Source organism: Pseudomonas sp. BT-42-2, from assembly GCF_025847435.2.
Classification (GTDB): Bacteria; Pseudomonadota; Gammaproteobacteria; order Pseudomonadales; family Pseudomonadaceae; genus Aquipseudomonas; species Aquipseudomonas urmiensis.
Genome location: NZ_JAOYTM010000004.1, coordinates 328,586 through 419,453 on the forward strand (window position 1 = coordinate 328,586; position 90,868 = coordinate 419,453).

A 90,868-nucleotide genomic window follows, 5' to 3' on the forward strand; every position below is an offset into this window, starting at 1 on the left:
AACAAAAAAAGTTTTGCGGTAGACATCAAGTCCGAAGAAGGCATGGCTGCGGTGAAGAAACTGCTCGCCACGGCAGATGTCGTTACAGAGAACTTCCGCCCTGGCGCCATGGAGAAATTGGGCCTGGGCTATGAGCAGGTCAAGGCCATCAAGCCGGACATCATTTACAGCTCGATGAAGGGCTTCCTGCCAGGCCCCTACGAGAAGCGCACGGCGCTCGATGAGGTCGTACAGATGATGACGGGCTTGGCTTACATGACGGGGCCTGTCGGGCGCCCATTGCGCGCCGGAGCCTCTGTCAACGACGTGATGGGCGGTATGTTCAGCACTGTCTCTATTCTTGCTGCCCTGCTGCAGCGCAAAGAGACTGGCCGTGGTCAGTTCGTACAGACCGGTCTGTTCGAAAACTCGGCATTCCTTGTCGCTCAGCACATGATGCAGAAAGTCGTGACTGGTAAAGCGGCGGCACCAATGCCGAGCCGAATTTCGGCGTGGGCCATCTATGACGTGTTCGAGACTGCCCAGGAAGGTGAGCAGGTCTTTATGGGCGTCGTCAGCGACAGTCAGTGGGTCTCTTTCTGCGAAACCTTCGACTTCCCTGAACTTGGAAATGACGCCGGCCTGCGCCGGAACAACCAGCGGGTTTCAGCCCGGGATCGAATAATCCCTCTGGTGCGGGAGCGCTTGTCTGGCATGGATAAGCAGACCGTGATGGCGCTCTGTGAGAAAGCCGGCTTGCCGTTTTCCCCCATCCAACGACCGGAAGACATGTTTGAGGATGAGCACCTCAAGCAGTCTGGCGGTTTGGCAGAGCTGACGTTGCCAGATGGCGAGCAGGTGAAGGTGCCGATGCTGCCTTTGGAGATGAACGGCCAGCGTTTCGGGACTCGTCTCAATGTCCCGAAGCTAGGCAGCCATTCGAGGGAGCTGCTTGCACAGCTGGGTTACGACGACGACCAGATCATTCAGCTCGAGTCTACCGGCGCGATCAAAACCGCTTGATCGGATTCGGTGCGGGTCTGCTTTGAAGACCCGCTCCAGATGACTTTTACGTCGTGCTCGAAATGATTCTCGGGCGAAATCAGCAGCACTGAAGGTACGGGACGTACCACCGGTCTGCGCTCACCGATGGCCCATCCAGCCACGGTATTCATAACAACAAAACCGAGGATACAGTCATGGCTAATGTCACGACCCCGGATACCCATTTGTCCATGCCGCTGCCTGAAGCCACATCTGCGTTGCAGCAAAGAGCAATGAAGAAGGCCGCTTGGCGCCTGATTCCATTGCTGGCACTGGCCTATTTCTTCAACTACCTGGATCGCACCAGTGTTGGTTACGCAGCCCTGCAGATGACCGACCAGCTTGGGCTTACTGCCGCTCAGTTTGGCCTAGGTGCAGGGATCATGTTTGTGGGCTATTGCCTCTGCGAAGTACCCAGTAACCTGGCTATGTACCGGTTCGGCGCACGTCTCTGGATGGCCCGAATCATGATCACCTGGGGGCTTGCCGCAGCAGCCACGGCATTCGTTATCGGCCCCTATAGTTTCTATGTTGTTCGCTTCCTTTTGGGGGTTGCCGAGGCCGGCTTCTTCCCTGGCGTAATCTTCTTCCTCACCCTCTGGTTCCCAGCCCAATACCGTACTCGGGTACTGGCTTGGTTCACGGTTGCAACGCCGATCTCTTTCCTTGTGGGGGGCCCACTTTCTATCTACCTGCTGCAAATGCACGGTGCTTGGGGGCTCGCGGGTTGGCAATGGATGTTCATCATTGAGGGTTTGCCAGCTTGTGTGCTGGGGTTCATCACTTTGAAGGTGCTTGCAAACCGGCCTAGTGAGGCCAAGTGGTTGTCCCAGGAAGAGAAGGATGCTCTCACCGGTATGCTGGAGAAGGAAAAGGCCAATACCCAAAAAAGCCACGGCTTCGCTGCAGCACTCAAGGATCCGCGAGTGTGGATCCTGAGCTCCATCACCTTCAGCTTCACCATCGGCACCTACGGTATCGGTATCTGGCTGCCGCAGATGCTGAAGGCGCAGGGTGTAGAAATAAGCTTGATCGGATGGGTCGCTGCAGTACCGTACTTCTTCTCAACCATCGGCCTATTGTTCTGGGCCAAGCATGTCGACCGGAGCGGCCGCGGGATCTTGAACCTGATCATTGCGCTGGTACTGGCCGGTCTTGCCTTGATCTTTGCGCTGAACATGAACGCCCTGATCCCAGCGCTGGCAGGCATCACCCTGGCCTTGGTGGGAACAATCTCGGCGAAAACGATCTTCTACACGTTGCCGGCGAAGTTCCTGAGTGGCCAAGCTGCTGCTGGGGGTATTGCTCTGATCAACTCTATCGGTGCCTTCGGCGGATTTGTCGGGCCCTACCTAATGGGCTTCCTGAAGGACTACACCCAGTCTTTCACGGCGGGCCTAATGGTCATGGGATGCATCCTGTTCTTTGCTGCATTGATGGCGTTGTCCCTGCGCCTGTTCATGCGCGATGCCTGATGCGCAAGTTCTTCCAGTAGAACGGTGTTCTGGAGAATGGACTAGCTGCCAACCGTACTCACAGGTAAGGTATCAGCCATCTGAACGGCCCCTTTGAGGGGCCGCTTTTTCATGATTGCGCCGAGAATAAGCCTATGTCGCCAAAAGATGAGCCAGTGGTAGCCGATGCTTCCAAGAACAATGCTGACGGTGGGGTGGCGGCGGTTGATAGAGCTTTTGCGATTCTCGGGGCTTTCGAGCCTGATCGAAGCACTCTCCCGTTAGCTGAAATCGCTCGTCGCACGGGGTTGTATAAAAGCACCATCCTTAGGCTCATGAGTTCTCTGGAGAGGGCTGGATTCATCAGGCGACTGGCTGATGGACAGTATGCTGTGGGTCATGAGCCCTTGCGCCTGGCTCAGATTTACCAATCTTCCTTCCGGCTGCGAGACACGATTTACCCGGTGCTTGAAGCGCTCACTGAGGAGAGCGGCGAGACCTCGTCCTTCTACGTGATCGAGAACGATATACGGGTGGTGCTGTTCCGTGTTGAACCTAAACGCGCAGTACGCTTTAGCATCCATGAGGGTGATCGATTTCCGCTGCATGCCGGGGCTTCCGGGAAGATCCTCAGGGCATTTGGCCCGCCAGCGGATCGCGCTTTGGCTGAGGTGCGGGAGCAGTTCTGGGCAACCTCATTTGGGGAGCGTGATCCGGAAACATCGTCGATCTCTGCCCCTGTATTTGGTGTCGACCATGAGTTTAAAGGGGCTTTGACGTTGTCTGGCCCATCCGAGCGATTCAACAAGGATCAGCTACAAGCAGCCCGGCTAATGCTGTTGAAGCGTGCCGCCCAGGCGACGAGCCTGATCGGGGGAAGCAATCGAGAGCTCCTGGCTGCACTAGAGCGGTGTGGAGTTTAATCACGCCATCGGTACTCATTGTAAGTTCTGCCCAATACCTGGGATGCCTAGAACAGTCACGGCGCTCAGGAGTAATTCTCAGCAAGGCCAGAGCGTCTGAATTCCCTGGTCGTCAGCTAGGTCAGCGTGTGTTGGGGCCGCATGGCGGCCCCAGGGCTTTCAGTCCCAGGCAGGCGCCAGGCTTTCTGGGCTGACCAGGCGTTCAGCCCGCTCCAGTGCGGCGATTTGCGCCATGTCTGCATCGCTCAAGCGCAATGCGCCAGCTTTGAAATTGCCGGCCAGGTTTTCCCGCTTGGTGGAGGAGGGGATGACCGCGTAACCCAACTGCATGGCCCAGGCCAGGGCTACTTGCGCGGCAGTGGCGCCGTGTTGCTGGGCGATAGCCTGGATCACAGGATCGTGCAGCACCTTGCCGTAGCCCAGGGTCATGTACGAGGTCACGCCAATGCCGTGCTGCTGCATGAAGCCCACCAGCTTGCGATTCTGCAAATAGGGGTGCAGCTCGATCTGATTGGTAATGATCACGCCTTCGCCGACGGTGCCGATGGCTTGCTGCAACAAGTCGATGGTGAAGTTGGACACGCCGATATGCCGGGTCAGGCCTTGTTTCTGCGCTTCTACCAGGGCACCCATGAATTCGGCGACCGGTACTGGGCCTTTGGGCGATGGCCAGTGAATCAGGGTCAGGTCCAGATAGTCGGTGCGCAGCTTGCTCAGGCTTTCCTTGAGGCTGGGGATCAGCTTGTCGGCGCCCAGATTTTCGGTCCAGATCTTACTGGTCAGGAACAGCTCGCTGCGCGGCACGCCGCTGTCGGCGATGGCTTGGCCGACCTCGGCTTCGTTGCCGTAGATCTGCGCAGTATCGATGGCCCGGTAGCCAAGCTCCAGAGCAGTGCGCACCGAATCGATGACCACCTGGTCTTTGAGCCGAAAGGTGCCGAGGCCGAGGGCAGGGACAGTCATAGGGTGAACTCCTTGCTGAGGTACGAGAGAAGAGCTTCAGTATGGCTGCCCTGAGCGCCGGTGAAATAGCCACAGCGGCGCATTTGTTCTTTGACTTCACGGCAACAATCAGTGTGTTTGGCCTTTCAAAACCGCGCTGTACTGACGGTGATATAGCCCTTTTCTGGCAGGGCAATACGGATCACCGTCTCGTCTTGCGGCGCCTTGCGCTTTTGCTTGATCCGCACACCGTCCACTGCGGCGGCGCGCATCCGTTCACGAATGGCCCGGCCCGAGGGGTCAAAAAACGCCTCGCTGGCCAGCAGTTCGATACGCTCGACCAACTGCCGTGTCTGCTCGTCGGTGGCACAGAAAAACAGCACGCCGGATAAGTGCGGGTCGTCTTCCGGGTTGCTTATATCGTGAGCAAGCAGTTGGCGTAGGGTGTGGCGAAGCTCAGTGGTGCAGCGACGTTGTGAGAGCACGGGGAGACCTCCTGGAAAGTGTGCGCCTTATCTCGACTGAAGCGTGACTGTGGGATCATGTTTCTGAGTGGCCCTACCCACAAGTAAGGCATTTCCGTGTTTCGGGTAGGACTTTTCCTTGTTCGTGGCCTTCGCAACCTGAGCCGTCCCTGAGGCCAGACTGGCTGGCAGGGATGTGAGCCGTTCGGCACAATTGCTGTTACGTCTACCGTGCAGTCCCTAGGAGTCTCAATGAACAGCCATTTTCAGCCTGTCGACCTGAACAAAGCCTATCGCTTGCTCAATCATGGTCCGACCGTACTGGTGTCGGCAGGGCACGCGGGGGTTGAGAATGTCATGGCCGCCGCCTGGGCCTGCGCGCTGGACTTCGCCCCGCCCAAGGTCACCGTGGTGCTCGATAAAAGCACCCGCACTCGGCAATTGGTGGAGGGCAGTGGCTGGTTCGTGCTGCAGCTACCCACCGCCGCGCAAGCGCGCCTGACCCATCAGGTTGGTACCCGCAGCCAGCTCGACGACCCCGCCAAGCTGGCGCGCATTGGTGTGCAGTTGACGCGTATCGACGGCTATCCAGCGCCTTTGGTCAATGATTGTTCAGCCTGGCTGATGTGCCGGGTGATCGACGAGCCGCACAACCAGAACACCTATGACTTGTTCATCGCTGAGGTGGTCGCGGCCTGGGCAGACGATCGCGTGTTCAAGGATGGCCACTGGCGTTACGAGCATGCCGACGCCAGCCTGCGCAGCTTGCACTACGTTGCAGGCGGGCATTTCTACACCATCGGCGAGCCGCTGGTGATCGACGAGCGGGATTGATTACGCCGATCCCAGCCAGCGATGGGCCGGTACTGCGGGGTGGCGGCCATAGGGTCACAACGCCGCCGCACCGGCTTTGGCCACTTGGGCATCCTGCTCGGGCTTGACCCCGGAAACGCCAATCGCGCCCACTACCTGGCCATCGACCCGCAGCGGCACGCCGCCTTCCAGGCTGGTCAACATAGGCGCGGTGACGAACGCCGTGCGCCCGCCATTGACCATCTGCTCGTAATCGCGTGTTTCGCGTCGGCCAAGCGCCGCGCTGCGGGCCTTTTCCACGGCGATGTAGGCGCTGGCCGGTGCGCAGCCATCCATACGTTCCAGGGCCAATGGATGACCGCCATCATCGACCACCGCGATGGTCACCTGCCACTGATGAGTCTGCGCGTCCTGGCGGGCCGCGGCGAGCAGCCGGGCGACCTCCGCCTGGCCCAGTACCGATTTGCTGTGCATGGTCAAATCTCCTGATTGAGGGCTGCTTCGACGATTTCGATCCAGTGCCGTACCGGTGTCCTCCCAGCGCCATCGAGGTGGGTCTGGCAGCCGATATTGGCGGTGGCGATGAGTTGCGGTTTGCCACTCTCAAGGGCATTGAGGCGGTTGTCGCGCAACTGCCGCGACAGCTGCGGCTGGGTCAGCGAGTAGGTTCCGGCCGAGCCGCAGCACAAGTGGCCGTCGGGCACTGCGGTGAGGGTGAAGCCAAGTCGGCGCAACAGCCGCTCCACTTCACCGCCAAGCTTGAGCGCATGTTGCAGGGTGCACGGGCAGTGGAAGGCCAGCCGCTGTTCGGCGCACACGCCAAGGCGCTCGATGGGCTCGTCGCGCAGCACCTCGACCAGGTCGCGGGCCAGGGCGCTGACTCGTGCTGCCTTGGCGGCGTAGTGTGGATCGTGCTCCAACAGATGGCCGTATTCACGCACGAACGCACCGCAGCCACTGGCGGTTTGCACAATGGCCTCGGCGCCGGCCTCGACCGCCGGCCACCAGGCGTCGATATTGCGCCGGGCGCGCTGCAGGCCTTGCGCCTGGGCGTTGAGGTGGTAGTCGACCGCGCCGCAGCAGCCGGTCTGGCGGGCAGGTTCCACGCTGATCCCCAGGCGGTCGAGCAAGCGCGCGGCAGCCGCGTTGGTATTGGGCGAAAGCGCCGGCTGCACGCAACCTTCGAGCAGCAGTACGCGACGTGCATGGCGCGCCTGCGGGCGCTCGCCGGGAGCGACTACCTGCGCCGGCAGCTTGGCCTTGAGGCTGGCCGGCAGCACCGGCCGCAGGGCCTGACCGGTGCGGGCCAGGGCTTTGAACAGGGCCGGGCGCGGCACCACTGCGCGCAGTCCTTCGCGCAGCAGGCGCTGGGACAAGGGCCGCGGCACCTGCTGCTCGACCACTGCGCGGCCGATGTCCAGCAGGTCGTGATACTTGACCCCCGACGGGCAGGTGGTTTCGCAGTTGCGGCAGGTCAGGCAGCGGTCCAGGTGCAGCTGGGTGCTGGCGCTGACCGGTTCACCTTCGAGCACTTGCTTGATCAGGTAGATCCGTCCGCGTGGCCCATCCAATTCGTCGCCGAGCAATTGATAGGTGGGGCAGGTGGCCGTGCAGAAGCCGCAATGTACGCATGAGCGCAGGATGCTCTCGGCCTCTTCAGCGCGGGCCAGGCGCTTGCTCGATTCACTCAGAGTGGTTTGCATGGCGTGGCCTCACAGGTCTGGGTACAGGCGGCCAGGGTTGAAAATGCCCTGGGGATCGAGTTGCTGCTTGAGCGCGCGGTGATAACGCAGCAACGCCTCTGTCAGCGGCGCCGTGCTGTCTGTGCCGGCGGCATAGCCGGTGACATGGCCGCCGACCTCGGCCAGCTGTGCGCGGATCTGCGCAGCTGGGGCTGAAGACTTCAGCCAACGCTGGGCGCCTCCCCAATCGATCAGCTGGCGCCCGGGCAGTTGCAGTTCACCGGTGGCATGGGGCACAGACAACCGCCACAGCGGTTCTGGTGCCTGGAAAAACGCCAGGCGTTGCTCACGCAGGTCGCTCCAGAAACGATTGTCGAGGGTCTCGCCACCCAGCCGCTGGCGCGCTGACAGCACCGAGCCTTCACCGCCTTCAAGGCGCAGGTACAGCGCCTCGCCATCGTGGCAGGCGGCGCTGATCGGCAGCGGCTGTTGGCCCCACTCGGCCAGCTCGGCCAGGGCCTGATGGCTGTCCATTGCCAGGCGCAGGCTCAAGGTTTGCCGCGGCCGCGGCAGCACCTTGAGTGACACTTCGGTGAGCAGCCCGAGGCAGCCGAAACTGCCCACCATCAACCGCGAGACATCGTAGCCGGCAACGTTCTTCATCACCTCGCCGCCAAAACGCAACAGCTTGCCGTGGCCGGTGATCAGCCGCGTGCCCAGTACATAGTCACGCACTGACCCAGCCCAAGGCCGACGTGGCCCGGACAAACCCGCCGCAACCATGCCGCCCAGTGTCGCGTTGGGCCCCAGGTGCGGCGGCTCGCAGGGCAGCATCTGCCCGGCTTCATGCAACGCGGCTTCGATTTCCAGCAATGGCGTCCCGGCGCGGGCGGTGAGCACCAGCTCGGTCGGGTCATAGCTGACGATGCCGCGATGGCCGCGGGTATCGACGATCTCGCCGGCCACCGGATTGCCGAGCATGGCCTTGCTGTTGCCACCCTGAATGCGCAGTGGGTTGCCAAGGTTCAGGGCCTGGTTGACCTGTTCGAGCAGGTCCTGGCTGAGGTCGCGGTCCATGCTCATCAGAAACGCTCCAGGTCAGGGAAGGGCAGTTGGCCGTGGTGCACGTGCATCGCGCCGAATTCAGCGCAGCGGTGCAGGGTCGGGATGTTCTTGCCGGGGTTGAGCAGGCCTTGTGGGTCGAACGCGGCTTTGACCGCGTGGAACAGGGTGATCTCGTCGTTGTTGAACTGGGCACACATCTGGTTGATTTTTTCGCGCCCCACGCCATGCTCGCCGGTAATGCTGCCGCCAACCGCCACGCACAATTCGAGGATCTTGCCGCCGATCGCCTCGGCCCGCTCCAGCTCGCCCGGTAGGTTGGCATCGAACAGGATCAACGGGTGCATGTTGCCGTCCCCAGCGTGGAAAACGTTGGCCACCCGCAGGCCATGCTGTTCGGACAGCTCGGCAATGCCCTTGAGCACCCGTGGCAGCTCGCGGCGAGGGATGGTGCCGTCCATGCAGTAGTAATCCGGCGAAATCCGCCCCACGGCCGGGAAGGCGTTCTTGCGCCCAGCCCAGAAGCGCACGCGCTCGGCCTCATCACAGGCCAGCCGGACCTCGCTGGCACCGGCCTGTTCGAGCACCGCCTGCACCCGTTCGCAGTCGTCCTGTACATCGGCCTCGACGCCATCGAGCTCGCACAGCAGGATCGCCGCAGCCTCGACCGGATAGCCGGCATGAATGAAGTCTTCAGCGGCGCGAATCGCCAGGTTGTCCATCATCTCCAGTCCACCCGGGATGATCCCGGCGGCGATGATCTCGGCCACCGCCCGGCCCGCGTCCTCGACCCGCTCGAAGCTGGCCAGCAGCACCCGCGCTACCTGCGGCTTGGGCAGCAGCTTGACGGTGACTTCGGTGACGATCCCAAGCATGCCCTCGGAGCCAGTGAACAACGCCAACAGGTCGAAGCCTGGGCTGTCCAAGGCATCGCTGCCCAGGGTCAGGCGTTCGCCCTCGATGGTGAGGATTTCCACCTTGAGCAGGTTGTGCACGGTCAGGCCGTACTTCAAGCAGTGCACCCCACCGGCGTTCTCGGCGACATTGCCGCCGATCGAACAGGCGATCTGCGACGAGGGATCAGGCGCGTAGTACATGCCATAGGGCGCTGCCGCCTGGGAGATCGCCAGGTTACGCACACCTGGCTGGACGCGGGCGTAACGCCCTCGCGCATTGACCTCAAGGATCCGGTTGAAGCGCGCCATCACCAGCAAGATGCCCTTGCTCAGCGGCAAGGCGCCGCCCGACAGGCCGGTGCCGGCTCCGCGAGCCACTACCGGCACCCCGCGTTGATGGCAGAGCTTGAGCAAGGTTTGCACCTGTTCCAGGCGCTCGGGCAGTACCACCAGCAGTGGCACCGTGCGGTAGGCCGAGAGGCCATCGCACTCGTAGGGCTTGAGGTCTTCGTTGCGGTGCAGAATCTCAAGGTCGGGCAGGGCATCGCGCAGGGCCAGCAGCAGCTGTTGCTGGTCGATAGCTGGCAGGGGCCCATCTACGCGTTCGTCGTAGAGGATATTCATCAGGTTCACTCGCCAAGATTCTTGTAGTTGTCCAGGCCGCCAAGGACCCGATTTCCGGCATAGCTGTGACCATTCCAGCGTGCGCGCGTATGGCGCTGTGGTCGAGCGATTACGTAACTGGTCCTACCAGTTTTTTCAAAACTGCTACCTTGAAACAGGGCGATATCTAGCCCGTTGAGGCTGAGGTCCGTGAGCTGATACCAGTGGTCCTACCAGTTGGAGCGGTGCATGAGCGTAGAACGCAAAACTCAAGTCGCCGATCAGGTGGCTGAGAAGGTGGAGAAGTTGATCGTCGATGGCGTACTCAAGGTCGGGCAGCCCCTGCCTTCGGAGCGGCGCTTGGTGGAAAAGCTTGGCTGCTCGCGCTCAGCGCTGCGTGAGGGCCTGCGCATCCTGCGCGGGCGCGGCATCATCGATACCGAACAGGGCCGCGGTTCGTTCGTCGCCCAGCTGAGCGGGCGCGACAGCCTTAGCCCGCTGATGCACCTGTTCAGCTCGCAGCCGCGCACGCTGTTCGACCTGTTGGAAGTGCGCGCGCTGCTGGAAGCCGAATCCGCGCGCCTGGCAGCGCTGCGGGCGACCGATGTCGACCGCCTGCTGATCCGCCGCCGCTACGAAGACATGCTGGCCGCGCATGCTGCCAGCGACAGCCTCGACCCGCGAGAGCATGCTCGCCGCGACCATGCTTTTCACCGCGCCATCAGCGAGGCGTCGCACAATCCGGTGCTGGTACATACCCTGCAATCACTCAGCGACTTGACCCTGAGCACTGTGTTCGCCTCGGTCAACAACCTCTACTGCCGCCCGGCGCAAAAGCGCCAGATCGATCGCCAGCATGCGCGGTTGTACCAGGCGGTAATGGAGCAGTTACCCGAGCAGGCGCAGCGTGCGGCGCGCGAGCATATCAACGGCATTCGCGACAGCCTGCGCGAGATCGAGCAGGAGGAGCAGCGCTTGGTCAGGGCGACCATGCGCATGGATGGCTGGGGCTGAACTGCCCTTCAGTAACCAAGCGCCGGGTCCACCCGGTTCAGCAAGGGCTCTGCACCGGCCAAGCGCCGCGCATTCTCCGCCACCTGCTGGGCAATGCAGTCGTGCGAGGCGCAGGAAGCCATGTGCGGGGTGACGACAATCCCTGGCGTGCTCCACAGCGGGTTATCCGTGGGCAGCGGCTCTTGGTCAAAGACGTCCAGTAACGCACCACGCAAGCGCCCGCTGCCGACCGCTGCGATCAGGTCTTGCTGGTGCAGATGCTGGCCGCGCCCACAGTTGATCACGGCCGCCCCCGGGGCCAGCGCTTGAAAGGTTTGTCGGCAGAGAATGCCACGGGTCGACTCGGTCAGCGGCAGCAGATTCACCAACAGGTCGAGGCCGTCGAGAAAGCCGTTGAACTCAGCGCTGCCAGCGAAGGTGCGTACCCCTGGCAGCTGTTTTTCGCTGCGCGCCCAGCCACGTACCGCATAGCCCGCCGCTGCCAGCTCGGCAGCAATCGGGCCGCCCAGCGAGCCCAGCCCCATCACGCCGATATGAAAATCAGCAGCCGGCCGCTGCGGGTGACGCAGCCACAACTGGCGTCGCTGCTGGGCCATGGCCAGGTCGAAATCGCGATGATAGTGGATCACCGCCCAGCGCACGTATTCGGCCATGCCCTGGCGGTGCGCCGGGTCGACCACCCGGCACACCGGCAGGGCAGGTTGACTGGGGTCGCTGGCCAGGTGGTCGACGCCCGCCGCCACCGAGTGAATCAGTTTCAAATTGGGCAAGCCGCCCAGGCTGCCTGCGGGTGGAAACCAGCAGGCGGCCACCTGCGCCTGTTCGGCGAGGGGGTCGTCAGCCAGTACCACGGGCAACTGGGGGGCGTTGCGGGCGAACGCCGCCTGGAGCTGGCCAAGCAGGGTTTGATCGGTCGACAGCAGAACCAGCGGTTTCATGAGCAATACGACTCGCGTTGGTGTTCGATGAGGGTGAGGGCGGCGTTCCAGCTCAGGCTGATGATCTGCGCCGCATCGTCGCGGGCAAACTGCTCGGCGGTGTGCCGGCAGACCTGTTCGCTGGGATACACCAGCTTGCCACCCCCAGCCAGGGCTTGCACCTGCGCCTGGCAGGCGCGCTCGAGGAAGTGGATCTCATGAAACGCCTCGGCCACGCTTGCACCACCGACCAGCAGGCCGTGGTTGCGCAGGATCATCGCTTTGTGCGGGCCGAGGTCGGCGACCAAACGCTCGCGCTCATCCAGCGACAATGCGATGCCTTCATACTGGTGGTAGGCCAGCTTGCCGTAGAACTTCAGCGCATGCTGACTGATCGGCAACAACCCTTGCTCCTGGGCCGAGACGGCAATCCCCGCGGCGGTATGGGTGTGGATCACGCAGTGCAGGTCAGGCCGCGCGGTGTGGATCGCCGAATGGATGACGAAGCCTGCGGCATTGATCCGCCGCTCGCCGAACGCCTGGTCGACGACGTTGCCGTGTTGGTCGATGCGCACCAGGTCACTGGCGCACATGCGGTCGAACAGGACCCCGTAGCGGTTGATCAGAAAATGCTGCTCAGGGCCTGGGATGCGCAAGGTGATGTGGGTGTCGATCAGGTCGGTCATGCGAAAATGCGCGACCAGCCGGTACAACGCGGCCAGTTCGCAGCGTGCCTGCCATTCGGTATCGCTGACGGCGTGTGGTTTGCTCATGGAAACTCCCGGTTTTAGCGAGCGATGACGGCGCTGGGTTGTTCAATCTCGCCACGCAGGCGAGCCAGGCCACAGACACCGATCAAGGAAAAGGCGGACAGCGCGGTGAAGAACAGCGCCAATGGCATCCACTGGCCCGCGAAACGATCTGCCAGCAGCGTACCGATGATGGGTGTGCTGCCACCGGCCAAGGCGCAGATCAGTTGGTAGGCCAGCGAGATCCCCGAATAACGCAGGTGGGCTGGGAATGCCTGGGACATGTAGCCGGCGATCACCGCGTAAAGGGCCGACAAGGTCACCACCGCCAGGGCGATGCCCAGGGTCATCAGCACCAGGTTCTGGGTGCCCACCAGCAGGAACATCGGGTAGGGCACAGCCATGCACAGCAGTGCCACCAGCTTGAGGAAGCGGCCCTCGCCGATCCGCTCGGCAAGCAACGCCGCCAGCGGCTGGGTCAGAAACTGCAGGATGGTCACCAGGAACAGACAGTCAAGAATGGTCGAGCGGGCGATGCCCTGGTAGGTGGTGACGTAGGTGATCATGAAGGTGTTGGTGAAGAAGAAGCCGGCCGAGCCGATGGTCACCGCCAGTGCCGCGAACAGGATCTGCCGCCAGCAGTCGCGCACCACCTCCAGTACCGGGTATTTGACCACCTCGTGCTTGGCTTGCGCGGCCTTGAACTCAGGCGACTCATCGACGCCAAAGCGAATCGCCAGGCCGACCATCATCAGCACCCCACTGGCCAGGAACGGCAGGCGCCAGCCCCAGTTGAGGAAGTCGTCCTGATCGAGCATCGACACCAGGCGAAAAGCAATCAGCGCCAGCAGCAAGCCGGCCGGGCTGCCCAACTGGGCGAACGAGGCGTAGAACACCTTGCGCTTGGCGGGAGCGTGTTCGCTGGCCATCAGCACTGCGCCGCCCCATTCCCCGCCCACCGAGATGCCTTGCACGATGCGCAGCGCGATCAGGCCGATCGGTGCCCAGATGCCTGCGCTGGCATAGCTGGGCAACAGGCCGATGCCGGTGGTGGCCAGCCCCATCAGCAGCATGGTCATCAGCAGCATCTTCTTGCGCCCAAGGCGGTCACCCAGATGGCCGAACACCATGCCGGCCAGCGGCCTTGCGACAAAGCCCACGGCAAAGGTGCCGAACGCCGCCAGGGTGCTCAGCAGCGGGTCGCTGCTGGGGAAGAACACCTGGCCAAGCACTAGCGCTGCGGCGGTGGCGTAGATGTAGAAGTCGTAGAACTCGATGGTAGTGCCGACGAATGCGGCCGCCGCCGCGCGACGCGGCTGTTTTGAGGTGTGCATGCAAAGCCCTTCTTTTATGTGCTTGTTATAGGCAGGGTGCGGATCTGGCTAAGCCGGGCGCGCTCTGTGGCGCTTTCGGGTTTTATCGCCTTGGGGCTATGATTAGTCAATTTGCTAATTCTTATCCGTCGTATTAGCAGCGCTACTAATAAGGATTGAGATGAACCCACCGACATCGCGATCTGCTGCACGGGTCAACAAATGGGAAGGACGCCGGTTTCTCAACGACCGCCTGGACTGGAACCTGCTGCGTACCTATTTGGCGATTGGTCAGGAAGGCAGCATCAGCCGCGCCGCTGCGCGCCTGCACATCACCCAGTCGGCGGTCAGCCAGGCGTTGCGCCGGCTGGAAGAGCAACTGGAGTGCCCGCTGATCCTGCGCCGTGGGCCACGCTTTGATCTGACGGCCGCGGGCGAGGAGGTGCTGCGCATCGCCAGCGATATCTACGCCGACGTGTCACGCATCAGTGCCGCCGTCGAGCAGCGCAGCGATGCCGTGGTGGGCAAGGTTAGGCTGTTGACCATCAGCCGCGTGCATTCGGCGCTGTACGATGAGTTTCTCGGCGACTTCCACCAAGCCCACCCCAAGGTCGAGCTGGAGATCGAAGTGCTGCGCAGCGCCGACATCATCAGCTCGCTGTTGCAAAAGACCGCCACCGCCGGGCTCGGCCTGTGTCGCATCGCCCAACCCAAGCTTGAACAGCGTCAGTTGCTGCGCCAGCGCTTTGCGTTCTTCTGCGGCAAGCGTCATCGCCTGTATGGGCGCAGTGATGTGGCCCTCGACGAACTGCAAGGCGAGAGCTTCGTCAGTTTCGTCAGCGACCAGTTGGGCGGTAACTTGTCGCCTCTGGCGATGTTCCGCGATCAACATGGGTTCACCGGGCGGATCGTCGCTTCCTCCTCCAGCTTCGAGGAAATTCACCGCCTGGTGTGCGCAGGCTTTGGCATTGGTTGCCTGCCCGAGCACCTGTTGGAAAAAGATCTCGCGCAGGGCCTGCTGTGGCGCCTGCCACCGGCCGAAGGCATCGTCGATGTCGATTTGCTTTTGCTGTGGAACCGCGAGCAGAAGATGACCGTGGCCGAGAGCGTCTTTCTGGAGCGTTTCCAGCATCGCCTGGCAACCCTGGAAGCGGCCGGCCTTTGAGGCCGGCCAAGTGCGGCAAGGGTTACTGGGCGAGTTTTCTGATCATCGCCACGGTCAGGTACAAGCGTGGCGCCACGCTGTTCAACTCGATGTATTCGTCATCGGCATGGAGCCCGGCGCCGACCACGCCCATGGTCTCCAGCACTGCCGGCTTAGCACTGTCGGGCACGTAGGCGTAGCCGGCATCGGTGCCAAAGCGCATGGCGATCGGTTCGATATTGCGGTCGATCTGGCTGTACAGCTGCCTTGCGGTTTCGGCCAACTGGGTCGAGCCCTCGTTGCGCGCCAAAGGCGGGCGGCCTTTTTCCACGGTAACGCTGGTCTGGGTGTCGGCGATCAGTGGTTTTTGCACGATGCGCTTGGCATCGGCCGCCACTCGATCGGTTTCGCTCAGGTCCGAGTAACGCATATCGGCTTCAGCGGTGGCCAGGGCTGGGATGATGTTGGCCTTCTCGCCCGCCTTGGCCAGGGTCCAATTGACCGTGGTGCCTTTGCTGGCATCGCCCAGGTCTTTGAGTTGGAGGATCTGGTGCGAAAGTTCCGTCAGTGCGTTGCGGCCTTCTTCCGGGGCGGAACCGGCATGGGACGAGCGCCCTTTGACTTGCAGTTTCAAACGGTTGATGCCGTTGGTGGCGACGGTGACCGCGTCCTTGTCTGGTGGCTCGTAGGAGAAGACGTAGTCATGCTTGCGTGCCAGCTCGGCGATGATCTGCTTGGAGCCTGCCGAACCCATTTCCTCGTCTGGGTTGAACAGCACGGTGAGCGTGCGGTAGCCCTTGAACTGCTGATCCTGCAGCAGTTTGAGCGCGTGCAGGATCATTGCCACACCGCCCTTGGCGTCGGCAACGCCGGGGCCGTAGGCACGTTCGCCTTCGATCCGAAATGGCCGCTTGGCCACGGTGCCGGGGACGAACACGGTGTCGTAGTGGACCATCAGCAGGAAGTCCTTGCTGCCCGTGCCCTTGAACGTACCGACGATGTTGTCGCCCACCGACGGCTTGGCCGGATGGGTCTGAACCTCGGCGCCGAGGGCCTTGAGGCGCTTGACCAATTCACCGCTGACTTGGCGCAGGCCCGGCTCGGTGCCTGTGCCGGTGTCGACCGAGACCAGGGTCTTGAGGGTGTCGAGGTAGTGCGCCTGTTCGGCCTGGGCCTGCTTGAGCAAATCTTCAGGGCTGGGGTCGGCGGCGAGTGCCGGGGAGCAGGCCAGGCACAGCGCCATGGCCAGGGCGAAGGGAGGACGGGACATCGGCATTGGGCTGCTTTCCTTATTATCGTGAAAGCATGAGCCTAGACCCTCAGCGCCCTACGGCAAGCCTTTGGGTGTCAATGCGGGCCTCTTCGCGGGCAAGCCCGCTCCCACAGGTACGGCATTGAGCTTCAGAGCGGTGCGGTCCCTGTGGGAGCGGGCTTGCCCGCGAAGAGGCCCTATTCATCAATCCATCAAGTCGCGCTATACCGCGCAGGCAACTGCTGATTGGACAACTGCCCCAGCAAGCCCTGGCGACTCGCCTCAAACGCTTCATAGCGCTCGAACGCATTCAGCGACGGAATCGAAATCAACAGCCGCGCATCGAAATCTTCCAGCGCCGCGCGCACCAGATCCTCAGCCGACATCACCATCGCCGGGTCAAGGTTCTCCACGGGTAGCCCGCCGGTGGCCCAGAACTCGGTCGCCGTTGCCCCAGGCAACACCGCCTGCACTTGTACCCCCTGATCAGCCAACTCACGATTGAGCGACTGGCTGAAGGCTGTGACATACGCCTTGCTCGCTCCATAGACACCGTTGAGCAACTCCGGCGCCAGGCTCACGACCGACGAGATGTTGATCACTGCCCCCTGGCCGCGCGCCACCCAGCCCGGCACCGCCGCGTAGGTCAGGCGGGTGAGGGCGGTGATGTTCAGCGCGATCATCTGGGCCATGTGCTCGACGTCGCTTTCCAGCAGCGGCGTATGGGTGCCGATCCCAGCATTATTGACCAGCAGCGTGATGCTGGCGTCTTGCGCGAGCCGCGTCTCGATACTCGCCAGATCGTGGGCATCGCCCAAGTCCGCGGGCAGCACCTCGATGCTGCGCTGGGTGAGGGTGGTGAGGCGGTCGGCCAGCTGGTTCAGGCGCTGGCGATTGCGCGCCACCAAAATCAGGTCATAGCCGCGGCGCGCCAGCTGTTCGGCGTATACCGCGCCGATGCCGGAGGAAGCGCCAGTGATCAGTGCAGTGCCTGGATGGGTCATGGTTGTGCTCCGTTGAGGGGGGTGCAGCCATGATGTGATGCTTTGCGGTTGGCGCAAATGACGCATATAGTACGCTTTTAGGTCATAGCGAGAGCGTTGCCATGCACCGCGTTGGCTACCTGTTGTGCGAGGGCTTCCAGGTCATGGGGTTGGCCTCGCAGTCGGTGTTCGAGTTCGCCAACTTGCTGGTGGGCGAGCCGGTCTATGTGCTCGGCAATTACAGCGTCGCCGGGGGCATGTTGCGCTCATCGCTGGGCCTGCAACTGCAAACCGAGGCGGTCGACTCGCCTGGGCATGCCGATACCTGGCTGGTGGCCGGCACACTGATGCCTGTGCAAACCCCGCCCAGCGCAGCCGAGGTCGAGCTGGTGCGCGCACTGGGTCAGCAGGCACGGCGCACGGCCGGCATCTGCACTGGCGCCTTTACCCTGGCCGCCGCTGGCCTGCTCGATGAGCGTCGCGCCACCACCCATTGGGCCTATGCCAAGGCCATGCAGCAGTGCTATCCGCGCATCCGCGTGGAAGAGGATCGCATCTTCATTGCCGACGGCAACCTATGGACTTCGGCCGGGATGACGGCCTGTATCGACATGGCCCTAGGCATGGTGGAAAAAGATCTGGGCGCAGACATCGCCCGTGCCGTAGCGCATCGGTTGGTGATGCAGCAACGGCGCACCGGTGGCCAATCGCAGCATTCGCAGATGCTTGAGCTGGCGCCTAAATCCGACCGTATCCAGGCCGCCCTGGAGTACGCTCGGCAGCATCTGCAGCAGCCACTTGGGGTCGAGGAGTTGGCTGGCGTGGTGCACTTGAGCCCGCGCCAGTTCAGCCGCGTGTTCACCGCCGAAACCGGCCAGTCGCCGGCCAAGGCGATTGAGCGTCTGCGTCTGGAAGCGGCGCGCCTGCTCATCGAGCAAAGTCGCCACAGCCTGGATGTGGTGGCGCGGGAAACCGGTTTTCGCGACCGCAGGCATTTGCGCGAAGCGTTTTTGCGTGGCTTTGGCATCCCGCCCCAAGCCGTGCGCCGCGATGTGCGCCGGCTCAACTCATGAGGAAACACCGGCAATGAAAAAACTCGTGCGCATGGACGACCTGCAGGTGTTCGTGACCACCGTCGAGGCCGGCAGCTTTTCCGCCGCGGCCCGCCAACTGGACATTTCCCCGGCCCTGGCCAGCGGCGCGGTACAGCGCCTGGAGCGTAGCCTGGGCATTCGCCTGTTCGTGCGTTCGACGCGCAAACTGCGCCTGTCGGATGACGGCCAGCGCTACCTGCCGTATGCCCGTCAGGTGCTCGATGCCCTGACTGAAGGTGAAATGGCCCTGGAACATGGCCGCGAGGAAATCGCCGGCCCGCTGCGCTTGTCGATGCCCTCGGACTTGGGCCGAAATGTGTTGTTGCCGTTGCTCGATGAGTTCCAGGCAGCCCATCCGCGTATCGAATTGCAACTGCGCTTTAGCGATCAGATCGCCGACTTTTTCAGTGATCGGCTGGATGCAGGCATCCGCTATGGGCAGCTGGCCGATTCGAGCCTGGTATCGTTGCCGCTGGCCCCGGGCAATCGCCGTATCCTCTGCGCCGCGCCCGCCTACATCGCCCGCCATGGTGCACCGAGCACGCCTGAAGAGTTGAGCCAGCACAACTGCCTGCGCTACATGATGGGCGAGCTGACCCACGAGCGCTGGAATTTCCATACCCCGCAGGGCGTAAAAGCGGTGGTGGTGGCGGGCGATCGCACCAGTGACGATGCCGATGTGGTCAGGCGCTGGGCGGTGGCCGGGTTAGGCGTGGTATACAAGTCGCAGCTCGATGTACGCGATGATTTGCGTGCAGGCCGTTTGCGGGAGCTGTTCCCCCGGGAATGGGGGCAGCCGACGCCGTTGCAGATGGTTTGCGCGCACCGCCAGTCGCTGACCCCATTGGTGCAGCAGTTGCGGGCGTTTCTGCTGCAACGACTGGAGCGACTGGCCAGTGATTGACCTGGGCTTTTCAGGGGTAAGTGCCGGCCTCTTCGCGGGCAAGCCCGCTCCCACAGGGACAGCACCGATCGACGCTCAGTGGTGACCCTGTAGGGGCGGGCTTGCCCGCGAAGAGGCCAGTACAGCCGATATAAAGTGGCCAGATCACACTTCTTCGCACAGCTACAGCACTAGGTTTCAGAGCGGCGCGGCCCCTGTGGGAGCGGGCTTGCCCGCGAAGAGGCCATTGCAGGCCATGCATTGGCCGGATCAAACAGACATTCAGAAACCTTCCAGCACAATCTTGCCCTTGGCCTTGCCACTTTCGATCAGCGCATGCGCCCGCCGCAGGTTCTGCGCATTGATCGCGCCAAAATGTTCGCCCAACGTCGTCCTGAGCACACCTTGGTCGATCAACTCGGCAACCCGATCCAGCAGTTGGTGTTGCTTGATCATGTCCTCGGTCTGGTACAGCGAGCGGGTAAACATCAGTTCCCAATGCAGCGACAACGACTTGCGCTTGAGTGGCACCACATCAAGGGTGGCAGGATCGTCGATCAATGCCAGTCGCCCCTGTGGACGCAGGACCTCGATCAATTGGGCAAAGTGTCGGTCGGTGTGCGTCAGGCTGATCACCAGGTCCACCTGGCCGTCGCCGATTTGCGCCAGCTGCGGCGCCAGTGGCTGGCTATGGTCGATCACGTGGTGCGCCCCCAGCTCCTTGACCCACTGCTGGGTCTCTTGGCGTGACGCGGTGCCAATCACCGTCAGGCCGGTCAACGTGCGCGCCAATTGGGTCAGGATCGAACCGACGCCACCACCGGCACCGACAATCAGCAGGCGTTGCCCCTCGCCACCGCCTTGGGCTACGCCAAGGCGGTCGAACAGCAGCTCCCAGGCGGTGATCGAGGTCAGCGGCAATGCGGCGGCGCTGGCAGCATCGAGGCTGCGCGGCTTGTGCCCGACGATGCGCTCGTCCACCAGATGAAACTGGCTGTAGCTGCCGGGGCGGTCGATGGCGCCAGCGTAGTACACCTCATCGCCTGGCTGGAACAGCGTGACTTCTGCTCCGACTTCACGCACGACTCCCACCGCGTCCCAACCCAACACTTTGGGTTGGCCGGTGCTACCAGAGCCTGCACGGATTTTAGTGTCGACCGGGTTGACCGAAATGGCCTGGACTTCCACCAGCAAGTCGCGCGCGCCAGGGATTGGGCGCGGTAGTTCGCTGTCGAACAGCGCTGCCGGATCGTCGATGGGCAGACCGTGCTCGGTGAAGACAATGGCTTTCATGGTGTCGCTCCAAACTCAGGTGGAATGCGACAACCTTAGCGGGATTTGGCAGCAGTAAAAATGCCGCCAGGGCAGGAAGACTTTCGTCATTTTTTTGAGAATCGCGCTGATATAGCCCGCGCGCCCCTCGCGGCTTGAATCCGCGAAAGGCTGCAGCGGGTGTGAATGATCTATCAGTTGTCGGTCAGCGGATCATCTTGAGACAGGATTGCCCGGGCCAGCTCTTCATCACTCGCCTGCAGCCCAGGATTGTTCTTGCGCGCCTGTTCCAGTGCCGACTCGGCATAGGCGCCACGAATCGCGCCGCCGCTGGCGACGAAGGCCGACAGCTCATCTCGGGCAGGAATGATTCGTTTGTCATCCTTGAAGGTCGAGTACAGCGAGGCGGAAACCCCTGCCGAGGTGGCGACATCACCCGCATCGACGCGGGCCATGGCAGAACCGGCAGGCAACAGCACCAGCAGTGAAGAAACGATCAGCAATCGACGCATGGCGAAACCTCCAGAAGGGTGAAGCCCAGGGGAATGTCTGCATGATGTTAAGAACCCAGGGGCTACTTGTAGTTCCCTGCCATCGGTCTTGGGCACATTGAGCGGGGGTGCGCACTGGCGGTGGAAGCCCGATGAGTTGCAAGCATTCGCAACCTGGCCATCACCCACGCCGATAGAGCAACCCCTGCGTCGCAGGATCATTCGGCCTGGGCGCCTCGCCAACCCGGCTGAATCCTGCACGCTCAGCCAAGCGCTGGCTGGCGGTGTTGTCCGCAGCGGTCGTCAGCCAAACCGCTGCATCCACAGCGTCGAGCAGCGTGTTCAGGGCCTCGCGCATCAGCCCTTTGCCGGCGAACCCCTGGCTGACCCAGTAACCCACTTCATACTCTTCAGCCCTGGGCGTCAGGCCGATGCAGCCGATCAGCTCGCCGGTGTTGGGTTTGAGCACGAAGTAGCGCTTTTCCCCTGTGGGGGTATGAAAATCGCCCTGGCTTTCTTCCAGGCCTTGCTCGATTTGTTCCAGCGTCCAATCCGGCTTGGCCCAGATCAGGAAGGGCTGGTGCAGGGCATAGCTGGCCAGCAGTGCCTGGTGTAGGTGTGGCGCCAAGGCCAGGTCTGGGCGACAAACGTGCAGGCGGGGGGTGGTCAGGGTGTAGGGCAGTTTCGCGGAACAGGTAGGGTTGGCCATGGAGCCTCCTTGCTCGATGATGTGGGTGTTGGCTGTTCGATAGTGGCCATGATCTACTGGCTTCATCGCGGGCTTGTCCTGCGATGGGCTGCAAAGCAGCCTTCTGAACGCGCCATTCAAAGGACTATGAAGGTCAACCATGCCTCAATACAAGCTGCATTGCTTCGGCGAATCCGGCAACGCCTACAAAGCCGCGCTCATGCTCGAACTCACCGGCCAAGACTGGCAACCGGTGTTGGTCGACTACTTCCACGGCCAGACTCGCACCGACAGCTGGCGCCAGCAGATCAACGAGCAGGGCGAAGTGCCGGTGCTCGAGCATGACGGGCAGACCTTCACCCAGTCGGCGCTGATCCTCGACTACCTCGCCGCCCAGACCGGTCAATTTGGCCCGCAGAGTGAAGAGGAGCATCGCGAAATCTGGCGCTGGATGCTGTTCGACAACCACAAGTTCACCAGCTATTACGCCACCTTGCGCTTTCTCTACGGCCTGAAGAAAACCGGCGAGACTGACGTGACCAAATTCTTCCGTGAACGCGCCACGGCGGCCTATCAGGTGGTGGATCAGCACCTGAGCCAAACGCCGTTCATGGTTGGCGGGCGTTTGACCATCGCCGATCTGTCATTGGCTGGGTATGTGTTCATGCCTGAGGAGACTGGCATGCAGTTGACTGACTTCCCTCACATCGAGGCGTGGAAGGCGCGGATCAAGGCAGTACCGGGTTGGAAGGCACCTTATGAGCTGATGCCCAGGGCTTGAGTTTCTCTTGAGGTCGTTGGGGCCGCTGTGCGGCCCGTCGCCGGCTTCGCCAGCTCCTACAGGCATTGCGCCGGGTGTAGGAGCAGGGAAACCTCCAACCAATCAGTACCTCAGCTCAACCCCGACATAAGCACCAATCCCATCGCCCGGCCAGAACGCCGCCGTATCCTGGCCACGGGCGTTGTACACCGGCGTCACCGCCGTCACGTAGGCCTTGTTGGCCAGGTTCTTCAAATCCAGCGACACCTTCCAATTGCCCTTGGGCGCCTCATACCCAAGGTTTGCGCCCCAGATGGTGTACGACGGCGCATACAGGGTATTGGCGTAATCCGCCGCGGTGCGTGAAGCCGACTGCACGTTGACCCCGCTGTACCAGCCGCTGTGGTGCTGGTATTGCACCTCGCCCTGGTAGATGTGCTTGGGAATGCCGGGCAGTTGATTGCTGCCGAAGGTATCGTCGTTGCGGTAGTAGAAGTCGTTGTAGGTGTATACCTGGCGCCAGCGCACCTGGTCGCCCTGGGCGTTCTCCCACAGGCGGGTGTTGAGGCCTGCTTCGATGCCTTGGTGGATGGTCGGCGAGGCGTTGAATGCACCGGTGACTGCGGCAGCGGTGGAGGTGGCGGGGATGATCTGCACGTTGAGCAGCTCGTTGTGAATCCACGAGCGATACAGCGCCAGGCTGCCGTCGAAGATGCCATGCGAGCCTTTGATGCCGACCTCGAAGGTATTGCCTTTCTGCTCCACCAGCGGGCGGATGTAGGGCAGGCTCGGGCCGGAGCCGGAGTACTCCCACGAGGCCGGTGGGTCGATGCTGCGGCTGACGTTGGTGAACACTTGCAGGTTCGGCGTGAACTCGTAGCGCAGGCCGATGCGTGGGGCGATGCTCCAGTTGTCGTAGTCGACGTGCTGGGGGAAGTCGGTGCGGTTGGGGTTGACTGCGTAGTCGATGTCGACCTTGCGCCGCACGTTGACGAACGACACACCGCTGGTCAGCCACAGGCCATCGACCAGGTTGAGGTCGTTGCCCAAAGAAAACACCCGGTCGAACGAATCCTGGTAGTCGACCTTTTTCAGCGAAACCTTGTCGCCGGTGGCCGAGTTGACCCCGCCGCGCAGGTGCTGGGTCGAGGTGAAGGCCAGGCTGCTACGGCTCTCGTGGCCGAACAGGCTGTCGACGCGGTCATAGCCGAGCAGCAGGCCGAGGTCGTGCCAGTCCCAGTAGCTGGGGTTGCTCGGGCTGCGCGGGTTATTGGTGTGGCGGTAGTCGTGGTACGACAGGCCCACGGTCAGCCGGGCATCGTCATCGAAGGTGTAGGTGGTCTTGCTGCCCAGCCAGATGCTACCGGGGCGCCGCGCGCCGGCGCCGCTGCTTTCGGCGGTGGCACTGGCGCGGCGCGGGTGGTGCTTGGCATTGGCCAGGGTGGTGGCGCTGGGGTCGTTGTGGAACTCGTCGCGATAGCGCAGCAGCAGGCGTGTCTCAAGCTTGGGGCTGAAGCGGTAGCCGGCGTTGGCGACGATGCCCGAGCTGCGCGACAGGCTGAAATCGCGCGAGCCGTGGTTGCGGTAGTTGTCGGCTTGCAGGTAGTAGTCCAGATCGCCTTCGACGCCGCCGACACTGACGGTTTGCTTCTGGTAGCCATAACTGCCGGCTTCGGCGCGCAGGCGCAGGCCGGGGGCGCTGTAGCCGCTGTGGTTGACGAAGTTGACCGCGCCACCCAGGGTCAACGCGCCGTACTGGAAGGCATTGGCGCCGCGCAGGATCTCCGTGTAGTTGACCCCCGAGGCATTGAGGAACTCGTAGGGTGTACCGCCCGGGCCGGTCAGTGGCAGGCCATCGAAGAGGAACTTGATCCCCTCACGGAAGTAGCCAGGCGAGGTGTTGGCACCGGAGCCGCGGATGGAGATCTTGGCGGCGTCATTGCCGCCGGTGGACTGCACGAACACGCCGGGCTGATAACCGAGGGTGTCTTGTAGCGTGGCGGTGCGGCCCTTGGCGACTTCTTCGCTGTCGACCACGCTGGTGCCGCCGGGTACTTCCGCCAGCTGGCTCTGCGCGGCTTGCGCGGCGGTTTGCCTGGCGCCTTGAACCGTGACTGTACCCAGGGTCTGGTCGGCCTCGGCGGCAACCGCCGGGGCGAGCAGGGCAGAGCTAAGGGCTGTGGCCAGGGTGGCGTGGCGCACGGCCAGGCGCAGTCGATTGGGTTGCATCACGTGCATCGGTGTATTCCTTGAAGTTCATCGATAATTACCTCGGCGTTCTATGGGCATAGTCAAGCCAGTCGCTGGGGATAGAGCAGGTTTTGTGCCAGATAGCAAAGGGCCTGGTGGCCGTAGACTTTGCCTTTGTTTAAATGAATTAGATGAACATTAGGACAACTTTTGTTGAAGCGGTGTTGCCGTTCGGACAGCAGCGGTTATATGCAAATTACCAAATTGACACTGCATATTTAGTGGCGGCGATTGATGTTTCTAGTGATGGCTTTATCGCGGGCAAGCCCGCTCCTACAGGATAGCGTAGGCCTGTAGGAGCGGGCTTGCCCGCGATGAGGCCGCTACTGACAAGCCGAAATGTTGATACAGCAACAGGCGCCAAACAGTTTGTATGGCATTCAAGCTTTTAATCAGGCCAATGCCCAATAAAGACGAGAGAAAAAGGCTGGCACGACAACTGCAATAACCTTCCTGAAGCGGTCAGGCGAAGGCGGCGCTACGGCGTAGAACTTCGACCTTATATATAAAGGGAGTATGTGCAGTGCGTGCGAAAGTTAGACTTACCGGTCACCCCCTGGGCAATGCCGCCAGCGTTGCGGTAATGATGGCCCTGCTCAGCCCAGCGGTGTTCGCCGCAGAAGACTCCACCCTCGACACGGTAACCGTCACCGGCGCTGCCGCCACTGGCGCGCAGAAGGACCAGAAGCGCCTGCAAAAGGTCGCGGGCAACACCGCAGTGATCGACAACCGTCAGGTCGAGCAGGGCAGGGCGTCCAACGCCGAGGATGTCCTGGCCCTGCAACCGGGCGTTTTCGCCCAGGGCACCAGCGGTACGGCTGCGAACAAGATTTCGATCCGCGGCTCGGGCTTGAACACCTTCTACCAGGGCTATGTGCTGGGCACCAAGTTCCTCTTCGACGGCCTGCCAATCACCGGCCCCGGGGGCACCCAGGAAGACTTCCTCGACATGCAGGGGATCGACCACACCGAGGTGCTCTACGGTGCCAACGCTTCGGAGTACGCCGCGCTGTCGCTGGGCGGCGCGATCAATTTCGTCAGCAAGACCGGCCGCACCGACCCTGGCAACTACGCCCGCTTCGAAGTCGGCAGCTATGGCTATCGCAAGCAGCAACTGAGCACTGGCGGGGTGGTTGGCGACACTGACTACTACATCAACGTCCTGCACAACGAACGCGATGGCTATCAGGACGACGCCAACAACGAAGGTCGCGGCCTTGCGGCCAACTTCGGCCATGTGTTCAGCCCCAAGCTTGAGACCCGCCTGTTCGTCAAGTACCGCGAAGAGCAGCTCACCAACGGCAACACCCTGACCCGCCAGCAGCTCAAGCACGACCCACGCAGCAACCTCGCCCCGACCGGGCGCCGTAAAGACGGCACCACCTTCATCGGCAACAAGACCACCTACACCTTCGATGACGGCAACAAGCTCGAAGTTGGCGCTTCGTACAACAACTACCCGCTGCTCAACGGCTGGCGCTACTCGCCGACCCCACAAGACTGGCGCTCCAAGGACATCAACCTGACCTTGCGCTACTTCCGTACCGGCGATCGCTTCTTCGGCCTGCCCAGCGACAGCAGCATCATCTTCAGCAATACCCGCGCCTATCTGGCCGACGTCAAGTCGCACAGCCGCGCCACCGGGGCGAAGATCCAGGAGACCAACTACACCGGCTCGCGCGACACGGTGCTGACCTTCGGCAACGAGCTGCAACTGAGCGATGACCTGTGGCTGTCCTCGGGCCTGTCGTTCGTCAACATCCGCCGTAAGGCCGAGATCGAATCGACCACGCTGACCACCGCCAACCCAAGCAACCTACCCACCAGCGTCGAGTACGTGGAGAACGACCTGGCCCCGCGCCTGGGCCTGCGCTACCAGATCAACCCTGAATTCCAGGTGTTCGGCAACGTCAGCCGCAGCATCGATCCACCGGTGACCTGGCAGCTGGGCAGTACCGGCAACCCGTTCCTCTACGATGTGCGGCCACAGAAGGCCACCACGTTCGAGGTCGGCGTGCGCGGCAGCCACGGCATCTTCGATGGCAGCCTGACCTTGTACCGCTCCTGGGTGCAAAAAGAGCTGCTGACCGTGGTCGTGCGTCAGGCCAGCGCCACTCAAGACCAGCTCACCGCCACCTCCAACGCCAGCCCGACCCTTCACCAGGGCATCGAGGCCGGCCTCAACGCGCTGCTCTGGAGCGGCGCCAACGGCGATACCATCGACCTGCGCCAGGCCTACACCCTCAACGACTTCAAATACCGCGACGACGACACCTTCGGCGGCAACGAGTTGCCCAGCCTGCCGCGCCAGGTCTATCAGGCCGAGCTGGCCTACCGCCAGGCCAGCGGCTTCTATGCTTCGCTCAACCTGCGCACAGCGTCAAGCTACTACATCGACTATGCCAACACCTGGCAGGCGCCGTCGTACGTGCTGTGGGGCGCCAAGGTCGGCTACCAGGCGCCGAGCAAGAAGTGGGAGGTGTTCGCTGACCTGCGCAACCTCACCGACCAGCGCTACGCCAGCGCGGCCAACACTGCCTACAACGCCAATGGCCGCGACTCGGCCAACTTCTATCCGGGGGACGCCTTCTCGGTGACCACTGGCGTGGCGTTCCGATTCTGATGGCCGCCGTCATGCATAAGCGACTACGTCCGTGCCTGTTGGCCGGCGCGCTGCTACTCGGCGCCTGCTCGCCACCGCCACCTGGGCAAACTGCAGGCACGCTCAAAGGCGAGGCGGTGAGCGAGGTAAACGGGGTCATGCGCTATCCGGCCAGCGATTTTGTCGAGCAGCGCGAGGGGATGCGCGGCGGCACCTTGCGGGTGTCGGCCGCCAGCGATTCGGGCAGCTTCGATATCCATGCGCTGTCGCACGGCAACATGCAGTGGCTGGGTAGGATTCTGTTCGATTGCCTGGTCTACCAGGCCGAGGACGGCAGCCTGACGCCGTGGCTGGCGAAGAGCTGGGAGATCAGCGCCGATGGCCTGACCTACACCTTCCACCTGCGCGACGATGTCCACTTCAGCGATGGCGAGCGGTTCAACGCCGAGGCGGTGCGGGTCAACCTTGAGCACATGCGTGATCCGGCGACCAAGTCGCCGTTGGCCGCGGCCTATATCGCGCCGTTTCTCACGGGCCGGGTGGTGGATGAGTTCACCTTCGAGGCGACCCTGCGCACGCCCTATGCGCCGTTTCTCGATGTGCTGTCGCAGGCCTGGCTGGGGATGATTTCGCCCAAGCAGATCCGCGAGGCGCCGCGCACGATCGCTACCCGGCCGATTGGCAGCGGGCCGTTCGTGCTCGACAGCTATGTTCGCGATCAGGGCGCGACGTTTTCGCGCCGGGAGGATTACCACTGGGCGCCCACAGCGATCAATCATCAGGGCGCGGCTTACCTGCAGCGCATCGAGCTCAGTTATGTGCCCGAGGCGATGATCCGCTACACCTCGCTTGAGGCCAACGACAGCGACATGGCCCTGGACGCGCCGCCCCAGAACGCCGCGGCGATTCGCGCCAATCCAGACCTGACCCTGCGCAGCCGCATCCGCAAGGGTAACCCGGCGCGCAGCATCACCTTCAATGTCGAGCGCGTGCCATTCGACGATGTGCGGGTGCGCCAGGCCGTGGCCAAGGCCATCGACCGCGATGGCCTGGCGTGGATCTCAGGGTTTGGTGAATTCCTGGCCAAGGGCGACTTCCTTGCCGTGAACACTCCAGGCTATGACCCGATAGCACGGGATGCGCTGGCCTTCGACCCGGCACAAGCCAACCACTTGCTGGATGCTGCTGGCTGGACCGGGCGCGACGCCGAGGGGTATCGCACCCGCGCCGGCCAGCGCCTGCAAGCGACCTTGCTGACCTATGACAACCCGGCGTTCCCAGCCAACGTCTCGGTGGCGGTGCAGGCCGACTTGCGCAAGATCGGCTTCGACATGGTGATCGAAGTGTTGCCGCTCACGCGGGTGATGGAGCTGCGCTATGCCGGCCGTTTCGATGCCATTGGTGGCGGCTACTGGCACACGAATACCGCCGACGGGCTGTTCATCCTCTATCACAGCCAGGCCATCCCCAGCGCGCGGATGATCGGCCAGAACGTCGGTCACTTTCGCGATGCGCTGCTAGACCAGTACCTGGGCCAGGCGCGGCAGAGCACTGATGCGCAGCAGCGGCGCACCCTGTATCGCCAAGCGCAGCAGCGCCTGGGCGAAACCGTACCAGCGGTGCCTTCGGTGGAGAGCCAGATGCTGTTGGCTTATCGCAAAGCAGTCGGCGGGGTGCTGTTCGATGGTTCGCACAATGTCCCTCTGTTCACCAGCGTGTGGCTGGCCAAGGAGCAACCATGAAACTTCTGGCACTGGTGCTAAGGCGCCTGCGTGACGGCCTGATCGTGCTGTGGGCGGCTGCCAGCCTGACGTTCCTCGGCATGCAACACAGCGGTGGCGATACCGCACTGGCGATTCTCGGTGGCCCGGACGCCATGCCCACGCCGCAGATGCTCGCCCAGGTGCGTGCCGAGTACGGCCTCGATCAGCCGCTGTGGCAGCAATACGGCAATTACCTGGCGCGCTTGGCCCAGGGTGATCTGGGCGAGTCGTATCGCCTGCGCATTCCGGTCGGCCAGGCGATCGGCGAGCAACTGGGCGCGACCTTGGCCCTGGCCAGCAGTGCGGCAGTCCTGGCGGTGCTGCTCGCGCTGACTTCGGCGCTGCTGACTGCCAACCGTGGGCGGCGTCTGCGGGCGTTGGTGTCGGGCATCGAGTTGGTGCTGTCGGCAGCGCCGAACTTTGTCATCGGCACCGTGCTGTTGCTGGCCTTCGCCTTCTACTTCCACCTGTTGCCGCCATCGGGCTCGCGTGGCTGGCAGTCGCTGGTGCTGCCGAGCCTGGCCCTGGGCTTGCCGGTGGCGGCAGTGCTGGCCCAGGTGCTGCGCCAGTCGCTTGAGCAGGTGCTGGAGCAACCCTTCATCACCCAAGCCCGCGCGCGCGGCATGTCCGATACCGGCGTCCGCCTGCGCCATGCCTTGCGCCATGCCCTGGTGCCGTTGGTGACCCTGGCCGGCTATGTGTTCGCCAGCCTGCTGGGCGGCGCCGTGGTGCTTGAACTGCTGTTCGGCCGCCAAGGCATTGGCCGGCTGATGCTCGACGCAACGGCTAACAAGGACGTGCCACTGGTGCTCGGCGTGACCCTGCTGGCCGCCGCCATCTACGTACTGGTCAACCTGGTGGTGGATGTACTGACCCAGGCCATCGACCCGCGCACCGCGCACAACTGAAATCCCCGTGAAAGGAACTTACATGAGTCAACAAGCAAGCATTACCGACGCCGAACTCGATGCCCGTTTCGCGCCAATCTTTACCCGTATCGCCTCTGGCGCGGTTGAGCGCGAGCAGCAACGCACGCTGGCCCATGAGCCGGTGGCGTGGCTGCGCGAAGCTGGTTTCGGCGCGCTGCGTGTGCCGCAAAGCCATGGCGGGCTGGGTGCCAGCCTGGCGCAACTGCTGCGCCAGCTGGTGCGCCTGGGCCAGGCAGACTCCAACCTGCCGCAGATCCTGCGGGCGCATTTCGGTTTCGTCGAAGGGCGACTGTCCTCCAACGATGCTGCGTCGCAGGACTACTGGTTCGCCCGGGTCGTGGCAGGCGAGCTGTGGGGCGCGGCCATGGCTGAGCGTACCGACAGCACCGGCAACACCGTGCAACTGACCCAGAGCGAGGAGGGCGATTACCGCCTCGACGGCGAGAAGTACTACTGCACCGGCACCCTGTATGCCGATTGGGTCGCGGCGGTGGCCAACCACGGCGACGAATTCGTCAGCCTGGCCGTGCCAACCCGCGCTCCCGGGGTCGAGGTGGTGGACGACTGGGATGGTTTTGGCCAGCGCCTGACCGGCAGCGGCACCACCCGTTTTCGCCAGGTGGCGGTGCCGCAGCGGCATGTGCTGCGGCGCTTCGCCAAGGGCGAGCTGCGCGCCGAATCCTATTTGACCGCGTTCTATCAGACGGTGCACCTGGCCACCCTGGCCGGCATCGCCCGTGCCGTGCTGGCCGATGCAGTTGCTTTCGTCCAGGGCCGTACCCGCGCCTTCGGCGTACCCGGCCAATCGAAGCCAAGCGATGACCCACTGGTGCAGCGAGTGGTCGGTCGGCTGTCGAGTCTGGCCTTTGCAACCGAGGCGCAGGTCAGTGCCGTGGGCCATAGCCTGCAAGGGGTATTCGAGGCGGGCCAGGCTGGGGAGGTCCCTGAGCAGCTGTACACCGATGCCGAAGTACAGGCCTTCCAGGCCCAGCAGATCGTCCTGCCACAGGTGCTCGAGGCCACCACCTTGCTGTTCGAGGTCGGTGGCGCTTCGGCGACCAGCAATGCCCGTCGCCTGGATCGGCACTGGCGCAATGCGCGCACCTTGGCCTCGCACAACCCGGCGATCTACCGCGAGCAGGCGTTGGGCGACTACTACCTCAATGGCGTCAGCCCCGCCGCCGCCTGGCGGGCCAAACAGGCTGCGGCCAGTGCAGGACAGGGCGCAGGCGATGAAGCCAGCGCAGTCTGAACAGGAGAACGCACATGACACAGCAAAAGCAGATGAGCCTGGGCATGAATATCTTGGGTTTCGGCTCGCACTCCGGCGCCTGGCGCCAGGGCGAGGCCGCGATCGACGCCTATATCGACGTTGATTACTACCGCAACATCGCACGCATCTCCGAGCGCGGTTGCCTGGATGCGATCTTCCTCGCCGACGGCCCCGCGCTACCGCCGGATGTCGCCAGCCAGGCCGGTGGCCGTCTGGAGCCGACCATCCTGCTCACCGCCGTGGCTGCCGCCACCGAACGCATCGGAGTGATCGCCACGTGCTCGAGCACTTACAACGAGCCATTCAACCTGGCCCGACGGATAGCCTCGCTGGACCACATCAGCGGTGGCCGGGCGGCCTGGAACGTGGTGACCAATGCCGGTGACGCCGCCGCGCAGAACTTCGGCTACGCCGGCGCGCCACTGCATGTCGACCGCTATGGGCGGGCCGAAGAGTTCGTCGATGTCACCCTCAAGCTGTGGGACAGCTGGGAGGACGACGCGATCATCGGCGACCGTGCCAATGGCCGCTTCGCCGACCCAAGCAAGGTGCATACCCTGGATTTTCACGGCAAGCACTTCCAGGTCAAAGGCCCGCTCAACCTGCCTCGCTCGCCGCAAGGCCGGCCGGTGCTGGTACAGGCGGGCTCCTCCGAAGGCGGCAAGGCCTTGGGCTCGCGTTATGCCGATGCGATCTTCACCACCCAGACCACCTTGCCCGACGGGCTGGCCTTCTACCGCGAGATGAAATCCCGGGCCAAGGCCTGGGGGCGTGATCCGCAGCATTTGAAAATCATGCCGGGGCTGTCGACGGTGATCGGCAGCACCGAGGCCGAGGCGCATGCCCGCTTCGACCAGCTCAATGCCTGGCATGGCGAGCATGGCTTGCTGCAGCAGGTGGCGGGGCGGATCGGTATCGATGCCAGCGAACTGGACCCCGATGCGCCGCTGCCTTGGGCACGGATTGGCGCGGTGGCGGATTTTGAGCGCGGCTCGCACGGTTTTCTGGAAGCGCAGCTGAACTTGGCGCGGCGCGAGAACCTGACCATTCGCGAGCTTTCGCGGCGCATCCTGGTGGGGCATCGTCTGGCGGTCGGCACGCCCGAGCAAGTCGCCGACACCTTGGCCGAGTGGTTCCTGGCCGGGGCAGGGGATGGCTTCAACATCATGCCGGACATGTTCCCGTCCGGGGCGCAGGTGTTCGTCGAAGAGGTGGTCCCGCTGTTGCAGAAACGCGGGCTGTTCCGCCGCGAGTATCAAGGACGCACCTTGCGCGATCACCTGGGTTTGCCCAAGGCCGAGAATCAGTACGCGCGGGCGCAGGCGGCTCAAGCGTCGGCCTGAACCGCTGCAAGCGCTTCAGGCACCGCGCCCCTTGTAAGCGCTGGCGTAGCCTGCGATGGGCTGCAAAGCAGCCCGAAACGCTCAAATCCAACCCATTACCCAAGGACCACCGCATGCTCTACCGCCCGCTAGGCCACACCGATCTCCACGTCAGCCTGCTCAGCCTAGGCACCATGACCTGGGGCCACCAGAACAGCGAACAAGACGCCCACCAACAACTGGACGCCGCGCTCGCTGCCGGCATCAACTTCATCGACACCGCCGAGATGTATCCCACTCCGACCCGCGCCGAAACCTGGACCACCACCGAGCGTTTCATCGGCACCTGGCTGGCCGCCCGCGGCAATCGCGACAAGCTCATCCTGGCCAGCAAGATCGCCGGCCCCTCGCGCGACCCCGCCGGGCAAACGCACATCCGCGACGGCCTTTCGCACCACGACCGACGCAACATCGTCGCGGCTCTCGATGGCAGCCTGAAACGCTTGCAGACCGACTATCTGGACCTCTACCAACTGCACTGGCCCGACCGCACCACCAACATCTTCGGCGCCCGCGAATACCCCTATGTCGACGACCACCCCGACAGCGCTGCCATCCAGGAAACCCTGGCGGTGCTCGATGAGCAGGTCAAGGCCGGCAAGATCCGCCACATCGGCGTGTCTAACGAAACCCCGTGGGGTGTCGCGCAGTTCCTGCGTCATGGCGAGGATCAGCGATTGCCGCGCATTGCCAGCATCCAGAACCCCTACAGCCTGCTCAATCGCCTGTATGAGAACGGCCTGTCAGAGTTCAGCCACCGCGACGGCGTCAGCCTGCTGGCCTATTCGCCGCTGGCGTTTGGCGCGTTGACGGGCAAGTACCTCGATGGCGCTCGCCCGGAGGGTGCGCGTTTGTCTTCGGTGTATCGCACCTTCAACCGCTACGACAGCGCCGAGGCCAACAGCGCCATCGCCAGCTACGTCGATATCGCTCGGCGGCGGGGCCTGAGCCCTGCGCAGCTGGCCTTGGCCTTCGTCATTCGCCAGCCCTTCGTGGCCAGCGCCATCACCGGGCAGACCACACTGCTGCAGTTGCAGGAAAACCTGGGTGCGCTCGACCTGCAACTGGACGACGAGCTGTTGGCCGAGATCCAGGCTGTGCACCGCCGTATTCCCAACCCGGCGCCATGAACCAGGAGGCTGGATGAACGCAATTGCTCCCGATCCTGCGCTTGCGCGCGTGGCCCTGGCGCCACCCTTGAGCCGTTGGCGGCCAAGCCGCCCAGGGTTGTGCCTGGCCTGGGCGGTGCTTGGCCTGTTGCTGCTGGCAGTGGCGCTGCCCGGCTGGCTGGCGCCTGCCGACCCGTTAATGGCCGATGCCCGTCTGGCCTATCAGCCACCGAGCACAGCGTTCTGGCTGGGCACCGATGAGAACGGCCGCGATGTGCTCAGCCGGTTGATTCACGGCGCACGTCCATCGCTGTTTATCGGTTTGGCGGCAACTGCGGTGGGCCTCGGCCTGGGCACTTTGCTCGGCTTGCTGGCAGGCCTCGCCCCGGCGTGGCTGGACAACCTGCTGATGCGCGCAGTGGATGTACTGCTGGCATTTCCCGACCTGCTGCTGGCACTGGTGATCATTACCCTGTTCGGCCAGGGCACCACCAACCTGATCCTCGCCGTGGGCATCGCCGCGGTGCCACGTTATGCACGCTTGGTGCGTGCGCAAACCTTGACGATCCGCCGCGCAGGCTTCGTCGAGGCGGCGCTGACCCTGGGGCGACGGCCACTGGCCGTGGTGCTCAGTCACGTGTTGCCCAATGCGGTACAACCGGTGCTGATCCTGGCCTGTATCGGCCTGGGCAGCGCGATCACGGCTGCCGCCGCCTTGAGCTTCCTTGGTTTCGGCGCGCCGCCTCCGGCGCCGGAGTGGGGCGCAACGATGGCGGTGGCGCGTAACTTCATGGCCAATGCGCCTTGGCTGATGGCCTGGCCGGCGCTGGCGATTACCCTGACTGTGATTTCCATCAGCGCCATCGGCCGTGACTGGCTGCGGCGCAGCGAGGGCAAAAGCCTATGAGCGGCTTGGACAACGTTTCACCGTTGGTAGACATCCGCGGCTTGCGGGTGAGCTTCAAGGGCGTGCCAGTGGTGCGCGGGGTCGATGTGCAGGTGCGTGCTGGACAGTGCGTGGCGCTGGTGGGGGAATCGGGTTCGGGCAAGAGCGTCACTGCGCGCACCTTGGTCGGCCTGACCGGAGCCGGTGCACAGGTTCAGGCGCAGCGCCTGGCGTACGCTGGCCGCGACTTGGCTGGTTTGGATGAGGCCAGTTGGCAGCGCCTGCGCGGCGCACAGATCGGCTTTGTCATGCAAGACGCCCTCGGCTCGCTCGATCCGCTGCGCCGGGTTGGCAACGAGATCGAGGAGGCGTTGTTGCTGCACACCCGCCTTGGCCCTGAAGCGCGCCGCCTGCGGGTGCTGGAGCTGCTGCGCGAGGTCGGCGTGCCAGAGCCCGAGGTGCGTGCCCGGCAGTATTCCTGGCAGCTGTCCGGCGGCTTGCGCCAACGTACCCTGATCGCCTCGGCGATCGCTTGCACGCCACGCCTGCTGGTCGCGGATGAGCCCACCACTGCACTGGATGCCACGGTACAGGCGCAGATCCTCGCTTTGCTTGAGCAACTGCGCGGCGAGGACAACAGCCTGCTGATGGTCAGTCATGACTTGGCGGTAGTCGCCCGCCTGGCCGATTGGGTCGTAGTGATGCGCCAAGGTGAAGTGGTGGAGCAGGGCAGCGCCGAGCAGATTCTGCAAGACCCTCATGATCCCTACACCCAACGCCTGCTGACAGCTGCGCGAGCGGTGCATTTCCAGCGCCCGGCCACGCCCGCGCTGGCCTTGGTGGAGCCTGCCGTGAACACAGCTGAACAACCGGTCTTGCTTGAGGCGCGCAATTTGAGCAAGGCGTTCATTGGCCCCGATGGGCGTGCGCGCGAGGTGCTGAGCGATGTTTCGCTGCAGCTGCGGGCGGGGCAGACCCTGGGCGTGGTCGGTGAGTCGGGGTCAGGCAAGAGCACCCTGGGGCGGATTGTGCTTGGCCTGGAGCGTCCGGACCAAGGCCAGGTGCAGTTTGCCGGGCAGGACTGGTTGGCCTTGTCCAACGAGCAGCAGCGCCTGGCGCGCCAGGGTATTCAGGTGGTGTTTCAAGATCCCCTGGCGTCGTTCGATCCGCGCTATACCGTGCTGCGGGTGCTGGCTGAGGCGTTGGCTCAGGCAGGAGTACCGCGGGCCTTGCAGCGTACTGAGGCGGTGGCATTGCTGGAGCGGGTGCAACTGCCTGCGAGCGTGCTCGAACGCCGGCCGCTTGAGCTGTCGGGAGGGCAGCGTCAGCGCATCGCCATTGCCCGAGCGCTGGCGATGAAGCCGCGGGTGTTGGTGTGTGATGAGCCAGTGTCGGCGTTGGACGTGTCGGTACAGGCGAGAATTCTGGCGCTGCTGGCAGAGCTCAAGGCTGAGTTGAATCTGGCGTGCCTGTTCATCTCGCATGACCTGGGGGTGGTAGAGCAGGTTAGTGATCAGGTGCTGGTGATGCAGGGCGGGCGGGTGGTGGAACAGGGTGAGGCGGGGCAGGTGCTCGGTCAGCCGCGTCATCCCTATACCCGTGCGCTGCTGGATGCGGTGCCGGGGTTGCCAGCGGCGCAGCCGCTGTGGGTGCGGCGGATTGCGGTGTGATGTGAGCGGTTGCAGGGGCCAGTGCTGGCCTTTTCGCGGGCAAGCCCGCTCCCACAGGGATCGCAGCGAGTAGGAAATTGGTGTAGAGCCAGCCCTGGGCACAGGCGTATCGCGGGCCTTGTGAACGGCGCAGTACCTGTGGGAGCGGGCTTGCCCGCGAAGAGGCCTGAACTGACACAACAACGCGCCCCGGGGCCGCTCGGCAAGCCTCAGCGGGCCAGCGCCGGATTCGGCTTGTAGAACAGAAACAATTTGGTCTCGGCGGTCTTGCGGTAGGCCTTGGCCCAGTCCGGCCGCACGCTGCGGTCGTGAAAATACAGGGCACCTCGGGTGGGGTCCTTGAGCTGCTGGTTGAGCGCTTTGCGGGCGATCTCTTTGGCAACGTCATAGCGCTGCTTTTCCTCGACCTGATCAGAGCGCCCGTCGCACCACCAGGAGAACTGGCAGCTCTTGGTTTCCACCCCTTGCTTGACCACCCCGCAGATAGTGTCCGGGAAGCCATCGTGGCCCAAGCGGTTGATCACCACGCTGGCCACCGCACTCATGTCGCGGGCATCCGCCTCCTTGGCTTCCCAATAGATGGTGCGCGCCAGGCAAGTGATGCTGTCGTCCATCGGCGATTGGCCTGCGGGATCGACCGCTTTGACTTCACTGGGGCTTAAGGTCTCGCTCTTTTTCGGCGGTGGCGCCTCTTCGACCACCTTCTCTTCCAGGGCTTGGGCCTTGTCTTCAGCGACCGCGGCCTTGGCGCTGTCAGCGGCATTGAGTGGGCCTGCAAGCAGGGTCAGGGCTAAGCCGAACAGCAGCGACGATAGGCGCATGGTCAAGCTTCCGAAATGTGAGCTGAATCTCAGTCTAGCTGCGCCTTTTCAACTCAGCGTCAGGCTTAGCATCACCGGCAGGGTCAAGGCTGCAGCGACCGTCTGCATGGCGATGATAGTCGCCATCAACGGCGCGTTGCCGCCCATTTGCCGGGCCATTACATAAGACGATGAGGCGGTCGGTAGCGCCTGGAACAACACCGCTACCACCGCCGCCTGGCCGCTCAGGCCGAGTAGGCGGCACAAGCCCCAGGTGGTCAGGGGGAGTACCAGAAACTTGAACAGCGACGCCGCCAGCAGCGGCCGGACCTGTTGCCCCAGGCGCGCACCGCCCAGCGCTGCACCGACACACAGCAGCCCCAGGGGCAGGGCCGCCTGGCCGAGCGCCTTGATGGTCGGCTCCAGCCCCGCCGGCAAGCCCACCCCGGTGACCCGCAGCAATAGCCCACCAGCACAGCCGATGATCAACGGGTTGGCGAAGATCGCCCGCAATACCGTGGCAGGTGAGCTGTGGCGGGCGCTGAATCGGGCAAACACCAGCACGCAGAGCAGGTTGACCAGCGGCACGATGGCAGCATTGGCCACGGCGGCCAGAGCGATCCCGGCGCTGCCGTAGATACCGGCGGCCAAGGTGGCGCCAATATAGTTGTTGAAGCGCACACCGCCTTGGAACACCGAGGTGAAGTCGGCGCCGTCGTGGTTCACTGCGCCCTGATACAACACCAGCAAGGCCGCACCCAGCAAAGTTGAAAGCATCAGTACACCCACCATGCCCAGCACCGGTACACCATCGAGGTTGGCAGTGGCCAGGCCGTGCAGAAACAGTGACGGCAGGAGCACGTAGTAGCTCAGGCGTTCAGCACCAGGCCAGAAGCTTTCAGCGAGAAAACCGCGTACTCGCAGCCAGGTGCCAAGGGCAATCAGCAGGATGATCGGCACCAGTGTGGTCAGCAGCAGCTCAAGCATGGGCGGGGTTCCGTGGTCGGGTACCGGAGCAGCCTACTGCGTGCAGTCAGCAGAAAAAAACGTTGTTTTCTGCATCCACCGTTGAGAAAAACTTCATGTAGCGTCCAGAGCGGTCTTGAGCACTGCACTCAGGTGCCGCCGTTGGCTCTTGTCATGTTCCAGCAATACCATGCGCCGGGTCAGTTGCGGCTCGCCGAATGGCAGCCGGGTTGCAGCGGGCAAACGCTCCAGATCATCATCGGCAATCGGGATGATGGCCACACCCAGGCCCATCGCGGCCATGCGTGCCAGGGCCTCCTGGCTGTCCAATTCCATTTGCTCGTTGACCTGAAGGTGCTGCTTGCGCAGCTCTTGTTCGATCTGGCGGCCGGCCCAGGCGCGCTTGTCGAAACGCAAGAACGGCTGGCTGGCGAGCAGTTGCGGCAAACTTTGGCCTGCCAGTTCGGGGCTGGCGATGGCCCAGAAACGGTCTTCAAACAACGGTATATAGCTCAGGCACTGCGGATACGGGCTGACCGGTTCGGTGGTGATTGCCGCATCCAGCTCGCCGTCCTCGACCCGCCGGGCAAGCTCGGCCGACATGCCCGAGACCACGCTGACATGCAGCTGCGGGTGATGGGCCTTGATCCACAGCAGGGCCTTGGGCAGACGCCGGGCCAGCACGGTGTGGATCGCGCCAATGCGCAGGCGCCCGCGCAGGCTGGGGCCGCTGGCCAGGGTGTCGGCCAGTTCGTCATAGGCGCTGAGGATGCTCTCGGCGCGCGCCACCGCCAGTTGCCCGGCTTCGGTCAGCATCACCTGGCGGCGACTGCGGTCGAACAGCGCCACCTGCAGTTCATCCTCCAGGGTCTTGATGTGCAGGCTGACGGCCGAGGGGGTGAGGCTGAGCAGATCGGCGGCGCGGGCGAAGGTGCCGTGGCGGGCGATGGTCACCAGGGTGCGCAGGGCTTTGAGGGACACGGGGTAGTGCTCCGACAGCGGGGGTGGGGCAACGCTACAAGCTTGCTATGGTGGGTCGCAAGCTTTGCAGGTGTGTCAGCACTGGCCTCCTCGCTAGAGTGGATCGGATCGGGCCTGTGGTTGCTTGGCCAACGGCCAGGGAATGGCTTCAGGCTGCATGCCTTGACTGGTCGCCTGAGAGGATAGCGCCATGGGTGCCCTTGCTGGGTACACGTGCAACCAGTTAAGGACTAACTGATGAATCTTGATGTGCACTTTGTCTATTACCGCAACTTCCGCTTCGACGGCAAATTCCACGTGCGCTGTATCGGAGCTGGTCTGGAAAAGGTCAAGAGCATTCGCTACGAGCTGGAAAAGAGCGGGCCTGATGGACCACGACAAGTCGATGCAATGTCGGTTTATTCCCAAGCCCAAAGTGGTGTGCTGAGCGACCATGGCTGCCCTGCGCTCTTGCGCTGCGACGTGGCAGCCGGAACCTACACGATCAAGCCGCGTGTCACCCTGCGCGAGGGGGTGGCAGATGTGACTGTCGATGGCAGTGGTGCGGTCGTAGTGGCAGCGTTGCAGGTTGTTATCGATGAGGGAGAGCTGAGCAGGGGGATACTCGATTCTGTTTCTCTGCCAGGTACAGCGTCCAGGCAGCGGCGTTCGGTTGCCGATGAACCGGCTATCGATCTGGCGAGCGAGGCGCCCAGGGTGGTCGACCCATACGCTGAAACGCTGGAGCCGTTTCCTGATTTGCCGCCCGGCACGTCTTATCCGACGTTACTGGTCAACTTTGTCGAGGGCGGCTTCGAACGACTCCTGGCTGAGCTGGAGCCAGGCTCAGGCTCGCGATTGGTCGGCCTGTGGCCAACACTCAAGTCAGTGATCGAGCTGCAGCCTTTGCTGGCCCTGCAGGAGCGCAATGACGACAAGCTGCAGGCACTGCGCAATTACTACTACCTTGAGCAACCCGCAAGCATGCTCAACGATACCTATGCCGCTTTGCTCAAGACCCTGGCGGCGCTTGAGTACGTCGAGACGCTGCACTTCGTCCCGGCGGCTGTAGCCTCTGCAGGGGTGTTGCTCGCCGGCGCTGCGGCTGCGTTGGCAACCTTGATTACTGGGGCTGCAGTAGTGGCGGGCAATCGGGCTTTTGACGATGCACAACCGACTCCAGACTTCGAGCCGTTGCAGCATTATCTGGATGAGCCCGGCCCGCGCTATCGGGGTATGAATATCCGCAAGGCATGGGACAAGCAGGTAAATGGAAAGGGTGCGCGTGTGCACTTTTCTGATGGCGGCCTGTTCCCTAACCATGAAGACCTCAAAGGCAACCCTAACCTGAAAATTGTCACCCTACAGCCTAACGGGGATCCTCGTCATGGAACCAAATCAGTGGGGGTTTTGCTCGCTAGCCCTAATGGCTTTGGCATGACCGGCATTTGCCACGCCGCTGAGTTGTACCTGTACAACAATTACGCCAGAGACGAATTACAACGCCTCCAGACCCCGAAAGATCTGCTGCGTCACGTCGAGCCCGGCGATATCGTGGCGATCAATCGCCATTCGGCACATCTTGATGCGCTGGGCGTTTTTCTACCTTCGATCCATGAGCGCGCGTGGTGGGACGTGGCCAAAGCACTGACGGAGCGCGGTGCGGTGGTGCTCTTCGCCGCTGGAAACGGGAGTAATGAAACCGATATCAAAAAAGGAGTGACGAGAGGTTATGGAGTCGATCTCTCGCAATGGCGCTATTTTCATGAGCATGGAGAGGTGAATGCAATTCTGGTTGGGGCCAGCCAGTCATGGGATGGCAAAGCCCATCAATACTCGAATTTCTCCTATCCCTACCGGATGCTCAATTCCTGGGGCGACAGCGTGGCCACCCTCAGTGGTGGCGACCTGCAAGACAAATCGGCTGATGAGCGTGACTACAGCAGCAATTACGGTGGCACCTCGAGCGCTACGCCGTTGGTCGCAGGGGCGCTGAGCTTGATTCAGTCGTATGCGATGGAACAGCATCATGTCTATCTCAATGCCGACCAAATGCACCTGCTGGTCATGGCTTCAGGCCACAAGGATGCGACCTTGCCGCACAGCGATGTCCTGCCCATGGGCGCACGGCCCGATGTGCAGCGCGCCTTGCAGTTGCTCGATCGCATCCTCGGCGGCGGACGCTTCCATGCGCCCAGGGATGAGCTGTAATCAAACCCTGAATTGATCCATCAGCCCTTGCTGTTGGTTGGCCAGGCTGTTGAGCGACTGACTGACCCGTGCCGACTCGTTGGCCTGGCCTGACAGCGATTCGGTGACATCGCGGATGGTCGCCACGTTACTGTTGATCTCCTCGGCCACCGCGCTTTGCTCTTCGGCGGCCGAGGCGATTTGCAGGTTCATGTCGGTGATTACCGTCACCGCCTGGCCGATGCGCTGCAGTGCGGTAACCGCTTGGCCAACCTGTTCGACACCGCCTTGGGCCTGGCGGTAGCTGCTGTCCATGGCACCGACCACTTCCTGGGTGCCAGCCTGCAAGGCTTCGATGACCTGGCGGGTTTCTTCCACCGACTCCTGGGTGCGGCGGGCGAGGTTGCGCACTTCGTCGGCGACCACGGCAAAACCGCGCCCGGCCTCACCGGCACGGGCCGCTTCGATCGCGGCGTTGAGTGCCAGCAGGTTGGTCTGCTCGGCGATCGAGCGGATCACTTCGAGCACCGAGCCGATCTTCTCGCTGTTTTGCGCCAGGCCTTCGACCTGGCCCATGGCACTGCTCATGTCGGCGGCCAGGGCATCGATGCTGCTGGTGGTGCGGTCGATCACTGCCAGGCCGTCGCGGGTTGCCTGGTCCGCTTCCCGGGCGGCTTGGGCGGCCTGGGCGGCGCTGCGGGCGACGTCCTGGGCAGTGGCGCTCATCTCGTGCGAGGCGGTAGCCACCTGGTCGACCTGGCGATACTGCTGCTCCATGCCGGCGCTGGTCTGGCTGGCGATCGCCGCCGACTGGTCAGCAGTACCTCGGGCAGCTTGCACCGAGCGCTTGACCTCGGCGATGGTCGGTTGCAGTTTGTCGAGGAAGCGGTTGAACCAACCGGCCAGCTCACCCAGCTCATCGCGCTTGTCGTATTGCAGGCGGCGGGTCAGGTCGCCTTCGCCGCTGGCAATGTCCTTGAGCATGGCAGCCACGCCAAGGATTGGTCGGGTTACGCCACGGGCCATCAGCCACACCAGCAACAAACCGGCAATCGCCGCGGCCAAGCCCAGGCCCAGTTCCAGCAGGGTGCCGCTGGTATTGAGGGCATCGAGTTCGGCTTTGAGCGTCTCGGCAGGGCCGGTGAGGGCGCTTTGCGGTACATCGAGCAGCACCCCCCACGGCTTGGCATCCGGGATCGGGGTAAAGGCGGCCAGCACTTTCAGGCGTTGTTGATCGTGGAGGATCTGCAACTTGCCCTCGGCCAGCTTGCGTACCAGCTCTGCGCCTTGGCTGCGGTCGACCTGGTCGAAGCGCTGGGCCAGTTTGCTGGCATCGGCGCTGTAGCCAGCCAGCAGGCCCACCGGGCTGAGGATGCCGACGGTGGTGCGCCCTTCATAAAGGTTGCGGCTGGCGTCCTGGCTGAGCGCTTGCAAGCTGTTGAGGTTGATGTCGATGGACAGGGTAGCGATGACCTTGCCCTTGACCGACAGCGGGAAGACGATGCTGGTCATCAGCACTTGCTGGCCGTCGATGCTATAGAAGTACGGCTCGACCACGCACACCTTGCCGGTGCTGCGCGGGCACACCCACCAGGTGTTGGCCGGCTGACCGCTGGGGCCAACTTCAGTGTTGGCCATGTCCGCTTCCGGCAGGGCCATGGCTGTCAGCTGACCGGCACGCGGCTGCGACCAGTACAGGGCGAAGCGTCCGGTTTCGTTGCTGCCCAACTCGCTCTGGCCGGCGAACAGGCTGTCTTTGCCGTCCAGTGCACCGGGTTCGAACACCAGCGACAGACCGAGCAAGTCCGGGTTGGCCTGCAGCGCCGCGCGCACTTGGGCGGTCATGTCCTGGCGCAGGTCAAAGGCGTCGAGGAAGCGTTTTTCCGCCTGCTCGCGCAGGAACAGCACCTGGCGGGCGAAGCCTGCGCCGTACTGGTAGGCATCCATGAACTGGCGGCGAATGTTCAGGGCTTGTACTTCGCCCTGCGACTCGATGCGGGCTTGGGCCGATTCGGAGAGCATCTTCATGCTGCTCGCCTTGACCAGGTCGGAGCTGTGGTCCATGCGGTACAGCGAGAGGCCGACCAGCAAGCTGACGATGCCTGCCAGGCACAGGCCGGCGAGCAGGGTGATCTTCCACTGGATAGACAGTTGGCGCAAAGGCATTGGCAAATCCCTTCTAATAATTCTGGGGCTGCCGACTGTGTCGGCGTTTGCCCGTTTTTCTTTATTCAAACGTTCAATATAAAAGTCGTATTGCCAAGCGACGCCGATCTACCGCCAATCGAAATAGTTACAAGCGGCCACCTTGAGCGCTTTGACAAGCGCGCACGGCTGCTTCAGAGTGTGCGCCCTTCATAACAATATCCCCTGGTCCGGCCACTGCTTTGGGCAGCTTGTCGCCGGAACCGTCGCTTTTTGTCTGTCGTAAACGAGGTAAGCCACACCATGAATGCAGTCATTGCCGCGGTCGGCATCATGCTGATATTGAGCCTGTCCCGCGTGCATGTGGTCATCGCCCTGATCATTGGCGCCCTGACCGGTGGCCTGGTCGGCGGCCTGGGTATCGAAGGTACGCTCAAGGCGTTCAATGGTGGCCTGGGTGGTGGAGCGACGGTGGCCCTGTCTTATGCGCTGCTCGGCGCGTTCGCCGTGGCCATCGCCAAATCAGGCCTGGCCCATGCCTTGGCTGATCGCGCCTTGGCGATGATCGATCGGCAAGGCCACCGCAATGGCGGCAAGGTCAAGTGGCTGCTGATCGGCCTGATGCTGGTGGTGGCGATTTCCTCGCAGAACATCCTGCCTATCCACATCGCGTTCATTCCACTGCTGGTACCGCCGCTGCTGTATGTATTGACGCGCCTGCGCATCGATCGACGCTTGATCGCCTGTGTGATCACCTTCGGCCTGATCACCCCTTACATGTTCCTGCCGGTCGGTTTTGGCAACATCTTCCTCAATGAAATCCTGCTGGCCAACGTCGCCCGTGCCGGTGTCGATGTCAGTGCGGTCAATGTCACCCACGCCATGGCCATTCCCGCGGCCGGCATGCTTGCCGGGTTGTTGCTGGCGGTGCTGTTCAGCTATCGCAAGAAGCGTGATTACGATTTGGCGAAAATCGAGCAGGTCGAGCAGGTCAGCGTCAGCTACAACCCCCTGACCCTGCTGGTCGCGCTCGGGGCCATCGGTGCGGCGTTCATCATCCAGCTGTGGTTGGACTCGATGATCATCGGCGCCATGGTCGGCTTCTTGATCTTCTCGCTGTCAGGCATCGTGCGCTGGAAAGACACCGACGACCTGTTCACCGAGGGCATGAAAATGATGGCCATGATTGGCTTCATCATGATTGCCGCTTCAGGTTTCGCTGACGTGATGAAAGCCACTGGCGAAGTCAAAAGCCTGGTGGAAACTTCAGCGCAGTGGATCGACCACAGCAAGGGCATCGGTGCCTTGCTGATGTTGTTGGTGGGCTTGCTGGTGACCATGGGCATCGGTTCATCATTTTCCACCGTGCCGATTCTGGCCGCGATCTTCGTACCGCTGTGCGTGCAACTGGGCTTCGACCCGATCGCCACGGTGTGCATCGTCGGCACTGCCGGCGCCCTGGGCGACGCGGGTTCACCGGCATCGGACTCGACCTTGGGGCCTACTTCGGGGTTGAACGTCGATGGCCAGCACCACCACATCTGGGACACCGTGGTGCCGACGTTCATCCACTACAACCTGCCGCTGCTGGCCTTTGGCTGGATAGCAGCGATGGTGCTGTAAGGTTTAAGCGAGCGTCAGCCTTTGTTGCTGAACGGTGAGATGCGGTTAAGGACGGTACTGCCGTCCTTGCTGCGGGTCAGGTACACCGGTAGCACCTTGGGCAGGTTGTCTACCAGGCGGCTGACTTCGCGGGTGTTGTAGACACCGCTGACACGAATCGTGCCGGTGCTTTCATCGGCCAGCAGCAATGGTTTGTCCAGATAGCGGTTGATCACTGGCAGGGCCTGCGACAGGCTGAGGTTATCCAGGATCAGCTTGCCGTTGCGCCAGGCCAAGCTGTTGTCGTAGTCGTCGCTTTGCGCCAACTGCGGCTCGAAATCGCCCAAGTGATAGCTGGCCTGCATGCCGGGGCCAAGACGATAGCCACCCTCGGCGCCGTTGCTGCTGACCAGCACCGAGCCTTCCACCAACGTCACTTTGACCTGGTCCTGATACTTCCACACGTTGAACTGGGTGCCAGTGACCCGGGTTTGGCCGTGACCTGCACGGACAATGAACGGGTGGTTGCTGTCGTGGCTGACCTTGAAGAATGCCTCACCCTTGATCAGGGTGACCTGTCGTTGGTCCTTGAAATTGAAGTAACGCAATTCGCTGTTCAGGTTCAACTCGACCACGCTGCCGTCACTGAGCTTGACCTGTTGCTGGCGGTCGCTGGCCTCGAAGTGCTGATAGTGATTGGGCAGCCAGCCTTGTTCCCAGCCGACCCAGCCGGCCAGGGGCAGCGCCAGCAAGGCAAGCGCAGCGGCCGAGGCCAATGGCCGCCAACTCCGGCTGGGGCGAGGGCGGCGTACAGCTAGGTCGAGCACTGGCGGATGGCGCGGCAGCAGGTCGGCGGTGCACCAGATGTCTTGCATCGCCCGGTATTCTTCGACGTGCCGAGGGTCGGCCGCCAACCACTGATCGAAGGCCTCGCGCTCAGCCGCCGTGCAGTCTTCGGCGTTCAGGCGCATGCACCAATGCGCGGCGGCATCGGTAATGGCATCTTCTTCATTGGGGCTGAGGCGGTCTTGGTTCATTGCGGCTCCCGGTTTTGCGCATTCTACCCTTGCAGGGGGGGTGGCGAGAACCGAGATAATGGCGAATGACTATCAGATACGAGTTTTTTCGTCGGTTTTATGGGTGTTTTCCTACCGCGTGATGAGTGCTGGACGGGTTACCAGCACTCATTGTGTTTGCGTATTGCAGGCTTAGCCCAGTTCCAGCCAGATCGGCGCATGGTCTGACGGCTTTTCCATCGCACGCAGGTCGTAATCCACGCCTGCAGCTTTAAGTCGCGGCAGCAACCCCTGGGAGGCCATGATCAGGTCGATGCGCAGGCCGCGTTTGGGCTCGTCTTCAAAACCGCGGCTGCGGTAGTCGAACCAGCTGAAGCGGTCGTCGACGTCCGGATGCAGGTGGCGGAAACTGTCGATCAGGCCCCAGCCCTTGAGGCGTTCCATCCATTCGCGCTCTTCAGGGAGGAAGCTGCACTTGCCGGTCTTCAGCCAGCGTTTGGCGTTGTCGGCACCGATACCGATGTCGCAGTCCTGCGGCGAGATGTTCACATCACCCATCACCACCAGTGGCTGCTGGTTGTCGAACTGGCTTTCCAGTAGCGTCTGCAGATCGCTATAGAAGCGTTGCTTGGCGGGGAACTTGGTGGGGTGGTCGCGGCTTTCGCCCTGCGGGAAGTAGCCGTTCATGATGGTGATGGGCGTGCCATCGGCATCAGCGAAGGTGCCCCAGATGAAGCGGCGCTGGGCATCTTCTTCATCGCTGGCAAAACCTTTGACTAGCGACAGCGGCGCTTGGCGCGAGAGTAAGGCGACGCCATAGTGGCCTTTCTGGCCATGGAAATGCACGTGATAGCCCAGGGCCTGGACCTCAGCCAGGGGAAACTGCTCGTCACTGACCTTGGTTTCCTGCAGGCCGATCACATCGGGTTGATGCTTCTCGATCAGTGCCGCCAGCTGGTGCGGGCGGGCGCGCAGGCCGTTGATGTTGAACGAGACGATCTTCATGGCAAGCCATTCCTGGTAAAAGCGGCGATGCTAGCCGACATCGGCCGCCGCCACCAGCATGGCGGCCAATGGTGGACACTGCTAACGTGCTTGGTGAGGTGAACCAAGCAGTGCTGATGCACCTCCAAGGCGCGTATGCCTAATTCAAGGAGGAGTGTCCGCAATGCCAGATCAAACCCCTGTTGCGGCCCGCATTTGTCAGCTCGACGAGGGCTACAGCCGCGAAGTGCGCTCGCTGCTGTATCACGCCTATCGACACGAGCCGACCTTTGCCTACCTGTTCGAGGCGCAGCGCCCCGGCTACGAACGGCGTCTGCGAGTCATGGTGCGTGAGTGGGTACGCCAGCACTTTTATTTGAAGCTGCCAGCCATTGGCTTGCTGATCGAAGATCGCTTGGCGGGTGTCGCGCTTATCGTCCCGCCATTGCGCCGCTTGGGCGTGGCTGACAGTTGGCTGTGGCGCCTGCGCATGATCCTTGGCACCGGGGTGCGTTGCACGCGGCGGTATCTGGATTACCAGGCGGCGCTGGCGGCGTGCCTGCCTTCTGAGCAAGTGCATGTGCTGCCTTTGCTGGGCGTGCATCCCCAGTTCCAGGGCCAGCACTATGGTGAGCAATTGTTACAGGCCGTGCATGATTGGTGCGCCGACGATCCGCAGACCCAGGGCGTAGTGCTCGACACCGGCAACGCCCACTACCTGGCGTTCTATCAACGGCAGGGCTATCAGGAGATTGGTGAAATTGCTGTAGGACCAATCCGAGAAAGAGTGTTCTTTCACCCGAATCCTTTGTCATCAAAGTCAGCAATTGCCTGACCTGCAGCCGCAGGCGGCTCCCTTGACGGCCGGGCTCTGGTAGCATGCCCCGCATGACGTATTCAGGACGATTAAGCTGGGGCCTGCTCTTGTTGGCCGCCAGCAGCACAGTATGGGCGCAGAGCGAGTTGCTGGTGCGGGTGAAACCGGCCAACAAGGCGCTCAAGGCCAATATCGAAGGTTATATCGGTAGCCTTGGCGAGCGCGATGAAGAGGCCTTGCTGCGTTTCAGTCGTGGCGCCGAGGAGCAGGCACGCAAGGCCGCTCAGGCCTTGGGCTACTACCAGGCGCAGATCGATACCGAGGTCAAGCCGCCAACCGATCAAGACAAATCCCCGCAACTGATCATTCGCATCGAGCCCGGCGAGCCGGTGCGCTTGCGCAACGTGACTGTGCGCATCGAGGGGCCGGCCACTGAACTCAAAGCCTTCCGAATCCCCAGCAGCAGCGCCTTGCGTGCTGGCGAGCCGCTCAACCATGGGCACTATGAAGATGCCAAACGGCTGATCCAGAACCAGGCCTCGCGCTACGGCTTTTTCAGGGGGCAATTTACCCAGCAGCAACTGGCCGTCGACCCCCAGGCGGGAGTGGCGGACATCGACCTGGTCTACCAAAGCGGGCCCCGCTATCGCCTGGGTGCTGTCACCTTCAGTGGCGATTCACCGCTGGACGATGACCTGTTGCAGCGCATGGTGTCGTTCAAGCCCGGTACGCCTTATGACTCGCAGCTGATCGCTGAACTCAACAATGACCTGCAATCGAGCGGCTATTTCGAAGGCGTGCGGGTCGACGCCGCACCTACCGCTGCGGTGGCCGAAGACATTCCGGTGGCGGTTCAACTGGAAATCCGCAAACCTCGGACTATGGGCCTGGGCCTGGGCTTTTCGACCGATGTCGGCGCACGTGGCAAGGCTAATTGGACCCGTCACTGGGTCAACCCGCAAGGTCATAGCTATGGCTGGGAAACCGAGCTGTCGGCGCCACGTCAGAACGTCGGCCTGTGGTACGACGTGCCGCTCGATCCGCCCCTGACCGACAAACTGCGCTTCGCCGGCGGCTATCAGAATGAAGAAATCGCCGGCACCGACACGCTCAGCAAACTTTTGACGGTAGGCCCTGAGTGGCATAGCAAACTACCAAGCGGTTGGCAGCGGGTGATCTCGCTCAAGTACCAGCGCGAAGAATACAAGCTGGGCGATGACTCCGGGCTGAGCAATTTGCTGATGCCAGGCGTTAGCTTTTCCTACCTGCGCAGTGACAACCGCATTGATCCGCACAATGGCTATCGCTTGCAGTTCGACTTGCAAGCAGCCAAGGAAGGGCTGGTGTCGGACACCAACCTGCTGCACGGTAACGTGCTACTCAAGGGGCTGACCACGCTGGGCGAGAATCACCGCTTCCTCGCCCGGGTGCAGTTCGGTGGCAGTGCCACCAACGGTTATCAAAACAACATCCCCCCGTCGCTGCGCTTCTTCGCCGGTGGCGACCAGAGCGTGCGCGGCTACGACTATCAGAGCCTGTCGCCAAAAAATAGCGATGGCGACCGTATTGGCGGCCGCTACATGGTCGCTGGCAGCGCCGAGTACCAGTACTCGCTGACCGAAAAGTGGCGAGTGGCGACCTTTATCGATCAGGGCAACTCGTTCAATTCGCTGGAGCTGCCGAGCCTCAAGACCGGTGTCGGCTTTGGCGTGCGCTGGGTTTCGCCGGTTGGGCCGTTGCGCCTGGACCTGGCCAAGGCGTTGGATGACGACGGTGGTATTCGCCTGCACTTTTCCATGGGGCCTGAGCTGTGACGCGTGTTTTGAAATATTTGTCGTTGACCTTGCTCGGCCTGGTGCTGCTGATCATCCTGGCGCTTGGCCTCGTGCTCGGCACCCAGGCCGGCAGCCGCTGGGTGCTGGGGTTGGTGCCCGGGCTTGAGGTCACAGACTTTGAGGGCCGCCTGGGCGCAAACTGGCAGGCCAGCCGCTTGAATTGGGTCGAGGGTGGTAGCCGGGTTGAAGTCCTGGCGCCACACCTGGCGTGGTCACCGGCGTGCCTGCTGCGCGCGACCTTGTGTATCGACAGGCTGCAGGTAGAGCGCGTCGACATGGCGTTCGCTCCAAGTGAAGCGCCGGCGGACAGCGGCCCGATCCAACTGCCCGGTCTGCGCTTGCCGTTGGCGATCGAGCTGGGCGAGGTCAAGCTGGGCCAATTACGCCTGGATGGCAGCGACCTGCTGGGCGACTTGCAGCTGGCCGCGCACTGGACAGCCAGCGGTTTGCGTATCGACAGCCTACAGGTGCAGCGCGAAGAGCTGCACCTGAGCCTGCAAGGTGATTTGCAGCCTGAAGGTGACTGGCCATTGCAGCTTAATGGCAGCGTGCAGTTGCCAGCGGTAGAAGGTCAGGCCTGGCAGCTGGCACTGACCGCCAAGGGCGAGTTGCAGAAAACCCTCAACCTCGACGCCACCAGCAGCGGCTACCTGAACGCCCATTTGACGGGTGAGTTACAAGCGCTGGCCGAGCACTTGCCGGCGAAATTGAGCATCCGTTCCGACGCGTTCAAGCCTGCCAGTTCATTGCCTGACACCCTGCAGCTAGATCAGCTGCGCCTGGATGCCAACGGCGACTTGCTCAAAGGGTACCAACTGACAGGTTCGGCTAATCTGCCCGCCGAGCAGGGCCCTATAGCCCTGGTCCTGGCTGGGCAGGTGGATGCCAAAGGGGCACAGCTTGCCGCCCTTGACCTCACAGCCAGCGAGACTCAGCGGGTCAAGCTGCAAGCCAATGCCGACTGGCAGCAGGGGCTGGTAGCCGATGCGCAGATCGACTGGCTGGATTTCCCCTGGCTGCGGCTCTACCCACTGGAAGAGGCGCCGCAAGTTACCCTCAAGCGCTTCAATGCCCAGGTGAATTACCGCGATGGCAATTATCAGGGCTCATTCAAGGGTGATCTCGACGGGCCGGCAGGTGCCTTCAACCTGGCCAGTCCGTTCGAGGGAGATCTGACTCAAGTGCGCCTGCCTCAGCTGGCCCTGAGCGCAGGGCAGGGCAAGGCTGCCGGCAGCGTGGCGGTGCGCTTCGCCGATACCTTGGCCTGGGATGTCGACCTGCAGCTATCGGCGCTCGATCCGGCTTACTGGCTCGCCGAGTTGCCAGGCACGCTGGCGGGGCCATTGCGCACAAAAGGCGAGTTGAACAACCAGCAATTACAGCTGCAAGCGCAACTGGACCTCAAGGGGCGCCTGCGCGGTCAGCCGGCTGTGCTCAAGGCCGAGGCCCAAGGCGCCGGTGAAAGCTGGACCCTGGGCACGCTGGCGGTGCAGTTAGGTGATAACCGCATCAATGGCAGTGGCAGCTTGCAGCAGCGCCTGGCTGGGCGTATCGACCTGGATCTGCCGCGCCTTGGTCAGCTCTGGCCACGCTTGCAAGGGCAGGTCAAAGGTCGCCTGGACCTGGCCGGCACCCTGGCGGCGCCGCAAGGTACCCTGACCCTGCAAGGTCAGCAGCTGGCTCAAGCCGACAACCGCCTGCAGCGGCTTGACCTGGATGCACGCCTGGACAGCGCCCAGCGCGCGCAGATCAGCTTGAAGGCCGGCAACATCCGCCTGGGTGACACCTCGCTGGGCAACCTGGATGTCGCGGGTAAAGGGGATATCCGCCAGCAGGCTGTGACCCTGGCGCTCAATGGCCCTCAGCTCAAACTCGACCTGGCCGCAGACGGCCAGTTGGCCAAGGGGGACTGGCGCGGCAGGCTGGCCAGTGGGCGCATTCAGGCCGGGGGCCAGGACTGGCAACTGCAAGCCCCGGCACGCCTGCAGCGTTTGGCCAGCGGCCAGCTGGACTTCGGTGCGCACTGCTGGCGTGCCGGTCAGGCCAGCCTGTGCGGCGAGGATCAGCGCCTGGCGCCGGAGCCGCGCTTGCGCTATCACCTCAAGCAATTCCCGATCGAAAGCCTGGCCCAGTGGTTGCCCAAGGATTTCGCCTGGCAGGGGCAACTGAATGCAGACATCAACCTGGATATCCCTGCCAGTGGCCCCAAGGGCAGCATTCGTGTCGATGCCAGCGGCGGCACCTTGCGGGTACGTGACGGTGAGCGTTGGCTCGATTTTCCTTATCAGGTACTGCGCCTGGACAGCACCCTCAATCCTCGTCGGGTCGACACTGTGCTGAATTTCCGTGGTGAGCGCCTTGGCGAACTGGCCTTGTCGACCCGACTTGATCCGCTGGGCAAGAACAAACCGCTGTCAGGTGATTTCCGTCTGTCGGGCCTGGATCTGTCGATCGCCCGGCCATTCGTGCCGATGGTCGAGCGCCTTGCCGGGCAGCTCAATGGCAGTGGTCGCTTGTCCGGTTCGCTGCTGGCGCCCCAGGTCAATGGCAACCTGGCGCTCACCGGTGGTGAGGTGAGCGGCGCAGAGTTGCCGGTCAGTCTCGAGGATTTGTCGCTGCAAGCATTGATCGCCGGCGAGCAAGTGCAGTTGCAAGGTGGCTGGCGCAGCGGTGCGGCGGGCCGTGGCCAGCTCAGTGGCAACCTCACCTGGGGCCAGGCGCTGAACATGGACCTGCGCCTGCAAGGCCAGCAATTGCCAGTGACGGTCGAGCCTTACGCCGCGCTCGAGGTGGCGCCAGACCTGACCATTCGCTTGGCAGGCGAAAAACTGGCGGTCACCGGCAAGGTGCATGTGCCAAAAGGTAAAATCACCGTGCGCGAGCTGCCGCCTTCGACGGTCAAGGTCTCCGACGATACCGTGATCATCGGTCACCAGACCGAACAGGGTGCGCCCCCCATGGCAGTGGCCATGGACATTGACGTCGAGGTGGGTCGGGAAAAACTCTCCTTCAGCGGCTTCGGGCTCACCGCCAACTTGCTTGGCCACGTTCATATTGGTGACAACATGGACACCCGCGGCGAGCTCAGCCTGGCTGATGGTCGCTACCGCGCCTATGGCCAGCGCCTGACCATCCGCCGCGCCCGGTTGTTGTTCGCAGGGCCTATCGACCAGCCTTATCTGGACATCGAAGCTATTCGCCAAGTCGATGACGTTATCGCCGGTATTCGTCTGAGCGGCAGCGCCGAGCAGCCAACTACTCAGGTGTTTTCAGAGCCGGCGATGAGCCAGGAACAGGCCCTGTCTTACCTGGTTCTGGGACGGCCGCTGGGTAATACCGGTGAAGACAACAACATGCTTGCCCAGGCCGCATTGGGCTTGGGCCTGGCGGGCAGTGCGGGGATTACCGGCAGCTTGGCCTCGGGCCTGGGTATCGAGGATTTCCAGCTCGACACCGAAGGCTCGGGTAACAGCACCAGTGTAGTCGCCAGCGGCAATCTGACTGAGCGTCTGAGCCTACGCTATGGGGTGGGGGTGTTCGAGCCAGCCAACACCATCGCACTGCGCTACAAGCTGAGCAAGAAGGTGTATCTTGAAGCTGCCAGTGGTTTGGCCAGCTCTTTGGATATCTTCTACAAGCGCGACTTCTGACCAACACCTTGAAAATGCACTCAGCCCGCCTGGATAACAGCATCGTTATCCAGGCGGGCTGAGTGCGCCTGTCTGAACGCGCCTTAGCGCGCGTGCGCTTCTTGGCGACGAATGTTGCCGATCTGGCGCAGGCTCAGGCCGTACTTGTCTGCCAGCAGGCTGCGCGACAAGCCATTGGCACTTTCCTTCTGGATCTGCTGGTTGCGCAGTTGGCGCAGGAAATGATCGGCTTTGGGAATCTCCAGGGCCACGCCGGCAAAACGCTTGATCAAGGCGTCCAGCGCTGCGGGTGGCAGTACGTCAGCCAGCTTGGTGCGTTCTCGGTGCTTGGGAATGTACTTTGGCCGTCCACCATAGGCGCAGGTCAATTGGTAGGCGTTGTCGATGCCGATACAGTCGATCAGGGCCTGCAACGAATGCGGCAGTTGGGTGACGTCGATGCAAGTCAGGTTTGGAAATTCCATGTGAGGCTCCCTCAGAATTGTTGTGGTGGCGCCGCGCTTGGGCATCCAGGACCGGTAGAGCGATTGCCACTGGCCTTGGCCGTGGCTCGGTTCGATTGTCGGTGAGCGTCAAACTCGGCCGCTAGGCGACAAGCGAGCCAGACGCTGTAGCCTGAGTGAATGCAGCGTGAAGGGAATGAGGGAGCCCTATGTAGGACAACTCCACGGCACCCTGCTGCAGGCCTTGATTTTCGGTGTATGCATTGGACGGTGGTGCTCATGGGTAGCACTACCCTCCGGCAGCGGGGGCGCTCGCCAGCCAGGGGCAAAGTGGCGTAGGGGTTGTGCAGGGTGACAATCGCACGCAGCTGCTAAGCAGCAGGCACGTTCAGCAGGAAATACACGCCTGTGGCCAATGGCGTTGTATCATTGCCGCGGCTCGTTGCGAGCCACATGTCCCTGATGTTGCAAGGAACTTTCCATGACACACGTGCAGCGCCTTAAATATTCGATCCTGATCATCCTGGTGGTATTGGGGCTGATGCTGGGTCTGTCCCATCTGCAAAAGCAGGGGACGATCAGCGAGCAAACCTTCCAGTACCTGGCGATTGCCATCGCGGTAATCGTGGTGGTGATCAATGGGATCTTGCGGCGCAAGGTCAAGCCCTGAACCTGGCCGGCCGGCCTACCTTGGCCGGCCATGCGCTCAGCGGGCGGCGGGCTGTTCCAGCACGGCGCGGGCCTGGGGATTGAGGCTGTAGCATTTATCCGCGCCGAGGGTAATCACGCCTTCGGCGCACAGGCGCTTGAGCACTTCACGGACGCTCAGAAACGACAGCGGAATATCCAGCTGCTCAAGTTGCGCGTGAATGCCACGCACGCCAATGCTGCGGCCATTGCGGTCGGCCGAGTGCAGGGCATCGATGACTTTGAGCCTGATCAGGCTGGTGCGCAGGCCATAGGCGCGCAGCAGTTCGCGAATCTGCCCGTTACCGACGCGCTCTTCGCCCTCGACAAGCCGCGCCGCGCCGACGTTGCCAGGGCCGTGAGCGGTCTGCAGTGACGCTTGGGGGTTGTACATGTGAATGCTCCTTTTCGTGGACTGTCCCGAATTCATGGGTGCCTCACTTATAAGGACGAATGAGATTGGCAAAACTGCAGTCCTGGATGAAAAAAAATCCAACGCGCCTAGATGAAGACGTTCCAGGGCCTCGCCAGCCGTAAAATTTTCATCCGGCCATTCGTCTGAACGGGATGACTCCAGAATCCGAGGATTGCCCGTGTACCCACTTTCGCGTCCCTTGACTCACCTCTGCCTGGCGGCTGCCCTGGTGGCCAGCAGCATCGCCGTCCACGCTAGGGAAGCCGCAGGCGATGCCAGCGCGCAGATCCGCCGCACCAGCTTTGGGGTCCCGCATATCCTGGCTGACAACGAACGCGGCCTGGGTTACGGCATTGGTTATGCCTATGCCCAGGACAACCTCTGCCTGTTGGCCAATGAAGTGCTGACCGTCAACGGTGAGCGCTCACGTTTCCTTGGCGCGCAGGGCAAGACGTTCGAGCAGCGCGACAATCTCGATAGCGACCTGTTCTTCACCTGGTTGAATACGCCCATTGCGGTCAGCGGCTTCCTCCAGGCGCAGCCGGCGCCGGTGCGCGATTTGCTCGAGGGGTATGCCAGCGGCTTCAACCGCGCTTTGGGCGAACGCAAGGCCCAGGGCCTGCCCGCCGAATGTGGCGCAGGCGATTGGGTGCGGCCGATCACCAGCCTTGACCTGGTGAAGTTGACGCGCCGGTTGCTGGTAGAAGGGGGCGCCGGTCAGTTCGTCGAGGCGCTGGTCGGCGCTGCACCGCCCAAACTTGCTGCGCAACGTCAGGTAAGCGACTTCAGCCTGGCCTTGGAGCGCCAGCAGCGATTCGCCTCGGAACGTGGCAGCAACGCAGTTGCGGTGGGCTCGCAGCGCTCGGCCAATGGTCGCGGCCTGTTACTGGCTAACCCGCACTTCCCATGGATGGGCGGCATGCGCTTCTATCAAATGCAGTTGACCATTCCAGGTAAGCTCGATGTCATGGGCGCCGCGTTGCCGGGGCTGCCGCTGGTGAACATCGGCTTCAATCGTCATCTGGCCTGGACCCACACCGTCGACACTTCCAAGCACTTTACCCTGTACCGGCTGGAACTCGACCCGAACGACGCGACCCGCTATCTGCTGGACGGCAAGTCGTTGCCGCTTGCTCGCCAGACCTTGACTGTCTCGGTCAAAGGCCAGGACGGCACGCTCAGCCAGGTCGAGCGCCAGGTCTACGCGTCGAGTTTCGGTCCAGTGGTGCAGTGGCCAGGCAAGCTGGACTGGGACAATCGCCATGCCTACAGCTTGCGCGATGCCAACCTGGACAACACGCGGGTGCTGCAGCAGTGGTATCAGATCAACCGTGCCGACAGTCTCCAAGCGCTGAAAGCCTCCGTTGCGCAGCTTCAGGGGATTCCCTGGGTCAATACACTGGCAGTGGACGAGGCTGGCCAGGCGCTGTACCTGAACCAGTCGGTGGTCCCGTTTGTCGACCAAGACCTCCTTGCCCAGTGCAGCGACCCAGCGCTCGCAGGCCCTGCGGTGGTCTTGGACGGTTCGCGCAGTGCCTGCCAATGGAAGATCGATCCGCAGGCAGCGCAGCCCGGCATCACCCCAGCACATCTGTTGCCGAGCCTGGAGCGTCGCGATTTCGTGCAGAACTCCAACGACCCGGCGTGGATGGCTAATCCTGCGCAACCGCTGACTGGCTTCTCGCCGCTGATCAGCCGCGATGATCAAGCGTTGAGCTTGCGTGGCCGGTTTGCCCTGCAGCGCTTGCAAGGTAAGCAAAAGCTCGGCGTGCAACAGCTGCAGGACATGGTGCTCGATGATGAGGTATACGCCGCAAGCCTGCTGTTGCCCGATCTGCTGGACTGGTGCAAATCAGCCGAGGCTGACGTAGCGGCGCTGTGTGCCAGCCTGAACGCCTGGAATGGCAAAGCCGATCTGGATGCCGGCATTGGCTTGTTGCACTTCCACAACCTGTTTGCTGCGCTTGCCGAGCATCCACAAAGCTGGCGCGTAGCCTTTGATCCGGCTGATCCGCAGCACACACCACGCGGCCTTGCGGTTGAGCAGGCGGCGGTGCGCAAGCTGCTGCATCAAGCGGCATTGGACTCTTTAAAGCAACTGGCCGAGGCCGGTGTGGGCAATGACAGTCGCTGGGGGCAGATCCAGCATTCGCTCGACGGTACGCCGGTGCCCGGCGGCCCGCAGGCGCTTGGGGTGTACAACGCGATGTACAGCGTCGCGCAAGGGCAGGGCAAGCGCCTGGTGGTCAGTGGTACCAGCTATTTGCAGGTGGTCAGCTTCACTGAGCAGGGGCCGCAGGCCCGAGGCTTATTGGCGTTCTCCCAGTCCAGCGAGGCGGGCTCGGCGCATTCTGCCGACCAGACACGTGCATTTTCGGCCAAGCAGTTGCCGCCAATTGCGTTTACCGAAGCGCAGATCAAGGCCGATCCGCAGTACCGTCAGTACGTGATCAGCGAGCGAGACAAGGCGGCACTGGCCAGTTCTACACGCTAGTCAGGTAGCAGCGATGGCCTCTTCGCACTCAAGCGCAGCGGCGAAGAGGCCAGGCTACCTGTAATGAACCCTGGTTATGGCTTGTCTGCCTGCCGCCACACCAGCTCCGAAGTGTCGTAACCCTGCTCACGGGCAATCGCCAATAGTTTGTCTCGAGTTTCACCGCTGACTGTCGGGGTACGCGACAGCAGCCAGAGGTACTCGCGATTGGGATGGCCAACCAGCGCCACGCGATAATCCTGATCGTGGTACAGCACCCAATATTCGCCCTTGGTCAACCCTGGCGCCAGGCGGCTGAACCAGTTGTCGAACCTGACCCAAAGCTTGTCGGTCTTGCCCGCTTGCTGCGGCTCGGCGACGCCTTGGGCCTCATTCCATTGGCCATCGGCTTCCCGGCAACGGTTGTCGACCCCGATCCGTCCATCCTCGCGCAGGCTATAGCGCGCCTCGGACTGTACGCAGTTGCGCTGGAAGAACATCGGCAAGCGCGCCAGTTCGTACCAGGTACCCTGGTACTGCTGCAGGTCTACCTGCATGGTGCTCGGCGGTTTCGGGTCATCGCTTGAACTTGCGCAACCCACTAAAGCCAGGGTTAGGCATGAGAGCAGCAACGTGGTTCGCATCGACATCGGCAACCTCCTGGAATGGTCTGAGCTGAAAAAAGACCCAGTGTCTGTTGGACGGGGCCTGATGGCAAAAAGTTGTATCGAACGTCAAGCGCGGGTGAGACGGATGATCTGCCTGGCACAATAGGCACCTGTCACAATGACCCCAAACAAGCGCAAGGTCTGCATGGCCAGCACCAGGCCGACGTCAGCATGGGTTTCCACGGCAATGATCGCCATCGCATCCAGCCCTCCGGGACTGGTCGCCAGGTACATCGAGAGAAAGTCGCTGCCGGTCGCCCGCGCCAACAGCCAGGCGCAGCCGGCGCACAATATGATCAGCACCACTGCCCCGGCAATCATGCTCGGCAATCGACTCCACACGTAGCGCACCGTTGGCCGGTCAAAGCGTAGGCCGATATAGCAGCCGATCGCGCCATAGGCGCAAGCCAGCAACCAGGCGGGCAGGGTGATCAGCAGCAGCCCGCTCAGTTGCAGTACTGCACCGAGCACCAGCGGCACTAACAGCGCCCCAGCCGGTAGCTTGGTGCCGAGGGCCACGCCCAGCACAACGACCCCCAGGCTCAGCAGTAGTTGGCCTACTTGCGGCCCCGGCAGGCTGGCGCCAGTGCTGGCTGCAACGCCCGCGCCGCTGGTTGCGCCGAGCAAGTGGCTGACCAGCGCGCCGATCATGACCACGCACACCACCCTGACGTACTGCATGGTGGCGACCACCCGTGCATCGGCACCGTTCTCTTCGGCCATCGACACCATCGCCGAGGCTGCGCCGGGTGCGGTACCCCAGGCGGCGGTAGTAGCCGAGATGCCGCCATAACGCACAGTGCCCAAGCCGACCAGCGCGCTCAGCAGCACAGTGAGCGCGGTGGCCAGCAGCATGACGTGCCAAGACTGCGCCAGCGAAGCCAACACGGTCCAGGTTACCGAGTGAGCGACCATCAACCCTACGCAGCCCTGGCTTAAGCGAAACACTTGCCGGTGCAAGCGTAGTTGCGCGCCAGACACGCCAAAGGCAATCGCCACCAGCATCGGCCCGAGGAACAGACCGGCTGGCACCCCCAACGTATGCAGCAACTGGCCGACCCCGCCGGCGCAGACGATGAGCGCGAGCCAGAGCAGGATTCGTGAAGGGGAGGCCAGGCCAGCTAAGAAGGTCTGCAAGGTCGATATGCTCCAGAACGCGTTTGACGGAGAAAATTATCGACGGGTCAATCGATCAAGTCTATTTTCTACTGTCGATGAATCGATAACCGAAATTCATGAATCATGGATCTACGCGACCTCACTTATTTTGAAACCATCGCCGAACTGGGCCACCTTGGGCGGGCTGCCGAGAAGCTCAACCGCAGCCAGCCGGCGTTGAGCAAGAGCATCCAGCGCCTGGAGGAGTCGCTGGGCACGCGGCTGTTCCAGCGCGATGGTCGGCGCATCAAGTTGACCGACGTCGGCCAGCTGTTGCTCGAGCGCGGCCGGCAGTTGCAGCTGAGCATTGCCGAAACCGAACGAGAGGTGCGCGACTTCGCCGGTGGCCTGGTCGGTAACATCCGCCTGGGCTGCGCCGCGAGCATGGCCGAATACTTGCTGCCACAGCTCACCGAATCGTTGCTGCAGCGCGCGCCGCAGTTGACCTTGCAGCTGTCGATCGCTCAAGACGATGTGCTGCGCGAATCTCTGCGCACCGGCCGCCTGGATGCGATCATCTGCCCGCTAATCGTCGATGACCCGCAATTTCGCAGCTACCCGATCCTGGAGGATGAAGCGGTAGTGGTCGCCAGTGCCGATCACCCGGTATTCGGCACAGCGATTGCCCTCAAGGATCTGTGTCAGTACCGCTGGGTGCTGCCAGGCAGCACGGTGACCTCCCGGCGCTGGCTCGACAATGTGTTCATCGCCCGCCACCTGCCAGCGCCGCAGGTGCAGATCGAGACCAACACGGTCTCGCTACTGCCACGTCTGATCGCCCGTACCGGGCTGCTCAGTTTCGTCGCCCGCGAAACCCTGGAGCATGGCCAGGGCATGTCGCGCTTGCGCGAAGTGCCGCTGCTGGAAACCACCATGAGCCGCACCGTAGCGGTATCGGTACGCGCCGAAGGCTATCTGCCGCCTGCTGCTGGGGCGATGGTCGAACTGCTGCGCGATAACGGCCGCAGTTTTTTCAGAGAGGATTGATCCGCCTGGGGCTGTCCATACCGACAACGGGTAGCCATCCGGATCGATGAAGGTGGAATCTTACGCTTGCAGCGCGGTGGCTGGCTGAGCAGCTGCCAAGCGCTGCTCGGGGTGCTCTGGCAGCATGGCGCGTTGCAGCTGTTGGCCCACGGGATGCTCGAACGCCAAGGCCTGGTCAACCGGGCGATCCTCGACGATCCGGCCCTCGCTCATCAGCACGACTCGCTGGCAAAAATAGCGCACCAGGCTCAGGTCATGGCTGATCAGGACAAACCCAGTCCCGGTTTCACGACGCAGTGCGTCAAGGCGTTGCAGCAACTGCAACTGCAGCACTCGATCGAGGTTGGACAGGGCCTCGTCGAGCACCACCCACTGCGGCGAGATGGCCAAGGCTCGAGCGATGTTGGCGCGTTGCAGCTGACCGCCACTGAGCTGGTGCGGCAAGCGCTCGGCATGTTCGGCGCGCAAGCCCATCTGCTCAAGCAACTGCAGCACCCGTTGGCGCTGCGCCGCTTCCTTCATCTGGCTCAGGTGACGCAGTGGTTCGGCGATGCTCCAGGCAATCGAGCGCTGAGGGTTGAAGGCGCCTGGCGCATCCTGCAACACCAACTGCACCGCCCGTTGGAATTCGCGGGCCGGTTCGCCGCGGAGCTGGCTGACATCCTGCCCGGCAAACCGCACCTGACCTTGGCGCGGTTTTTCCAGACCCAGCAACAGTCGGGCGAGGGTGCTCTTGCCGCTGCCGCTGCTGCCCAGCAGACCGACCGATTGGCCCACTGACAACGTCAGGTCGATGCCATCGAGTACCTGTAGCCAGCCACTTCGGCGCAACAGGCCACCGGTGCGGTAGCCATGGGCGACTTGGCAGATATCGAGCTGGCTCATGGGTGTCTCCCGCTGAGTATTTGATGGGCTTCAAGCAGGGTGCGTGCGCTGCTGCTGGCTGGGCTGTCGAACAAACCCTGCACGCTCTGGCGTTCAACGATGCGCCCAGCCTCCATCACCGCCACGCGATCAGCGCAGCGTGCCACCACCCCCATATCGTGAGTGACCAGCAAAACGCCCAGTGCATGCCGTTCGACCAGCTCCATCAGCAAATCGAGAAAGCGCGCCTGGCTCAGCGCGTCGAGGTCGCTGGTGGGCTCGTCGGCTAGCAGGAACGGTGTTTCAGCCATCAACGCCAGGGCAATCATCATCCGCTGGAGCATCCCGCCACTGAGTTGGAAGGCGAATGACTGTAATACCCGCTGGCGCTCGCACAGACCCACGGCGTCCAGGCATTCGTCCAACCGCTGGCGCGCGGCGGCGCCGGTGATCCCGCGCAACTTGAGGGTTTCCAGGCCATGGCTGGCCATGTCGCGCACTGGGTTGAAGGCGCTGCGCGGGTTCTGCAGGACCAGGCTGGCCAGGCGTCCGCGTACCTGGTTGGGGTGCAGTGGCTGGCCGTCCAGCGATAGCTGACCCTGCCTGCGAACCAGCCCGCCAGGCAGTAAATCAAGCAGTCCCAGACAACTAAGCGACTTGCCCGAGCCGCTGCTGCCGACCAGTGCACAGACTTCGCCGCTGCGCAGTTGCAGGTCGACGTCATCGATCAATAGGCCGCTGCGACCCTCGATGCACAGCCCACGCACCTGCAGGATTGAGCCCACCATCTAGCGCGTCTCCACAGTCGGATCGAGGCGGTCGCGCAGGGCATCGCCGAGCAAGTTGAAGGCCATCACCGAGAAGAAGATCATCAGCCCCGGCAACAGTAACAGTTGTGGATGGGTCCAGATGAACTCCTTGGCGTCGTTGATCATCACCCCCCATTCGGCGGTTGGCGGCGTCACCCCAAGGCCGAGGAACGACAGGCCCGAGACATGCAGCATCATGTGGCCGATATCCAGGGTGGCGAGTACCAGCAATGGCCCGGCAATATTCGGCAGCACATGCTGGCGCAGGCGCATCCAGCGCGAGGCGCCAGCCAGGCGCGAGGCCAGCAGGTATTCGCGACCGCGCTGGGCGATCACTAGGCCGCGAACCATGCGCGCATACCAGGCCCAGTGGGACAGGGCGATGGCGACGATCACATTGCTCAGGCCGGTACCCAGCAACGTCACGAAAAAGAACGCCAGCACCAGGGTCGGGAAGGTCATGAACATATCGCACAGGCGCATGATCAGCAGATCGAGCTTGCCGCCGACAAAACCTGCCACGCCACCAATTACGATGCCCAGCAGCAGCACCAGCGCCAGGGTCAGCATCACGCTGCCCAGCGACAGTCGGGTGCCGACGATCAGTCGCGAGAGCAGGTCGCGACCCAGGTGGTCGGTGCCTAGCCAGTGACGGGCGTCGGGTGGCAACAGGCGCTGGCTGAGGTCGACCAGATCGGGGTCGTGCGGCGCCAGCCACGGGCCGAAAATCGCCAGTAGTGCCAGCAGGCCGACCTGCACCACGCCCAGGACCAGGCTGTAATTAAACGACAGCGCGGGGCGGCGTAGCAGCGACAACGTATTCATGCGTTCACCCCTTGCAGGCGGCTGCGTGGGTCGAGCCAGGCGTAGCAAACATCCACCAGCAGGTTACAGAGCATCAGCAACGCGGTGAGCAGCAAGGTGAAGCACTGCATCACTGGGAAGTCGCGATTGAGCACCGCCGAGACGGCAAAACGGCCGACCCCGGGCCAGGCGAAAATGGTCTCGATCACCAACGCACCGCCGATCAACTCGCCGACATGCATGCCGGTGGCGGTGACCAGCGGCAGCCAGGCATTGCGCAAGATATGATCGCGCCACACCTGGCGCTCGCCCATGCCACGGGCGCGGGCATAGGTGACGTGACGTTGGCCGCTGGCTTCCAGTAGGCTGGCGCGCAGCAAGCGGGCGTTGATCGACATCGACATCAGGGCGATAGCCAGCACCGGCATCACCAACTGGCCAGCGCTGCCACGCCCCAGTGGCGGTAGCCAGCCGAGCCACAGCGAGAACAGTGCGATCAGCAAGAACGCCAGCCAGAAGTTCGGCATCGACACGCCGAGAAAGGTTACTGCACGCACCGCATGATCGGGCCACCGCCCCTGCCAGCGGGCCGCCAGCAACCCCAGCGGCACCGACAACACCAGCGTGCAGACCAGGGCCAGGCCGCCCAGTTGCAGGGTTGCTGGCAGGTAATAGAGCAAGTCGTCGAGCACTGGGCGACCGGTCAGGTAGGAAATACCGAAGTCCAATTGCACGGCCTTGCCCAGCCAAGTCAGGTACTGCGCATACAGTGGCTGATCAAGCCCCAGGGTATGTCGGACCTCGGCAATGGCCGCGTCGGTCGGTGGGATATGCGACAAGCGCAGGTAGTCCAGTGCAGGATCGGTGCTGCCCAGATGCAGCAGGAAAAACACCAGCAGCGACACCCCAAGCATGACCGGTAGCAGCAATAGCAGGCGCAGGCAGATATAACGCAGCATCGATCAGTGCTCCTGGGTTGGGGTCATGGCTTCGAACGGCACATCGAACAAGGTGCTGCCGAACTGCACGTTGGCCACCGATGCGCGCCGAACGCTGATCGCGGTGAGGTAAGAAATCGGCAGGTAGACCGCCTGTTCGTGCAACGTGGTGAGGATGAACCGGTACTGCTCGGCGCGCTGCTGCTCGTCGGTGCTGGCCAGCACCTGGGCGATGCGTCGGTCCAGTTCGTCCTTGATTGCCAGGCCGCGTTGCGCCATGTAGTCGGCGTGGCCGGCGTAGCGCATGGAGCTGACGAACGAGTGCGGATCGTAAGGCGCGCCCCAGGTGTCGGCGAAGATCATGCCGAAGTCGCCGTCGCGCTGGCGGCGTACTAATGCGCCGTCTTCCACCGCGCGCAGGGCGATGTGGATGCCAAGCTTGGCCAGCTCACCCTGGAACACTTCGGCCAGGCTTTTTTGCAGCGCACTGGTGCCGAGGAACACCAGCTCGATCGACAGCGGCTCACCGGCCTTGCTGCGCACGACTGCGCCCGGGGCCAGGGTCCAGCCGGCAGCCTCCAGTTGGTTGACGGCCACGGCGGGGTCGTAGGCGTAGGGTTTCAGGCCGAGGTCGGCGTAGGGCATGTTGCGCGCGAACAGGGTGTCGGCACGCGGCTCCAGGCCGTAGAGGATCTTGTCGATGATCGCCTGCTTGTCCAGCCCGTGGTTGATCGCCTGGCGCACCGCCAGCTCACGCGTCGGGCCGCGGCCGGTGTTCATCGCCAAGGTCCTGGTGGCCAATGGCGCCGACAGCGCAGTGGCGAAGCCTTGATCGCGCAAACGCACGAAGGTGCCGGCGGTGATCTCGCCGGCGGCGCCCTGGATCAATTGCAGTTCGCCAACTTGCAAGGCCAGCGCGCGGCTGTTCGGATCGGGGATAACCTTGACCACGACTTGGCTGTAGGCAGGTTTTGCTCCCCAGTAATTGGGGTTGCGGGCGAAACGGTCGAACTCTCCCAAGCGGCTTTCGACCCGCATCCACGGGCCTGTGCCCACGGCCTGGCCGGGTTTGGCCTGCGGTGAGGCGAAGCGCAATGGGCGTACCTGGGCCAGTTCCATGAGGGTCGGGTAATACGGATGCTTGAGCACCAGACGCAGGGTGAGTCGATCCGTGGCCTCGACATGATCGAGTGTGCTCACCAGCTGCATCCAGCGGTGACGCAGGGGGTTGGCCAGCACCGCATCCAGGTTGGCCTTGGCTGCGGCGGCGTCGAACGGCGTACCGTCGCTGAAACGCACCCCGTCGCGCAGGGTGAAGGTGTAAGTCTTGCCGTCTTGCGAGACCTGCCAGGCGGTGGCCAACCAAGGTTCCAGGGTTCCCGAGGCGTTGTAGCGCACCAGCGGCTCGTAAACCATGGCCTGGGCATACATCTGATTAGGCGAATAACCGCGCGGGTCGAGGGGGCCAGCGTTGACCGGCCAGGAGTAGCTCAGCGTAGGTCCAGGGTCGGCGTCGTTGCCCGCCTGCGCGCAGAGGCTGACGGCCAGTAGCAACACGCCCCAGCGGGCGAGCTTTCGTTTACCTGGCTGCTGCTTCACACTGCGTCCCCCACTTCAACGGAGGCGCTAGCCTAGAGAGGTGGTGGGTATGATGTCTAGGCTAAATGATCTTACTGGAAGTAACAGAATGCAACGGATCACCATCACGCTGGACGAGGCGTTGCTCGAGGTCATCGACCGGCGGGTGGCTGAGCATGGTTATCAAGGCCGCTCCGAGGCCATTCGCGACCTGCTGCGCAATGGTCTGCTCGAGTCTGAGCCGCTGGCAGAGGCTGCTCCGTGCGTGGCGGTCGTCAGCTACCTGTATGACCATGACACCCGTGAGCTGCCCAAGCGTCTGAACCAAACCTTTCACGCCCACCACACCCTGACCCGCTCGACCCTGCATGTGCACCTCGATGCTGGGCATTGCCTGGAAGTATCGGTATTGCAGGGGGCCAGCGGCGAGGTGGTCGAACTGTCGCGTCAGCTGATGGCTGAGCGTGGCGTGGAGCATGGGCATGTGCAGGTGATGCCAGCGCCGGAGCACAACTGACCGCGGCGAGCTCAGGCAGTCGCTACGGCGGCTGATGGCAGCCCTTGCACAAAGCTGCAATCTGCCAGCTGCCGCGCAAGCGGATGAGCGCAGTCTTGGCGCCGAGCGCGGCGCTTGAGCGTTTTGCCAACGCCAGCCTAGCCCTGGGCGAACGCCGCCAGCCGCTCACCTTCCAACCGATAACGCACCCACTCGTCCTGCGCCTGCGCCCCGAGCGACTGGTAAAAACCAATCGCCGGCTCATTCCAGTCCAGCACGCTCCATTCCAGCCGTCCGCACTGGTTGGCCACCGCTTCCCGAGCAATAAAGCGCAGTAACTGGCGCCCCGCGCCATCGCCGCGTTGCTCTGGGGTGATGTACAGATCCTCCAGGTAGATGCCGTTGCGCCCCAGCCAGGTCGAGTAGCTGTAGAAGTACACGGCAAAGCCAATCGCCTGGCCATCGCGTTCACAGATCAAGCTGCTCACCGTGCTGTCTTCGTCGAACAGGCTGCGCTCGATATCAGCCAGGCTGGCCACCACCTCATGGCGGGCCCGTTCGTAGTCGGCAAGCTCGGTGATGAAGGCCAGGATCTGCGCGGCATCGCTGCGCACGGCGGGGCGGATGGTCAGGCTCATGCTAGGGTTTCCTTGGGTTGGAGATGCTCATCTTACGCGGCAAGGGCAGGGCTTGCCGAGATGTAAAGGTAGCTTGACATGGCGTGCGCGATCGCCTTCAATGTCAAGCACACTTTACATCGAGGGTCCGACCATGGCGCAACGACGCTTCCTGGGCAATTTCATCCTGACGCTGCTGGCTTATGCCGGCTGCGTGCTGGTCAGCAGCCATTACCTGCCGAGTCTGCCTGCGGGCGCTGGCAAAACGGCGTTGGCCCTGCTGCCGGTGCCGGCGATGCTGATGATGGCCTGGGTGGTCATTGAGCACCTGCGCAGCCTGGATGAGCTGGCCCGGCGCATCCAGCTCGAAGCCCTTGGCTTGGCGTTCGTGGGCACCGCGCTGCTGACCTTCAGTTACGGCTTCCTGGAAACGGCGGGCTACCCGCGCTTGTCGATGTTCATGGTCTGGAGCCTGATGGGCTCGTTGTGGGCAATCGGCGCGGTGGTTGGGGTGAGACGCTACCGATGAACAATCACATCCGCGCCCTGCGCGTCAAGCAGGGCTGGTCGCAGGCCGAGCTGGCTGAGCGCCTGGGTGTCTCGCGCCAGACTGTCAACGCCATCGAAACCGGCCGTTACGATCCCAGCCTGCCGCTGGCCTTCACTATCGCCAGGGTGTTTGGCCTGAGCATCGAAGAAATCTTCCAACCATAACAATCGGTACAGTGATGTGTATCTGCAAAATATAAGGTAACTGTACTGGTGGTTGGCAGGCGCTACTCCGCTACTGTGGTTGGACGATAACTACTCCACGCTGCGGAACCACGCCATGCTTGCCTCTCTCGACCTGCTGACTGCCTTTGTGCTTTTTGCCTTCGTTTCCTCGATCACCCCGGGGCCAAACAACACCATGTTGCTTGCCTCGGGGGTGAACTTTGGGGTGCGTCGTTCGATTCCGCACGCCATGGGCATCAGCATCGGCTTCATGGTCATGGTGCTGGCGGTAGGCTTTGGCCTGGGCGAAGTGTTCAAGGCCTGGCCGCCGCTGTACACCATCTTGCGCTACGTCGGTGCTGCATACTTGCTGTATCTGGCCTACAAGATCGCCACTTCTGGGCCGATGTCTGCCAGCGGCAATGGTTCGGCCAAGCCGATGAGCTTCTTGGGCGCGGCGGCGTTCCAGTGGGTCAACCCCAAAGCCTGGGTGATGGCCGTTGGGGCGATTACCACCTACACGCCGGCGCAGGGCTATGTCGTCAATGTGATCGTCATCGCGGCGCTGTTCGCCCTGGTCAACCTGCCCAGCGTCGGGATTTGGGTGATGTTCGGTAGCGCCTTGCGCAACCTGCTGCAAAATCCACGTTGGCTGATGCTGTTCAATGTCCTGATGGCCCTGCTGCTGGTGATTTCGCTGTACCCGCTGCTGTTTGTAGAATCGGCGTTTTCCTGATTCCGATGAGCGCAGCCGCCTGATGCAATTGATCCCTTGGTCCCATGATTGCCCTGAAGGCTTCACCCTGCGCGGTTGGCGCTCGCCCGCCAGTGGCCGGCCACTGCTGCACTTTCTTCACGGTAACGGCTTTTGCAGCCTGGCCTACCAGCCGCTGCTGATGCGTTTGGGCGAGCATTACGACCTGTGGTTGAGCGATGTGCAGGGCCATGGCGACAGTGACCATGGCGGCGCATTTCGTGGCTGGAACCGCACGGCTGTGTTGGCCGTGGAGGCCTTCGAGGCGGGTCGAGGCGAGTATGGCGATGTCCCCAGGTATGCCCTTGGGCACAGTTTTGGCGGGGTGCTGACTGGGTTGATCCTGGCCAATGAGCCGCAGCTGTTCGAACGCGCGGTGTTGCTCGACCCGGTGCTGTTCAGCCGGCGCATGCTCGGAGTAATGGGCGCTGCCGCGCTGGTTGGCCTGCACCGCCGACACGCCTTGGCGCGCAAGGCGGCCACGCGGCGCAGCCACTGGCCTGATCGCGCGGCGGCCCACGCCTCGCTGCAGGGGCGGGGCATCTTCAAAGGCTGGAGCGACGAGGCGTTGCAGGCCTATGTCGAGCATGCCATTGGCGACTGCGGTGAAGCGGTGGTGCTCAAATGCCGGCCTAGCCGCGAAGTGGAGATCTTCAGCTCCTTCCCCGAGCGAATGTGGACCCAGCTGGGCCGAATCCGCACGCCCACGCGGATTCTCTACGGGGAGCAGACCTATCCCTTCGTGCCTCACTCGGTGCGTCGCCTGGCGGCGCTCAATGCGAGCGTGACGGCGCAGCAGATGCCGGGCGGGCATTGCTTCATGCAAGAAGCCCCAGCATTGGCCGCTGAGCAGGTAATGGCTTTTCTCACGCCCTGACCCGCAGATCGAGGGCGATAAAGCGGGCGGGGCGCTTTGCAGATCGTGCTGGAGGAGGGCGGATTGAGCGGAGCGTGCGTGACATGCCTAGCTGATGGCCTACTCGGATGCGTTCGACCTGTCGTTCATCGCGTTGTTGTGCTGTGCCGTTGCCGCACTGCTGCTACGTAGTCGCTGAGTCGCTGTCTGCCACGGACCGGGCGATCTTGACCTAGAGTTAGCAGCACGCGGCTGGCCCGATGCAATTATCGGGCGGTTGCCACAACTATTTTCACTGGCGGATGTCCTTTTTTGCGGGCCGGTAATTTCTATCGGGCGCCGGCAGACTTTTTCAGGAGAGCAAGGCACATGGCAGCACTGCAGAACAGTACGTTGGAGGCAATTGCCAGCAACCAGTCCCGGCTGATCGGCGATTGGATCGCAGCACTGGAAGCCAATGGCGCCGCCCGCAATATCAAAGAGCAGGACTTGCGTCAGGAAACCCGTGATTTTCTCCAACTGGTAGTCGATGGCTTGCGCAGCGAAAGCGGCGGTAACATTGCCGCAGCAGGTTGGGAAGAAACCCGCCGCTTCCTGGAAAAACTCTCCACCAGCCGTGCCCAGGCGGGCCAGGAGTCGCACCAGACCGCCTATTTCATCTTTGCTCTCAAAGGCCCGCTGTTCACCCTGTTGCAAAGTCACTACCGCGAGCAGCCGGCGCTGTTGGCCGAGCAACTGTGGGAAGTCTCCGAGCTGCTCGATGCCTTTGGCCTGCACACCATCCGCACCTATCAGAAAAACCGCGAAGGGGTGATCAAGCGCCAGCAGGAAGAGCTGCTAGAACTGTCCACCCCGGTGGTCAAACTGTGGGATGGCGTACTCGCCTTGCCGCTGATCGGCACCCTCGACTCGCAACGCAGCCAGACCGTCATGGAGTCACTGCTGCAGCGTATCGTCGACACCGGCTCGGAAATCGCCATCATCGACATCACCGGCGTGCCCACGGTCGATACCCTGGTGGCCCAGCACCTGCTCAAGACCGTTACCGCCATCCGCCTGATGGGCGCCGACTGCATCATCAGCGGCGTGCGTCCGCAGATTGCCCAGACCATCGTTCACCTGGGCCTGGACCTGGGCACGCTGACCACCAAGTCCAACCTCGCCGATGCCCTCAAGCTGGCCCTGACCCGTCTAGGCACCCGCCCAGACGAGCGAGTGTGAGGCGATGGAGCGTATCCCTATCTTGCAGATGGGCGAGTTCCTGCTGGTGACCATCCAGGTGGACATGCACGACCAACTGGCCTTGCGCCTGCAGGACGACCTCACCGCGCGCCTCGACCACACCTCGGCGCGGGGCGTGTTGATTGATATCTCGGCGCTGGACATGGTCGACTCGTTCATCGGCCGGATGATCGCCAGCATCTCCAGCTTGTCGCGGATCATGGACGCCGAAACCGTGCTGGTCGGCATGCAGCCCGCGGTAGCCATTACCCTGGTCGAACTCGGCCTGACCTTGCCGGGGGTGAGCACTGCGCTCAACGTTGACCGCGGGATGAATCTGCTGCGTCAGCGGGTAGGGCGGCCATGAGCATTCGCGACAGCGGCAGCCAACCGGTGCGACTGGAGCAGGACGTGGTACTGGCCCGACAACTGGCGCGCAGGATTGCCAGCGACTGCGGCATGCGCCTGGTCGACTTGACCAAGCTGGTCACGGCGGTCAGCGAACTGGCCCGTAACACCGTGGTGTATGGCGGTGGCGGCGATATGGACTGGCAGGTCATCGAGGACGCCGGCAGGGTTGGCGTGCGCCTGGTATTTCGCGATGAAGGCCCCGGTATCGCCGACGTCAAGCTGGCGTTGACCGATGGCTGGACTTCTGGCTCAGGCTTGGGCCTGGGGCTGACCGGCGCGCGCCGGCTGGTCGATGAATTCGAACTCGACACCGCTCCCGGGCAAGGCACCCGGGTAACGATCACCCGATGGACATGAACCTTGCCGCCAGCCTGACCCAGGTCTTGCGCCTGGATGATCACAGCCAGGTGGGCCACGCCCGCCGGGTGGTGCAGAAACTGGCCGAACAGCAGGGTTTTACCCCTGCCGATGCCGGCCGAGCGGCGCTGGTCGCAACCGAGCTTGCCAGCAATGTGCTTAAACATGCCGGGCGCGGCGAGTTGCACTTGCGGGTGCTGCCTCATGATGGCGGGCACGGTCTTGAGCTGCTGGCAGTGGATCGCGCCCAGGGGTTCGATGTGCATGCTTGCCTGGCCGATGGCTACTCGACCGGCGGCACCCAGGGCATTGGCCTGGGCGCGGTCAGTCGCCTGGCCCAGGTGTTCGATGTGCATGCCGATGAGCGTGGCGCGGTGGTCTTGGCGCGGCTGTACCGCGAGGGCGCCAGTGGGCCGGATGTGCGGGTCGGGGTCAGCCAGCATTCCCTGCATGATGACCCCGCCTGTGGTGATACGTGGCACGTGACCCTGGGTAAGCAACGACTGAGCGCACTGCTTATAGATGGTCTGGGTCACGGTGAGGAGGCCGAGCGAGCCGCCAAGGCCGGGGCCCAGGAGTTTGCCAGCAACCCGTTCAGTGAGCCGCAAGGCTTGCTTGGCGAGCTGCACCACGCCATGGCTAGCACCCGCGGCGGCGCGGCGGCCATCGCTCAGTACGATGCCAGCGCCGACAGCCTGGCGTTCATTGGTATCGGCAATATCGGCGCCACCTTGGTGGGCGGCGAACGGCCGCGGGGCCTGGCCTCGCACCCCGGCATCGTCGGGGGTCAATACCGCAAGGGCCAGGTGTTCGACTACGCTCACGTGAAGGGAAATCTGTTGATCATGTTCAGCGATGGCCTGCAATCGCGTTGGAACCTTCAAGCCTACCCTGGCCTGGCCTCGCGCCACCCGGCCGTGATCGCCACCGTGCTGCACCGCGACTTCAGCCGCGGGCGGGACGATGTCACGGTGCTGGTTATCGACCTGGAGACTGTGCATGCCTGAGCCGTCGCCCAACACCACCGCCGAGCAGGCCGCCCTGGTGGCGCGCTTGCAGGCGGAAAACCAGGCCTTGCGCGGCGAGTTGGAGGAAACCAATCAAGGCGTGCTGGCGCTGTATGCCGAGCTGGATATCCAGGCTGAGCAACTGCGCCAGGCATCGGACCTGAAAAGCCGCTTCCTGTCCTACATGAGCCACGAATTCCGCACGCCGCTGGGCTCGATCCTGAGCATTACCAGCCTGCTCGCCGACGAAGTGGACGGGCCGCTGAGCAAAGAGCAGCAATTGCAGGTGGCGTTCGTCAGCACCGCGACTCGCGAGCTCAGCGACATGGTCGATGACCTGCTGGACCTGGCCAAGATCGAGGCTGGGCGCATCACCATCTCGCCGGCCTGGTTCGACATGCTCGACCTGTTCGCCGCCTTGCGCGGGATGTTCCGGCCGATCGTCGACACCGGGTCTGTCGATCTGATTTTCGAAGAACCACAGGGCCTGCCCCAGCTGTATACCGACGACAAGAAGCTGACCCAGATTCTGCGCAACTTCATTTCCAATGCCCTGAAGTTCACCACCCGTGGCGAAGTGCGGGTGTCGGCCCAGTTGCATGGCAGCGATCAGATTCGCTTCGCCGTTACCGATACCGGCATCGGCATCGCTCCAGAGTTGCTCGAAGGCCTGTTCGAAGACTTCGCCCAGCTCGACTCTCCCCTGCAAAAGCGTCTGCGCGGCACCGGCCTGGGGTTGTCGCTGTGCAAGCGCTTCGCCGCCTTGTTGGGGGGCGAGGTGGGAGTGGACAGCGTGCCAGGAGTGGGGTCTTCGTTTTTTGTGATCATTCCGTTGGCCATCGCCCAGGAGAGCGTCGATGAACCCTGACATCCGCCTGCTGATCGTCGACGACAACGCCGCCACGCGTTACGCGCTGCGTCGGCGGCTGGCGCTGCACGACTATCAGGTGCTGGAGGCGGGCACCGGTGGCGACGGGCTGGCGATGATCCGCAACGAGCAGATCGATGCGCTGATCCTCGATGTCAACCTGCCGGACATGAGTGGGTTCGACATCGTGCGCCTGCTGCGCGCCGATCCGGCAACTGCGTTGCTGCCGGTGATCCACGTGTCCGCCGCGTCGATCCAGACCGGCGACATTATCACTGGCCTGGAAGCTGGCGCCGACGCCTACCTGGTCCACCCGGTCGATCCGGACGTGCTGCTGGCGACCCTGCGCACCTTGCTGCGAGTGCGCGACACCGAGCGTGCCCTGCGCGAGAGCGAAGCGCGTTTTCGCGAGATTTTCAGCAATGTTTCAGCACCGATTGCAGTCTTGGACGCCACCCTCAAGGTGCACGAGTGCAACCAGGCCTTCGCCCAGCTGATCCAGGACAACCGCCACCCGGAAACGTTGCGTGAGTGCTTTGCCAGCGACCAGCAAGGCGAATTGGCGCTGTTGCGCCAGCACCTTGCCGATGGCCAGCGCTGGCGTGGCACCTTGGCCATGACCGTGCAAGGCCTGCCGCGGGATACCGAGTGGCAGCTGTCGCCTTATCGCGCCCCCGGCTTGTGCCTGGTGTTCGTCGAAGACGTCACCGAGCACCGCCATCGCGAACGTTCGCACCTGGCCCGCTTGGATGACGCCAACACCCAGCTGGCCCATGAAGTCGCCCAGCGTGCGCGCAGCGAAGCGCAGTTGTTGCAGTTACAGAAGATGGATGCGCTAGGCAGCCTCACCGGCGGTATCGCCCATGACTTCAACAACCTGCTCACCGGCATCATCACCAGCCTGGAACTGATCCGCAAACGGGTTGCAGAAAACCGTGTGGAGAAGGTCCCAAGCTACGCCGAGGCCGCCTTGAGCTCGGCGATGAGCGCGGCATCGCTGACCCATCGCCTGCTGGCCTTCGCCCGCCAGCAGCCACTCGATACCCGGCCGGTGGATATCAACGAACGGGTGCGCTCGCTGGAGGAGTTGATTACCCGCACCGTCGGCGAGCGCATCGAACTGCAACTGCAGCTCTCCAGCCGCCCGGCGATTGCCCTGGTCGATCCGATCCAGCTGGAAAGCGCAGTGCTCAACCTGGTGATCAATGCCCGGGATGCCTTGGTCAAGGGCGGGCATATCTGGGTCAATACTGCCGCGACCTGGTCGCATGGCGACCCCAACTTGCAGGACGGCCCCTATGTGGCGGTGACGGTGCGCGATGATGGCAGCGGCATCGAGCCGGAGTTGCTGGAAAAAGTCTTCGATCCATTTTTCACCACCAAACCGGTCGGGCAAGGCACCGGGCTTGGTTTGTCGACCATCTATGGGTTCGCTCGCCAGTCTGGTGGGCATGTGGCAATTCGAAGCCTGCCAGGGCAGGGCACCGAAGTGACCCTGCTGCTGCCGGCCAGTACTCAACAAGCGTCCAGTACTGAACGCGCACCCCAGGTCGACCAGAAAGGCGCCGGCGAGCATGTGCTGATCGTCGAGGACATGGCTTCGGTGCGCCTGTCGGTAGCCGAGGCGTTGACCGATGCCGGCTATCGCTGCACCTTGGCCGAGACCATTGAACAGGCACTGGACCATTTGCGCGAGGACGCCGGGATCGAGTTGTTGTTGACCGATGTCGGCTTGCCAGGGATCAGTGGCCGGGAGCTGGCGGACATGGCCCGCATCTACCGACCGGGGCTGCCGGTGCTGTTCATGACCGGCTACGCCGAGACCGCGTTGGATCGCCAGGCGTTTCTTGGCACGGGGATGGATATGCTGATCAAGCCGTTCCAGATTGGTGAGTTGCTGGACAAGGTGCGGCGCAGCTTGGGGCAGCTGGCCGCAGGTTGAAACGCTGTACTTGCTGGCCTCATCGCGGGGCAAGCCCGCTCCCACGTTGCTTGATTGCCATGTCCTCTGGCGCCTAGCCAAGCGTGGCGCCCATGCTTGGCTGCCAGTTCTTCGCCTCTTGAGCCAAGCGTGGGAGCGGGCTTGCCCCGCGAGCGGTCGCCGATCAGTGCGCCCCAGCGGCCTTGCTCAGATCGCTCTCGGCCCACTCGGTATAGATACAGGCATCGGCCACCGCCCAGCGCACCTTGACCGTTTCCCCTGGCAGCATCGGCATCCCCGCCGCCGACAAGGCCTTGACCGTCATCTCAGTGCCGCCGGCAGTGACCACATGGCACGTCTGGCTCTCACCCAGGAACAACACCTCAGCGACCTTGGCACTGACCTCGTTCCAACCCGCCGGGCGTGGCTCGCGCGCGGCTTGCTCGGCACTCAAGGCCAGGGCTTTTTCCGGCCGCACCATGATCAACGCGTCCTGTTCGGCGACCAGCCCTGGGGTCAGGCGAATTGCCAGGGCTTGCCCCTCGAAGCTGCCGGCACCATTGCTGTTGGCCTTGATCCGCAGGAAGTTGGAGTTACCCAGGAACGACGCAACGAAGGCATTCGGCGGGTTCTGGTAAAGGTCATAACCACTGCCCAGCCCGACGATCTTGCCGTGGCTGAAGATGGCGATGCGCTGTGACAGGCGCATGGCTTCTTCCTGATCGTGGGTGACGTAGACGATGGTGATGCCCAGCCGGCGATGCAGCTGACGCAGTTCGTCCTGCAGGTCTTCGCGCAGTTTTTTGTCCAGCGCGCCGAGCGGTTCATCCATCAACAGGATCCGTGGCTCGTAGACCAACGCCCGGGCAATTGCCACCCGCTGCTGCTGGCCACCGGAGAGCTGGGCGGGGCGGCGATGAGCGAACGGCTCCAGTTGCACCAGCTTGAGCATCGCATCGACCCGCTTGGCGATTTCGCCAGCGCTGAGCTTGCGGATCGCCAGGGGGAAGGCAATGTTGTCGCGCACCGACAGGTGCGGGAACAGCGAATAGCGCTGGAACACCATGCCGATGTCGCGCTTGTGCGGCGGGACGTTGACCAGCGACAGCTGATCGACCAGGATCTCGCCGCTGCTGGGCGTCTCGAAGCCGGCCAGCATCGACAGCGTGGTGGACTTGCCCGAGCCGCTGGAGCCGAGGAAGGTGAGGAACTCGCCATCCTGGATGTCCAGGTTGATGTTGTCCACGGCGGTGAATTCGCCGTAGTGCTTGTTCAGGTTGCGCAAGCTGACCAGAGTCTGGTTGGGCGCGTTGTCTTTGCTCACTGCACTCATTGTTATTGTCTCCGGGCGTTCAGGCGCTGGCTGGGTTGCGCCGGCGCAGGGCGGCGGCGATGAGCATGACCAGGATCGACAGGCCGATCAGCAGGGTCGAGGCCACCGCAATGACGGGGGTCAAGTCCTGGCGCAGGGTGGTCCACATCTTCACCGGCAGGGTCTGCAAGTTGGGGCTGGCCATCATCACGCTCAGCACCACTTCGTCCCACGACACCAGAAAGGCGAACAGGCCACCGGCGATCATCCCTGGGCGAATGGCCGGGAAGGTCACCTTGAAAATCGCTTGCAGCCGCGAGGCGCCGCAAATGACTGCAGCGTCTTCGATTGACTGGTCGAACAGCTTGAGCGAGTTGATGATCGAGATGATGGTGAACGGCAGGGCGACGATCACATGGCTGACCACGAAGGCGAACAGCGTGCCGGTGTAGCCAAGCTTGAGAAACAGCGCGTACACCGCCACGGCGATGATCACCAGCGGCACGATCATCGGCAGGGTGAACAGCCCGTAGAGCATTTCCCGGCCAGGAAAGCGCCCACGCACCAGGGCGAAGGCGGTCGGCAGGCCCAGCGCCACTGCGCAGACGGTGGTCAGCACGGCGACCTTGAGGCTGGCCAGGGCGGCCTCCATCCACTCAGGGTTGGAGAAGAACTGGCCGTACCACTTGAAGGTCCAGCCCGGCGGCGGGAATACCAGCCACTGCGACGAGCCGAACGACAGCAGGACGATGAACAGGATCGGCAGCAACAGGAAGGCTGCGATCACCCCGGTGGTCAGGTACAGGCCAACCCGCAGCGGGCGGCCCATGGCATTGGGCGTCAGGAGCATGGCGGCTTACCTCGCGTTACCAACCGGCGATTCCGGTTGCAGCTTCAGGTACAGGTAGAAGAGCACCAGGGTGATCAGCACCAACAGGGCGGCAGCGGCGCTGGCCAGGCCCCAGTTGAGGAACGACTGCACCTGCTGGACGATGAACTCAGGCAGCATCATGTTTTGCGCGCCGCCGAGCAGGGCAGGGGTGACGTAGTAACCGAGCGACATGACGAACACCATCAAGGCACCGGAGAACAGCCCCGAGCGGCACAGCGGCAGGAACACTTTCCAGAAGTTGGTCCAAGGGCTGGCGCCACAGATGGAACCGGCCTGCAGCACCATCGGGTCGATCGCGTGCATGGTCGCCTGCAGCGGCAGGACGATGAAGGGGATCATGATGTAGCTCATGCCGATCACCACGCCAGTGAGGTTGTGGACCATTTCCAGCGGCGCATCGATGATCCCCATGGCCATCAGCGCCTTGTTGATCACCCCCGAGGCCTGCAGCAACACCAGCCATGAGTAGGTGCGCGCGAGCAGGCTGGTCCACATCGACAGCAGTACGATGTTCAGCAGCCAACGGCCCCAGCCCTTGGGCACCAGGGTGATCGCCCAGGCCAGCGGGAAGCCCAGCAGCACGCTGATCAGGGTCACCAGGCCGGCCACCGAGAAGGTGTTGAACAGCACCCGCGCATAGGCCGAGTTGGCGAACAGCTGCTCGTAGTTACCCAGCCCCGGTACTGGCTCCAGTACCCCGCGCAGCAGTAGGCCGATCAGTGGGGCGAAGAAGAACAGGCCAAGGAACAACAGCGCTGGCAGCAGGTTGCGGCTGCCACGCCAGCGTTGGCTCAAGCTCGGACGGTGCATGGCCGCTCCCGGTGCGCCGCTGCCGCTGGCGGCAGCTTGCACGTTGTGCAGGGCGTTGATGGCGACTTTCATTTGACCAGCCACTCATTCCAGCGGGCAGCGATGGCCTGGCCGTTCTTCGCCCAGTAGGCGAAGTCCAGCGTCACCTGGTCTTGAGCGTAGGCGGTCGGCAGGTTGGAGGCGAGCTCGGGTTTGAGCTGGCTGACGCTGTCCAGGTTGACCGGGGCGTAGGCCGTCAAGTTGGCGAACTCGGCCTGGCCCTTGGCGCTGGCGGCGTTGGCCAGGAACTTCATGGCCGCATCCTTGTTCTTGGCGCCTTTGGGAATGACCAGGAAGTCAGCCATGACCAGGTTCTGCTTCCAGCTCACCCCCACCGGCGCACCATCTTGCTGCAAGGCGTAGACCCGGCCGTTCCAGAACTGCCCCAGCGACGCTTCACCCGAGGCCAGCAGCTGTTGCGACTGCGCGCCGCCGCCCCACCAGACGATGTCTTTCTTGATGGTGTCGAGCTTGTTGAAGGCCCGGTCGAGGTCCAGTGGGTAGAGCTTGTCGGGCGCCACGCCGTCAGCCAGCAGCGCCAGCTCCAGCACGCCTGGGCTTGGCCATTTGTACAGGGCGCGCTTGCCAGGGTAGGTCTTGGTGTCGAACAGCGCTGACCAGTCCACCGGCTTGTTGGCGCCGAGCTTGCCTTCGTTGTAGCCCAGGACGAAGGAGAAGAAGAACGAGCCGACGCCGTGGTCGGAAACGAAGCGCGGGTCGATGCGCTCGCGTTGGATGGTGTTGAAGTCCAAAGGTTCGAGCAGGCCCTCGGCGGCGGCGCGCAGGGCGAAGTCCGCTTCTACATCGACCACGTCCCATTGCACGTTGCCGCTCTCGACCATGGCCTTGAGTTTGCCGTAGTCGGTGGGCCCGTCTTGTACGACCTTGATGTTGCTGGCTTTGGAGAAGGGCTCGGCCCATGCCTGTTTTTGCGCATCCTGGGTCGTTCCGCCCCAGCTGACGAAGTTCAGGCTGTCGGCGGCTTGGCTGGCCTGGCAGGCCAGGGTCAGCAGGCTGGCGGACAGCACTGCGGTTACACGTTTGCTCAACAGCATGGTTACGCCCTCGTTACTTTTGTTATTCGAGGCGGGTCTGTCACCCGCCATGTGTTCGGGGAGCAGCTATTTCAACGATGTCGTGGGGCCGATTGTGAGTTTAGGATGCGGCCGATAATTCAAGGTCTACGGGATATCATATTATGGTATTCCAAGATTTTGGCAAGCACTCTGGGCGACCGGCCATCACCCTGTAATCGCGGGCTCGAACGGGATGCTCTGCACCACCTCCAGCTCATACCCTGCCAGCCCCGCGTACTTGAGCGGTGGCCCCAGGTGACGTAGCTTGCCCACGCCCAAGTCCTGCAGAATCTGCGCCCCGGTGCCGACCTCCGAGTACACCTTCGATTGCCCACGCTGATAGGCGCGCACCGGCTGGGTCAGCTGCGGCACGCGCTCCAACAGCGCTTGGGAAGACTCGTGATTGGCCAGGATCACCACCACCCCCGCACCCTCGTCGGCGACCTTCTCCAGCGCAGCCCACAGGGTCCAGTTGGCCGGCCCGGCGTACTCGGCGCCGACCAGGTCACGCAGCGGGTCGATCACATGCACGCGCACCAGGGTTGGCTGCTCGCGACGGATCTCGCCCATCACCATGGCCATGTGCACCCCGCCCTCGATGCGGTCTTCGTAAGTCACCAGGCGGAACGTGCCATGCACCGTCGGCAGTTCACGTTCGCCGATGCGCTTGATGGTCTGCTCGGTGCTCAACCGGTAGTGGATCAGGTCGGCGATGGTGCCGATCTTGATTCCGTGTTGGGCGGCGAACACTTCCAGGTCCGGGCGGCGGGCCATGCTGCCGTCATCGTTGAGCACCTCGACGATCACCGAGGCCGGGCTGAAACCCGCCAGGCGGGCCAGGTCGCAACCCGCTTCGGTATGCCCGGCACGGGTCAGTACGCCGCCTTCACGGGCGCGTAGGGGGAAGATATGCCCCGGCTGGACCAGGTCTTCAGGCCGCGCATTGGGCGCCATCGCGGCAGCCACGGTGCGGGCGCGGTCGGCCGCCGAGATGCCGGTGGTGACGCCGCTGGCAGCCTCGATCGACACGGTAAAGGCGGTGCTGAAGGCGCTGCCATTGCTTGGCACCATCTGCTCCAGGCCCAGCCGCTGGCAGTGTTCGTCGGTCAGGGTCAGGCAGATCAGCCCACGCGCCTGGCGGGCCATGAAATTGATGGCGGCGGCGTCGCAGTGTTCGGCGGCGATCAACAGATCGCCTTCGTTCTCACGATCTTCGTCATCCACCAGCAGGACCATCTTGCCTTGCCGGTAGTCCTCGAGAAGTTCTTCGATGCTGTTGAAAGCCATGCTGCACGCTCGCTGTGGTGGTTTGATTTTTATGGTATACCATAATACACAAATACCTGAAGACAGGAGAGCAGCGAATGAAGGCCTATTGGATTGCCCATGTCGATGTGACCGACCCTGAGCAGTACCAGCAATACACCCAGCGCGCGCCGGCGGCGTTCAAGGCGTATGGCGGGCGGTTTCTGGCGCGTGGCGGGCGCAGCGAAGCGCTGGAAGGGCGACCGACGCCGCAGCGCAGTGTGGTCATTGAGTTCGAGTCGTATGAACAGGCGCTGGCCTGCTACCGCTCGGCCGAGTATCAGCAGGCCTGCAGCCATCGCCAGGGGGTGGCGACGGCGCAGGTGATCATTGTCGAAGGGATAGATTGACTCGCTACTCGACATGCCGTCGAGGTGGCTTGCCTGGCGTTAGGGCCATCGCTGCAAGCTGTGCATGGATCAGGCAGCTGCCTTGCTGGGGAAAAGCCGGTATAAAGCGTTCACTGTCAACTGGATAGCGACAATGAACCCTTACGAAGACATGCGTATTTTTGCCCAGGTCATGGAAGCCGGCAGCTTCACCGCCGCCGCCGAGCGCCTGGGGCTGTCCAAGCAGTTCGTCAGCCGCCGCGTGATGCAACTCGAAGAACGCCTGGGCGTGCGCCTGCTCAACCGTTCGACGCGGCGCCTGGATGCCACGCCATTGGGCCAGCAGTATTACCAGTCGGCCTTGCGTTTGCTCAGCGAGGTGCAGCAGGTCGAGCAAGACATCAGCGGCCAGACCCAGGCGTTGCGTGGCACCTTGCGCTTGAGTGCGCCGCTGTCATTCGCCATGAGCCATCTGGGCTGTTTATTGACGGAGTTCTTGCAACTGCATCGGCAACTGGACGTCGAAGTCGATCTGAGTGACCGGGCGGTGGATCTGATTGGCGAGGGCTATGACCTGGCACTGCGCATTGGCAGCTTGGAGGATTCCAGTCTGATCGCGCGGCGGATTGCCGATATCGAGCGGGTCTATTGCGCAAGCCCCGATTATTTGGCGCGACGTGGCACGCCAGCAGTGCCCGAAGCGCTGCGTGAGCATGACTGTCTGCCTTATGGGCATGCACGGCAGGTGCAGTGGCAGTTCAAGCATCAGGGCAAGGTCCAGGCCATTGCGGTGACGGGGCGAATGCGCGCCAACAATGGCGAGCTGCTCAGGGATGCGGCGATTGCCGGGATGGGCATTACCTATCTGCCAGCGTTCATCGTCGCGCGGGCATTGGCAGAGGGCAGGTTGGTCGCACTGCTGGAGCCGTGGACACCGCCAGCGCTGCAGCTGTCGGCGGTGTACCCACAGCACCGGCAAGTGGCCCGGCCGGTACAGGCGTTCGTGGCGTTTTTGCGTGAGCGCTTGGGGCGGCTATAGGTTGCCTGTGGCGGCCTCTTCGCGGGCAAGCCCGCTCCCACAGGGGCCCCGTCGTGCGCTGTGGCGTGTCAGAGCGGGGTTGTGGGAGCGCGTAGGGGCTGTCTCTATCAGGCTGCCGCTGCCAGCTTGGCGCTGGTTTGCCGACGGCGATAGGCACTGTCGCGGCTGGCCAGCCACCAGTACAGCGGCGAGGTGATCGCCAGGCCCACCAGCCACGACAGATCGGCGCCGTTGATGTGCTCGGATACCGGGCCGACATACAACGGCGTGTTCATGAACGGGATCTGCACGATGATGCCCACGGCGTAGGCCAGCAGTGCCTGCGGGTTGTAGCGCCCGTAGATGCCGCCATCGACCTTGAAGATCGAGTCGATGTCGTAGTCACCCTTGTGGATCACATAGAAGTCGATCAGGTTGATCGCCGTCCACGGCACCAGCACGACCAGCAGCACCAGGACCATATCGACGAAGTGGCCGATGAAGTCCGCCGAGGCGAACACCGCCACCACGCAGCAGGCGGCCAGGACGATCAGCGATAGCACCGCGCGGCTCTTCGCGGTAGGGATCCAGCGGTAAGCGAAGGTCTGGATCAGGGTGATGATCGACAGCACTGCGCCATACAGGTTGAGGGCGTTGTGGCTGATCACACTGAGCAGGAACAGCACCAGCATCAACGGCCCAATCGCGCCGGTGGCGAGTTTGACGGCGTCCATGGTGTCCATGCCCGCCGGGATCGCCAGCACCGCCACGGCGCCGAACACGAACGACAGGCTCGAACCCAGGGCCGAGCCCAGGTACGTGGTCCAGAACGTCGACGACACTTTCACGTCTGCCGGCAGGTAGCGCGAGTAATCCGACACATACGGCGCGAAGGCGATCTGCCACAGCGCCGCCAGCGATACGGTGGCCAGCCAGCCGGCGAGGTTGAAGCCGCCACGGGTGAGGAAATCATCGCTCTGGACATGGCTGAAGATGTAGCCAAAACCGACCACGATGCCCACCCCCAGGACCCAGGTGCCAATGCGGTTGAGCACGTGGATGAAGCGGTAGCCGATGATGCCGATGATGCCCGAGCCCAGCGCGCCGATCACGATGCCGACCGGCACCGGAACCGACTCGGCGACCCCATGCAGCGACTTGCCGGCCAGGACGATGTTGGAGGCGAAGAAGCCGATGTACATCACGCCGGCGATGACCACCACCAGCAACGCGCCGAGCGAGCCGAACTGGGCGCGGCTCTGGATCATCTGGGGAATGCCCATCTGCGGGCCTTGCGCCGAGTGCAGCGCCATCAGCACGCCTCCGAGCAGATGACCGACCAGGATGGCGACGATGCCCCACACCAGGTTCAGATGAAACAACTGCACGCCCAGGGCGCCAGTGACGATGGGCAGGGGCGCGATGTTGCCGCCGAACCACAGGGTGAACAGATCTCTTACCTTTCCATGGCGGTCTTGCGGGGGCACGTAGCCGATCGTGTGTTTTTCTATTAGAGGTGCCGAGTTGGCTGCACTGGTCATGACTGACTCCAAGGCAAGGTGGGGCACGGCGGCGTGCCCGGGTGCGTGCCGGCAAGGGGCGACGCGTTCTTGTTGGAGGGATGATGCGGGGTGCGCAGGGATCGAGAAATTAGTAAATATGTGCTCACGAACCTTAAAAAACCTAAGGCTGACAAAAGGTTAAGAGGTCGCTGGCAGCAAGGAACGGGCCACCGGGCTGAAGGCCGCGGGGTTGGGGCTTCAAGGGGGTTGGCGTCAGCACGCAGTGAGCCGTGTTGGTGCGCACTGCACGCTCAGAGGGCGAGTAAAAAGCGGGTTTGGGCGGGCCTTTCGCTGGCAGTCGACACAAGCCGTGCAACTGTCAACTACATTGGCAGCAACCGGTCCTGAATCACTTCTTTCATCACCAGTGTCGAGCTCAGCCGCTTGACGTTGGGGATGCTGGTCAACTGCTCGTCATAGAGTTTCTGAAACGCCGGGAGATCACGCGCTACCACATGCAGCAGGTAGTCCGGATCGCCAAACAAGCGTTGCGCCTCGACGATCTGCGGAATTTGCGCCAGCGCTGCTTCAAAGTCCGCCACCGGCTGGCGGGTGACTTCGCGCAAGGTCACGAAGACCAACGCGGCGAAGTTCAAGCCTAGCGCCGCCGGCGCCAGGCGTGCGTGATAGCCAACAATGGCGCCAGACTCCTCCAGCGCTTTCAAGCGTCGATGGCACGGCGAGAGGCTCAAGCCGACGCGCTCGGCCAGTTCGGTCACCGATAAGCGACCGTCTTGTTGCAGTTCGGCAAGGATCTTGCGATCGGTTCGGTCCATGTGGGAAGAATCTTCCAGTAATTGTTCGCAGTGAGGGAATATACGAAAGAAAATCCCTCGGCGATATCCGTAATCTTTCTTCATCCAAAGCTGATCTGAAGGAAGACTTACGTGGCTATCAGTGTGTTGGCGGCGTTCTGGGCCGTATCGTTGCTGTTTGTCATTACCCCGGGCGCCGATTGGGCCTACGCCATCTCGGCCGGTATGCGTGGGCGCTGGGTGATGCCTGCGGTAGCTGGCATGCTCTCGGGGCACTTTCTCGCGACACTGGTGGTGGCCGCCGGTGTCGGTAGCCTGATCGCCGGGCATCCGCTGGCCCTGTCGCTGCTGACCTTGGCGGGCTCCGCTTACCTGCTGTGGTTGGGCGGTAATCTGCTATTGCGCCCGGCAACGCCCGAAGCGGCCCAGGCCGATGAAGCAGGGTCGGGGGCACGCTGGGCGCTCAAGGGGTTTTGTGTCAGCGGTCTGAACCCCAAAGTATTCTTGCTGTTCCTGGCCTTGCTGCCACAGTTCACCGATCCATCCTCGACCTGGCCACTACCGCTGCAGATTTTGTTGCTGGGGTTGGTCCACCTGTTCAGCTCGCTGGTGGTCTACCTGCTGGTGGGCTACGGCGCCAAGGCTGTATTGCGCAGCCGCCCGGCGGCGGCGAGGCGGGTCGGCAGGGTGTCGGGTTTGGCGATGATGGTGATCGGGGTGAGTTTGATAGCTGGGCAACTGATCTAATCGTAGGCGCTGACGCAACCTGCGATGGGCTGCAAGGCAGCCCCCCTGGGGCGACATCTTTCGATGGCGTATTGGCTGTCTACAACTATGTGTCGAGCCCAGCGGAACGTCTGGCGTTCTCTGATTTCTTATCCATCAGGTAGATGGCACTGTGCCTAGGGCAACCGATGGTCAGGATGAAATGAAATCAGTTTCGGACAACGACGCAAACTCCCCGCATGGCGCGATGCCAAGCTTCTTGCACGGTGGCGGCACGGTCAGCACCTTGCTGCAGTCGTTGGACTGGGACGCCTCGCCATTAGGGGCGCCGGCCGATTGGTCCGCCAGCCTGAAAACGCTGATGGCCACTATTCTTCCGGCCAAGGCGCAGATCGTGTTGTTCTGGGGCGCCGACTACGTAGCGCTGTACAACGAGGCGTATGCACCGACGATCGGAGCCAAGCACCCACGTGCCCTGGGCCGACCGGGGCAGGAGAACTGGAGCGAGCTGTGGGACGATCTTGAACCGCTGCTGCGCGGCGTGCGCGAAACCGGCGAAACCTTTTCGGCCACCGATCGGCCGTTCTATATCGAACGCCGTGGCCTGGGTGAAACGGCCTACTTCGATGTCTCCTACTCAGCCGTGCGCGAGGCCGACGGCAGCGTTGGCGGCGTGCTCTGTATCGTTACCGAAACCACCGAACGGGTGCAGTTCCAGCGCCGCCAGGCCTTTCTGCTGGAACTGGGACAGGCGTTGCCGGGCATGGATCAGCCTGAGGCCATCGAAGCCTACGCGCTGCGCCGGTTGGGCGAGGAGCTAGGCGCCTCACGGGTATTTTTTGGCGAAGATCTCGGCGATGGTCAGCACCTGCGGGTTGCCCGCGACTGGGTCGATGGCGTGACATCGCTGACCGGTGAGCAGAACTACCAGGCCTTCGCTGCGCGATTGCACGAGCAACTGGCCAGCGGCATGCGCGTGCAGAGCGATTTCCCCGCGGGCACTTCGGCCGATCTGTGCGCCAGCTTGCATGTGCCGGTGCTGCAGGCGAGCGGTTTGGAGGCGATGCTGACGGTGCAATTTCACACCCCTCATGTGTTCGTCGAGGACGAATGCCTGTTGGTCGAGGAAACCGCCAAGCAGGTCTGGAAGGCCATCACCCACGCCCGCGCCGAGCGGGCCTTGCGCGCCAGTGCTGCACACCTGGAGGCGACCTTTGCCGAACTGATGGCGCTCAATGAGAGCCTGGAAGAGCGCGTCGCCAGCATGCTCCGCGAGCGCGAAGCGGCAATGCTGCAGCTGCACGAAGTGCGCAAGATGGAGATGATCGGCCAGCTGACCGGGGGCATCGCCCATGACTTCAACAACATGCTCACCCCGATCATCGCTTCGCTTGAGCTGATCCGCCGGCGCCCGGACGATATCGGCCGCTCGACCCGACTGATCGATGGGGCACTGCAAGCGGCGGATCGCGCGCGCAACCTGGTCGGTCGTCTGCTCAGCTTCGCTCGCCGGCAGACCCTCAAGCCCCAGGCAGTGTCACTGGCCATGCTGGTCGGCGACATGCGCGAGTTGATTGCCCGTTCCCTGGGGCCAACCATCGAGGTGGTGGTGCAGATCGATGCGCGACTGCCAAGCGTGCTGGTCGACCCGCACCAGTTGGAGCTGGCGGTGCTCAACCTGGTGGTCAATGCACGCGATGCGATGAACAGTGGCGGGCGTCTGCTGATCTGCGCCGGTGGCGCCGACACAGGCCCGCCCCGACCAGAAGGCGTGACCGGACAACAGCTGTGGCTGCAAGTGGCCGATAACGGCTGTGGCATGGATGAAGAAGTCCTGGCTCGCTGCTTTGAGCCGTTCTACTCGACCAAGGGTGTCGGCAAGGGGACGGGGCTCGGCCTGCCGATGGTGCAGGGCTTGGCAGGGCAATCGGGTGGCGGTTTTGCCATTCATTCGCGCCTGGGCGAGGGCACCCAGGCGACGCTCTGGCTGCCGCAGGGAGAGCCGCAAGTGGTCGATGCGGGCGGCCCAGCTCAAGAACCGCCACGGGCGCGTGAGGCCACGCGGGTGCTGCTGGTGGATGATGAAGAGATCGTGCGTCATGCCACCGCCCTGCAATTGCGCGACCTTGGCTATGAGGTGAGCGAGGCAGCCAGCCCGGCGCAGGCAAGAGCCTTGATCGCTCAGGGGCTGGTCATGGATGTGCTGGTCACCGACCAGATCATGAGCGATGAGACCGGTGCCCAGTTCGCCCATCAGTTACGCCAGCTGAACCAGGACCTGCCAGTGTTGATCATCACCGGCTACGCCAACCTCTCGCCGCGTGAGCTGTACGGTTTCGAGGTGCTGCGCAAACCCTTTCGCCGCGCAGAGCTGGCTGAAAGCCTGGCGCGGCTACTGCGGCTCAGCGCCTGAGACTCGCGCGGCCCCCAGCACTTTTTCCAGCAGTTGGCACACCTGCTCGGCCGAATAGGGCTTGGCCAGGAACGCGAAGCCCTGATGCCCCCCTTCAGCCATGGCCTCGTTGTAGCCAGAGGTGAGGATCACTGGCGTCTGTGGGCGGCTGCGACGCAGTTCCTTGGCCAAGGCCAGGCCGCCCATGCCGGGCATCACTACATCAGAAAACACCGCATCGAACTGTCCTTGGGCGCCGCTCAATTGCGCCAGGGCATCCTCGGCGCAAAGGGCCAAACTGACCTGATAGCCATGATCCTTGAGCATCTGGGTGGTGCAATTGCCGACATCGGCGTTGTCCTCGACCACCAGGATGCGCCGTTTGCTGCTGTCGGCCAGGGCCACGGGGGCACTGCTCGGTAGCGCGCTTTGCGGCGAATCTGCCGAGCTTTCCTGGGGCAGGTACAGGGTAAAGGTGGTGCCCTTGCCGGCAACGCTGCTCACCTGCACATCACCGCCAGATTGCTTGACGAAGCCGAACACCTGGGACAAGCCGAGCCCCGTCCCTTCGCCCGCAGCCTTGGTGGTGAAGAACGGATCGAAAATGCGCTCCAGCAGCTCAGGTGCAATCCCCACGCCACTGTCGATCACCGAAATCGCTGCAAAGCGGCCGGGCATGCCGGGCATGCGGTGGTCGGCGACCAGGCGCAATTGCAGGGTACCTTCGCCGGCCATGGCATCGCGGCCATTGATCATCAGGTTGATGAGCGCTGTTTCCAACTGGCCAAGGTCGGCGCGGATGTAGCAGGGCGACTCGGGCAGTTCCAGGCTGACTTGGATGCGCGCCCCGGTGGCGGTATCGAGCATTTCCGCCATGCCTTGCAGCCTTGGCCCGGCGTCGAACACTTGCGGGCTGAGTGCTTGGCGGCGGGCGAAGGCGAGCAACTGACCGGTGAGTTTGGCGCCGCGATCGACGGTGTCGGAAATGGTCTTGAGATAGCGCTGGCGGCGGTTGTCGTCCAGATCCGGGCGCTGCAAAAAGTGCAGGGATGAGCGGATGATGGTCAGCAGGTTGTTGAAATCATGGGCAACGCCGCCGGTCAGTTGGCCGATGGCTTCCAGCTTCTGGGTCTGGCGCAGCATCGCTTCGGTGTGCAGCAACTGCTCGGTGCGCTCCTGCACGCGATGTTCCAGGGTGGCGTTCAGCGCCTCCAGCGCAGCTGCCGTCTCGCGCACTTCGGCGTAGGCCTGGACGCGTTGGATATGCGCCCAACAGCGCTCGGTCACTTCGCTGATCAACGCTTGTTCATAGGCAGTCCACTGGCGCGGTACGCGGTCATGGATGGCCATTAGCGCGGTCAAGCGACCCTCCTTGATCAGTGGCATGCAGATGGTCGCGGTGATGCCGATGGCCTGGAAGGTCGCCGCTTCCTGCGGTTCGAGCTGATTGAGGTTGTCGTTGATCACCAGCGGCAAGCCGGCGCGCAGTTGCTTGACCGCCAGGGTGCCGAAATCGGCCAGGCGGTATTGGCCGACCAGACGTGGTGAGCCTGGTGCCACCGCGTCACCACAGATAGTGAAACCGTCCTGGTCGGCGTCCATTACCGCGTAGGCGCAACTGGACAGGCGCAGGTGCTCGACCAGCATACTGGTGGTGGTGGCCATGATCCGATCGGGGTCATTGGCGTCGGCCAGGGCGCGGCTGAGATTGTCGAGGAAGTTCAGGCGCTGGTTGGCAACTACGGTGGCAGTGGTTTCCGTTACCGTGTCGATCATGCCGACGATCTGCCCATGCTGATCGCGGATGGGGCTATAGCAGAAGGTGAAATAGGCCCGCTCAGGGCCATCGCTGCGGTTGATCAGCAGCGGGAAATTCTCGATGAATACCGCTTCGCCTGCCAGCGCGCGGTCGGCCATCGCCTCGATGTCGCTCCAGGCTTCCTGCCACACCTTGCTGAACGGACGCCCCAGGGCCAATGGTTTTTCGCCGAGGATCGCGCTGAAGGCATCGTTGTGCAGGGTGATCAGCTCATCGCCCCAGAGCACGGCCTGCGGAAAATGTGAGCCCAGGCACAGTGCCACGGTGGTCTTGAGCACGTCTGGCCAGGACTCGAGCGGGCCGAGCGGGGTGGATGCCCAGTCGTGGTTGCGGATTCGCTCGGCCATGGATCCGCCGCCTTCCAACCATTTCGTCATGGGGTTTGCTGGTCCTTTCATCAGGGAGTAATAAGGGTGCCCTGAGATTGGCTTGCTGGCGAGAAATTTGTGTTGGCAGTGCGGGCAGTGCACAGATCAGCGAATGAAATGCACCTTGCCGGTGTCGTCATTGCCCATGTAGATCCCGTACACCCCCGCCTGCCGCTCGAGAATATAGCGCTCGAGGATTTGCCGAATCGCCGGGTAGTAGATCTCATCCCAGGGGATCTCATCAGGTTCGAAGAACTTGTAGGCAAGCGTCTCCGGCCCGAACTGGCCGGTCTCCTGGGTGGCGATGGCGCGAAAGATGATGTACACCTCGCTGATCTTGGCCACGCTGAAGATCGAGTAGGGCGAAACGATCTCGGCGTGCACACCGCTTTCTTCCCAGACTTCACGCAACGCCGCCTGTTCGGTGGTTTCACCCGCTTCCATGAAGCCCGCCGGCAAGGTCCAGGTGCCAGGGCGCGGGGGGATGGCCCGCTGGCACAACAGGTACTTGCCATCGCGTTCGATGATGCAGCCGGCGATGATCTTCGGGTTGATGTAGTGGATGTAGCCGCAGCCAGTGCAGTGCAGGCGTTCGTGGGTATCGCCAGTGGGTACGCCCCGGGCAAGCTCTGTGGTGCAGTGCGGGCAATAGCGCGGGGCGTTGGGCATGCTTAGCGGCCTATGCGAGGGTCCTTCAGGACCAGGGGCTCGATGATTTCGCGCACCTTGGCGTTGTCATCCTGCTTCTGGCGCAGGTAGTCCAGCGCGACCTTGGCGGCGGCGCGTACGTGGTCGACCGAGGCTTGGTGCGCCGCTTGCGGGTCGCCGCTCTTGATCGCCGCGACGATCTTTTCCATTTCCTGGTTGCTGGCACCACGACGATTGGCCTGCGACACGGAGGTGGCGCGCAGGTAGCTGATGCGTGCTTGCAGTTGACGCAGCTGGGTGGCGGCGACGCGGTTGCCGGAACCTTCCAGCAGCACGTCATAGAAGCCTTGCACCGATTCGAGCACTTGCTGCAGCTCGCCTTCTTCCAGTGCCTCGCGGTTCACCTCCAGGGCGCGCTCCAGGGCGCGGATGTCCTTGGCCTTGGCATTGAGGGTGAACAGCTGGACGATCAGCCCTTCGAGCACGCAGCGCAGCTCGTAGATGTCGCAGGCGTCTTCCAGGGTGATGATCGCCACGCGCGGGCCTTTGGCGTCGGCGAATTCGACCAGGCCTTCGGATTCCAGGTGGCGCAGGGCTTCACGCACCGAGGTGCGGCTGACGCCGAGGCGGTCGCAGAGGTCGCGCTCGACCAGGCGGTCGCCGGGCAGCAGGTGGAAGTTCATGATCGCCCCGCGCAGTTTATCGAGCACGATTTCACGCAGGGTGACTGGGTTGCGGTTGACCTTGAAGCTGTCGTCGAGTGGCTGGCGTTTCATCAGGTGCGCTCTTTATGAGGCTGTTGCGCCAACCCGCAGGGCACCCCCGAACCGGGCGCTGCTCCTTGCGGTGGTTCGAACAGCCCGTTGTTAACGGGTTGACTCCGTGTCGGCTTCGGCGAACGCTTCGCGGGCCAGGCGGAAGCTGTCCACCGCCGCGGGCACGCCGCAGTAAATGCCGACCTGGAGCAGGATCTCGCGAATCTGTTCTCGGCTCAGGCCATTGCGCAGTGCGCCGCGGATGTGCAGCTTGAGCTCGTGGGGCCGGTTGAGCGCGGAAATCATGGCCAAGTTTATCATGCTGCGCTCTTTGCGCGACAAGCCATCGCGGCCCCAGACATGGCCCCAGCAGTACTCGGTGACCAGCTCCTGGAGCGGCTGGGTGAACTCGTCGGCATTTTCGATCGAGCGCTTGACGTAGTCCTCGCCCAGCACCTGGGTGCGGATCTGCAGGCCTTTCTCGTACTTTTCGTTGCTCATTGTCTAGCTCCGAATCAAAACAGGGGCAGCAACCATTGGTGAGAGGGTAGCGCGGCCCCTAAAAACAGGGTCATCGGCGGAGGTTTCTTCGCGGGCAAGCCCGCTCCCACAGGTACTTCACAGAAGTTGGGATCTGCGTGATCCCTCCCACAGGTACTTCACAGAAGTTGGGATCTGCGTGATCCCTCCCACAGGTACTTCACAGAAGTTGGGATCTGCGTGATCCCTCCCACAGGTACTTCACAGAAGTTGGGATCTGCGTGA

General features: G+C 62.9%; 82 protein-coding genes and 1 pseudogene (1 of these 83 only partly in view). 40 read left to right on the forward strand and 43 right to left on the reverse strand.

The features are described from left to right. The 3 genes from OIU19_RS04160 to OIU19_RS04170 form a co-directional block, all read left to right on the forward strand. Positions 1–1,002 carry the 3' portion of a CaiB/BaiF CoA-transferase family protein gene (locus tag OIU19_RS04160; RefSeq protein ID WP_264233554.1) on the forward strand. The gene continues 201 nt to the left of window position 1, outside the view, so only the last 1,002 of its 1,203 coding nucleotides appear in the window; its start codon lies off the left edge, out of view; the stop codon is at positions 1,000–1,002. 176 nt (positions 1,003–1,178) lie between these two features. Beyond that, positions 1,179–2,498, forward strand: coding sequence for an MFS transporter (locus OIU19_RS04165; RefSeq protein WP_264233557.1), 1,320 nt, complete (start codon positions 1,179–1,181; stop codon positions 2,496–2,498). 134 nt (positions 2,499–2,632) lie between these two features. Further along, on the forward strand, positions 2,633–3,400 hold the full coding sequence (locus tag OIU19_RS04170) for an IclR family transcriptional regulator (protein ID WP_264233559.1): 768 nt from the start codon (positions 2,633–2,635) through the stop codon (positions 3,398–3,400). 159 nt (positions 3,401–3,559) lie between these two features. On the opposite strand, the gene dkgB is transcribed toward OIU19_RS04170, so the two are convergent. Both dkgB and OIU19_RS04180 read right to left on the reverse strand, forming a co-directional pair. Continuing rightward, positions 3,560–4,363 (reverse strand): 2,5-didehydrogluconate reductase DkgB, encoded by an 804-nt coding sequence (dkgB, locus tag OIU19_RS04175; RefSeq protein ID WP_264233560.1) that lies wholly within the window; start codon positions 4,361–4,363, stop codon positions 3,560–3,562. A 125-nt stretch (positions 4,364–4,488) separates the two neighbouring features. Then, positions 4,489–4,827 carry a hypothetical protein gene (locus OIU19_RS04180; protein WP_186555181.1) on the reverse strand — a complete coding sequence of 113 codons (339 nt, stop codon included), beginning with the start codon at positions 4,825–4,827 and terminating at the stop codon, positions 4,489–4,491. Between the two features lie 231 nt (positions 4,828–5,058). On the opposite strand from OIU19_RS04180, the gene OIU19_RS04185 reads away from it, so the two are divergent. Next, on the forward strand, positions 5,059–5,640 hold the full coding sequence (locus tag OIU19_RS04185) for a flavin reductase family protein (RefSeq protein WP_264233562.1): 582 nt from the start codon (positions 5,059–5,061) through the stop codon (positions 5,638–5,640). Positions 5,641–5,694: 54 nt separating this feature from the next. Here the strand turns inward: OIU19_RS04185 and OIU19_RS04190 are convergent, their stop codons facing one another. From OIU19_RS04190 to glcD, 4 genes are read right to left on the reverse strand one after another with little or no spacing between them, the layout of a single operon-like run. Further along, complete coding sequence (locus OIU19_RS04190) at positions 5,695–6,093, reverse strand: heme-binding protein (RefSeq protein WP_264233563.1); 399 nt, start codon at positions 6,091–6,093, stop codon at positions 5,695–5,697. Between the two features lie 2 nt (positions 6,094–6,095). Continuing rightward, a complete protein-coding gene (gene glcF, locus OIU19_RS04195) occupies positions 6,096–7,322 on the reverse strand; it encodes a glycolate oxidase subunit GlcF (RefSeq protein WP_264233564.1) in 1,227 nt (408 codons plus the stop codon). A 9-nt stretch (positions 7,323–7,331) separates the two neighbouring features. Further along, entirely contained in the window at positions 7,332–8,384 is a 1,053-nt protein-coding gene (gene glcE / locus OIU19_RS04200; protein ID WP_264233565.1) for a glycolate oxidase subunit GlcE, read from the reverse strand. Beyond that, positions 8,384–9,883, reverse strand: coding sequence for a glycolate oxidase subunit GlcD (gene glcD, locus OIU19_RS04205; protein WP_264233688.1), 1,500 nt, complete (start codon positions 9,881–9,883; stop codon positions 8,384–8,386). Before glcD ends, glcE begins: the two co-directional genes overlap by 1 nt. Positions 9,884–10,111: 228 nt before the next feature. On the opposite strand from glcD, the gene glcC reads away from it, so the two are divergent. Beyond that, a complete protein-coding gene (gene glcC / locus OIU19_RS04210) occupies positions 10,112–10,876 on the forward strand; it encodes a transcriptional regulator GlcC (RefSeq protein WP_264233566.1) in 765 nt (254 codons plus the stop codon). Between the two features lie 8 nt (positions 10,877–10,884). Here the strand turns inward: glcC and OIU19_RS04215 are convergent, their stop codons facing one another. Genes OIU19_RS04215 through OIU19_RS04225 form a run of 3 tightly spaced genes read right to left on the reverse strand, consistent with a single transcriptional unit; the run spans position 10,885 to position 13,876 of the window. Then, positions 10,885–11,814 (reverse strand): glyoxylate/hydroxypyruvate reductase A, encoded by a 930-nt coding sequence (locus OIU19_RS04215; RefSeq protein WP_264233567.1) that lies wholly within the window; start codon positions 11,812–11,814, stop codon positions 10,885–10,887. Continuing rightward, positions 11,811–12,566, reverse strand: coding sequence for a class II aldolase/adducin family protein (locus OIU19_RS04220; protein WP_264233568.1), 756 nt, complete (start codon positions 12,564–12,566; stop codon positions 11,811–11,813). The genes OIU19_RS04215 and OIU19_RS04220 overlap by 4 nt, the downstream gene beginning before the upstream one ends. 14 nt (positions 12,567–12,580) lie before the next feature. Next, positions 12,581–13,876, reverse strand: coding sequence for an MFS transporter (locus OIU19_RS04225; RefSeq protein WP_264233569.1), 1,296 nt, complete (start codon positions 13,874–13,876; stop codon positions 12,581–12,583). Between the two features lie 160 nt (positions 13,877–14,036). Here OIU19_RS04225 and OIU19_RS04230 point away from each other — a divergent pair, with 160 nt between their 5' ends. Further along, a complete protein-coding gene (locus tag OIU19_RS04230) occupies positions 14,037–15,020 on the forward strand; it encodes a LysR family transcriptional regulator (RefSeq protein WP_264233572.1) in 984 nt (327 codons plus the stop codon). Positions 15,021–15,042: 22 nt separating this feature from the next. Here OIU19_RS04230 and OIU19_RS04235 read toward each other — a convergent pair whose 3' ends face one another. Beyond that, the gene (locus OIU19_RS04235) at positions 15,043–16,275 is read right to left on the reverse strand and encodes a M20/M25/M40 family metallo-hydrolase (RefSeq protein ID WP_264233573.1); all 1,233 of its coding nucleotides are present in this window, start codon (positions 16,273–16,275) and stop codon (positions 15,043–15,045) included. A gap of 188 nt (positions 16,276–16,463) precedes the next feature. Further along, on the reverse strand, positions 16,464–17,255 hold the full coding sequence (locus tag OIU19_RS04240; RefSeq protein ID WP_264233575.1) for an SDR family oxidoreductase: 792 nt from the start codon (positions 17,253–17,255) through the stop codon (positions 16,464–16,466). A 101-nt stretch (positions 17,256–17,356) separates the two neighbouring features. On the opposite strand from OIU19_RS04240, the gene OIU19_RS04245 reads away from it, so the two are divergent. Both OIU19_RS04245 and OIU19_RS04250 read left to right on the forward strand, forming a co-directional pair. Beyond that, positions 17,357–18,307: a GlxA family transcriptional regulator gene (locus OIU19_RS04245; RefSeq protein ID WP_264233577.1), complete on the forward strand. Its 951-nt coding sequence runs from the start codon at positions 17,357–17,359 to the stop codon at positions 18,305–18,307. Between the two features lie 13 nt (positions 18,308–18,320). Next, a complete protein-coding gene (locus tag OIU19_RS04250; protein WP_264233579.1) occupies positions 18,321–19,232 on the forward strand; it encodes a LysR family transcriptional regulator in 912 nt (303 codons plus the stop codon). A gap of 261 nt (positions 19,233–19,493) precedes the next feature. Here the strand turns inward: OIU19_RS04250 and OIU19_RS04255 are convergent, their stop codons facing one another. From OIU19_RS04255 to OIU19_RS04265, 3 genes are all read right to left on the reverse strand, one after another. Then, positions 19,494–20,504, reverse strand: coding sequence for a zinc-binding alcohol dehydrogenase family protein (locus OIU19_RS04255; RefSeq protein ID WP_264233581.1), 1,011 nt, complete (start codon positions 20,502–20,504; stop codon positions 19,494–19,496). A 173-nt stretch (positions 20,505–20,677) separates the two neighbouring features. Continuing rightward, entirely contained in the window at positions 20,678–20,995 is a 318-nt protein-coding gene (locus OIU19_RS04260; protein ID WP_264233583.1) for a DUF2388 domain-containing protein, read from the reverse strand. Between the two features lie 160 nt (positions 20,996–21,155). Further along, positions 21,156–21,749 carry a GNAT family N-acetyltransferase gene (locus OIU19_RS04265; protein ID WP_264233585.1) on the reverse strand — a complete coding sequence of 198 codons (594 nt, stop codon included), beginning with the start codon at positions 21,747–21,749 and terminating at the stop codon, positions 21,156–21,158. Between the two features lie 73 nt (positions 21,750–21,822). On the opposite strand from OIU19_RS04265, the gene OIU19_RS04270 reads away from it, so the two are divergent. After that, complete coding sequence (locus OIU19_RS04270) at positions 21,823–22,443, forward strand: glutathione S-transferase family protein (protein ID WP_264233587.1); 621 nt, start codon at positions 21,823–21,825, stop codon at positions 22,441–22,443. A 102-nt stretch (positions 22,444–22,545) separates the two neighbouring features. Here the strand turns inward: OIU19_RS04270 and OIU19_RS04275 are convergent, their stop codons facing one another. Then, entirely contained in the window at positions 22,546–24,660 is a 2,115-nt protein-coding gene (locus OIU19_RS04275; RefSeq protein ID WP_264233590.1) for a TonB-dependent receptor domain-containing protein, read from the reverse strand. Between the two features lie 535 nt (positions 24,661–25,195). Between OIU19_RS04275 and OIU19_RS04280 the strand changes: the two genes are divergently transcribed. From OIU19_RS04280 to OIU19_RS04315, 8 genes are all read left to right on the forward strand, one after another. Beyond that, positions 25,196–27,295: a TonB-dependent receptor domain-containing protein gene (locus OIU19_RS04280; protein ID WP_264233592.1), complete on the forward strand. Its 2,100-nt coding sequence runs from the start codon at positions 25,196–25,198 to the stop codon at positions 27,293–27,295. Positions 27,296–27,306: 11 nt separating this feature from the next. Then, the gene (locus OIU19_RS04285; protein ID WP_264233595.1) at positions 27,307–29,016 is read left to right on the forward strand and encodes an ABC transporter substrate-binding protein; all 1,710 of its coding nucleotides are present in this window, start codon (positions 27,307–27,309) and stop codon (positions 29,014–29,016) included. Beyond that, a complete protein-coding gene (locus OIU19_RS04290) occupies positions 29,013–29,945 on the forward strand; it encodes an ABC transporter permease (RefSeq protein ID WP_186555201.1) in 933 nt (310 codons plus the stop codon). Before OIU19_RS04285 ends, OIU19_RS04290 begins: the two co-directional genes overlap by 4 nt. Positions 29,946–29,967: 22 nt before the next feature. Next, positions 29,968–31,218, forward strand: a complete 1,251-nt coding sequence (locus OIU19_RS04295; protein WP_264233596.1) for an acyl-CoA dehydrogenase family protein — start codon at positions 29,968–29,970, stop codon at positions 31,216–31,218. 14 nt (positions 31,219–31,232) lie between these two features. Further along, positions 31,233–32,582 carry an LLM class flavin-dependent oxidoreductase gene (locus OIU19_RS04300; protein ID WP_264233599.1) on the forward strand — a complete coding sequence of 450 codons (1,350 nt, stop codon included), beginning with the start codon at positions 31,233–31,235 and terminating at the stop codon, positions 32,580–32,582. 113 nt (positions 32,583–32,695) lie between these two features. After that, on the forward strand, positions 32,696–33,751 hold the full coding sequence (locus OIU19_RS04305) for an NADP(H)-dependent aldo-keto reductase (RefSeq protein WP_264233601.1): 1,056 nt from the start codon (positions 32,696–32,698) through the stop codon (positions 33,749–33,751). A gap of 13 nt (positions 33,752–33,764) precedes the next feature. Continuing rightward, positions 33,765–34,637: an ABC transporter permease gene (locus OIU19_RS04310; protein WP_264233602.1), complete on the forward strand. Its 873-nt coding sequence runs from the start codon at positions 33,765–33,767 to the stop codon at positions 34,635–34,637. After that, positions 34,634–36,286, forward strand: coding sequence for an ABC transporter ATP-binding protein (locus OIU19_RS04315; RefSeq protein ID WP_264233604.1), 1,653 nt, complete (start codon positions 34,634–34,636; stop codon positions 36,284–36,286). Before OIU19_RS04310 ends, OIU19_RS04315 begins: the two co-directional genes overlap by 4 nt. Before the next feature lie 209 nt (positions 36,287–36,495). Here OIU19_RS04315 and OIU19_RS04320 read toward each other — a convergent pair whose 3' ends face one another. The 3 genes from OIU19_RS04320 to OIU19_RS04330 all read right to left on the reverse strand — a co-directional run bounded on the left by OIU19_RS04320 (position 36,496) and on the right by OIU19_RS04330 (position 39,033). Further along, positions 36,496–37,107 (reverse strand): cell wall hydrolase, encoded by a 612-nt coding sequence (locus OIU19_RS04320; RefSeq protein WP_264233605.1) that lies wholly within the window; start codon positions 37,105–37,107, stop codon positions 36,496–36,498. A 48-nt stretch (positions 37,108–37,155) separates the two neighbouring features. Beyond that, positions 37,156–38,073 (reverse strand): AEC family transporter, encoded by a 918-nt coding sequence (locus OIU19_RS04325; RefSeq protein ID WP_264233606.1) that lies wholly within the window; start codon positions 38,071–38,073, stop codon positions 37,156–37,158. 93 nt (positions 38,074–38,166) lie between these two features. Next, positions 38,167–39,033: a LysR family transcriptional regulator gene (locus OIU19_RS04330; protein ID WP_264233607.1), complete on the reverse strand. Its 867-nt coding sequence runs from the start codon at positions 39,031–39,033 to the stop codon at positions 38,167–38,169. Positions 39,034–39,270: 237 nt separating this feature from the next. On the opposite strand from OIU19_RS04330, the gene OIU19_RS04335 reads away from it, so the two are divergent. Further along, positions 39,271–41,223 carry a S8 family serine peptidase gene (locus OIU19_RS04335; RefSeq protein ID WP_264233608.1) on the forward strand — a complete coding sequence of 651 codons (1,953 nt, stop codon included), beginning with the start codon at positions 39,271–39,273 and terminating at the stop codon, positions 41,221–41,223. On the opposite strand, the gene OIU19_RS04340 is transcribed toward OIU19_RS04335, so the two are convergent. Beyond that, a complete protein-coding gene (locus OIU19_RS04340; RefSeq protein WP_372353286.1) occupies positions 41,224–41,979 on the reverse strand; it encodes a methyl-accepting chemotaxis protein in 756 nt (251 codons plus the stop codon). It abuts the gene before it with no gap. A gap of 102 nt (positions 41,980–42,081) precedes the next feature. After that, positions 42,082–43,368, reverse strand: a pseudogene (locus tag OIU19_RS04345) (HAMP domain-containing protein); the annotation flags it as partial. 282 nt (positions 43,369–43,650) lie between these two features. Here OIU19_RS04345 and OIU19_RS04350 point away from each other — a divergent pair. Continuing rightward, a complete protein-coding gene (locus tag OIU19_RS04350) occupies positions 43,651–44,970 on the forward strand; it encodes a Na+/H+ antiporter family protein (RefSeq protein ID WP_264233611.1) in 1,320 nt (439 codons plus the stop codon). Between the two features lie 14 nt (positions 44,971–44,984). Here OIU19_RS04350 and OIU19_RS04355 read toward each other — a convergent pair whose 3' ends face one another. Together OIU19_RS04355 and xthA are read right to left on the reverse strand one after the other, a co-directional pair. Continuing rightward, positions 44,985–45,986: a FecR family protein gene (locus tag OIU19_RS04355; RefSeq protein ID WP_264233613.1), complete on the reverse strand. Its 1,002-nt coding sequence runs from the start codon at positions 45,984–45,986 to the stop codon at positions 44,985–44,987. A 171-nt stretch (positions 45,987–46,157) separates the two neighbouring features. After that, positions 46,158–46,970 carry an exodeoxyribonuclease III gene (gene xthA / locus OIU19_RS04360; RefSeq protein WP_186555214.1) on the reverse strand — a complete coding sequence of 271 codons (813 nt, stop codon included), beginning with the start codon at positions 46,968–46,970 and terminating at the stop codon, positions 46,158–46,160. Between the two features lie 163 nt (positions 46,971–47,133). Between xthA and OIU19_RS04365 the strand changes: the two genes are divergently transcribed. From OIU19_RS04365 to OIU19_RS04375, 3 genes are read left to right on the forward strand one after another with little or no spacing between them, the layout of a single operon-like run. After that, positions 47,134–47,784: an N-acetyltransferase gene (locus OIU19_RS04365; RefSeq protein ID WP_264233614.1), complete on the forward strand. Its 651-nt coding sequence runs from the start codon at positions 47,134–47,136 to the stop codon at positions 47,782–47,784. Positions 47,785–47,837: 53 nt separating this feature from the next. Continuing rightward, complete coding sequence (locus OIU19_RS04370) at positions 47,838–49,580, forward strand: autotransporter assembly complex family protein (protein WP_264233615.1); 1,743 nt, start codon at positions 47,838–47,840, stop codon at positions 49,578–49,580. Beyond that, positions 49,577–53,251, forward strand: a complete 3,675-nt coding sequence (locus OIU19_RS04375; protein ID WP_264233617.1) for a translocation/assembly module TamB domain-containing protein — start codon at positions 49,577–49,579, stop codon at positions 53,249–53,251. The genes OIU19_RS04370 and OIU19_RS04375 overlap by 4 nt, the downstream gene beginning before the upstream one ends. 83 nt (positions 53,252–53,334) lie before the next feature. Here OIU19_RS04375 and OIU19_RS04380 read toward each other — a convergent pair whose 3' ends face one another. Beyond that, on the reverse strand, positions 53,335–53,715 hold the full coding sequence (locus OIU19_RS04380; RefSeq protein WP_264233619.1) for a Mor transcription activator family protein: 381 nt from the start codon (positions 53,713–53,715) through the stop codon (positions 53,335–53,337). 460 nt (positions 53,716–54,175) lie between these two features. Here OIU19_RS04380 and OIU19_RS04385 point away from each other — a divergent pair, with 460 nt between their 5' ends. Beyond that, positions 54,176–54,364, forward strand: coding sequence for a hypothetical protein (locus OIU19_RS04385; RefSeq protein ID WP_186555218.1), 189 nt, complete (start codon positions 54,176–54,178; stop codon positions 54,362–54,364). A gap of 36 nt (positions 54,365–54,400) precedes the next feature. Here the strand turns inward: OIU19_RS04385 and OIU19_RS04390 are convergent, their stop codons facing one another. Then, positions 54,401–54,775 (reverse strand): fe2+ zn2+ uptake regulation protein, encoded by a 375-nt coding sequence (locus tag OIU19_RS04390; RefSeq protein ID WP_264233620.1) that lies wholly within the window; start codon positions 54,773–54,775, stop codon positions 54,401–54,403. Between the two features lie 199 nt (positions 54,776–54,974). Here OIU19_RS04390 and OIU19_RS04395 point away from each other — a divergent pair, with 199 nt between their 5' ends. Then, positions 54,975–57,290, forward strand: coding sequence for an acylase (locus OIU19_RS04395; RefSeq protein ID WP_264233622.1), 2,316 nt, complete (start codon positions 54,975–54,977; stop codon positions 57,288–57,290). A 74-nt stretch (positions 57,291–57,364) separates the two neighbouring features. Here OIU19_RS04395 and OIU19_RS04400 read toward each other — a convergent pair whose 3' ends face one another. Both OIU19_RS04400 and OIU19_RS04405 read right to left on the reverse strand, forming a co-directional pair. Next, positions 57,365–57,919 carry a lipocalin family protein gene (locus tag OIU19_RS04400; protein ID WP_264233624.1) on the reverse strand — a complete coding sequence of 185 codons (555 nt, stop codon included), beginning with the start codon at positions 57,917–57,919 and terminating at the stop codon, positions 57,365–57,367. Positions 57,920–58,003: 84 nt separating this feature from the next. Continuing rightward, entirely contained in the window at positions 58,004–59,074 is a 1,071-nt protein-coding gene (locus tag OIU19_RS04405) for an AbrB family transcriptional regulator (RefSeq protein ID WP_264233625.1), read from the reverse strand. Between the two features lie 105 nt (positions 59,075–59,179). Between OIU19_RS04405 and OIU19_RS04410 the strand changes: the two genes are divergently transcribed. Beyond that, entirely contained in the window at positions 59,180–60,082 is a 903-nt protein-coding gene (locus OIU19_RS04410; protein ID WP_264233626.1) for a LysR family transcriptional regulator, read from the forward strand. A gap of 60 nt (positions 60,083–60,142) precedes the next feature. Here the strand turns inward: OIU19_RS04410 and nikE are convergent, their stop codons facing one another. The 5 genes from nikE to nikA are packed head-to-tail and all read right to left on the reverse strand — an operon-like array spanning position 60,143 to position 65,096. Further along, positions 60,143–60,967, reverse strand: coding sequence for a nickel import ATP-binding protein NikE (nikE, locus tag OIU19_RS04415; protein ID WP_264233627.1), 825 nt, complete (start codon positions 60,965–60,967; stop codon positions 60,143–60,145). Next, complete coding sequence (locus OIU19_RS04420; RefSeq protein WP_264233629.1) at positions 60,964–61,734, reverse strand: ATP-binding cassette domain-containing protein; 771 nt, start codon at positions 61,732–61,734, stop codon at positions 60,964–60,966. Before OIU19_RS04420 ends, nikE begins: the two co-directional genes overlap by 4 nt. Next, positions 61,735–62,580 (reverse strand): nickel ABC transporter permease subunit NikC, encoded by an 846-nt coding sequence (gene nikC / locus OIU19_RS04425; protein ID WP_264233631.1) that lies wholly within the window; start codon positions 62,578–62,580, stop codon positions 61,735–61,737. It abuts the gene before it with no gap. Next, positions 62,577–63,518 (reverse strand): nickel ABC transporter permease subunit NikB, encoded by a 942-nt coding sequence (gene nikB / locus OIU19_RS04430; protein WP_264233632.1) that lies wholly within the window; start codon positions 63,516–63,518, stop codon positions 62,577–62,579. Before nikB ends, nikC begins: the two co-directional genes overlap by 4 nt. A gap of 3 nt (positions 63,519–63,521) precedes the next feature. Continuing rightward, positions 63,522–65,096, reverse strand: coding sequence for a nickel ABC transporter substrate-binding protein (gene nikA, locus OIU19_RS04435; RefSeq protein WP_264233634.1), 1,575 nt, complete (start codon positions 65,094–65,096; stop codon positions 63,522–63,524). 88 nt (positions 65,097–65,184) lie between these two features. Here nikA and nikR point away from each other — a divergent pair, with 88 nt between their 5' ends. Beyond that, complete coding sequence (nikR, locus tag OIU19_RS04440; RefSeq protein WP_264233636.1) at positions 65,185–65,592, forward strand: nickel-responsive transcriptional regulator NikR; 408 nt, start codon at positions 65,185–65,187, stop codon at positions 65,590–65,592. A 137-nt stretch (positions 65,593–65,729) separates the two neighbouring features. On the opposite strand, the gene OIU19_RS04445 is transcribed toward nikR, so the two are convergent. Then, positions 65,730–66,209, reverse strand: coding sequence for a GNAT family N-acetyltransferase (locus OIU19_RS04445; RefSeq protein WP_264233638.1), 480 nt, complete (start codon positions 66,207–66,209; stop codon positions 65,730–65,732). A gap of 133 nt (positions 66,210–66,342) precedes the next feature. Here OIU19_RS04445 and OIU19_RS04450 point away from each other — a divergent pair, with 133 nt between their 5' ends. The 10 genes from OIU19_RS04450 (at position 66,343) to OIU19_RS04495 (ending at position 74,318) form a co-directional block, all read left to right on the forward strand. Further along, positions 66,343–66,717 carry a hypothetical protein gene (locus OIU19_RS04450; RefSeq protein ID WP_264233689.1) on the forward strand — a complete coding sequence of 125 codons (375 nt, stop codon included), beginning with the start codon at positions 66,343–66,345 and terminating at the stop codon, positions 66,715–66,717. Continuing rightward, complete coding sequence (locus OIU19_RS04455; protein WP_264233639.1) at positions 66,714–66,902, forward strand: helix-turn-helix transcriptional regulator; 189 nt, start codon at positions 66,714–66,716, stop codon at positions 66,900–66,902. Before OIU19_RS04450 ends, OIU19_RS04455 begins: the two co-directional genes overlap by 4 nt. Positions 66,903–67,017: 115 nt before the next feature. Further along, on the forward strand, positions 67,018–67,638 hold the full coding sequence (locus tag OIU19_RS04460; protein ID WP_264233640.1) for a LysE family translocator: 621 nt from the start codon (positions 67,018–67,020) through the stop codon (positions 67,636–67,638). Positions 67,639–67,660: 22 nt separating this feature from the next. Continuing rightward, positions 67,661–68,533, forward strand: coding sequence for an alpha/beta fold hydrolase (locus tag OIU19_RS04465; protein WP_264233641.1), 873 nt, complete (start codon positions 67,661–67,663; stop codon positions 68,531–68,533). Between the two features lie 348 nt (positions 68,534–68,881). Next, on the forward strand, positions 68,882–69,733 hold the full coding sequence (locus tag OIU19_RS04470) for an STAS domain-containing protein (protein ID WP_264233643.1): 852 nt from the start codon (positions 68,882–68,884) through the stop codon (positions 69,731–69,733). 4 nt (positions 69,734–69,737) lie between these two features. Continuing rightward, on the forward strand, positions 69,738–70,100 hold the full coding sequence (locus OIU19_RS04475; protein ID WP_264233645.1) for an STAS domain-containing protein: 363 nt from the start codon (positions 69,738–69,740) through the stop codon (positions 70,098–70,100). After that, complete coding sequence (locus OIU19_RS04480; protein WP_264233647.1) at positions 70,097–70,501, forward strand: ATP-binding protein; 405 nt, start codon at positions 70,097–70,099, stop codon at positions 70,499–70,501. The genes OIU19_RS04475 and OIU19_RS04480 overlap by 4 nt, the downstream gene beginning before the upstream one ends. Beyond that, positions 70,492–71,508, forward strand: a complete 1,017-nt coding sequence (locus tag OIU19_RS04485) for an ATP-binding protein (protein WP_264233649.1) — start codon at positions 70,492–70,494, stop codon at positions 71,506–71,508. Before OIU19_RS04480 ends, OIU19_RS04485 begins: the two co-directional genes overlap by 10 nt. After that, complete coding sequence (locus OIU19_RS04490; protein ID WP_264233651.1) at positions 71,501–72,376, forward strand: sensor histidine kinase KdpD; 876 nt, start codon at positions 71,501–71,503, stop codon at positions 72,374–72,376. The genes OIU19_RS04485 and OIU19_RS04490 overlap by 8 nt, the downstream gene beginning before the upstream one ends. Beyond that, on the forward strand, positions 72,366–74,318 hold the full coding sequence (locus OIU19_RS04495) for a response regulator (protein WP_264233653.1): 1,953 nt from the start codon (positions 72,366–72,368) through the stop codon (positions 74,316–74,318). The genes OIU19_RS04490 and OIU19_RS04495 overlap by 11 nt, the downstream gene beginning before the upstream one ends. Before the next feature lie 163 nt (positions 74,319–74,481). On the opposite strand, the gene OIU19_RS04500 is transcribed toward OIU19_RS04495, so the two are convergent. The 5 genes from OIU19_RS04500 to ribBA form a co-directional block, all read right to left on the reverse strand. Then, entirely contained in the window at positions 74,482–75,630 is a 1,149-nt protein-coding gene (locus OIU19_RS04500) for an ABC transporter ATP-binding protein (RefSeq protein WP_264233654.1), read from the reverse strand. A gap of 19 nt (positions 75,631–75,649) precedes the next feature. After that, positions 75,650–76,459, reverse strand: coding sequence for an ABC transporter permease (locus tag OIU19_RS04505; RefSeq protein ID WP_264233656.1), 810 nt, complete (start codon positions 76,457–76,459; stop codon positions 75,650–75,652). Positions 76,460–76,465: 6 nt separating this feature from the next. Further along, the gene (locus tag OIU19_RS04510) at positions 76,466–77,383 is read right to left on the reverse strand and encodes an ABC transporter permease (protein WP_264233658.1); all 918 of its coding nucleotides are present in this window, start codon (positions 77,381–77,383) and stop codon (positions 76,466–76,468) included. Continuing rightward, on the reverse strand, positions 77,380–78,405 hold the full coding sequence (locus tag OIU19_RS04515) for a polyamine ABC transporter substrate-binding protein (RefSeq protein ID WP_186555242.1): 1,026 nt from the start codon (positions 78,403–78,405) through the stop codon (positions 77,380–77,382). Before OIU19_RS04515 ends, OIU19_RS04510 begins: the two co-directional genes overlap by 4 nt. Positions 78,406–78,591: 186 nt before the next feature. After that, positions 78,592–79,713 carry a bifunctional 3,4-dihydroxy-2-butanone-4-phosphate synthase/GTP cyclohydrolase II gene (ribBA, locus tag OIU19_RS04520; protein WP_186555243.1) on the reverse strand — a complete coding sequence of 374 codons (1,122 nt, stop codon included), beginning with the start codon at positions 79,711–79,713 and terminating at the stop codon, positions 78,592–78,594. A gap of 77 nt (positions 79,714–79,790) precedes the next feature. Between ribBA and OIU19_RS04525 the strand changes: the two genes are divergently transcribed. Both OIU19_RS04525 and OIU19_RS04530 read left to right on the forward strand, forming a co-directional pair. Continuing rightward, positions 79,791–80,081: a DUF1330 domain-containing protein gene (locus OIU19_RS04525; RefSeq protein ID WP_264233660.1), complete on the forward strand. Its 291-nt coding sequence runs from the start codon at positions 79,791–79,793 to the stop codon at positions 80,079–80,081. A gap of 133 nt (positions 80,082–80,214) precedes the next feature. Continuing rightward, positions 80,215–81,099 carry a LysR family transcriptional regulator gene (locus OIU19_RS04530; protein WP_264233662.1) on the forward strand — a complete coding sequence of 295 codons (885 nt, stop codon included), beginning with the start codon at positions 80,215–80,217 and terminating at the stop codon, positions 81,097–81,099. 107 nt (positions 81,100–81,206) lie between these two features. Here OIU19_RS04530 and OIU19_RS04535 read toward each other — a convergent pair whose 3' ends face one another. Both OIU19_RS04535 and OIU19_RS04540 read right to left on the reverse strand, forming a co-directional pair. Continuing rightward, positions 81,207–82,619, reverse strand: a complete 1,413-nt coding sequence (locus OIU19_RS04535; protein WP_264233664.1) for a cytosine permease — start codon at positions 82,617–82,619, stop codon at positions 81,207–81,209. A gap of 344 nt (positions 82,620–82,963) precedes the next feature. Beyond that, a complete protein-coding gene (locus OIU19_RS04540) occupies positions 82,964–83,416 on the reverse strand; it encodes an Lrp/AsnC family transcriptional regulator (protein ID WP_264233666.1) in 453 nt (150 codons plus the stop codon). A 111-nt stretch (positions 83,417–83,527) separates the two neighbouring features. Between OIU19_RS04540 and OIU19_RS04545 the strand changes: the two genes are divergently transcribed. Together OIU19_RS04545 and OIU19_RS04550 are read left to right on the forward strand one after the other, a co-directional pair. Beyond that, on the forward strand, positions 83,528–84,142 hold the full coding sequence (locus OIU19_RS04545; RefSeq protein WP_264233668.1) for a LysE family translocator: 615 nt from the start codon (positions 83,528–83,530) through the stop codon (positions 84,140–84,142). 181 nt (positions 84,143–84,323) lie between these two features. Continuing rightward, a complete protein-coding gene (locus OIU19_RS04550; protein WP_264233670.1) occupies positions 84,324–86,534 on the forward strand; it encodes an ATP-binding protein in 2,211 nt (736 codons plus the stop codon). Here OIU19_RS04550 and OIU19_RS04555 read toward each other — a convergent pair. From OIU19_RS04555 to OIU19_RS04570, 4 genes are all read right to left on the reverse strand, one after another. Continuing rightward, complete coding sequence (locus OIU19_RS04555) at positions 86,514–88,709, reverse strand: ATP-binding protein (RefSeq protein WP_264233672.1); 2,196 nt, start codon at positions 88,707–88,709, stop codon at positions 86,514–86,516. The genes OIU19_RS04550 and OIU19_RS04555 overlap by 21 nt on opposite strands. A 96-nt stretch (positions 88,710–88,805) precedes the next feature. Next, a complete protein-coding gene (locus OIU19_RS04560; protein ID WP_027595373.1) occupies positions 88,806–89,369 on the reverse strand; it encodes an NUDIX hydrolase in 564 nt (187 codons plus the stop codon). Between the two features lie 2 nt (positions 89,370–89,371). Then, the gene (locus OIU19_RS04565; RefSeq protein ID WP_186555251.1) at positions 89,372–90,124 is read right to left on the reverse strand and encodes a GntR family transcriptional regulator; all 753 of its coding nucleotides are present in this window, start codon (positions 90,122–90,124) and stop codon (positions 89,372–89,374) included. A 90-nt stretch (positions 90,125–90,214) separates the two neighbouring features. Next, the gene (locus tag OIU19_RS04570) at positions 90,215–90,604 is read right to left on the reverse strand and encodes a carboxymuconolactone decarboxylase family protein (protein ID WP_186555252.1); all 390 of its coding nucleotides are present in this window, start codon (positions 90,602–90,604) and stop codon (positions 90,215–90,217) included. Positions 90,605–90,868 lie beyond the last annotated feature (264 nt).

What these genes read in the sequence shown, in the direction of transcription:
- OIU19_RS04165 (WP_264233557.1), top strand. Translation starts at nt 1,179, where the DNA reads ATGGCTAATGTCACGACCCCGGATACCCATTTGTCCATGCCGCTGCCT.
- OIU19_RS04170 (WP_264233559.1), top strand. Translation starts at nt 2,633, where the DNA reads ATGTCGCCAAAAGATGAGCCAGTGGTAGCCGATGCTTCCAAGAACAAT.
- dkgB (WP_264233560.1), bottom strand. Translation starts at nt 4,363, where the DNA reads ATGACTGTCCCTGCCCTCGGCCTCGGCACCTTTCGGCTCAAAGACCAG.
- OIU19_RS04185 (WP_264233562.1), top strand. Translation starts at nt 5,059, where the DNA reads ATGAACAGCCATTTTCAGCCTGTCGACCTGAACAAAGCCTATCGCTTG.
- OIU19_RS04190 (WP_264233563.1), bottom strand. Translation starts at nt 6,093, where the DNA reads ATGCACAGCAAATCGGTACTGGGCCAGGCGGAGGTCGCCCGGCTGCTC.
- glcF (WP_264233564.1), bottom strand. Translation starts at nt 7,322, where the DNA reads ATGCAAACCACTCTGAGTGAATCGAGCAAGCGCCTGGCCCGCGCTGAA.
- glcE (WP_264233565.1), bottom strand. Translation starts at nt 8,384, where the DNA reads ATGAGCATGGACCGCGACCTCAGCCAGGACCTGCTCGAACAGGTCAAC.
- glcD (WP_264233688.1), bottom strand. Translation starts at nt 9,883, where the DNA reads ATGAATATCCTCTACGACGAACGCGTAGATGGGCCCCTGCCAGCTATC.
- glcC (WP_264233566.1), top strand. Translation starts at nt 10,112, where the DNA reads ATGAGCGTAGAACGCAAAACTCAAGTCGCCGATCAGGTGGCTGAGAAG.
- OIU19_RS04215 (WP_264233567.1), bottom strand. Translation starts at nt 11,814, where the DNA reads ATGAAACCGCTGGTTCTGCTGTCGACCGATCAAACCCTGCTTGGCCAG.
- OIU19_RS04220 (WP_264233568.1), bottom strand. Translation starts at nt 12,566, where the DNA reads ATGAGCAAACCACACGCCGTCAGCGATACCGAATGGCAGGCACGCTGC.
- OIU19_RS04225 (WP_264233569.1), bottom strand. Translation starts at nt 13,876, where the DNA reads ATGCACACCTCAAAACAGCCGCGTCGCGCGGCGGCGGCCGCATTCGTC.
- OIU19_RS04230 (WP_264233572.1), top strand. Translation starts at nt 14,037, where the DNA reads ATGAACCCACCGACATCGCGATCTGCTGCACGGGTCAACAAATGGGAA.
- OIU19_RS04235 (WP_264233573.1), bottom strand. Translation starts at nt 16,275, where the DNA reads ATGCCGATGTCCCGTCCTCCCTTCGCCCTGGCCATGGCGCTGTGCCTG.
- OIU19_RS04240 (WP_264233575.1), bottom strand. Translation starts at nt 17,255, where the DNA reads ATGACCCATCCAGGCACTGCACTGATCACTGGCGCTTCCTCCGGCATC.
- OIU19_RS04245 (WP_264233577.1), top strand. Translation starts at nt 17,357, where the DNA reads ATGCACCGCGTTGGCTACCTGTTGTGCGAGGGCTTCCAGGTCATGGGG.
- OIU19_RS04250 (WP_264233579.1), top strand. Translation starts at nt 18,321, where the DNA reads ATGAAAAAACTCGTGCGCATGGACGACCTGCAGGTGTTCGTGACCACC.
- OIU19_RS04255 (WP_264233581.1), bottom strand. Translation starts at nt 20,504, where the DNA reads ATGAAAGCCATTGTCTTCACCGAGCACGGTCTGCCCATCGACGATCCG.
- OIU19_RS04260 (WP_264233583.1), bottom strand. Translation starts at nt 20,995, where the DNA reads ATGCGTCGATTGCTGATCGTTTCTTCACTGCTGGTGCTGTTGCCTGCC.
- OIU19_RS04265 (WP_264233585.1), bottom strand. Translation starts at nt 21,749, where the DNA reads ATGAAGCCAGTAGATCATGGCCACTATCGAACAGCCAACACCCACATC.
- OIU19_RS04270 (WP_264233587.1), top strand. Translation starts at nt 21,823, where the DNA reads ATGCCTCAATACAAGCTGCATTGCTTCGGCGAATCCGGCAACGCCTAC.
- OIU19_RS04275 (WP_264233590.1), bottom strand. Translation starts at nt 24,660, where the DNA reads ATGCACGTGATGCAACCCAATCGACTGCGCCTGGCCGTGCGCCACGCC.
- OIU19_RS04285 (WP_264233595.1), top strand. Translation starts at nt 27,307, where the DNA reads ATGCATAAGCGACTACGTCCGTGCCTGTTGGCCGGCGCGCTGCTACTC.
- OIU19_RS04290 (WP_186555201.1), top strand. Translation starts at nt 29,013, where the DNA reads ATGAAACTTCTGGCACTGGTGCTAAGGCGCCTGCGTGACGGCCTGATC.
- OIU19_RS04295 (WP_264233596.1), top strand. Translation starts at nt 29,968, where the DNA reads ATGAGTCAACAAGCAAGCATTACCGACGCCGAACTCGATGCCCGTTTC.
- OIU19_RS04300 (WP_264233599.1), top strand. Translation starts at nt 31,233, where the DNA reads ATGACACAGCAAAAGCAGATGAGCCTGGGCATGAATATCTTGGGTTTC.
- OIU19_RS04305 (WP_264233601.1), top strand. Translation starts at nt 32,696, where the DNA reads ATGCTCTACCGCCCGCTAGGCCACACCGATCTCCACGTCAGCCTGCTC.
- OIU19_RS04310 (WP_264233602.1), top strand. Translation starts at nt 33,765, where the DNA reads ATGAACGCAATTGCTCCCGATCCTGCGCTTGCGCGCGTGGCCCTGGCG.
- OIU19_RS04315 (WP_264233604.1), top strand. Translation starts at nt 34,634, where the DNA reads ATGAGCGGCTTGGACAACGTTTCACCGTTGGTAGACATCCGCGGCTTG.
- OIU19_RS04320 (WP_264233605.1), bottom strand. Translation starts at nt 37,107, where the DNA reads ATGCGCCTATCGTCGCTGCTGTTCGGCTTAGCCCTGACCCTGCTTGCA.
- OIU19_RS04325 (WP_264233606.1), bottom strand. Translation starts at nt 38,073, where the DNA reads ATGCTTGAGCTGCTGCTGACCACACTGGTGCCGATCATCCTGCTGATT.
- OIU19_RS04335 (WP_264233608.1), top strand. Translation starts at nt 39,271, where the DNA reads ATGAATCTTGATGTGCACTTTGTCTATTACCGCAACTTCCGCTTCGAC.
- OIU19_RS04340 (WP_372353286.1), bottom strand. Translation starts at nt 41,979, where the DNA reads ATGGAGCAGCAGTATCGCCAGGTCGACCAGGTGGCTACCGCCTCGCAC.
- OIU19_RS04350 (WP_264233611.1), top strand. Translation starts at nt 43,651, where the DNA reads ATGAATGCAGTCATTGCCGCGGTCGGCATCATGCTGATATTGAGCCTG.
- OIU19_RS04355 (WP_264233613.1), bottom strand. Translation starts at nt 45,986, where the DNA reads ATGAACCAAGACCGCCTCAGCCCCAATGAAGAAGATGCCATTACCGAT.
- xthA (WP_186555214.1), bottom strand. Translation starts at nt 46,970, where the DNA reads ATGAAGATCGTCTCGTTCAACATCAACGGCCTGCGCGCCCGCCCGCAC.
- OIU19_RS04365 (WP_264233614.1), top strand. Translation starts at nt 47,134, where the DNA reads ATGCCAGATCAAACCCCTGTTGCGGCCCGCATTTGTCAGCTCGACGAG.
- OIU19_RS04370 (WP_264233615.1), top strand. Translation starts at nt 47,838, where the DNA reads ATGACGTATTCAGGACGATTAAGCTGGGGCCTGCTCTTGTTGGCCGCC.
- OIU19_RS04380 (WP_264233619.1), bottom strand. Translation starts at nt 53,715, where the DNA reads ATGGAATTTCCAAACCTGACTTGCATCGACGTCACCCAACTGCCGCAT.
- OIU19_RS04385 (WP_186555218.1), top strand. Translation starts at nt 54,176, where the DNA reads ATGACACACGTGCAGCGCCTTAAATATTCGATCCTGATCATCCTGGTG.
- OIU19_RS04390 (WP_264233620.1), bottom strand. Translation starts at nt 54,775, where the DNA reads ATGTACAACCCCCAAGCGTCACTGCAGACCGCTCACGGCCCTGGCAAC.
- OIU19_RS04400 (WP_264233624.1), bottom strand. Translation starts at nt 57,919, where the DNA reads ATGTCGATGCGAACCACGTTGCTGCTCTCATGCCTAACCCTGGCTTTA.
- OIU19_RS04410 (WP_264233626.1), top strand. Translation starts at nt 59,180, where the DNA reads ATGGATCTACGCGACCTCACTTATTTTGAAACCATCGCCGAACTGGGC.
- nikE (WP_264233627.1), bottom strand. Translation starts at nt 60,967, where the DNA reads ATGAGCCAGCTCGATATCTGCCAAGTCGCCCATGGCTACCGCACCGGT.
- OIU19_RS04420 (WP_264233629.1), bottom strand. Translation starts at nt 61,734, where the DNA reads ATGGTGGGCTCAATCCTGCAGGTGCGTGGGCTGTGCATCGAGGGTCGC.
- nikC (WP_264233631.1), bottom strand. Translation starts at nt 62,580, where the DNA reads ATGAATACGTTGTCGCTGCTACGCCGCCCCGCGCTGTCGTTTAATTAC.
- nikB (WP_264233632.1), bottom strand. Translation starts at nt 63,518, where the DNA reads ATGCTGCGTTATATCTGCCTGCGCCTGCTATTGCTGCTACCGGTCATG.
- nikR (WP_264233636.1), top strand. Translation starts at nt 65,185, where the DNA reads ATGCAACGGATCACCATCACGCTGGACGAGGCGTTGCTCGAGGTCATC.
- OIU19_RS04445 (WP_264233638.1), bottom strand. Translation starts at nt 66,209, where the DNA reads ATGAGCCTGACCATCCGCCCCGCCGTGCGCAGCGATGCCGCGCAGATC.
- OIU19_RS04450 (WP_264233689.1), top strand. Translation starts at nt 66,343, where the DNA reads ATGGCGCAACGACGCTTCCTGGGCAATTTCATCCTGACGCTGCTGGCT.
- OIU19_RS04455 (WP_264233639.1), top strand. Translation starts at nt 66,714, where the DNA reads ATGAACAATCACATCCGCGCCCTGCGCGTCAAGCAGGGCTGGTCGCAG.
- OIU19_RS04460 (WP_264233640.1), top strand. Translation starts at nt 67,018, where the DNA reads ATGCTTGCCTCTCTCGACCTGCTGACTGCCTTTGTGCTTTTTGCCTTC.
- OIU19_RS04465 (WP_264233641.1), top strand. Translation starts at nt 67,661, where the DNA reads ATGCAATTGATCCCTTGGTCCCATGATTGCCCTGAAGGCTTCACCCTG.
- OIU19_RS04470 (WP_264233643.1), top strand. Translation starts at nt 68,882, where the DNA reads ATGGCAGCACTGCAGAACAGTACGTTGGAGGCAATTGCCAGCAACCAG.
- OIU19_RS04475 (WP_264233645.1), top strand. Translation starts at nt 69,738, where the DNA reads ATGGAGCGTATCCCTATCTTGCAGATGGGCGAGTTCCTGCTGGTGACC.
- OIU19_RS04480 (WP_264233647.1), top strand. Translation starts at nt 70,097, where the DNA reads ATGAGCATTCGCGACAGCGGCAGCCAACCGGTGCGACTGGAGCAGGAC.
- OIU19_RS04485 (WP_264233649.1), top strand. Translation starts at nt 70,492, where the DNA reads ATGGACATGAACCTTGCCGCCAGCCTGACCCAGGTCTTGCGCCTGGAT.
- OIU19_RS04490 (WP_264233651.1), top strand. Translation starts at nt 71,501, where the DNA reads ATGCCTGAGCCGTCGCCCAACACCACCGCCGAGCAGGCCGCCCTGGTG.
- OIU19_RS04495 (WP_264233653.1), top strand. Translation starts at nt 72,366, where the DNA reads ATGAACCCTGACATCCGCCTGCTGATCGTCGACGACAACGCCGCCACG.
- OIU19_RS04500 (WP_264233654.1), bottom strand. Translation starts at nt 75,630, where the DNA reads ATGAGTGCAGTGAGCAAAGACAACGCGCCCAACCAGACTCTGGTCAGC.
- OIU19_RS04505 (WP_264233656.1), bottom strand. Translation starts at nt 76,459, where the DNA reads ATGCTCCTGACGCCCAATGCCATGGGCCGCCCGCTGCGGGTTGGCCTG.
- OIU19_RS04510 (WP_264233658.1), bottom strand. Translation starts at nt 77,383, where the DNA reads ATGAAAGTCGCCATCAACGCCCTGCACAACGTGCAAGCTGCCGCCAGC.
- OIU19_RS04515 (WP_186555242.1), bottom strand. Translation starts at nt 78,405, where the DNA reads ATGCTGTTGAGCAAACGTGTAACCGCAGTGCTGTCCGCCAGCCTGCTG.
- ribBA (WP_186555243.1), bottom strand. Translation starts at nt 79,713, where the DNA reads ATGGCTTTCAACAGCATCGAAGAACTTCTCGAGGACTACCGGCAAGGC.
- OIU19_RS04525 (WP_264233660.1), top strand. Translation starts at nt 79,791, where the DNA reads ATGAAGGCCTATTGGATTGCCCATGTCGATGTGACCGACCCTGAGCAG.
- OIU19_RS04530 (WP_264233662.1), top strand. Translation starts at nt 80,215, where the DNA reads ATGAACCCTTACGAAGACATGCGTATTTTTGCCCAGGTCATGGAAGCC.
- OIU19_RS04535 (WP_264233664.1), bottom strand. Translation starts at nt 82,619, where the DNA reads ATGACCAGTGCAGCCAACTCGGCACCTCTAATAGAAAAACACACGATC.
- OIU19_RS04540 (WP_264233666.1), bottom strand. Translation starts at nt 83,416, where the DNA reads ATGGACCGAACCGATCGCAAGATCCTTGCCGAACTGCAACAAGACGGT.
- OIU19_RS04550 (WP_264233670.1), top strand. Translation starts at nt 84,324, where the DNA reads ATGAAATCAGTTTCGGACAACGACGCAAACTCCCCGCATGGCGCGATG.
- OIU19_RS04555 (WP_264233672.1), bottom strand. Translation starts at nt 88,709, where the DNA reads ATGACGAAATGGTTGGAAGGCGGCGGATCCATGGCCGAGCGAATCCGC.
- OIU19_RS04560 (WP_027595373.1), bottom strand. Translation starts at nt 89,369, where the DNA reads ATGCCCAACGCCCCGCGCTATTGCCCGCACTGCACCACAGAGCTTGCC.
- OIU19_RS04565 (WP_186555251.1), bottom strand. Translation starts at nt 90,124, where the DNA reads ATGAAACGCCAGCCACTCGACGACAGCTTCAAGGTCAACCGCAACCCA.
- OIU19_RS04570 (WP_186555252.1), bottom strand. Translation starts at nt 90,604, where the DNA reads ATGAGCAACGAAAAGTACGAGAAAGGCCTGCAGATCCGCACCCAGGTG.